Annotated in this window: 91 protein-coding genes, 3 tRNA genes and 2 pseudogenes (1 of these 96 running past the window's edge); 46 read left to right on the forward strand and 50 right to left on the reverse strand. The window is 69.9% G+C overall.

Features of this window, described 5'->3' with window-relative positions; genetic code table 11:
• Window positions 1–1207: 1207 nt before the first annotated feature.
• From ACYVDG_RS09940 to ACYVDG_RS09955, 4 genes are all read right to left on the reverse strand, one after another.
• Entirely contained in the window at window positions 1208–2314 is a 1107-nt protein-coding gene (locus ACYVDG_RS09940) for a serine hydrolase domain-containing protein (RefSeq protein WP_460748649.1), read from the reverse strand.
• 265 nt (window positions 2315–2579) lie between these two features.
• A complete protein-coding gene (locus ACYVDG_RS09945; RefSeq protein ID WP_460748914.1) occupies window positions 2580–3425 on the reverse strand; it encodes a hypothetical protein in 846 nt (281 codons plus the stop codon).
• Window positions 3426–4048: 623 nt separating this feature from the next.
• Window positions 4049–5278 (reverse strand): kynureninase, encoded by a 1230-nt coding sequence (gene kynU, locus ACYVDG_RS09950; RefSeq protein ID WP_460748651.1) that lies wholly within the window; start codon window positions 5276–5278, stop codon window positions 4049–4051.
• A gap of 81 nt (window positions 5279–5359) precedes the next feature.
• Window positions 5360–6265, reverse strand: a complete 906-nt coding sequence (locus ACYVDG_RS09955; protein WP_460748654.1) for a tryptophan 2,3-dioxygenase — start codon at window positions 6263–6265, stop codon at window positions 5360–5362.
• 199 nt (window positions 6266–6464) lie between these two features.
• On the opposite strand from ACYVDG_RS09955, the gene ACYVDG_RS09960 reads away from it, so the two are divergent.
• Window positions 6465–6932 carry an Lrp/AsnC family transcriptional regulator gene (locus ACYVDG_RS09960; protein ID WP_460748658.1) on the forward strand — a complete coding sequence of 156 codons (468 nt, stop codon included), beginning with the start codon at window positions 6465–6467 and terminating at the stop codon, window positions 6930–6932.
• Window positions 6929–7195, forward strand: coding sequence for a DUF4031 domain-containing protein (locus ACYVDG_RS09965; protein ID WP_460748660.1), 267 nt, complete (start codon window positions 6929–6931; stop codon window positions 7193–7195). The genes ACYVDG_RS09960 and ACYVDG_RS09965 overlap by 4 nt, the downstream gene beginning before the upstream one ends.
• Window positions 7196–7225: 30 nt before the next feature.
• On the opposite strand, the gene ACYVDG_RS09970 is transcribed toward ACYVDG_RS09965, so the two are convergent.
• The 3 genes from ACYVDG_RS09970 to ACYVDG_RS09980 form a co-directional block, all read right to left on the reverse strand.
• The gene (locus ACYVDG_RS09970; protein ID WP_460748664.1) at window positions 7226–7924 is read right to left on the reverse strand and encodes an HD domain-containing protein; all 699 of its coding nucleotides are present in this window, start codon (window positions 7922–7924) and stop codon (window positions 7226–7228) included.
• 71 nt (window positions 7925–7995) lie between these two features.
• Entirely contained in the window at window positions 7996–8658 is a 663-nt protein-coding gene (locus tag ACYVDG_RS09975) for a response regulator (RefSeq protein WP_460748666.1), read from the reverse strand.
• Window positions 8659–8734: 76 nt separating this feature from the next.
• Window positions 8735–10330, reverse strand: a complete 1596-nt coding sequence (locus ACYVDG_RS09980; RefSeq protein WP_460748669.1) for a sensor histidine kinase — start codon at window positions 10328–10330, stop codon at window positions 8735–8737.
• A gap of 143 nt (window positions 10331–10473) precedes the next feature.
• Here ACYVDG_RS09980 and ACYVDG_RS09985 point away from each other — a divergent pair, with 143 nt between their 5' ends.
• Window positions 10474–11739 carry an MFS transporter gene (locus ACYVDG_RS09985; protein WP_460748672.1) on the forward strand — a complete coding sequence of 422 codons (1266 nt, stop codon included), beginning with the start codon at window positions 10474–10476 and terminating at the stop codon, window positions 11737–11739.
• A gap of 7 nt (window positions 11740–11746) precedes the next feature.
• On the opposite strand, the gene ACYVDG_RS09990 is transcribed toward ACYVDG_RS09985, so the two are convergent.
• Window positions 11747–12517 (reverse strand): DeoR/GlpR family DNA-binding transcription regulator, encoded by a 771-nt coding sequence (locus tag ACYVDG_RS09990; protein ID WP_460748916.1) that lies wholly within the window; start codon window positions 12515–12517, stop codon window positions 11747–11749.
• A 233-nt stretch (window positions 12518–12750) separates the two neighbouring features.
• Here ACYVDG_RS09990 and ACYVDG_RS09995 point away from each other — a divergent pair, with 233 nt between their 5' ends.
• Both ACYVDG_RS09995 and ACYVDG_RS10000 read left to right on the forward strand, forming a co-directional pair.
• Window positions 12751–13551, forward strand: coding sequence for a glycerophosphodiester phosphodiesterase (locus ACYVDG_RS09995; RefSeq protein WP_460748675.1), 801 nt, complete (start codon window positions 12751–12753; stop codon window positions 13549–13551).
• A gap of 149 nt (window positions 13552–13700) precedes the next feature.
• Window positions 13701–14321 carry a TetR/AcrR family transcriptional regulator gene (locus ACYVDG_RS10000; RefSeq protein ID WP_460748677.1) on the forward strand — a complete coding sequence of 207 codons (621 nt, stop codon included), beginning with the start codon at window positions 13701–13703 and terminating at the stop codon, window positions 14319–14321.
• Here the strand turns inward: ACYVDG_RS10000 and ACYVDG_RS10005 are convergent.
• Window positions 14290–16218: a GDSL-type esterase/lipase family protein gene (locus tag ACYVDG_RS10005; RefSeq protein ID WP_460748680.1), complete on the reverse strand. Its 1929-nt coding sequence runs from the start codon at window positions 16216–16218 to the stop codon at window positions 14290–14292. The two genes, ACYVDG_RS10000 and ACYVDG_RS10005, sit on opposite strands and share 32 nt — an antisense overlap.
• A gap of 373 nt (window positions 16219–16591) precedes the next feature.
• On the opposite strand from ACYVDG_RS10005, the gene ACYVDG_RS10010 reads away from it, so the two are divergent.
• Together ACYVDG_RS10010 and ACYVDG_RS10015 are read left to right on the forward strand one after the other, a co-directional pair.
• A complete protein-coding gene (locus ACYVDG_RS10010; RefSeq protein ID WP_460748683.1) occupies window positions 16592–17227 on the forward strand; it encodes a hypothetical protein in 636 nt (211 codons plus the stop codon).
• A gap of 89 nt (window positions 17228–17316) precedes the next feature.
• The gene (locus ACYVDG_RS10015) at window positions 17317–17925 is read left to right on the forward strand and encodes a hypothetical protein (RefSeq protein WP_460748685.1); all 609 of its coding nucleotides are present in this window, start codon (window positions 17317–17319) and stop codon (window positions 17923–17925) included.
• 185 nt (window positions 17926–18110) lie between these two features.
• Here ACYVDG_RS10015 and ACYVDG_RS10020 read toward each other — a convergent pair.
• Window positions 18111–18184: transfer RNA gene (locus ACYVDG_RS10020), tRNA-Ile, on the reverse strand.
• Between the two features lie 262 nt (window positions 18185–18446).
• Here ACYVDG_RS10020 and ACYVDG_RS10025 point away from each other — a divergent pair.
• Window positions 18447–19436 (forward strand): malate dehydrogenase, encoded by a 990-nt coding sequence (locus tag ACYVDG_RS10025; protein WP_460748688.1) that lies wholly within the window; start codon window positions 18447–18449, stop codon window positions 19434–19436.
• A 410-nt stretch (window positions 19437–19846) separates the two neighbouring features.
• Here ACYVDG_RS10025 and ACYVDG_RS10030 read toward each other — a convergent pair whose 3' ends face one another.
• Window positions 19847–20671 carry a sigma-70 family RNA polymerase sigma factor gene (locus ACYVDG_RS10030; protein ID WP_460748691.1) on the reverse strand — a complete coding sequence of 275 codons (825 nt, stop codon included), beginning with the start codon at window positions 20669–20671 and terminating at the stop codon, window positions 19847–19849.
• Between the two features lie 244 nt (window positions 20672–20915).
• On the opposite strand from ACYVDG_RS10030, the gene ACYVDG_RS10035 reads away from it, so the two are divergent.
• The 3 genes from ACYVDG_RS10035 (at window position 20916) to ACYVDG_RS10045 (ending at window position 25398) form a co-directional block, all read left to right on the forward strand.
• A complete protein-coding gene (locus ACYVDG_RS10035) occupies window positions 20916–21614 on the forward strand; it encodes a GAF and ANTAR domain-containing protein (RefSeq protein WP_460748694.1) in 699 nt (232 codons plus the stop codon).
• Window positions 21615–21729: 115 nt separating this feature from the next.
• Window positions 21730–22800 carry an acyl-CoA dehydrogenase family protein gene (locus ACYVDG_RS10040; RefSeq protein ID WP_460748697.1) on the forward strand — a complete coding sequence of 357 codons (1071 nt, stop codon included), beginning with the start codon at window positions 21730–21732 and terminating at the stop codon, window positions 22798–22800.
• 90 nt (window positions 22801–22890) lie between these two features.
• On the forward strand, window positions 22891–25398 hold the full coding sequence (locus ACYVDG_RS10045) for a DEAD/DEAH box helicase (RefSeq protein ID WP_460748700.1): 2508 nt from the start codon (window positions 22891–22893) through the stop codon (window positions 25396–25398).
• 50 nt (window positions 25399–25448) lie between these two features.
• Here ACYVDG_RS10045 and ACYVDG_RS10050 read toward each other — a convergent pair whose 3' ends face one another.
• Window positions 25449–25937, reverse strand: coding sequence for a cytidine/deoxycytidylate deaminase family protein (locus ACYVDG_RS10050; protein ID WP_460748703.1), 489 nt, complete (start codon window positions 25935–25937; stop codon window positions 25449–25451).
• On the reverse strand, window positions 25934–26701 hold the full coding sequence (locus ACYVDG_RS10055) for a RibD family protein (RefSeq protein ID WP_460748705.1): 768 nt from the start codon (window positions 26699–26701) through the stop codon (window positions 25934–25936). Before ACYVDG_RS10055 ends, ACYVDG_RS10050 begins: the two co-directional genes overlap by 4 nt.
• A 706-nt stretch (window positions 26702–27407) precedes the next feature.
• Here ACYVDG_RS10055 and ACYVDG_RS10060 point away from each other — a divergent pair.
• Window positions 27408–28295, forward strand: a complete 888-nt coding sequence (locus ACYVDG_RS10060; protein WP_460748708.1) for an SAM-dependent methyltransferase — start codon at window positions 27408–27410, stop codon at window positions 28293–28295.
• A 168-nt stretch (window positions 28296–28463) separates the two neighbouring features.
• Here ACYVDG_RS10060 and ACYVDG_RS10065 read toward each other — a convergent pair.
• A tRNA-Asn gene (locus ACYVDG_RS10065) sits at window positions 28464–28536 on the reverse strand.
• Window positions 28537–28804: 268 nt separating this feature from the next.
• Window positions 28805–28877, reverse strand: a tRNA-Asn gene (locus ACYVDG_RS10070).
• Window positions 28878–29043: 166 nt separating this feature from the next.
• Between ACYVDG_RS10070 and ACYVDG_RS10075 the strand changes: the two genes are divergently transcribed.
• Together ACYVDG_RS10075 and ACYVDG_RS10080 are read left to right on the forward strand one after the other, a co-directional pair.
• Window positions 29044–29376, forward strand: coding sequence for a hypothetical protein (locus tag ACYVDG_RS10075; protein WP_460748710.1), 333 nt, complete (start codon window positions 29044–29046; stop codon window positions 29374–29376).
• Window positions 29377–29378: 2 nt separating this feature from the next.
• Window positions 29379–29921, forward strand: a complete 543-nt coding sequence (locus ACYVDG_RS10080) for a hypothetical protein (protein ID WP_460748712.1) — start codon at window positions 29379–29381, stop codon at window positions 29919–29921.
• Between the two features lie 182 nt (window positions 29922–30103).
• Here ACYVDG_RS10080 and ACYVDG_RS10085 read toward each other — a convergent pair whose 3' ends face one another.
• From ACYVDG_RS10085 to ACYVDG_RS10160, 16 genes are all read right to left on the reverse strand, one after another.
• Complete coding sequence (locus ACYVDG_RS10085) at window positions 30104–33046, reverse strand: FAD-binding and (Fe-S)-binding domain-containing protein (RefSeq protein ID WP_460748715.1); 2943 nt, start codon at window positions 33044–33046, stop codon at window positions 30104–30106.
• Window positions 33047–33156: 110 nt separating this feature from the next.
• Window positions 33157–34482 (reverse strand): glycoside hydrolase family 18 protein, encoded by a 1326-nt coding sequence (locus ACYVDG_RS10090; RefSeq protein WP_460748717.1) that lies wholly within the window; start codon window positions 34480–34482, stop codon window positions 33157–33159.
• Between the two features lie 196 nt (window positions 34483–34678).
• Window positions 34679–35764 (reverse strand): RNA polymerase sigma factor RpoD, encoded by a 1086-nt coding sequence (gene rpoD / locus ACYVDG_RS10095; protein ID WP_460748721.1) that lies wholly within the window; start codon window positions 35762–35764, stop codon window positions 34679–34681.
• Window positions 35765–35868: 104 nt separating this feature from the next.
• Window positions 35869–37755 carry a DNA primase gene (gene dnaG / locus ACYVDG_RS10100; protein ID WP_460748724.1) on the reverse strand — a complete coding sequence of 629 codons (1887 nt, stop codon included), beginning with the start codon at window positions 37753–37755 and terminating at the stop codon, window positions 35869–35871.
• Window positions 37712–38950: a multiple monosaccharide ABC transporter permease gene (gene mmsB, locus ACYVDG_RS10105; RefSeq protein WP_460748726.1), complete on the reverse strand. Its 1239-nt coding sequence runs from the start codon at window positions 38948–38950 to the stop codon at window positions 37712–37714. Before mmsB ends, dnaG begins: the two co-directional genes overlap by 44 nt.
• Window positions 38947–40551, reverse strand: coding sequence for an ATP-binding cassette domain-containing protein (locus ACYVDG_RS10110; protein ID WP_460748728.1), 1605 nt, complete (start codon window positions 40549–40551; stop codon window positions 38947–38949). Before ACYVDG_RS10110 ends, mmsB begins: the two co-directional genes overlap by 4 nt.
• Window positions 40548–41657, reverse strand: a complete 1110-nt coding sequence (gene chvE / locus ACYVDG_RS10115) for a multiple monosaccharide ABC transporter substrate-binding protein (protein WP_460748730.1) — start codon at window positions 41655–41657, stop codon at window positions 40548–40550. Before chvE ends, ACYVDG_RS10110 begins: the two co-directional genes overlap by 4 nt.
• 58 nt (window positions 41658–41715) lie before the next feature.
• Entirely contained in the window at window positions 41716–43239 is a 1524-nt protein-coding gene (arfA, locus tag ACYVDG_RS10120) for an arabinosylfuranosidase ArfA (RefSeq protein WP_460748733.1), read from the reverse strand.
• Between the two features lie 109 nt (window positions 43240–43348).
• Window positions 43349–44386, reverse strand: coding sequence for an arabinan endo-1,5-alpha-L-arabinosidase (locus ACYVDG_RS10125; protein WP_460748919.1), 1038 nt, complete (start codon window positions 44384–44386; stop codon window positions 43349–43351).
• A gap of 25 nt (window positions 44387–44411) precedes the next feature.
• Window positions 44412–45302 (reverse strand): carbohydrate ABC transporter permease, encoded by an 891-nt coding sequence (locus ACYVDG_RS10130; protein WP_460748735.1) that lies wholly within the window; start codon window positions 45300–45302, stop codon window positions 44412–44414.
• Between the two features lies 1 nt (window position 45303).
• Entirely contained in the window at window positions 45304–46239 is a 936-nt protein-coding gene (locus ACYVDG_RS10135) for a carbohydrate ABC transporter permease (protein WP_460748737.1), read from the reverse strand.
• 9 nt (window positions 46240–46248) lie between these two features.
• Window positions 46249–47592, reverse strand: a complete 1344-nt coding sequence (locus ACYVDG_RS10140; protein ID WP_460748739.1) for an extracellular solute-binding protein — start codon at window positions 47590–47592, stop codon at window positions 46249–46251.
• Window positions 47593–47722: 130 nt separating this feature from the next.
• Entirely contained in the window at window positions 47723–49081 is a 1359-nt protein-coding gene (locus ACYVDG_RS10145) for an L-fucose/L-arabinose isomerase family protein (protein ID WP_460748922.1), read from the reverse strand.
• A gap of 47 nt (window positions 49082–49128) precedes the next feature.
• Window positions 49129–49818, reverse strand: a complete 690-nt coding sequence (locus ACYVDG_RS10150; RefSeq protein WP_460748741.1) for an L-ribulose-5-phosphate 4-epimerase — start codon at window positions 49816–49818, stop codon at window positions 49129–49131.
• Entirely contained in the window at window positions 49815–51563 is a 1749-nt protein-coding gene (araB, locus tag ACYVDG_RS10155; RefSeq protein WP_460748743.1) for a ribulokinase, read from the reverse strand. The genes ACYVDG_RS10150 and araB overlap by 4 nt, the downstream gene beginning before the upstream one ends.
• Before the next feature lie 98 nt (window positions 51564–51661).
• Complete coding sequence (locus ACYVDG_RS10160; RefSeq protein ID WP_460748924.1) at window positions 51662–52681, reverse strand: LacI family DNA-binding transcriptional regulator; 1020 nt, start codon at window positions 52679–52681, stop codon at window positions 51662–51664.
• Between the two features lie 1098 nt (window positions 52682–53779).
• Here ACYVDG_RS10160 and ACYVDG_RS10165 point away from each other — a divergent pair.
• Window positions 53780–55207 carry an HNH endonuclease signature motif containing protein gene (locus tag ACYVDG_RS10165; protein ID WP_460748746.1) on the forward strand — a complete coding sequence of 476 codons (1428 nt, stop codon included), beginning with the start codon at window positions 53780–53782 and terminating at the stop codon, window positions 55205–55207.
• 550 nt (window positions 55208–55757) lie between these two features.
• Here ACYVDG_RS10165 and ACYVDG_RS10170 read toward each other — a convergent pair.
• The 5 genes from ACYVDG_RS10170 to ACYVDG_RS10190 all read right to left on the reverse strand — a co-directional run bounded on the left by ACYVDG_RS10170 (window position 55758) and on the right by ACYVDG_RS10190 (window position 60947).
• Window positions 55758–56075 carry an L-rhamnose mutarotase gene (locus ACYVDG_RS10170; protein ID WP_460748749.1) on the reverse strand — a complete coding sequence of 106 codons (318 nt, stop codon included), beginning with the start codon at window positions 56073–56075 and terminating at the stop codon, window positions 55758–55760.
• Between the two features lie 139 nt (window positions 56076–56214).
• Window positions 56215–57282: a rhamnose ABC transporter substrate-binding protein gene (gene rhaS, locus ACYVDG_RS10175; RefSeq protein WP_460748751.1), complete on the reverse strand. Its 1068-nt coding sequence runs from the start codon at window positions 57280–57282 to the stop codon at window positions 56215–56217.
• Window positions 57279–58364 (reverse strand): ABC transporter permease, encoded by a 1086-nt coding sequence (locus ACYVDG_RS10180; RefSeq protein ID WP_460748754.1) that lies wholly within the window; start codon window positions 58362–58364, stop codon window positions 57279–57281. Before ACYVDG_RS10180 ends, rhaS begins: the two co-directional genes overlap by 4 nt.
• Window positions 58348–59424, reverse strand: a complete 1077-nt coding sequence (locus ACYVDG_RS10185; protein WP_460748756.1) for an ABC transporter permease — start codon at window positions 59422–59424, stop codon at window positions 58348–58350. The genes ACYVDG_RS10180 and ACYVDG_RS10185 overlap by 17 nt, the downstream gene beginning before the upstream one ends.
• Complete coding sequence (locus ACYVDG_RS10190) at window positions 59424–60947, reverse strand: sugar ABC transporter ATP-binding protein (RefSeq protein ID WP_460748758.1); 1524 nt, start codon at window positions 60945–60947, stop codon at window positions 59424–59426. Before ACYVDG_RS10190 ends, ACYVDG_RS10185 begins: the two co-directional genes overlap by 1 nt.
• Before the next feature lie 343 nt (window positions 60948–61290).
• On the opposite strand from ACYVDG_RS10190, the gene ACYVDG_RS10195 reads away from it, so the two are divergent.
• Window positions 61291–62343, forward strand: coding sequence for a LacI family DNA-binding transcriptional regulator (locus ACYVDG_RS10195; RefSeq protein ID WP_460748760.1), 1053 nt, complete (start codon window positions 61291–61293; stop codon window positions 62341–62343).
• A gap of 34 nt (window positions 62344–62377) precedes the next feature.
• Here ACYVDG_RS10195 and ACYVDG_RS10200 read toward each other — a convergent pair whose 3' ends face one another.
• The 4 genes from ACYVDG_RS10200 to ACYVDG_RS10215 all read right to left on the reverse strand — a co-directional run bounded on the left by ACYVDG_RS10200 (window position 62378) and on the right by ACYVDG_RS10215 (window position 67815).
• Window positions 62378–63877, reverse strand: coding sequence for a rhamnulokinase (locus ACYVDG_RS10200; RefSeq protein WP_460748762.1), 1500 nt, complete (start codon window positions 63875–63877; stop codon window positions 62378–62380).
• The gene (locus ACYVDG_RS10205) at window positions 63874–65925 is read right to left on the reverse strand and encodes a bifunctional aldolase/short-chain dehydrogenase (protein ID WP_460748765.1); all 2052 of its coding nucleotides are present in this window, start codon (window positions 65923–65925) and stop codon (window positions 63874–63876) included. Before ACYVDG_RS10205 ends, ACYVDG_RS10200 begins: the two co-directional genes overlap by 4 nt.
• A 56-nt stretch (window positions 65926–65981) precedes the next feature.
• Window positions 65982–67160 (reverse strand): L-rhamnose isomerase, encoded by a 1179-nt coding sequence (gene rhaI / locus ACYVDG_RS10210; protein WP_460748767.1) that lies wholly within the window; start codon window positions 67158–67160, stop codon window positions 65982–65984.
• Window positions 67161–67338: 178 nt separating this feature from the next.
• Window positions 67339–67815, reverse strand: a complete 477-nt coding sequence (locus tag ACYVDG_RS10215) for a GNAT family N-acetyltransferase (RefSeq protein WP_460748769.1) — start codon at window positions 67813–67815, stop codon at window positions 67339–67341.
• A gap of 220 nt (window positions 67816–68035) precedes the next feature.
• Here ACYVDG_RS10215 and ACYVDG_RS10220 point away from each other — a divergent pair, with 220 nt between their 5' ends.
• Window positions 68036–71479 (forward strand): DNA polymerase III subunit alpha, encoded by a 3444-nt coding sequence (locus tag ACYVDG_RS10220; protein WP_460748772.1) that lies wholly within the window; start codon window positions 68036–68038, stop codon window positions 71477–71479.
• Between the two features lie 96 nt (window positions 71480–71575).
• Here ACYVDG_RS10220 and ACYVDG_RS10225 read toward each other — a convergent pair whose 3' ends face one another.
• Entirely contained in the window at window positions 71576–71995 is a 420-nt protein-coding gene (locus tag ACYVDG_RS10225; protein ID WP_460748774.1) for a CBS domain-containing protein, read from the reverse strand.
• A 244-nt stretch (window positions 71996–72239) separates the two neighbouring features.
• Here ACYVDG_RS10225 and ACYVDG_RS10230 point away from each other — a divergent pair, with 244 nt between their 5' ends.
• Window positions 72240–72677, forward strand: coding sequence for a hypothetical protein (locus ACYVDG_RS10230; RefSeq protein ID WP_460748776.1), 438 nt, complete (start codon window positions 72240–72242; stop codon window positions 72675–72677).
• A gap of 311 nt (window positions 72678–72988) precedes the next feature.
• Here ACYVDG_RS10230 and ACYVDG_RS10235 read toward each other — a convergent pair whose 3' ends face one another.
• The 4 genes from ACYVDG_RS10235 to ACYVDG_RS10250 form a co-directional block, all read right to left on the reverse strand.
• Window positions 72989–73438: a thioesterase family protein gene (locus ACYVDG_RS10235; protein WP_460748778.1), complete on the reverse strand. Its 450-nt coding sequence runs from the start codon at window positions 73436–73438 to the stop codon at window positions 72989–72991.
• Window positions 73435–74433, reverse strand: coding sequence for a 3-hydroxyacyl-CoA dehydrogenase NAD-binding domain-containing protein (locus ACYVDG_RS10240; RefSeq protein WP_460748781.1), 999 nt, complete (start codon window positions 74431–74433; stop codon window positions 73435–73437). Before ACYVDG_RS10240 ends, ACYVDG_RS10235 begins: the two co-directional genes overlap by 4 nt.
• A 77-nt stretch (window positions 74434–74510) precedes the next feature.
• Window positions 74511–75416, reverse strand: coding sequence for a beta-keto acid cleavage family enzyme (locus tag ACYVDG_RS10245; RefSeq protein WP_460748783.1), 906 nt, complete (start codon window positions 75414–75416; stop codon window positions 74511–74513).
• Between the two features lie 131 nt (window positions 75417–75547).
• Window positions 75548–76429, reverse strand: a complete 882-nt coding sequence (locus ACYVDG_RS10250; RefSeq protein WP_460748785.1) for a TetR family transcriptional regulator C-terminal domain-containing protein — start codon at window positions 76427–76429, stop codon at window positions 75548–75550.
• A 211-nt stretch (window positions 76430–76640) separates the two neighbouring features.
• On the opposite strand from ACYVDG_RS10250, the gene ACYVDG_RS10255 reads away from it, so the two are divergent.
• The 11 genes from ACYVDG_RS10255 (at window position 76641) to ACYVDG_RS10305 (ending at window position 90524) form a co-directional block, all read left to right on the forward strand.
• Window positions 76641–78365: a BCCT family transporter gene (locus ACYVDG_RS10255; RefSeq protein WP_460748787.1), complete on the forward strand. Its 1725-nt coding sequence runs from the start codon at window positions 76641–76643 to the stop codon at window positions 78363–78365.
• Window positions 78334–79971 carry a flavin-containing monooxygenase gene (locus ACYVDG_RS10260; protein WP_460748790.1) on the forward strand — a complete coding sequence of 546 codons (1638 nt, stop codon included), beginning with the start codon at window positions 78334–78336 and terminating at the stop codon, window positions 79969–79971. Before ACYVDG_RS10255 ends, ACYVDG_RS10260 begins: the two co-directional genes overlap by 32 nt.
• Window positions 79972–80044: 73 nt before the next feature.
• Window positions 80045–80167: a hypothetical protein gene (locus ACYVDG_RS10265; protein ID WP_460748792.1), complete on the forward strand. Its 123-nt coding sequence runs from the start codon at window positions 80045–80047 to the stop codon at window positions 80165–80167.
• A gap of 282 nt (window positions 80168–80449) precedes the next feature.
• Window positions 80450–80794, forward strand: a complete 345-nt coding sequence (locus ACYVDG_RS10270; protein ID WP_460748794.1) for a DUF3140 domain-containing protein — start codon at window positions 80450–80452, stop codon at window positions 80792–80794.
• Between the two features lie 271 nt (window positions 80795–81065).
• On the forward strand, window positions 81066–84440 hold the full coding sequence (locus tag ACYVDG_RS10275; RefSeq protein ID WP_460748796.1) for a pyruvate carboxylase: 3375 nt from the start codon (window positions 81066–81068) through the stop codon (window positions 84438–84440).
• Between the two features lie 176 nt (window positions 84441–84616).
• Complete coding sequence (locus ACYVDG_RS10280) at window positions 84617–85420, forward strand: SAM-dependent methyltransferase (protein ID WP_460748799.1); 804 nt, start codon at window positions 84617–84619, stop codon at window positions 85418–85420.
• A gap of 44 nt (window positions 85421–85464) precedes the next feature.
• A complete protein-coding gene (locus ACYVDG_RS10285) occupies window positions 85465–86112 on the forward strand; it encodes an HAD family hydrolase (RefSeq protein WP_460748802.1) in 648 nt (215 codons plus the stop codon).
• A 137-nt stretch (window positions 86113–86249) separates the two neighbouring features.
• Window positions 86250–86930: a PIG-L deacetylase family protein gene (locus ACYVDG_RS10290; RefSeq protein ID WP_460748926.1), complete on the forward strand. Its 681-nt coding sequence runs from the start codon at window positions 86250–86252 to the stop codon at window positions 86928–86930.
• Window positions 86931–86997: 67 nt separating this feature from the next.
• Entirely contained in the window at window positions 86998–87849 is an 852-nt protein-coding gene (locus ACYVDG_RS10295) for an NAD-dependent protein deacetylase (RefSeq protein ID WP_460748804.1), read from the forward strand.
• Window positions 87850–88107: 258 nt separating this feature from the next.
• Complete coding sequence (locus ACYVDG_RS10300) at window positions 88108–89334, forward strand: FAD-dependent monooxygenase (RefSeq protein WP_460748806.1); 1227 nt, start codon at window positions 88108–88110, stop codon at window positions 89332–89334.
• 116 nt (window positions 89335–89450) lie between these two features.
• A complete protein-coding gene (locus ACYVDG_RS10305; RefSeq protein ID WP_460748810.1) occupies window positions 89451–90524 on the forward strand; it encodes a LacI family DNA-binding transcriptional regulator in 1074 nt (357 codons plus the stop codon).
• Window positions 90525–90639: 115 nt separating this feature from the next.
• On the opposite strand, the gene pulA is transcribed toward ACYVDG_RS10305, so the two are convergent.
• Entirely contained in the window at window positions 90640–93474 is a 2835-nt protein-coding gene (gene pulA / locus ACYVDG_RS10310; RefSeq protein WP_460748814.1) for a pullulanase-type alpha-1,6-glucosidase, read from the reverse strand.
• 266 nt (window positions 93475–93740) lie between these two features.
• On the opposite strand from pulA, the gene ACYVDG_RS10315 reads away from it, so the two are divergent.
• From ACYVDG_RS10315 to rpsN, 10 genes and pseudogenes are all read left to right on the forward strand, one after another.
• Window positions 93741–95030, forward strand: a complete 1290-nt coding sequence (locus ACYVDG_RS10315) for an extracellular solute-binding protein (RefSeq protein WP_460748817.1) — start codon at window positions 93741–93743, stop codon at window positions 95028–95030.
• A gap of 11 nt (window positions 95031–95041) precedes the next feature.
• Entirely contained in the window at window positions 95042–95983 is a 942-nt protein-coding gene (locus tag ACYVDG_RS10320) for a carbohydrate ABC transporter permease (protein WP_460748820.1), read from the forward strand.
• On the forward strand, window positions 95980–96816 hold the full coding sequence (locus tag ACYVDG_RS10325) for a sugar ABC transporter permease (RefSeq protein ID WP_460748823.1): 837 nt from the start codon (window positions 95980–95982) through the stop codon (window positions 96814–96816). Before ACYVDG_RS10320 ends, ACYVDG_RS10325 begins: the two co-directional genes overlap by 4 nt.
• 34 nt (window positions 96817–96850) lie before the next feature.
• A complete protein-coding gene (locus ACYVDG_RS10330) occupies window positions 96851–98509 on the forward strand; it encodes a glycoside hydrolase family 13 protein (RefSeq protein ID WP_460748826.1) in 1659 nt (552 codons plus the stop codon).
• A 247-nt stretch (window positions 98510–98756) separates the two neighbouring features.
• Complete coding sequence (locus tag ACYVDG_RS10335) at window positions 98757–99872, forward strand: CobW family GTP-binding protein (protein WP_460748828.1); 1116 nt, start codon at window positions 98757–98759, stop codon at window positions 99870–99872.
• A 52-nt stretch (window positions 99873–99924) separates the two neighbouring features.
• Complete coding sequence (rpsR, locus tag ACYVDG_RS10340; RefSeq protein WP_460748830.1) at window positions 99925–100176, forward strand: 30S ribosomal protein S18; 252 nt, start codon at window positions 99925–99927, stop codon at window positions 100174–100176.
• Window positions 100177–100233: 57 nt separating this feature from the next.
• Window positions 100234–100401 (forward strand): annotated as a pseudogene (gene rpmB / locus ACYVDG_RS10345) (50S ribosomal protein L28); the annotation flags it as partial.
• Window positions 100402–100609: 208 nt separating this feature from the next.
• Window positions 100610–102118 carry an IS607 family element RNA-guided endonuclease TnpB gene (tnpB, locus tag ACYVDG_RS10350; protein ID WP_460748833.1) on the forward strand — a complete coding sequence of 503 codons (1509 nt, stop codon included), beginning with the start codon at window positions 100610–100612 and terminating at the stop codon, window positions 102116–102118.
• Between the two features lie 67 nt (window positions 102119–102185).
• Window positions 102186–102257: pseudogene (locus tag ACYVDG_RS10355) on the forward strand (50S ribosomal protein L28); the annotation flags it as partial.
• Entirely contained in the window at window positions 102257–102562 is a 306-nt protein-coding gene (gene rpsN / locus ACYVDG_RS10360; protein ID WP_460748835.1) for a 30S ribosomal protein S14, read from the forward strand. The pseudogene ACYVDG_RS10355 and the gene rpsN, both read left to right, overlap by 1 nt.
• Window positions 102563–102686: 124 nt before the next feature.
• On the opposite strand, the gene ACYVDG_RS10365 is transcribed toward rpsN, so the two are convergent.
• Together ACYVDG_RS10365 and ACYVDG_RS10370 are read right to left on the reverse strand one after the other, a co-directional pair.
• On the reverse strand, window positions 102687–103244 hold the full coding sequence (locus ACYVDG_RS10365) for a hypothetical protein (RefSeq protein WP_460748837.1): 558 nt from the start codon (window positions 103242–103244) through the stop codon (window positions 102687–102689).
• A 96-nt stretch (window positions 103245–103340) separates the two neighbouring features.
• Window positions 103341–104357: a LacI family DNA-binding transcriptional regulator gene (locus ACYVDG_RS10370; protein WP_460748839.1), complete on the reverse strand. Its 1017-nt coding sequence runs from the start codon at window positions 104355–104357 to the stop codon at window positions 103341–103343.
• 220 nt (window positions 104358–104577) lie between these two features.
• Here ACYVDG_RS10370 and ACYVDG_RS10375 point away from each other — a divergent pair, with 220 nt between their 5' ends.
• The 6 genes from ACYVDG_RS10375 (at window position 104578) to ACYVDG_RS10400 (ending at window position 112097) form a co-directional block, all read left to right on the forward strand.
• Window positions 104578–105870: an ABC transporter substrate-binding protein gene (locus tag ACYVDG_RS10375; RefSeq protein ID WP_460748841.1), complete on the forward strand. Its 1293-nt coding sequence runs from the start codon at window positions 104578–104580 to the stop codon at window positions 105868–105870.
• The gene (locus tag ACYVDG_RS10380; RefSeq protein ID WP_460748843.1) at window positions 105867–106754 is read left to right on the forward strand and encodes a carbohydrate ABC transporter permease; all 888 of its coding nucleotides are present in this window, start codon (window positions 105867–105869) and stop codon (window positions 106752–106754) included. The genes ACYVDG_RS10375 and ACYVDG_RS10380 overlap by 4 nt, the downstream gene beginning before the upstream one ends.
• Window position 106755: 1 nt before the next feature.
• On the forward strand, window positions 106756–107688 hold the full coding sequence (locus tag ACYVDG_RS10385; RefSeq protein WP_460748845.1) for a carbohydrate ABC transporter permease: 933 nt from the start codon (window positions 106756–106758) through the stop codon (window positions 107686–107688).
• A 146-nt stretch (window positions 107689–107834) separates the two neighbouring features.
• Complete coding sequence (locus ACYVDG_RS10390) at window positions 107835–109478, forward strand: glycoside hydrolase family 43 protein (RefSeq protein WP_460748847.1); 1644 nt, start codon at window positions 107835–107837, stop codon at window positions 109476–109478.
• A gap of 158 nt (window positions 109479–109636) precedes the next feature.
• On the forward strand, window positions 109637–110422 hold the full coding sequence (locus ACYVDG_RS10395; protein WP_460748850.1) for a cyclase family protein: 786 nt from the start codon (window positions 109637–109639) through the stop codon (window positions 110420–110422).
• Window positions 110415–112097, forward strand: coding sequence for a thiamine pyrophosphate-binding protein (locus tag ACYVDG_RS10400; RefSeq protein WP_460748853.1), 1683 nt, complete (start codon window positions 110415–110417; stop codon window positions 112095–112097). Before ACYVDG_RS10395 ends, ACYVDG_RS10400 begins: the two co-directional genes overlap by 8 nt.
• 80 nt (window positions 112098–112177) lie before the next feature.
• On the opposite strand, the gene ACYVDG_RS10405 is transcribed toward ACYVDG_RS10400, so the two are convergent.
• On the reverse strand, window positions 112178–112900 hold the full coding sequence (locus ACYVDG_RS10405) for a LysE/ArgO family amino acid transporter (protein WP_460748855.1): 723 nt from the start codon (window positions 112898–112900) through the stop codon (window positions 112178–112180).
• Between the two features lie 94 nt (window positions 112901–112994).
• On the opposite strand from ACYVDG_RS10405, the gene ACYVDG_RS10410 reads away from it, so the two are divergent.
• Complete coding sequence (locus ACYVDG_RS10410; RefSeq protein ID WP_460748857.1) at window positions 112995–113921, forward strand: LysR family transcriptional regulator ArgP; 927 nt, start codon at window positions 112995–112997, stop codon at window positions 113919–113921.
• Between the two features lie 564 nt (window positions 113922–114485).
• Here the strand turns inward: ACYVDG_RS10410 and ACYVDG_RS10415 are convergent.
• Window positions 114486–115343, reverse strand: the 3' portion of a protein-coding gene (locus ACYVDG_RS10415; RefSeq protein ID WP_460748859.1) for an HNH endonuclease signature motif containing protein. The gene runs 591 nt beyond the window's last position; 858 of the gene's 1449 nt are visible here — the last part of the coding sequence; the start codon falls outside the window, past its right edge; it ends in the stop codon at window positions 114486–114488.

A 115343-nucleotide genomic window follows, 5' to 3' on the forward strand; every position in this document is an offset into this window, starting at 1 on the left:
GCACCACCAGCGCCACCAATATCCAGCCGCTGTGCGCGACCCACAACCAGATCAAGCACCGGTGGTCGGTACGCCAGGACCGCCGCATGTGGTCGGGGCGAAACCGAGGCCGCACCGGAAACCAGGGCTCGGACCCGGATGGGGACCCAGCCCCACCCCCGCACCCGTAACCGGCCACCCCCATCAAGAGCTCCCACCCGCCTGCGCCGGGTCTCTACCCGCGCACGTCCACACTGCCTCCGGATGGCCAGATCCCGACCCGGCCCCGCCCCCGCACCGACACCTGACCCCTGGCCCCGAGCCCTCGCCACCCCGGGGGCCGGGGGGTGAGACCTGGTCCTAGAAGCACGCTCACCCCTGTTCTTGCCTCCAACAGGGGGGTTCACCCACACCCAGACACCAGCCGACCCCCAAACACCAGCCCCCACCCGCCAGCAGGGGTCCGCCACACACCATGACCAGCCGCGACACCCCCAACCGTCACAGCGCCGGCGCAGGGGCAGGCATCGGCCCCCAGGCCGAAGCAGTTCGCAGCAGAGCATGACCGGCCGCGACACCCCCAGGCGTCAACGCTCCGGCGAAGTGGCCATCGACGGCCGCCAGGCCGTGCTTGTGCCGTTGGGGTCCGGCCGAAGGCCGGACCATCGCTACCCCGACCACACCTCCCCCGTTCCTGACAGCCGCCAACCCGCCGTCGCAGCGAAGCGGGTCAAGGTGGAGCGCCAATGACGCGCGAAGCGCTCGATGGCGACGACCTTGACGCGCGCAGCGGAGACGGCCACCATCAAGCGGCAGGAAACGGGGAAACCCGCACCCGCAGGGCAACCCGCACCCGAACCGACTACCTCTCGCCCACCACGGTCCTCCCTGCATTGCCCACTCACAGGCCCTGTTAGCCCCAGGCCCCAGGCCCCGGATCCCAGGCCCCAGACCCTCTCAGCTACAGGACCCCTTACCCACAAGCCCCACCACCCCACATGCACCAACACATATGCCAACACGTGTACCAACCGAACTGAAGCAACTTCAAAGCCTCAAGTCGGCCCTGACAAGCGCTGTCCTCTGGGGCTGGCAGCACGAGGGCGGCGCGGCGCCACGACACGTGCGTGACTGACCTGCGGGGGTTGCCCCTGCTCTCCCCGCGCCAAGCTACTCCCCGCGCCAAGCTGCACTGGGTCATCTGCACCGACGTGGGGGACCGGGTCGCTCAGGCCCGGGCGGCGTGCACCGGCACGACGGTGAGCTCGTCGTCTAGGGCTGCGGCGACGGCGGCCACGCGGGAGTGGTCGTCCAGGGTTCTGGTGAGGTAGGCGCAGGCGTGTCCGTTGCGGAGGGACCACCAGGCGGCCGATCCGCCGATCCCGCCTTTGGCGATCTTGGCGTCGTCCCGCAGGAAACCCAGGGTCCAGGTGAGTTCGGTGCCGAAGACCTCGTCGTGCCCGGTCGCCTGGGGCTTGAGGAACTCCTTGTGCAGTTCGGGCCCCAGGAAGTCCCGGAGCGGCCCCTGTTCGTCGGTGATCCGGGACAGGAACCAGGCCACGGTGGTCGCGCTCGCATGCAGGTTGACTCCGCCGAACACGGACCGCCGCCAGGCCTCGGAGTTGGTGGTCTCCGGGGCCAGGGTGCCACCGGGCACGGCCAGCCAGGGGGCGGCGGGTAGGCGGAGCGGCCAGTCGGGGTCGGCGTACTCCAGGTCGGCGACGCGCGTCAGGTCGTGCTCGGGCACCCCGAACCAGGCGTCCAGTCCCAACGCGGGCCTGACCACCTCGTTGAACACGTCCCCCAGCGTGGTTCCGGCCGCCGCCCGCAGGATGCCGTCGATGAGGTGGCCGTGGGTGAGCGCATGCTCCCCCAGGCGGGTGCCGGGGGTGTATTCCGGGGCGGCCTCGGCCAGGCTCGTTCGCAGGCGGGCGTCGTCCAGCGGGTCCAGCCCCGCGGCCTCGGCCGGGAAGCGCGGCTGACCCGCGCTGTGTGTGAGGACCTGGCGCAGCGTTGTGTCTTCCTTGCCGAGACGTCCGTAACCCTTCCAGTGGTTGGCGATGGGTTCGTCCAAGCTCAGGGCCCCGTCGCGGACGGCGACCAGGGCGGCCAGGGCGGCGAACGGTTTGGACAGCGAGAAGGGCTGGACCAGGGTGTCGTCGTTCCAGGGCCGTCTGCGTTCGTTGTCGGCCCACCCGCCGCTCAGGCGGACCACCTCCCGACCCTCCCGCCAGACCGAGAGCCCCGCCCCGGCCTCCCGGCCGTCATCCACCAGCCCTTGGAAGACCTGGCGCACCCGTTCGAACCCGTCTCCCGTGAATCCGTCGACTCGCACGGCTTCCCCTCCCGCTCTGGCGTGGCGCGGCCCGGCTGGCCGCCCCGGAGATCGAGACTATACCCCCATGGGGTATATATACTCAAGGGTTGCGCGGTGACACAGAAGAGCAAGGGCCGCGGTCGGTGACCGCGGCCCTTGCCTTTACCCACTCTCCGAGGATCCGTGTCCTGCGGGAGTCTCTTGCTCCCCCCGCCAGGAGGAACACCTGGCTGTACGGACTCCCGAGGTCGTGACCTGGGTGGGCCCGGGGGTGGTTCTGTTGTTACTTGCCGCGCAGCTTGTCGAAGAACGAGCTGATGCCGTGGCTGCCGGTGTTCTCGGCCATCAGGCCGTTGCTGTCGTCCTTTTCGCCGGCGTGGGCGCCGGCGGGACGCCGGGTCCAGGCGAAGAACAGCGCAATGAGGATCGCGGGGATGATCGCCAGGGTCAGCAGACCAGCAGCAGAGGGAGTGCCCTCCGCGTCCATCAGACCGAAGCCGGACAGGTCGCTGGTCGCGGTCTCGGCGGTCACGCCGGTCTCGCCCTCGTCCTCGTCCTCAGCGGCCTCGTCCTCACTGACGGGAGCCTCTTCCTGCTCCTCCTCGGCACCTTCCTCGGATTCGGAGGCGTCAGAGGCGGCTTCCTCCTCTTCCTCGTCTTCCTCCTCCTGGGGAAGGTGCTCCTCGGGGATGTCGGCGACGGCGTTCTCGCACTTGTTGTCGGGCTGCTCGAAGGGGTGCGGGGCACCCTCGGTGCCGTGGCCGTCGCCCCATTCGGTGATGAAGTACTCGACGTCGGCGTGGCCGTTGCCACCGCTGACGACGTAGGTCTCGTCGTCCCAGGTCTCGCCCATCATGTCGGCGAAGGTCTGGCCGTCGATGTCGAGAAGGGTTTCGCAGTCGCTGGAGGGATCACCGGGACCGCGGTCTCCGATGAAGAACTCGTACTCCTCGCCCTCGTAGACGATGTACCCCTCGGTGCCCAGCGGCCAGCTCGGGCTGGAGAAGAGGCCCTTCTGCATGGGCTCGCCGCCCGCGGGCATCCCCGTGTCTCCGTTGATGCCGGAACCGTCGTCCCAGAAGTAAGTGGAGGTGACTTCGCCGTACTGAATGGGAGTGTCGTTGCTCATGAAGTAGATAGCCAGGTTGACGTCAGTGGCCGAGAAGACCGTGGACATGGCTGGTCAGAGCACACGGGCGCACAGGGCTGCACTCCGGGCTGTGATGTCCGTCCCGCGTCGCTGGCGGCGAGTGGCGGGTGGGAACGGGGGGCCGGATCGGCTCCGCCAGACAGCTGCGCGTGGATTCGCGCTGCTCGCTCCCGAAAGAAGAGGTCTCGATTCCCTTCCGGCACGCTGGCCGGTCAAGGGCTCGGCACCGGTTCGTTAATGACCCATAACGAACCGGTCACGAAGGACACTAACCCAGGGTTTGGCAAAGTGCCGAAGGATTCCGAGTAAAATGACGGTCCGTGTTTTTACAAGTGCGATTTGTAGTAGGCACGCATCGGCCTTCACTACACGGAAACCCCCTGATGGCAGGCGTTCTCGCATGGCCTTCATGGACTCGGGGGCGCCAACGGGTGGTGCGCGTCATAAACACCAGAAGTCGGCAACGGGGCCGCTTACGCACCGGTAGCCCGGCTGGCCCGCGTGGCAAAGGCCACGCAATCGTGGTATTGGCGAGGGTCATGTGACCGCTTCTGACGCAAAAAAATCCCCGGCGGGTTGCCCCGCCGGGGATGCGTTTTCGGTCAGGTCACTTGTGACCTGCGCTTGAAGCGCTCGGCTCGCCACTCTCCCGACTCCACCACGTCGATGAGCGCGCTCGCGGCATCGTAGACATCCACGTAGCGGAGGTAGAGCGGGGTGAACCCGAACCGCATGACGTCCGGGGCTCTGAAGTCCCCGATCACTCCGCGCTCGATCAGCGCCTGCACGATCGGGTAGCCGGAACCGTCCTCCGGTTGGAGCAGGGCGACCTGGCTGCCACGGCGCTCGTGTTCGGCCGGGGTGATGGAGGCCAGGCCGACGGAGGCGGCCTTGGCGAGGAAGAGGTCGGTCATCACCAGGCTCTTGGTCCTGACCTGGCCGAGGTCGGCCTTGGCCCACACATCCAGGCTCGCTTCGAGGGCGGCGTCGGCCACCAGGGGCTGAGAGCCGCTGAGGAAGCGGGAAACGCCTTGAGCCGGTTCGTAGTCGGGGGCGAAGTCGAAGGGCCTGGCGTGCCCGTGCCAACCGCTGAGCGGCTGGTCGGCGGTGTGGTGGCGGCGTGCCGCGTACAGGAACGCGGGAGCTCCGGGCCCTCCGTTGAGGTACTTGTACGTGCACCCCACCGCGAAGTCCGCCCCGCTGCCGGACAGGTCGACGGGCACCGCGCCGACACTGTGACACAGGTCCCAGATCACCAGGGCACCGTGCTCGTGCGCGAGGCGGGTGATACCCGGCATGTCGCGCAGGACGCCGCTGCGGTAGTCCACGTGGCTCAGGAGGAGGACTGCGACATCGCCTTGGGCGAGGGCCTCGGGCAGGTCGTCGGGGTCGACCCGGCGCTGTTCGGCTCCGGCCAGGCCGACCGCGCCCTCGGTGATGTACAGGTCGGTCGGGAAGTTGCCCGCCTCGCCCAGAACGACCTCGCGGTCGGACATGCGCAGGGCCGCCACGAGGGTCTTGAACAGGTTGGCGGAGGCACCGTCACCGACGACCACCTCGTCCGCATCGGCCCCGACCAAAGGGGCGATCTTGGCTCCCAGAGTGCGCGGCTTGTCCCACCAGCCCGCGTCGTTCCAGCTGCGGATGAGGTCCTGTCCCCACTCGCGTTCGATCATGTCGGCGACCCGCCCGGGGGTGGAGCGGGGTAGTGCGCCCAGGGAGTTGCCGTCCAGATAGATCACGCCCTCGGGAAGGACGAACTCCTCGCGGAGGGCGGCGAGGGGGTCGGCCGCGTCCAGGGCGGCGCAGTCCTCGCGGGTCGTGGGTGTCATCGGGGTCCTGCTTTCTGAGTGGCTGAGGTGGTGTGGGACGTGTCGGGCTCCGGGCTGTGCTGCCCCTAGGCGCTGCTTCCTCTAGATGGTGCTGCGCAGCGACCAGAGTTCCGGGAAGACGTCCTGCTCGGCGTTGCGGGCCAGCCACTTGAGCCCGTTGGAGCCGCCGCTGCCGGGCTTGGCTCCCATCGTGCGCTTGACCGCGACCAGGTGGAGCTGGCGCCAGCGGGTCACCCGCTCCGCCACGTCGACCAGCGCCTCCGCCAGAAGGTAGAGGTCGTTGCCGGGGCGGTCGTCGGAGTAGACCTCGATCCAGGCGCGCTCGACCTCGGCGGAGGGCTCGTAGTCGGAGGTCCAGTCGCGTTCGGCGCGCTCCGGGGGGACCGGGAGGCCGCGGCGGTAGAGCAGGCGCAGCGCGGCGTCGTACAGGCTGGGCCGCTCGATCAGGTCGGTGAGGTCGGAGACGACCCCGCTCATGGCCTTGTGCGGGCGGATCATCGCCGCGGACTTGTGGCCCAGCAGGAACTCGAGCTTGCGGTAGCTGTAGGACTGGAAGCCCGAGGCCTCGCCGAAGGCGTCGCGGAACCGGTTGAACTGGGTGGGTGTCATGTCGCCGAGCAGGCCCCAGGAACTGTTGAGCACGTCCTGCGCGTTGCAGGCGCTGCGCAGCCACGCGACGGCGCCGGGGACGTCATCGGCCTCCAGCGCGTCCCGGGCCGCTTCCCAACGCTCTTGCACGAGGGCGAACAGCAGCTCCATGACCTGGGTGGTGATGATGAAGGCGGACTCGGCGGGCTCGTCGGTGCGCGGGTTCTGCAGGCTGAGCAGGGTGTCGATGCCCACGTAGTCGACGTAGGGCGTGTTGCGGTCGAAGGCCAAGGTGGGCTCGCCCTCGTTGCTCTCGGCCCTGCGGGCACGGGCCGCCGCGGCGTCGACGTCCTCGCTGGGGGCGTACGGACACTGCTGGGCGGACGTGGTGGAGAGCATTGGGAGTACCCCTCGTGTACTGCGCGGCTTCGGTGGTCTCACGCACGGCGCCGCCGACAAAGGGGTCCACGGCGCTGTGAACGCGAGCTCACATGATCGGACAAAAACTCAGCAGAAGGAATGGCCGCCGAGGCCACAGGACGCTAGCTGACCTACCATTCGTAACGGGAAACAACGATGATCTTTGGGAACGGAAAGTATGGCCGCAGAACCGCAATTTCCTCTGGACGGCGTTGACCAGCGGATCCTCAGTGAGCTCCAAGAGGACGGGCGCCTGTCCTTCAACGAACTCTCTCGGCGGGTGAACCTCTCGGCCCCAGCGGTGGCCGACCGCGTCCGTCGGTTGACCGACCGTGGAGTGATCACCGGGTACCACGCGCACGTGGACCCGGCCGCTGCGGGGCTTCCGGTCACCGCGCTGGTGCGGATGGAGTGCTTCGGTGCGCACTGCCTGCTGCGTGAGCGCTCTTCCCTGGAGCTTCCCGAGATCCTCCAGGTCCACCGCGTCACCGGGGACGCCTGCTGCATACTGCTCATCGCCGTGCGTTCCATGGAGCACTTCGAGACGGTCATCGACCAGCTCGCCGAACACGGTCGGCCGTCCAGCACCATGGTCCTGTCCAGTCCCGTTCCGTGGCGGGCCGTGACCGCGCAGGGGGCCTCGTGATCCTGGTCGACAGCCCGGTCTGGCCGGGACCGCGCGGGTGGCGCTTCGCCCACCTGGTGAGCGACAGCTCCTACGCCGAACTCCACTCGTTCGCACGCGAACTCGGGGTCGACCCGCGTGCTTTCGAACGGGACCATTACGACATCCCCGAACACCTGCACGCCCGTGCGCTCGCGCTGGGCGCGGAGCACGTGAGCGGGCGGGAGCTGGTCACACGCCTGCGCACCGCGGGTCTGCGCCGTCCCAGACGGGCCGGGTCCTAGGGAGTGCGCTCCTGAGTGCCCGCCCTCGCGTCAGGGCGGGGGCAGCTCCTCGGGTACCTCATGGGTGAGGCGGTCGACCTCACCCAGCATGTTGGAGCGGGCCCGGGGCTCCCAGCGCGCCCGCCCCTGGGGTGTGTGGAAGATGTGCCGGTGCTCCAGGAGGGTACGCAGCACCCGCAGCCGCCCGGCCCGGAACACCTTGTCGGGGAGGTGCCCGTACTCGGCCCGGACCGCCGCCGTGTAGGCCAGGTATCCCTCGGGGCCGCTCGCGAGGGTGGACAGGTCGGCGTCGGAGAGCACCGCTCCGTCGGCGTCCCACTTCTCGGGAGAGTGGTCCTTGGTGACCGCAACGAGGCGCGCCACCTTCGCGGTCAGGTCGGCCTCCTTGCCCATGAGCCCGAGCAGCCGCTCGGCCAGGACGGCGCTCTCATCCTCGTCCTCCCCCGGACGCCCCTCGTAGACAGCGTCGTGGAACCAGACCGCGTAACGCACGGGTTCGGCGTCGCGCGCTTCCTGCTCGAGGATGTCGACGGCCCTGAGCGTGTCCCACAGGTGGGCGATGGTGTGGTAGCGCCGGTGCGGTTCGCTCCACCGGTCCAGGAGCTCGTCACCCACCGCCCTCGCTTCGTAGCCGGTCCCGGCGAGGCGTTTCCAAGAGGCCGCGAGCAGCTCGACTTCTTCCCCCCGCCTCGAAGAGGAGCGGTCCAACGGGTCCCCGGCGCTCACCATGCGACCAGTCTTCCCGCGCCAGTCCCCCGCCAAAGATCCAGCCTCACTAAAGTGCCGCTCACTGCCGAAGATCAGGTGGCGGTCTCGTCCACCCACCCCGCCTCGTAGGCGAGGATGGCGGCCTGCACCCGGTTCTTCATACCGAGGCGGTTGAGGATGGCGCTCACGTAGCTCTTGACCGTTCCTTCGACCAGGAAAAGCCGTTCGGCGATGTCGGCGTTGGAGTAGCCCGCGCCGACCAGGGCGAGTACCTCGCGCTCCCGTTCAGTGAGTTCGGCCAGGCGCTCCGAGGCCGCGGCCTCCTTGGCCGCGCGTCCGCCGCCGAACTGTGCGATCACCTGCTGCGCCACCTGCGGGGACAGGTAGGCACCGCCCGCGGCGACCGCGTGCACCCCGGAAATGAGTTCTCGCGGGTCACCCGCCTTGAGCAGGAACCCGCTTGCGCCGTCACCGAGTGCCTGAGAAATGTAGGTGTCCTCCCCGAAGGTCGTGAGGATCACGACCTTCGTCTCCGGTGCGGCCCTACGGATTTCGGCCGCGGCCGCGAGCCCGTCCATCCGGGGCATCCGGATGTCCAGCAGCAGGACATCGGGACGGTGGGACAGCACCAGGTCCACCGCCTCGCGCCCGTCGGCGGCCTCCGCCACCACCTCGATGTCCGGATCGCTCTGCACGATCGCCCGCACACCCGCGCGGATCATCGCCTCGTCGTCGGCGACCAGCACCCTGATCACTGCCGTGTCCCCTCCCCTGTCCCGGTGGTCCGGTCTCCTGTCCCGGTGGTCCGGGAAGCATCCCACAACGGCGGATTCAGCGGAGCTCCAACCGCTCCTTGGTCTCCAGGACACCGTCTTCGAAACAGAGCTGGTAAAAGGCCACGTCCCGGTCGAACATCCCCGATGTACCCCGGTAGTGGTCACAGCTCGGGTCGCCCGAGGCGAAGGGTTCGAGTTGTTCCTCCTCCAGCCCCAGTGTGGACTGTGGGAGGACCCCCTCGAGGTCCTCCCGGCTGTCGCCCGCGGAGATCGACTGGTAGTCCTCCGGTGGAAGGGTCGAGTCCACCATGACCAGGTGGAGGCTGTAGTAGACGGCCCCGATCACCAGCGCGACGACGGCGATCGGTGCGACGACCAGGGCCACGGTCCACGGTTGGACCTTGCGGTCGGCGGCCCGCTGGAGCTCGTCGATCTCCTCCGCGCCGTCCTGCGGTTCGGCCACCGCGTCACCGTCCAGCGGCATGACGGCGCACACCTCCCAGCCGTCGCCGCCGGGGCCGGCCGCAAACGTTCCGCCGGTCATCCGGACGCGCTCGCGCAGACCGGTGAGGCCGCGTCCGCCCCCGGCCTCGGCCTCAGCGCCGCGCCTTCCGCTCGCGCCGTTGGCGACCCGCACCTCCAGGCGGGAGTCGTCGGCGGTCAGCCACACGGTCACCCGAGCGCCGGGCGCGTACTTGGTGGCGTTGGTCAGGGACTCCTGCACGACCCGGTAGACGGCGCGGTCCACCATCGGCGGCAGCGCGTCGAGCTGGCCCTCCTGCACCAGACTGACCCGCACCCCGGAGTCGCGGGCGCGTTCGACCAGGGCGGAGACGCTCTCCCCGGCGGGGGCCGTTGGCGCCGGTTCGGACTCGGCCCCAGTACGGAGGACTCCGATGATCTCGCGTAGGTGCGCGGTGGCCGAGACGGCGGTGGCGCGCAGGTCTCCGACCTCCTGACGGTGGCGCTCCCCGAGGTCGGGCGAGACTTCCAGGGCCCCGGCCCGCAGGGCGATCAGGCTGAGTTCGTGCCCCAGGGAGTCGTGCATGTCCTGGGCAATGCGCGAGCGCTCCCGCAGCCGGGCCTGTTCTTCGGTGAGCCGCTGTTCGAGTCGGAGCTGGCGGGCGTGCTCCCACCCGGCGGCGCCGAGGTCGACGTGCTGGCGCCGGTAGACCCCCACCAACCAGGGCAGCGCCAGGCCGAAGGCCAGTACTCCCGCGGAGTTGACCAGGAGTCCGGGGATGTCGTCCAGCCGCGGGACCGCCCAGGCGGTGAGGAACACGGAGATGGCCGCGAAGAGCGCCACCGCGACCCAGCCGCGGTCGGTGCGGCGCCCCGCCAGAAAGGAGACGCAGGCGAGCAGGACGACGATGGAGGCGGCCCCCCACAGGTACACGGCCAGCGCCAGGCAGGGTGCCGACAGGGGGTAGGTGCGGCTGAGCACCACGATCACCCCTGCCAGAACCACGGTCACGGGGACCAGGTCCAGATTGCCGCGGCCCTGGACCGACCAGGCGTGGAACTCGGCGAGGATGACCAGGCACATCCCCAGCCACAGCAGCACGTCGCGCAGGACGGCGCCCCGGGTGGGCCACCCGGGCGCGGGGGCCAGTGCACGGCGCACGCCCCGACGGAGTTCGGCGTAGTCCATGGAACGGAACCTACACAGCTCAGAGCGGTCCGGGCACCCACGAAAGTCAGGTCATGCCCCCTTCTCCCGATAATCCGCCTATCATGGGATGGTTTGTGGCCGAGGGCGAGACGGCACAGCACCACGACACAGAACGAGGTCGGATGTCACCCCTGGAGACCCTACGGCGGATGAACCGGATCGCCGGCTGGCCGCTACTCCTCGCCACCTTCCTGGCGCGTCTGCCCGTGTCAATGACCCTGATCGGGCTGCTCACCCTCGTCACCAGCTCCACCGGCAGCGTCGCCGCGGCCGGCCTCGTCTCCGGTGCGTTCGCACTGGGCGAGACTGTCGGCGGACCGATCATCGCCCGTTTCGCCGACCGCCACGGGCAACGCGCTCCCGTGCTGGTCACCGCGATCGTCGACGCAGCCCTGATCACTCTGCTCGTTGCGGCCATCGTCGCCGACGCTCCGCTGCCCGTCCTGGTCGCTCTCGCCGCCCTCGGCGGACTGTGCATGCCCCAGGTGGGACCGATGGCGCGCACCCGCTGGGTGTACATGATCCGCAGGGGCCCGGAACGGGGCTTGGATCGCGAACGCTCAGTCTCCGCCGCGATGTCGGTGGAGGGTGTGCTGGACGAGACCTCGTTCGTCCTGGGCCCGGCCCTGGTCGGGATCCTCACCCTCACCCTCTCCCCGACCGCGAGCGTGCTCGGCGCGGCCGTCCTGCTCGGGGTGTTCGCGTCCCTGTTCGCCCTACACCCCACCGCCCCGCCCGGTTCGGTCCCGGTGCGCGGCGCCGCTGGGCGGATCACGCACCCGGCCCTGCTCGTGCTCGCCGTGCCGATGTTCTGCCAGGGCCTGTTCTTCGGCGGGATGTCCACGGGGGTGACCGCCTTCGCGGACAACGCGGGGCACGGCGACCTGTCCGGGCTGATGTACGCGGTGATGGGCTCCAGCAGCGCCGTCGCCGGACTGCTGATGGCCTCGCTGCCGGTTGGCTTCTCCCTGACCGCCCGGGTACGCGTGGCCGCGGGCGGTCTGGCGCTGCTCAGCCTCCCGCTGTACCTGGACCACGGGCCGGCGACGCTCGCGGTCACCATGTTCGTCCTAGGCATCGCGATCGGTCCGCACATCGTGAGCCTGTTCGGGATGATCGAGCGCGCGGCGCCGTCCAGCCGCTTGTCGCAGTCGATGGCGATCATCCTGAGCAGCCTGATCCTCGGACAGGCGCTCGGGTCCATGGTCTCGGGCAGCCTCGCCGACAGCTACGGCCACCAAGGCGCGTTCGTCCTGGCCACAGCCGCCGGTGGCATCGCTTTCGCGGTGACCACGCTGGTGGTGCGCGGGCACTGGTACGCGCGGGCCGACGAGTCCGCGCCAGCGGAGGGGAAGGAGCCCGAGACCACGGGGGCGACTTCAGACTGAAGCGGCGTTACTCGTATCCGACGGTCTTGAGGCGCACGTCGCGCTCGCCCAGCTCCTCGACGGCCGAGCGCGGGAGCCGGTCGTCGGTGACGATCAGGTCGAACTCCTCGAGGCGGGCCACCCGGAAGGTCCCGAACTTGCCGTACTTGGTGCTGTCCACCACGAGGACGCTCTTGGAGGCGATGCGCAGCAGTTCCTGCTTGGCGATCACCTTGGCCTCCGAGGGGGTCGTCGAGCCGCGCTCGGCGTCCCAGGAACTGCTCGCGATGAAGGCGAGGTCCACGTTGACCTGGCGGAGGAAGTCGGCGGTGAACTGGCCCACCGAGGAGTGGTCGGAGTGCGACACGACGCCGCCCGTGTGGATCAGTTCGATCCCCGGGTACTCCATCAGGTGACCCACGACGTTGAAGTCGCTGGTGATGACGGTGAGGCCGACCTTGTCGGTGAGCATCGGCACCATCTGCAGGGTGGTCGTGCCCGCGTCGAGGTAGATGGTGAAGTTCTCCCGCACCAAGTCGGCGGCGGCCCGCGCTAGGGCGCGCTTGGCGGGCACTTCCAGCTGGGCCTTGGCCAGGTAGGACGGCTCGCTCTTGAGCCGCGCGGCCAGGCGCACGCCACCGGTGACCGACAGGACCTTGCCGTCGTTCTCCAGGGCCTGGATGTCACGACGCACCGTCATGTGGGACACGGACAGCATCGACGTGAGCTCGTTGATACTCAACACGTGGCGCTCCTGGAGGAGCTTCAGGATGTGCTCTCGCCGCTGGTCCGGGATCATCATTCGCCTCACGCTCGGGGGCCGGCCTTGTGGGTGCCGTGCGGTCACGACACCCGGTAACAAAGTTTCCCAGTTCGGTACGCCTGGAACGGTGCCCCTACGACGTGACCCCGCTCGCAATCGCGGTGTGACCGGCCCTCCACACCGTTCCGCTCGGGGGTCACAGGATGCCTTGGTGGGCGTTTTTCCTGTTTGCGCCACACAGAGCGATGCTTTTTGCCACTCTTGACTGCATGACGTTGTCCATCGCACTACGCGGAGACACCGCACGATTCCCGGGTAACACGCTCCCGGCCCTGCGCTCAGCCTTGCGCGCCGGCGTCGATCTGGTCAAGATCGACGTCCACCTGACCGCTGACGGATACCCGGTCCTTGTGGACGAACGTGTCGTGACCGTCCCGGGTTCCCCGCCCCGCCAGGTCGAGGAACTGGCCCTGGCCGAACTGGCTGCGGCCCGCGACGACGTGGAGCGGCGGGTGCCCACCCTGATGGAGGTCCTCGCTGAGTTCTGTGGTCGGGACACCGCACCCTTACTCATCGACTCGGCCTCACCGGACGCGGCGCTCGCCGCCGACCAGGTCCTGCGCGAACACGGTTTCGGCGACCACGCGGTGTTCACCGGTCCGGCGGAGGCCCTGCAGGCCCTGCGGGCCCGGAACCCGGGCGCCCAGCTGATGCTGGCCTGGGACCAGCCTGGGCCGCCACCGGAGGATATGGCGCGCTCACTGCGCCCGGCGTTCCTTGGAGCGCACTACACCCTGTTGAGCCGGGAAACCATCGGTGAAATACACCGGCACGGCTATCGGGTGGTGGCGTGGACGGTGAACGAATTCCCGGAGATGGCGCGCCTGATCGGAATGGGTGTGGACGCCCTTGCCACCGAACGCGTCGATGAACTGGTGTCGTTGGCCACAGGTCGGGCACAGGGAGCGCCAGCAAAGCACGGACCAGCGGAAACGAACCGGAAATACACGCGCGAAAGAGCCGCCACGGAGCACAGGACCACCTCAGGAACCGGCACGATACGCCCATGAAGAACTTCTCGCACACACCGTCACCATGCGCCACATAATCGCAGCATTCGCCAACGAGTTCTGCCGTTCTACTCTTTTTGTCGCACGTCCATGGATATCCTTGCCTTCCCTCCCTCTTGAAGGCTCACCCCTATCTGGGAAACCGACAAATGACCGCCGACCTCTCCCCTCACGCGCTGCGCACCACAGCCCCTGTCCTGGACTGCGCGGCCCGCCTGTTCAGCGAACACGGATCCCGCGGCATGACCATGTCCGAACTGACCCACCGGATCGCCACCGAGACCGGCACTGACACGGCGAGCCTCAGGCGCGCCTTCCCGAGCAGGTTCGACCTGTCCTATGCCGTGGTTCTGCGTGCCACCCGCGAACGGGTCAACGGCCAACTGGCCGCCGACACCCCCGGCCGGTCGGCCACCGAACGCATGGCCGACCTCGTCCGCAACCACGTGTGCACCGGCTGGAAGCACCGGGCCGCCATCGCGCTGAGCCAGGAGCTCCTGCCGACCCTGCGCGCCATCGACCCCGCCAGACACCGCGAGATCAGCTCACTCCACCGGACCTTCCGCGAGCACATCCGCGAGATCATCGTGGCCGGGGTCGCCGCCAACCACTTCCGCGTCCGCGACACCGGCAAGGCCGCGGACACGGTCCTGGAGACCTTCGACACCCTGCTGCACTGGTACGACCCGGAGGCCGGGCTCAGCCTCAACGACCTCGGAGGGGTCTACGTCGACCTGATCATCCACCATCACCTGTGCTGCCCCCGTTGAGCTCGTACAGGTCCACCGACTCGGCGATCGCCGCGAGGCCCTCGTCGTTCGGGTGCAGGTGGTCACCCGAGTCGTACTCCGCCGCCAAGCGCGTCGGGTCCGCTGGGTCCCGCACGACCGCGTCGAAGTCCCACACCCCGGCGTAGAGCGAGTCCGGGTCGGCCGTCTCCTCGCGCAGGTGGGCGTTGACCTGCTGGCGGGCCTGCTCGACATCGTCCGTGCAGCGCGCCGAGCCCCCGCAGGGCACCAGCGTCCCCACGAACACCACGACGCCGTGCTCGCGCGCCGTCCGGGCCAGGCGCCCCAGCCCCGCCACCACTTCGTCGGAGGAAGCTCCCCAGCGCAGGTCGTTGACCCCCGCGAAGACCACCAGCGTGTCCACCCCGCTCTGTGCGAACACATCGCGCTGCGCCCGGTGCAGCATGCTCACACCGCTGGCGTTCGCGGACACCCCGTCGCCGGGGTAGCCGTCCGTCGCCACCTTGTTTCCAGCGATCCCGAGGTTGAGCACGCCCGGGTTCGGCAAGTCGTCGCTGGCGTGCAGCCGGGCGCTGAGCACGTCCGGCCAGCGCCTGTACTCGTCGCGGCTGGAGTTCAGGCCGTCGGTGATGGAGTCGCCGAAGACCGCCACGGCACCCGGGCCGTCGACCACGTCGATACCGGTGAGGAAGGGCCACTGGTCCACCTCACCGGTGAACGGCTCCCCGGTGCGGTCCAGGGTCTGGTCACCGCTACCGGGCGGGCTCGCGTAGTTCGTGTCCACCGACGCGTAGTGGATGGGCGCCGCGGTCACCCTCTCGGGCAGGTGGATGCTCACGAGGAGTTCGGTCTGCGGGGGCACCAGGATGTCGACCGGGTCGCTGACCAGCCGGCCCCCGGCCGGGATGACCGCGCCGGGCGCCCCGTCGAAGGTGAGCGGGACGGCGGCGCCGTGCGTGGCCGCACCGTCGTCGCGCAGGGATACCGAGGCCGCACCGATGGACACCGGGCGTGAGGCGAAGGTGTTGTCGAGGCGGATCCGCGCCTCGGGTCCACCCGTCGTGGTGCGCACCGCCAGGCGCAGTGTCTGGTCCTCCCAAGGTCCGACCTCGGCGTACCCCGAGGTCGCGCGGGCCCAGGTGCCGGTCCAGTCCTCCGTTCCCGGACGCCCGCCCACGGAGAAGACGTGCAGGTTTCCGTCGTCCGCCTGGACCTCGGGAAGGACGACGTGGTCGATTTCCCGGGCCGGGTCCAACGGCACCGAGCGGGCGTACAGGTGCACGGAGCCAAGGGCGCCCTGCCCGAAACCGGTGGCCGAGTTGGCGTAGGGCAGGGTGAGGGCGGCGTCACCAGCCAGTCCCTCGGCCCAGTCGGGAACGGTGAGGGAGAAGTCCTGCGTGTCGCCGTCGGTGTAGACCACGCTTCCGGTGCCCCGGACGTCGGCCCCGGTTCCGTCGGTGCGGGTACCGGTGGCCAGGAAGGTCAGGGAGCGCATCCGGACAGGCTCGGGGGCGATCTCGAGGGACTGCCCGTCGGCGGTCAGGTGGTCGGGCTCACCCGGCCGGTAGGCGGGGAGTTCGAGTGAGGTGTCCTGTAGGACGACCTCTCCCCCGGAGTTCCACCCGGCCGCCTGGAGCGTTCGGGCGGACAGGCTGTTTCCGGCGCCGTCGAGGTCGGCGGTTCCTGCGGCGCCGTCCTGGGAGATCCCGACCCGGTCGACCAGGTCGGCCAGCGGTTGGGCGTCGACCTCCGCCGGCTCCTGGGAATACTCGGCGGTGACATCCGAAGTGACCGAGGTGTTGAAAGCGACCAGCAGGAGTGCGATCACGACCGTCGCGGAGGCGGCGCGCAGGAGATGGTCCCGAGCCGAGCTCCGCGGACCTGTGCCGTCCGCCGCTGTTCGCCCCCCGTCCACCACATGCCTTCCTCCCCGGTTGCACCCGTCCACCGTCGTGTCCGATGCCCCCGGAGGCGCGGTGGTTGCCGAGATCCACGACACGGTGGCCCGACCGGCGGCCAGTTTAGGGTCTGCGCCGCGGACACACACCATAGGTGACTCCGGACCCGCCGAACGGCGCGCGTCACTCCGCCCCCAGGTCTCTCCGCACGTGGGAAGGGGCGTCCGCCGGCGCCTGTGGTCTCCGCCACCGCGAGAGCCCGAAAGTGCCCCTGGTCGTACCTCCCGGGAAACCTCTCGTACCGGCCCTCAGCTGCCAAAAGCGGCTTAGCGCGCGGAAGTGCGCGTTTTGCACCAGGCGTTCGGGGCAGGGGCCGATCAGGAGGTACCCCCCGTGGAGACCGGAACGATAGTCATCATCGCCATTGTCGTGGTCGTCATCATCGGAGGAGCCGCGATCGCAGCGCGTTTCTCGATCCTCCCGGCCACGCGCACCAACCGGCTCAGGAAGCGCTTCGGCCCCGAGTACGACCGTGCCCTCGAGGCGCACAGCGACAAGGAAGCCGCCGAAAAGGACCTCTCCGAGCGACTCAGCCACCGAGAGAATATCCAGCTCCGCGCCCTCACCGACGACGAGAGAGCGGCGCACACGGACACGTGGACCAAGGTCCAGCAGCAGTTCGTGGACGACCCGGTCAGCGCAGTACAGGACGCCCGCGCCCTCACGGACGCGGTCATGAAGGACATCGGCTACCCCGACCGCGCCTCCGCCGCCGACGGTGGCGCCGATGACGAGAGTTTCGAGCAGCGCGCCAAGGACCTGTCGGTGGACCACCCGTCCGCGGTCGACCGCTACCGCCGCGCGCACGCTGCCGGACACCTGGCCCAGGCGGACCGGACCGCCACCGAGGAACTGCGCGAGGCCCTGCTGGCCTACCGCGGCCTGCTGGACTCCCTCATGGGCGAACTCCCGGGCGACAACGGGTCCCATCGACCCGGGAAGCACCAGAGGGCCTCTGAGGGGGACTGAGCGGCCCCGGCGACACCACTGGACGCGGGAGAAGTCGGCCGAACACGATCCGGGGCGGGAGAAGCCGGCGCCGAGGCGAGGAGACGGAGATGGCAGAGCGCACAACGAGGTCCGGCCGCGGAAAGGGGCCGGAGGAGCCCGGCGACGGGGTGCCCGGCGCCGCGGGCCCCGAAGAGCTCGGGCAAGAGACGGCTGACGCGCCCCAGGAAGCCGAGTGGGTCGATGCAGAGGTGACCGACGCCGAGCCCGACACCACCGCCGGGACGGACACGGGCGCCGGGACCGGAACGAGCCCCGCAACGAACACGACCGGCCGGACTGAACGGCCCCAACCCTCCAAGAAGAGGTCCCAGTCGCGGAAACCCGAGGGTCAGGGAACCCCGGGTCGCCCCGCAACGGGACAGCAGTCCGCGGACGTGACCTGGGATCTCGGTCCGCGCGGGATGCGCCCCGACGAGGTGCGCGACCGGTGGAGCGAGGCCCAGGGCGGGTTCATCGACGACCCCCAGCAGGCAGTGCGCGACGCGGACGCGCTGGCCACCGAAGTGGCGGAAGCGGTGGTGGCGGAGATCGAGAACCGCCGTTCCGAGCTCCGTTCCTCTTGGAGCGACGGCGCCGGCGCGGACACCGAAGCACTCCGCATCTCTCTGCGCGACTACCGGACTTTCGTGAAACGCCTGATCGGTGACCATGACTGACCGGTAACCGTTCCTGGAGACGACGCCGGAAAAGCACAAAGAGTAGCCATTCGGGCAAACGTCACGAAAAGCGAGAGAGTTGACCCACGCCACCCTCGAGCGGGAAATGGAAGGGTGGGTGCGCCGACGGCCAAAGTGCGCCGTCGGCGCCGCGCAGAAGGGGGTTCCACGCAGGTGGGAGGGGGTAGGCCGGGCGGGACTCGAACCCGCGACCCAGGGATTATGAGTCCCCTGCTCTAACCAACTGAGCTACCGGCCCTCCGTCGTCAGCAAACGTCATCCTAACAGGGTGTGTCCGGCGTTTCCCCGCCGTAAATCCGTTGCCCCGCGGGCGTTGCCCGACCCCGATGACGACGCGTCAACCCCTTGACGGCACCTGGGTAGCAAGGCTCACAGCAGAGCGGTCTAGGGTGGAACGGTGCGGCGCGCGCCTGGCCGTACCCCCTGGGCCCGGCACCGGAGCCGCCCCGAACCCGTTGGTAACATCGCGGGTCGCACACCGTCGTCAGGAGAGTTCACGCATGTCCAAAGCACCCGTCAACGTCACCGTCACCGGCGCCGCCGGGCAGATCGGCTACGCCCTGCTGTTCCGGATCGCCTCGGGTCAGCTGCTCGGCACCGACACCCCGGTGAAGCTGCGCCTGCTGGAGATCCCGCAGGCCGTCAAGGCCGCCGAGGGCACGGCGATGGAGCTTGACGACTGCGCCTTCCCCCTGCTCCAGGGCATCGACATCTTCGACGACGCCAACAAGGCGTTCGAGGGTGCCAACGTCGGCCTCCTGGTCGGCGCCCGTCCGCGCGGAAAGGGCATGGAGCGCGGTGACCTGCTCCAGGCCAACGGCGGCATCTTCAAGCCCCAGGGTGAGGCGATCAACGCCGGCGCCGCTGACGACATCCGCATCCTGGCGGTCGGCAACCCGGCCAACACCAACGCCCTCATCGCGCAGAGCCACGCCCCGGACGTCCCGGCCGAGCGCTTCACCGCGATGACGCGTCTGGACCACAACCGCGCGCTGACGCAGCTCGCCAAGAAGCTCGACGTGTCGATCAACGACATCAAGAAGCTCACCATCTGGGGCAACCACTCCGCGACCCAGTACCCGGACGTGTTCAACGCCGAGGTCAACGGTGCCAACGCGGCCAAGGCCGTCGGCGACCAGGCCTGGCTGGAGAACGACTTCATCCCGACCGTCGCCAAGCGCGGCGCCGCGATCATCGAGGCCCGTGGCGCCTCCTCGGCCGCCTCCGCCGCCAACGCCGCCATCGACCACGTCTACGACTGGGTCAACGGCACCCCCGAGGGCGACTGGACCTCCGCGGCCATCCCGTCCGACGGTTCCTACGGCGTCCCCGAGGGCCTCATCTCCTCCTTCCCGGTCACCTCCAAGAACGGCAAGTGGGAGATCGTGCAGGGCCTGGAGATCGACGAGTTCTCCCGCGGCCGCATCGACGCTTCGGTGCAGGAGCTCGTCGAGGAGCGCGACACCGTGAAGGACCTCGGCCTGGTCTAGTACCGAGTCCCGATCACGAGCGGCCGGCGGAGTGTACCGACACCCCGCCGGCCATCGTCGTCCCTGACCTCGGCTTCCGGTGCGCCGCCACTGGAGACCACCGGTGCGTTCCGGGCGCGACACGATTCCGCCGATCCGGAGGAGAAAACCGGACCGATCCCGTTTGGTCGGGGCGCGCACAGTGCAGTAGCGCTGATAAGCCCGCATCCAGCGGGCTCGTCGGAGACCTCCCCAGGCGGGTCCAGGTTCGTTCCGAGCGATCTGAGGGGACTCGGATCAGTCCCGGACCCACCGGCTCACCGCGAGGGGCAAGACGCGGTGGGGAGGATCCGTGGTGGCGGCCCGCTCCCACCGGGGGAGCTGGAGCGGGCCGTCTCCACATACCGTTGACGGACCTCCCACCGACAGATTCACGGGTCGGGGTTCGGGCAGTCGACCAGCACCAGCTCCTTGCGCAGCTCGTCCAAAGCGCCCCTCAACAGGCGGGAGACCTGCATCTGCGAGCAGCCCAGGAGCCCGGCGATCTCCGTCTGCGGCTTCTCGTCGAAATAGGAGAGAACGACAACGCGCCGCTGGACCGGGGGCAGGCGGGTGAGCGCCGACCTGAGCACCGTCCGGTCGACGACGAGTTCGAGTTCGCGGTCGGCGCCGCCGAGCGCGTCACCGAGGATCTCCTCGCTGCCCTCTTCGTCGTGTCCCTGGGGAAGGTCCAGGGACAGCGCGGAGTAGGCGGACGCCGCGTTGATGAGTTCGCCGGTGGCCCTGCTGTCGGTCCCGAAGTGCGCGCCGATCTCCGTCTGTGTGGGCGGCTTGGCGTGGTCCTGGGTGTAGTCGACCACGAACCGGTTCAGTTCGGCGCGCCGGTCACGGTAGGACCTGGGCACGTGGACCGCCCACACGTTGTCCCGGAAGTGGCGCTTGATCTCCCCGCTCACGGTGGGCAGCAGGTAGGAGACGAACCGTTTCCCGTGGCCCGGGTCGAACCCGGCGATGGCCTTCATCAGGCCGAGCGAGGCGATCTGGCGGAGCTCCTCGGTGTCGACGCCCCGGTTGCGGTAGCGTCCGGCCTCCCTGAACACGACCTTGGTGTGGAGGTGCGCGATACGGCTCCGGAGCTCTCGCGCGGTACTGCCGTCGCGCGGCAGGCCGCGCAGCTTCGAGAGCATGTCCTCGGCTTCCCCGTCCACGGGGGTGTTCCCCGTGGTGGGGAGTGTGGCCCGTGCTGAGCGGTTCATAACGGTCCTCCTGGCCATCCCGCCGCCGCGAGGGCAAGGCAGTGTCGAGAAGGCCGCGCTGTCGGACCTGGTGCCTTACTACCCGGTCCAACGGAGATCAAACAGGAAGCGCCGGTCTGTACGTCCCCGAGCCCGGTGGATCGCGTTGCCACGCGTGGGCACGTAGTGGACGATGGGAAGCCATCCCCGGCATCGGCCGTCTCCGATCAGCGAGCGGCAGTACCGGGAGCTCAGGAGGAGCAGGTTGACGAACCCACGGAAAGACCTGTCCAGCGCCTTCGCTGACTTCGCGAGGGACCTGCTGGACAAGGAGTCGGTCCAGTCGACCCTGGAGGAGATCGCCCAGCTCGCGGTCAGCGAGATCGACGGATGCGAGTTCGCGGGCATCTCGGTGCTGCACCCTGGCGGCAGCATCACCACTGCGGCCTCCACCCACCCCGTCGTCGGGGAGGCGGACCAGCTGCAGTACACGACGCGCCAAGGCCCCTGCCTGGAGGCGATCAGCGACCGGAAAGTCTACTTCATCCACGACACCCTGGCAGAGCCGAGGTGGCCCGACTTCGTGGAAGGCGTTGCTGGACTGGGCATGCGCGGCATGATGTCGGCACAGCTGTTCACCAGGCGCGAGGTCCTGGGCGGGCTGAACCTCTACTCGACGGAGACCGGCGCGTTCGACGAGGGGTCGGCCCGGGTCGGCGAGATCCTCGCCGCGCACGCGGCCGTGGCACTCTCCAGCGCCCAGAACGACGAGTCCCTGCGCGACGCCATCCGAACGCGCGAGCGGATCGGCGAGGCGACCGGAATCCTCATGGAGCGGTACAAGCTCACCAGCCAACAGGCCTTCGCCCTGCTGGCCAAGGCCTCCCAGAACCTGAACACCAAGCTGCGCGACCTCGCGGAGGAGATCGTGCACACCGGCGATTTCCCGAGGAAGAGCGTCTGACGGACCTGGCCGGGGCGGGTCGCCGGACGGCCCGCCCTGCGACCCTTTTGTCGTTTGAGTCCGGAATCTCCCGGGCAGCGGATGCACCACACAGCCGCTGAACGGGGGATTCCAGATGACCACCACCGAACCCGCGGCACAGGCAGCGCGCAAAGTCCTCGGACCGCCACCCGTGCCGCCTCCCGGAGGAGCCGGTCAACGGTGGCGTTCCACCGCCCAAGCGCTGATCCGGGAAATCGAGAGGGGAAACCTCACCCTCCCCCTCCCCGGACAGGGGAACACCTGGGAGCGGTGGGAGGCCCTGCGCCGACTCGCGTGCCGCGACCTCCCGCTCGCCCGCCTGGCCGAGGGGCACAGCAACGCCCAGGCGATCATGGCGGAACTGGGGGTTCCCGCGAGCGGGACGGCGCAGATCTGGGGCGTCTGGACGGACCGGTCGGCCCGGTACGAGCTCACCGCACGGAAGAACGGCAAGCGCTGGTCGCTCACCGGCACAAAGGGGTTCTGCGCGGGGGCCAGAACCTGCACGCACGCGCTGGTGACGGCCGGGCTCGAGTCCGGGGAGCAGGGACTGTTCGTGGTGGGCAACCAGGACACCACGGCCTTCCCCGGACGGACCACGTCTGAGATGGCCTCCAACGATATCCTCGCCCTGACTTTCGACGACGTTCCCGCGGTCCTGCTCTGCACCGCGGAGGACTACGCGAAGCGTCCCGGTTTCCACCACGCGAGCGCCGGTGTGGCGGCGTGCTGGTACGGCGGGGCGCGCGCCTTGGCGGACACGCTCGCGGTGCGGGCCTCGGCCGAGGACTGCGACCCGTACGTCCGAGCACATTTCGGCGCGGTCGAACGCGACCTGTGCGCCGCGCGGGCCGTCCTGCGGCTGGCGGCTGGGGCGGTGGACCAGGATCCCGAGGACCACGAGAATCTGGCCGCCACGCGCGCCCTGCGCACCAGGTCGGTCGTGGCGGAGGCCTGCTGGTCGGTGATCCGGCACGCTGACGAGGTCCTCGGGCCCGAGTCCGGCTCCCCGGACCCCCAGCACATCGCAGCCGCCGCCGACCTTGCCGCCTACATCCGTCAGCACCGCGGGGAACGCGACCTGGCCAGGCTCGGCGCACTCGTCGCCCGCCGGGGGCGGGGGAACCGGGCCCACCGCGGGGAACGGGACGACCCGGCATTCTGACCAGCCCCCGAGCGGGCCTACCGGGCCGGTGAGGGGTCCAATACCCCGCCGTGTCCCGAAAGGGGTCGGAGAGCGGGCAGTATAGAGACCGTGAGTCTCATCGATGTACTTCCGGCCGAACCAGAACCCGACTCCCTCTTCGAGGCGTTCGCTTTGTGGGCCGAGGATCGGGGCCTCACCCTCTACCCGCACCAGGAGGAGGCCCTCATCGAGGTCGTCTCCGGGTCGAACGTCATCCTCAGCACCCCCACCGGTTCCGGCAAGAGCATGGTCGCCACCGGCGCTCTGTTCGGCGCCCTGGCACGGGACGAGTGCGCGTTCTACACCGCGCCCATCAAGGCGCTGGTGTCGGAGAAGTTCTTCGACCTGTGCAAGATCTTCGGCACCGAGAACGTCGGCATGATGACCGGCGACGCCAGCGTCAACGCCGACGCGCCCATCGTGTGCTGCACGGCCGAGGTCCTCGCCCAGATCGCTCTGGCCGAGGGCACGGATGCCGACATCAACACCGTCGTCATGGACGAGTTCCACTTCTACGCCGAACCCGACCGCGGGTGGGCGTGGCAGGTGCCCCTGCTGGAGATGCCGCAGGCGCAGTTCCTGCTGATGTCGGCCACCCTCGGCGACGTCAGCCGGTTCGAGGAGGACCTGGAGAAGCGCACCGGACGGTCGACCGCGGTCGTCGCCTCCGCCGAGCGCCCCGTCCCCCTCTACTACGACTACCGGGCCACCCCGCTGCACGAGACCCTCGAGGAGCTCCTCGGCAACGGCGACGCGCCCGTGTACATCGTGCACTTCACCCAGGCGCAGGCCGTGGAGCGCGCACAGTCGTTGACGAGCATCAACATGTGCACCAAGGAGGAGAAGGCGAAGATCGCCGAGGAGATCGGCAACTTCCGCTTCACCACCAAGTTCGGCCGCAATCTGTCCAGGTACGTTCGGCACGGCATCGGCGTCCACCACGCCGGGATGCTGCCCAAGTACCGTCGCCTGGTCGAACGGCTGGCGCAGGCCGGACTGCTCAAGGTCATCTGCGGTACGGACACCCTCGGTGTGGGCGTGAACGTGCCCATCCGCACCGTGCTGTTCACGGCGCTGAGCAAGTACGACGGGGTCCGGGTGCGCAGGCTGCGCGCGCGTGAGTTCCACCAGATCGCCGGACGCGCCGGACGCGCGGGCTTCGACACGGTCGGCAACGTGGTCGCCCAGGCGCCCGAGCACGTGATCGAGAACGAGAAGGCCCTGGCCAAGGCGGGCGACGACACGAAGAAGCGCCGCAAGGTGGTGCGTAAGAAGGCCCCCGACGGTTTCGTGGCCTGGGACGACGCCACTTTCCGCAAGCTCATCGACTCCGACCCGGAGCCGCTCAACTCCCGCTTCCGGGTGAGCAACGCGATGCTGCTGAGCGTGATCGGCCGCCCCGGCAACTGCTTCACCGCCATGAAGCACCTGCTCACCGAGAACCACGACGACCGCAAGACGCAGCGCCGCCACATCCACGAGGCGATCGCCATCTACCGGTCGCTGTTGGACGGCGGGATCGTGGAGACCCTGCCGGAACCCGACGACCAGGGCCGCACCGCCCGGCTGACCGTGGACCTGCAAGCCGATTTCGCGCTCAACCAGCCGCTGTCCACGTTCGCGCTGGCCGCCCTGGAGCTGTTGGACGCGGAGTCGCCGACCTACCCGCTGGACGTGCTCACGGTCGTGGAGTCCACCCTGGACGACCCGCGCCAGATCCTCGGCGCCCAGCTCAACAAGGCCCGGGGCGAGGCCGTCCAGCAGATGAAGATGGACGGTATCGAGTACGAGGAGCGCATGGAGCGGCTCGAGGAGATCGAGTACCCCAAGCCGTTGGAGGAACTCCTCGACCACGCCTACGAGGTCTACCGCCGCGGGCACCCGTGGGTGGGCGACCACCCTCTGCGGCCCAAGACCATCGCCCGTGACATGTACGAGCGCGCGATGAACTTCGTCGAGTACGTGGGCTACTACGAGCTGGCCCGCTCCGAAGGACTGGTGCTGCGCTACTTGGCCAGCGCCTACAAGGCGCTCAACCAGACGGTGCCCGACGACGCCAAGACCGAGGAACTGCGTGACCTCATCGAGTGGCTCGGCGAGCTGGTGCGCCAGGTCGACTCCAGCCTGCTGGACGAGTGGGAGCAGCTCACCAACCCCGAGGAGGAGGCCGAGGGCGAGACCGGCGATGTCGAAGAGACGGTACGCCCCGTCACCGCGAACTCCCGCGCCTTCCGCGTCCTCGTCCGCAACGAGCTCTTCCGCCGCGTGGAACTGGCCGCCCGCCGCCGCTACGGCGACTTGGGCAAGCTGTCCGAGGACGACGAGTGGACCGGCGAGGAGTGGGCCGAGGCGGTCGAGGCGTACTACGCCGAGCACGACGAGATCGGCATCGGCCCGGACGCCCGAAGCCCGAAGATGCTCCTCATCGAGGAAGAGAAGGACTTCTGGCGGGTCCGTCAGATCCTCGCCGACCCGGACGAGGACCACGACTGGGGCATCAGCGCCGAGGTGGACCTGGCCGCCTCCAACGCGGAAGGACGCGCAGTCATCCACGTCACCGACGTGAACCGGCTCTAGGTCGATGTCCGGCCCCGCCGAACTTCCACGGGGCCGGACATCGACCTCGCTCAGGCGAGGAGGTGCGCGTTGACCTCCCGGACCCCCGCCGCGAGGTCGGGGCGCTCGACCACGGTGCGACCGTCCTCGGCCAGGCGTTCGGCACCGTCGCAGTCGACGAACAGGGCCGGCTCGCGCCAGGCGAGGACCACGCGCGGGATCGGTGTGGTCAGGATGAGCGCACTGCAGGAACGGGGACGCGAAGCACGGGCGCTGCACGGTTCCAAGGACGTGTACATCGTCGCCCCGGTGAGCCGCGGGTCGTCGGGGTCGGTTCCGCGGAGGGCGACCTCTTCAGCGTGGTCGTGCGGGTCGTCGCGACGCGAGTAGCCCTCCCCCAGGACGCGGCCCTCGGCGGAGACCACGACGGCGCCCACGGAGAAAGCCGTGTCCGAGGGCGGGCAGGAGCGGGAGAGCTCCACGGTGCGCTCCAGCCAGTACGTGTCGGCGCTGCCCTCCGATGGCGCGGGTCCGCCGTGCGCCCCGGTCTCCTCTCTCAACGCCGATCCCCCGGTTCCCCGGACCCTCCACGTTCCCCCTTCACCCCGGACCTCCCCGAAGCGAGGCAGTACCGCAGTACGGCCACTCCGTCCAGGGCACGCGCCTCCATCAGGCGCATGGGAACGTCCGGGGTGAAAGGGTAGGCACCCGGCATGACGAAGCGCGGGGCGTCATCGTCACCCACGAAGAACGGCGCGACGGCCAGCCGGAGTTCGTCGACGAGTCCCGAGGTGAGGAACAGGGTGTGGATGTGCCCGCCGCCCTCGACCAGGAGCCGGGTGACACCCCTGTCGGCGAGGTCGGCCAGGATCGCCTTCGCCGTGGGCGGGTCCCCCGCATCGACGACCTCGGCGGACGGACCGGATTCCGGGTGCTCGGACGGCGGACGGTTCCCGGACAGGCGGCGGTTGGCGGTGGCCACACCCGTACCGCCCGTGTACACGACCGCCCCGGCATCGCCGGTGGTGAAGAAGCGCGCCTCGGGGTCGATGTCACCGCCCCGGGTGACCACTGCCTTGAGCAGGTTCTCGGTGCGCCCCTGTTCGCGGCGGCGCTCGCGCAGGACCGGCGAGCGCACGAGGAGTCGGGGGTTGTCGGCACGGAGGGTGCCCGCCCCGACCAGGATCGCGTCACATCCGGCGCGCAGCTCGTCGATCTCGGCGAAATCGGCCTCGTTGGAGAGGCGGAGGCGTTCGGGGCTGGTGTCGTCGATGCGCCCGTCGACCGACATCGCGCAGCTCAGGATGGTGTAGGGACGGTCCATGCCCCAAGGCTAACGGCGGGCGCCCGCCCGGCGGCCTAGGCCGTGCGAGACGGGTGTTGCCTCCCGGACGTTCCCCTCCCGGCTGGCAGCTTTTCCCCGCACTTCAGCAAAGCCCCGAGTGCCGCCACAAGTATCGGATCAGGCACCGCCGAAACGAATGTTCCCGCTGTCTTCCCGCGGGTTTTCGCTGGCAGCGGGTTCGCTGCCGGAATTGGCCACTCATTTTCCCAATAGCGCGGCCGACCTTTCGGGGGTCCCGAAACGTTCGGGGCCAACGACCCGGGCTCTTCGGATGGGCCCCACCCGAACCCTTCCGCACGGTTCCTTCCGGCCCCGGCTCCCACGTGGACCTCCGGTGCCCTCCGGGCCGAATCCCCGGTGAAGCCCGCAATCTCCGGTACAGGCACCGGGCGGCGAGCCCGCACGGGCAGCCTGGACCCCATTCCTCACATAATGGACATTAGGTGTATAAGCACTAGTCGACTCAAGGCCGACCTAACGCACAGCACACCCACCTTCACGGGCCACGCCGGGCCACCCGAAGCAACGTCGTGCAACCCCGTCCGCCGATTTTTACTACCTGTATCCTGGACCCGGTTAACAAGCGGACCAACGCGGAATAGAATCCTTTGACGCGATCCCCTCGGGGACGATCCGGCAATCTGGGAGTCGACCGCACTTCCCCACCTCAGACAAGAGGACGGCGATGTCTCGTTTCACCTCCCCCGATTTCCTGAGGCAGGCGGGGGACAAACACGTCAGGGCCAAACCCCCGCCGCCCGTCAATCTGGCCAGAGCCAGCATCGAGCGGGTCCACTCCTTCCACCTCAAGGGGAAGGACCACTTCGCCGTGGACAGAGAGCTGGCCACCCTGGCCGAGCGTGAGGCCCCGGGCTTCGTCGACATCGTCCTGGGCGAGCGCGCCTTCCTCCAGCGCGCCGTACGTCACCTCTCTGCGGACCTGGGAATCCAGCAGTTCCTCCAAGTGGGTGCCGGACTGCCCATGCCCGGCGACCCGCACGAGATCGCCCACGAGAGCCACCCCGACGCCCGTGTCGTCTACGCGAGCGACGACCCCGTGGTGCTCGCCCACCACCTCGCCCTGATCCGCGACGGCCGGACGACCACCGCCGTATCCGCCGGGCTGGACCACACGTCCCGACTGCTGCACGATCCCGAGAGCGACAACCTCCTCGACCTGGACCGGCCGATCGGCCTGATCCTCACCGGCGTCGTCTCACACACCTCGGACGCGGCGGCGGCAGCACGGAACATCGCGGTCCTGCGCGACGCCCTGGCCCCCGGCAGCCACATGGTCCTCAGCCACTACTGCCGCCCCGACCCCGGGCGGCACCCCAAGGACGCGCTCCGAGCGGAGCGGCTCCAACGCCTGTTCACGGAGAAGCTGGGACACGGATACTGGCGGACCGAGCAGGAGATCACCGCCTTCTTCGACGGCTGGGAGGCGGTACCCCCGGGTTTGCTCCGGGCCCAGAAATGGCGGACCATGCCGGTGGCCCCACCCGTCCCGGGCAGCTACCAGATGCCGCACCGCAACCGACAGCTGATCATCGGCGGCGTGGGCCGGATCTGAGTCCGTACACCACCCTCGTACCCGCGTTGGAGCCCCAGGGCCCGGCAGCGGGCGAGGGCCCCGGCACCGCCCGCAGCGGCCCGGGGCCCTTGCAGGTTCCGGGAACGACGCAGCACGTCCCGGAGACGACGAAGGCCCGCCGGAACTCTCCGACGGGCCCACTCCCCGCTCTCGCGACTGGACTCGAACCAGTAACCTGCCGGTTAACAGCCGGCTGCTCTGCCGATTGAGCTACGCGAGACCGCGCCTTCCGAAACCGGATCCCGGCCTCGGCGACACCACCAGAATAGCGCCTCCCCAGGGGTGCTCGCGACGCGTTTTCGCTCCGGGATCGGTCTTGTCCGCCACCTCACCCTGTTCGCGGCCTCACCCCGGCACCGGCAGAGCCCTGTTCGGGGCGTCCTGCACCTGGACAGGCCCGAATGCCCTCGGCAGCTCCCCGGTAGCCGCACAGCGCATCCCGGAGACGACGAAGGCCCGCCGGAACTCTCCGACGGGCCCACTCCCCGCTCTCGCGACTGGACTCGAACCAGTAACCTGCCGGTTAACAGCCGGCTGCTCTGCCGATTGAGCTACGCGAGACCGCGCCTTCCGAAACCGGATCCCGGCCTCGGCGACACCACCAGAATAGCGTGCTTGGAGAGTGCTCATGACCAGTGTCGGCTCGTGTGACCGCAACCACGACAGGGTAACGTCGGGGCACGGACCACTCCGACCGTCACCAAGGCCGTAAAGAGGGACAGGGACCATGCGCTACCGGATCACTTTCGCCGCAGGACTCGCCATCGGATACGTCCTGGGAGCCAAGGCGGGCAGGGCCCGCTACGAACAGCTCTCCCGCACCGCCCGCAAGGTGGCCGACAGCCCCTTGGTACAGGAAGTAGCCGGGGTCGTCGGCGCCCAGACCAGCAAGGCCGGCCGGGCCGTCTACGACAAGGCCGTAGCCACGATGCCCGTCACGTCCGTGCGCGACTTCCTCGCCCGTCCCACCGACGAAGAGGCCGAACTCATCGAGTGGGAGGTCAGCCTGGCCAACGGCACTCGGCCGGCAAACGACCCCGGCCAAGGGCGGGACGTCTGACGATGGCGCTGTTCGGTCGGGGCATCCCCGAGCAAGTGCGTTCCCGGCTGGAACAGGGCGAGCGCGTGCTCGCGCAGGTGGCCGTCGCCGAACCGGCCGAGGGCGGCACCCCCGACGACACCCCTGAGGGCAGCCTTATGGTGGCCACCACCCTCGCCCTGTACCTGGCCGAGGGGCGCGCCGTGCCCTGGCAGGACATCGACCAGGCCCGCTGGAGCCCCGACACGTTCACGTTCATCGAGGAAGGGTTCGGGGAACACACGGTACGCCTGCGCACCGACCAGACCGGTGAGCCCGTGGACTACCGGCGCATGGCCGAGACCGTCGCCGAGCGGGTCACCTCCACCATTCTGGTCAACCGCTTCGTGCCCTTCCCCTCCACCGAGTCCGCCACAGGCTTCCGGCTGGTCGCCCGGCGCCCCCCGCTGGGCACCGAGATCGACTGGCGCGTGCACCTGGGAGAGGGACTGGACCCGGACGACCCGCGCCTCTCCGACGCCGTCTCCCGAGCCCTGGCCCTCCTCAACGAGCAGATGGGCGTCTGAGCGCCACAGGAGTACGGGGGTGCCCGTCCACCGGATCAGTGCCTGGGTCCGGCGGGCAGGTGCCTAGGCCCGGCGGGCAGCGGGCAGCACGGAGCTGGCGGGTACGGAAACTCCCCCGGTATCGAGTCAACCCGGGACCGGGCCGTGGCGCCAGTCCCGGGTGCGGACCCTGTGGACAGCGCTCAGCCGCGCGCGGCCCTGACCCGCTTGTCCAGGCCCAGGGCGAGCGCCTCGGCCAGGTGCAGGGCCTTGCGCCCCGCCCCCTGCTCGATCTGGGTACGGCAGCTGTAGCCGTCGGCGAGGACCAGGGTGTCCTCGTCGGCGGCACGGACCCTCGGCAGCAGTTCGCGCTCGCCGATCGCCTGCGACACCTCGTAGTGCCCCTCCGTGAAACCGAAGTCCCCCGCCAGGCCGCAGCAGCCCGAGTCCAGCACCTCGCCGTCGATCCCGGCGCGGGCGATCAGCTCCCGGTCCGCGTCGAAGCCCATCACGGCGTGCTGGTGGCAGTGCACCTGGGCCAGCGCCGACGCCGAGACGCGCGGCGGTTGCCAGTCCGGAGCGTATTCGTTGAGGAAGCCGGCGAACGTGTGCACGGCCGCCGCCACCCTCTCGCTCTGCTCCCCCGGCAGAAGCTCCAGCAGGTCGTGCTTGAGCGCCGCAGTGCAGCTCGGCTCCAGGCCCACCACCGGCAGCCCCTGGGACACCAGGGGCGCCAAGGCGGCCACCGAGCGGCGCATCACCGCGCGGGCCACGTCCAGCTGCCCGGTGGAGACCCAGGTGAGCCCGCAGCAGACCTGCCCCTTGGGCAGCACCACGGAGAAGCCCGCGTCCTCGAGCACGCGCACGGCGGAGACCAGGACGTTCGGGTTGAGCAGGTTGCCGAAGGTATCCGGCCACAGCACCACCTTGGCTCCGCCGGCGCGCCCCTCACCGCGGGCCAGGCGGCGCCGGAAGGCGCGGGTGAACGTGGTGCGCGCGAAGGCGGGCAGGTCGCGCTCGGCCGCCACTCCGGCCGCGCGCTTGGCCAGGGAGGACACCCCGGGCAGCCGGACCGCCCGGTTGGCCTCCACGGGGGCCGCGGCAGCCAGGCGGGCCAGCACCGGCAGCCACCCCATCGAGTAGTGCGCGGCCGGGCGCACCCGCCCCTTGTAGTGCTGGTGCAGGAACTCGGCTTTGTACGAGGCCATGTCCACGTTGACGGGGCAGTCGCTCAGGCAGCCCTTGCAGGACAGGCACAGGTCCAGTGACTCGCGCACCTCCTCGGAGCGCCAGCCGTCGGTGATGACATCGCCGTTGGCCATCTCGAACAGCAGGTGGGCCCGGCCCCGGGTGGAGTGCTTCTCCTCCTGGGTGACCTGGTAGCTGGGGCACATCACGCCCGGCCCGCTCTGGCGGCGGCACTTGCCCACACCCGAACAGCGGCGCAGGGCCTTGGCGAAGTCGCCGTCGTCCTCCGGGTAGGCCATGGTGACGTCCGAGACCAGCGGGAGCTCGGTGCGCGGGTTCTCGGTGCGCAGTTCGTCGGCCACACGGATGTCGGCGTCCAGCGGCAGCGGGTCGACGATGATGCCGGGGTTCATCAGGTTGTCGGGGTCCCAGACCCGTTTGAACTCGCCGAACGCGCGGATCAGGCTCTCGGGGTACATACGCGCGAGGAGTTCGGAACGCGCCTGCCCGTCACCGTGCTCACCGGAGAGGGAGCCGCCGTGCCGGACCACGATCCCGGCGGCCTCCTCCAGGAAGGCGCGGTACTCGCGGCGCCCGGCCTCGTGTGTGAGCTCGAAGTCGATGCGCACGTGCAGGCAGCCGTCGCCGAAGTGGCCGTAGACCACCCCGTAGCGGTCGTGCCGGGCCATGAGGTCCTCGAAGTCGCGCAGGTAGGCACCGAGGTTCTCGGGCGGCACCGCGGCGTCCTCCCAGCCCGACCAGGCCTCGGCGCCGGTGGGCGTCCGGGAGGTGAGCCCGGCCCCCTCCTCCCGGATGCGCCAGAGCGCCTTCTGGTGTGCCGGGTCGGTCACCACGGAAGTGTCCCTGGGGCGGCTGTCGGCGTCCAGGGCGTCGATCATCGCCTGGGCCGCCGCGGCCGCCCCGTCCATGTCCTGGCCGGCGATCTCCACCAGCAGCCAAGCACCGCCGAGCGGCAGGGGCACCCGTGACTTGGACCCGTGCCGGTCCAGCGCGGCGACGATGCGGTCGTTGATGCCCTCGACGGTGAGCGGGGAGTGGCTCAACAGGCCGGGCACGGCGTCGGCGGCGGCAGGCGCGTCCTCGTAGCCGAGCACCGCAAGGGCGCGGGCGGGCGGTGACTCGACCAGCCGGACCGTGGCGCCGAGAACGAGGGCGCAGGTGCCCTCCGTGCCCACGAGGGCGGCGGCGACGTCGCGCCCCTTCTCCGGGAGCAGGCGGTCCAGGGCATAGCCGGAGACGCGCCGCCGGAACTCCGGCATGGACGTGCGCATCTCGGCGCGGTGGGTCTCCACGAGGCGGCCCAGTGCGGCGTGGATCTGGCCCTCACGGCCGGGGCGGGCGGCCAGTTCGGCGAACTCCTCGGCGGTGTGCCCCGACCCTACGGTGATCCGTGTGCCGTCGGACAGGAGCAGGTCCAGGGAGACGATGTTGTCGGCGGTGGTGCCCCAGGCGACCGAGTGGGAGCCGCAGGCGTTGTTGCCGATCATGCCGCCGATGGTGCAGCGGCTGTGGGTGGAGGGGTCAGGGGCGAAGGTGAGTCCGTGCTCGGCGGTGGCCGCGCGCAGGTCGTCGAGGATGACGCCGGGCTGGACGGTCGCGGTTCGGGCCGCCGGGTCGATGTGCTCCACGGCGCGCAGGTGGCGGGAGGTGTCGATGACCACGCCGGTGCCGATGGAGTTCCCGGCGATGGAGGTGCCCCCGCCGCGGGGGACGATCGGGACCCCGTGCGCAGCGCAGGCGCGGACGGCGGCGACGCAGTCGTCAACGGTCTCGGGGATGACCACCGCGAGCGGGACGCGGCGGTAGTTGGAGGCGTCGGAGGTGTACAGGGCGAGCGTGCCCGCGTCGAGGGCGACAATCCCTTGGACGCTGTCCTCCAGGTCCCGGTGGAGCGCGGTGAGATCCGGGCGTGTGGTGGTGCTGTGCGGGTCGGCCATGACCACAGCGTGTCGCGGCCGGTGGCGGCGTGGCAACCACGGCACGCGGCGCGGTCGCCCCGCTCTGGGCCGGGTCCGGTCGCGGCGCGGTCCGCCCGCCCTGAGCAGGCTTAGTCGAGGGAGTCCCGCATGGCGCGGATCAGGTCGCCGTTGGGGTCCATGTCGAGGTTCCAGACCATCATCCCGGCCAGGTCGTGGTCCTGGACGTACTCGCCCTTGAGGGCGATCACCTCAGGGTTGTCGTAGGTCCACCACTCGTCTCCGTCGTAGACCCAGTACGAACCCGAGTCCTCGTCGAGGAAGCGGCGGCCGTCCATCTCCTCGAGTTCGGCGAAGGTCCGGGTGGGGCCGTCGTAGTCGTCCTCGGCCGGGCCGTCGGCCTCCTGGTTGCGGCCGGAGTCCTCGGCGGGGACGCCCTGCCAGCCGCGGCCGAAGGCGGGGATGCCCATCACCAGCTGCTCCGGTTCCGCGCCCAGGTCGAGGTAGCGCTGAACGGCCTGGTTGACACTGTTGGCGTCCTCGTTGTACTCGGGCCGGTGGAGGTTGGAGTGGTGCGTGGTGCGCTCGTTCCAGGGGCCGGCGAAGTCGTACCCCTGCACGGTGGCGAAGTCGGCGTGGTCGAAGATCTCCGGCTCGTAGGCCTCGGTGAGCGACGCGCCCCCGGGCAGCGAGACGGACAGGACGTAGTCGTCCCCGGTCTCGCTGGAGAGCTCGTCCATCTGGCGGCGGAACTCGGCGACCAGCAGGGTGAAGTTCTCCGGGTCGTCGGGGTGCTCGATGTTCTCCTCGAGCCCCTCACCGCCCGGCCACTCCCAGTCCAGGTCGATACCGTCGAAGACACCCGCGGCCGAACCCTCGCCGCCTTGGGGTTCGTCGCCGCGAACCGGCAGGTCACCGCGGAGCCACAGGTCCAGGCAGGAGGCCACGAACTCTTCGCGGGACTCCTCGGTGCGGGCCGCGGTGGAGAAGTTCACCGACCAGTTCCACCCTCCCAGGGAGAGGCTGGCGCCCATGTCGGGGTACTCCTCGCGGAGCATGCGCAGCTGGTTGAGACTGCCCGCCAGTTCCTGCTCGTACTCGTCGGCCTCGCCGCTGACGCTCTCGTCGGCGTCGTAGCGGCGCTGGTACAGCTCCCAGGGCTGGTCGTGGCTGTCCTCGGGGATGTGGCAGAGCCCGTCCGTGTTGATGTCGCCGAAGGCCCACATGAGTCTGGTGAGGTCGGCGGGGGCACCGCTGGCCCGCAGTTCGTTGATGGTGTAGCTGCGGTTGGCCACGTTCCAGTCGGCGAAGTACCCGATGCGTTCGGGTTCGCTCCGGTTGATGATCACGAAGGTGCCCACGAGCAGCACGACGGCGACGGCGGCCGCGCCCAGGACCAGCATCGGACGCCGCCCGAAGGATGTCTTGGGCTTCGGCGAGGTCGGATTGGGGTTCACACCTCGACCGTAGGGGCAGCACCGCTTCCGGACCGGGTGTTCGTCCCATGTCGGCCACATCAGGCCGTTTCCGGACGTCAGGGAACCCAAGGGGCTCCCCATACGTTATTGGAGCCTCAGCAGCACTCACGGGTGGTCACCCGCCGTGTACGCCACACGGGACCCGGCGGTCCCATACGGAACCCAGCTGCCTCGCTCAGCCGCCTCGGAGGAATTCCTTCAGTGCGCCCGCCCGCGACGGGTGCCGGAGCTTGGCCAGGGTCTTCGCCTCGATCTGGCGGATCCGCTCCCTGGTCACACCGAATTCGCACCCGACCTCCTCCAGTGTGCGCGGGCGCCCGTCGACCAGTCCGAAGCGCAGCCGGATGATCCGCTGCTCGCGTTCGGAGAGGTCTCCCAGGAGCACCCGTAGCTGTTCCTGCAGGAGGCTGAAGGCGGCCGCCTCCACCGGTATCACGGCGTCCGAGTCCTCGATGAAGTCTCCGAAGTCGGATTCCTCGTCGCCGATGGGAGCTTGGAGGGAGACGGGTTCGCGGGCGATGCGCTGGATCTCCAGGACGCGCTCTCCGCCGAATCCGGCGGCGGAGGAGATCTCGGCGACGCTGGGTTCACGGCCGAGTTGTTGGTGCAGCTGGTGTTGCACCCGTACGAGTTTGTTGATGGTCTCGACCATGTGCACGGGGATGCGGATGGTGCGGGCCTGGTCGGCGATGGCACGGGTGACCGCCTGGCGGATCCACCACGTGGCGTACGTGGAGAACTTGAACCCCTTGGTGTAGTCGAACTTCTCCACCGCGCGGATCAGGCCGAGGTTGCCCTCCTGGATCAGGTCCAGGAAGAGGAGCCCCCGCCCCATGTAGCGCTTGGCGATCGACACCACCAGGCGGAGGTTGGACTCGATGAGGCGCCGTTTGGCGCGTCTGCCCTCGTCCGCGAGGGCGGCGAGCTCGTCCGCTCCGCAGAGGCCGAGTGAGGGGTCTCGGCGCTGCGCGTACAGGCCCACCTCGATGGCTTTCGCCAGGTCCACCTCCTCCCGCGCGCTGAGCAGCGGGACACGGCCGATCTCGCGCAGGTACAGGCGGACCAGATCGGAGCCGGAGCGGCGGCCCGTGTCGACGGGGGCCACCGCCTCCTCCGGGTCGGCCACGTCGACCCCGGCGCGGGCCAGGTCGGTGATGGTCTGATCCAGGGAGTCGGGGGGCGCGTCCAGGCGTTCCAACGCCGACGCGACCTCCCCACGACTTACTGGTCCCCGGCTCGAGTCAGGGAGTAGGCGGACCACCTGACGAATAGGTGGTATTTCGTTGGTCACAACTGTGGGAGCCACCACTACATTGTGCCCACAGACCTTCCCCCATAGGGAGAACTACTATTGTCACCCTCCTGCTACATACCCTCAGCCTCGGCCTCCCGAAGGGCCCGTCGTTGCTGGCTGAGCTGCATGAGTTCGACGAAGAGCCGGTTGTGTTCCTCGGGTTCGGCGGCCGGGTCAATCCGGTGGAGCTGGGATTTGAGGTTTGACTCCCGCCGGTTGATGGAATGCTCCTTGATTGTGCTCAGCATTTGTCGGGCGAAATGCTCGTCAAGTTCTCCATAGAACTCCATCTCCTCTACACCCAAGCGCGTGACGAAATCCCGCTGAGCCTCGTTCGGAGCGGCGTCGCGCAGGACGAGCGGCCAGGCCCCCGAGTCGGTGACCGCGTCGACCCCGCCCTGCTCCCGGACGAGTGTGAACACGGCCCGGTGCTGGGGGACGGTGAAGTCCTCCTCGGTGAGCCCGTCGAAGCCCCGGGCCAGGTGGGGGTACTTGATCGCGAGTTTGAGGGCCTGGCGTTCCCGCTGCACGGAGGGGTCGTTGAGGTTGTACGGGGCCTCCCGGGCCTCCGGCGCGGGGGCCGGCTGGGCCGCCGGAGCACGGTTTTCGCCCTGGGCCCTGCCCCGGCCCATGTGCTGACGGACGCGGCGCCGCACGAAGGACTCGTCCATGAATCCGAGCCAGCGGTCGAGATCCTTGGCGTAGACCTCGCGGGTGCCCTCGTTGCGGATGCTGGCCACCACGGGGGCGGCAGCGTCCAGGGCGGCGATCCGGCCCTCCGCGGTGGACAGGTCGTAGTTCTCGAAGGTCTTGCGGATCATGAACTTGTACAGCGGGGTCGCGTTTTCGACCAGGTGCTCGACGGCCGCGGGGCCTTCCTGCTGACGCAGGTCGCAGGGGTCGAGCCCGTCCTTCTGCACCGCGACGTAGGTCTCGGAGGTGAAGCCGTGCTCCTCGGCGAAGGCCCGGACCGCCGCCTTCTCCCCCGCCTTGTCACCGTCGAAGGTGAACACGACCTTGGTCTCGTGGTTCGACCGGCCGTGCAGCATCCGGCGCAGGATCTTCAAGTGGTCCTCGCCGAAGGACGTACCGCAGGTGGCCACCGCCGTGGTGACCCCCGCGTCATGGCAGGCCATCACGTCGGTGTAGCCCTCGACCAGCACGGCCTTGCCCTGCCGCGAGATCTCCCGCTTGGCCAGGTCCAAGCCGTAGAGCAGGCGGCTCTTGTGGAAGATGGGGCTCTCGGGGGAGTTGAGGTACTTGGGCCCGTCCTCCTCCGGGTTGAGTTTGCGCGCGCCGAAACCGACCACTTCCCCGGTGACCTCGCGCACCGGCCAGAGCAGCCGGTTGCGGAACCGGTCGTAGGCGCCGCGCCGCCCCTGACTGGCCAGGCCGCCCTCGATGAGCTCGGCGTCGGTGAAGCCCTTCCCGCGCAGGTGGGCGGTGAGGTTCTCCCAGCCGGCCGGTGCGTAGCCCAGACCGAAGCGTTCGGCGTGCGGCCGGTAGAAACCGCGGTCGGTCAGGAACTGCCGCGCGGTCGCCGCCCCGGGCGAGAGGAGCTGTTCGGCGTAGAACTCCGCGGCGGCCCTGTGCGCGTCCAGCAGCCGCTTGCGCTTGCCCTCGTCCCGGCGGGACGTGCTGCGGCCGCCGCCCTCCTCGTACCGGAGCACGATCCCGGTCTGCTGCGCCAGGGACTCCACGGCCTCGGTGAAGCTGAGGCCGTCGATCTGCTGCACGAACGAGATGACGTCCCCGCCCTCGGCGCAGCCGAAACAGTAGTAGAGGTTCTTGGCCGGGGTGACGTTGAAGGACGGGGACTTCTCGTCGTGGAAGGGGCACAACCCCTTGAGCGAGCCCCCTCCGGCGTTGGTCAGCTGGAGGTACTCACCGATCACGTCAGCGATGGGGGTGCGTTCACGCACCAGGGCGATGTCTTCGTCTTTGATCCGTCCTGCCACGGTCTTCAGAGTAGTTCACCCCGGAGACACGACGCTTGTTGTAGATGTCGAAGGCGACCGCGAGGAGCAGCACCAGGCCCTTGATGAGCTGCTGCCAGTCGACGCCCAGCCCGATCAGGGACATGCCGTTGTTGAGCACACCCATGACCAGGGCACCGATGACGGCGCCGATGACGGTGCCCACCCCTCCCCCGGCGGACGCGCCGCCGATGAAGGCCGCCGCGATGGCGTCGAGTTCGAACATGGTGCCCGCGCCCGGGGTGGCGGCGTTGAGCCGGGCCGTGAAGACGACCCCCGCCAGGGCGGAGAGCACACCCATGTTGACGAACACCCAGAAGGTCGTGCGCTGGGTCCTGATCCCCGAGAGCGCGGCGGCCTGCTCGCTGCCGCCCACCGCGTACACGCGGCGTCCCGCGGTGGTGGAGCGCATCACGAACGCGTACCCGACGATGAGCGCGATCAGGAGCACACCCACGACGGGAAGTCCGTTGTAGGAGGCGAGCACGTACGCGAAGACCATGATGACCACGACGGTGGCGGCCGAGGCCGCGGCGGTGGCCGCCGCGGGCGGCACGGGAAGCCCGTGCCTGCGGCCCCGGGCGCGCGAGCGCCACTGGATCCACACGAGAGCGGCCGCACCCGCCGCGCCCAGGAGCAGCGTCGGCAGGTGGAGGCTGAAATCACCCATACCGGGCAGGAAGCCGCTGGCGATACCGCGCAGGGAGGTGGGCAGCGGCGCCACGGACTCTCCGCCCAGGACGGCCAGGGTCGCCCCTCGGAAGATGAGCATTCCCGCGAGGGTGACGATGAACGCCGGGACCCGGACGTAGGCGACCCAGAAGCCCTGCCAGGCACCGATGAGCGCGCCGAGCAGGAGTGCGACGGGCACCACGACCACCGTGGGCAGACCCCACGAGGTGAGCATGATCGCCGACACCGCGCCGGTGAAGGCGACCACCGACCCGACCGACAGGTCGATGTGGCCGGTGATGATGACCATCATCATGCCGATCGCCAGGATCAGGACGTAGGAGTTCTGCATGATGAGGTTGGTGATGTTCAGCGGTCGCAGGAGCAGCCCGCCGGTCAGGATCTGGAAGAGCACGATGATGGCGATCAGGGCGATGACCATCCCGTACTGGCGGGCGTTGTCGCGCAAGAGCGCCGTGCTGATCCTGGAGACGCGTGTCCTCATCGCGGCCCCCCTTCGTCGGTCGGGCCGTCTTCCCGGGTACGGGTCATCAGCCGCATGAGTCCCTCCTGGTCGGCCTCTTCGCCCGGGACCTCACCGGTGATCCGGCCCTCGCTCATCGTGTAGATCCGGTCGCTCATGCCGAGGACCTCGGGGAGTTCGGAGGAGATCAGCAGCACGCAGGCGCCCTCCGCGGCCAGACCGCGCACGATCAGGTACAGCTCGTACTTGGCCCCGACGTCGATGCCCCGGGTGGGCTCGTCGAGGATGAGCAGCTCGGGCCGGGTGAACATCCACTTGCCGAGCACGACCTTCTGTTGGTTGCCGCCGCTGAGCGTCCGGACGGTCTGGGTCGTCCCGTGGCTGCGCACCCGCATCCGGTCGCTCATCCGCCCGGCCTCCACCGCCTCGAGGCCGGGGTCGATCACCCCGCGCTCGGACACCCGGCCCAGGGCGGCCATGGTGGTGTTGTGGCGGATGTCGTCGTCCAGGACGAGACCGAGGGTCTTGCGGTCCTCGGGGACGTAGGCGATCCCGCCGCGGATCGCGTCCGTCACGCTGGAGGTGTCGAGCTCCCGGCCGTCCTTGAGCAGGCGCCCTCGGACACGGCGACCGTAGGAGCGTCCGAAGAGGCTCATCGCGAACTCGGTGCGTCCGGCGCCCATCAGGCCTGCCAAGCCCACGATCTCGCCCCGGCGGACGGTGATGCCCGCTCCGTCGACCATGAGCCTCCCCGCCTGGGTCGGGTGCAGCACCGTCCAGTCCCGGACCTCGAAGCGCACCTCGCCGACCTCGCCGGAGGCGTCCGGGTAGCGCTGGTCCAGGTCGCGGCCGACCATGCCCCGGATGATCCGGTCCTCGTCGACCGAGGGGCGCCCCTGTCCGTCCCGTTCCACGGACAGGGTCTCGACGGCGCGGCCGTCCCGCAGAATGGTGATCTCGTCGCACACCCGCACGACCTCGCCCAGCTTGTGCGAGATGAGGATGCAGGTCACACCCTGTTCACGCAGGCCCAGCAGGAGTTCGAGCAGCCGGTCGCTCTCCGCCTCGTTCAGCGCCGAGGTCGGCTCGTCCAGGATCAGGAGCCGGACCCGTTTCGCCAGGGCCTTCGCGATCTCGACGAGTTGGCGCGCGCCGACGCTGAGCGCGTGGACGGGAGTGGCGGGGTTCTCGTCCAGACCCACCCGGCGCAGCAGCTCGCGGGCCTGGGCGTGGGTGGCACCCCAGTCGACCACGCCGCGGCGGGAGCGTTCGTGGCCCAGGAAGATGTTCTCGCTGACCGACAGCTGGGGGATGAGGGCGAGCTCCTGGTGGATGATGGCGATGCCCGCGCGTTCGCTGTCTCCGACCCTGGAGAAGTCGCAGGTCTCACCGTCCACCAGGACCTCGCCGACGTAGGAGCCGGTCGGGTGGACCCCGCTCAGGATCTTCATCAGGGTGGACTTGCCTGCCCCGTTCTCGCCCATCAGGGCGTGGACCCTGCCGTGGTCCACGCGGAGGTCGACGCCGTCCAGTGCTGTGACTCCGGGGAACTCCTTGCGGATGCCGCGCATCAGCAGGAGGGGCCCGCCGCGTGGGGCGGGCCCGGCCTCCTTCTCGCTCATTCGAGATCCGACTCCTCGTAGTAGCCGCTCCCGATCAGGACCTCGTGGTAGTTGTCGGCGTCGACCGACACGGGATCCAGGAGGTAGGAGGGCACGACCTTGGCCCCGTTGTCGTAGCTCTCGGTGTCGTTGACCTCCACCTCCTCGTCGCCGGTGATCGCCTCCACCATCGCCACGGTCCGGGCGGCCAGCTCCCGGGTGTCCTTGAAGACGGTCTGGGTCTGCTCCCCCGCGATGATCGACTTCACCGAGGCGACCTCGGCGTCCTGCCCGGTCACCACGGGCAGCGGCAGGTCCTCGTCGCCGTAGCCGACCGCGCGCAGGGACTCGATCACGCCGAGGCTGATGCCGTCGAAGGGTGAGAGGACCGCGTGCAGTTCGGCGTCTCCGTAGTTGGAGCTGAGCAGGTTGTCCATCCGGGACTGGGCGAGGGCGCCGTCCCAGCGCTGGGTGGCGATCTGCTCCATGGAGGTCTGCCCGCTGCCCACCTCGAGCGTTCCGTCGTCGATGTGGGGGTCCAGGACCGACATCGCGCCGTCGTTGAAGAAGTAGGCGTTGTTGTCGTCGGGCGAGCCGCCGAAGAGCTCGATGTTGAACGGGCCCTCCTCGCTCTCCAGGTCCAGGGCCTGTTCGATGTACTCGCCTTGGAGCACGCCCACCCCGTAGTTGTCGAAGGTGGCGTAGTAGTCGACGTTCTCGCTGCCCATGATGAGCCGGTCGTAGGCGATTACCGGGATGTCGTCGGATGCGGCCATGTCGAGCACGTCGCCGAGCGCCTCGCCGTCGATGGAGGCGATGACGAGCACGTCCGCGCCGCGGGTGATCATGTTCTCGATCTGGGAGACCTGGTCCTCCACGACGTCCTCGGCGTACTGGAGGTCGACGCCGTAGCCCCGCTCCTCCAGCTCGGACTCCATGTTGGCGCCGTCGTTGATCCAGCGCTCGGAGGACTGGGTCGGCATGGCGATACCGATGACGCCCTCGTCCCCTGAGGGTTGGGCGGCGTCGCCGACGCCGCCGCAGGCGCTGAGCAGGAGGGCCGCGCCGAGCGCGGCCGCGATGGGAGTCAGGGGTGCGGTGGGTGGGAGGGGTTTCTGGCGGGGCATGCTTCCTCACCTCTCCGGTCCCGGCAGGGGCGCACGGCGCGCCCCTGCCGGGGTCCGGTCAGTTGTGGCCTGTCGAGAGGGTGATGGCCGACCAGGAGACGGGCGGGAGAACGGCGGTGAGCCTGCCGTCCTCCAAGCGCACGTCCTTGGCCGGTCGCGGGACGACCCGGTCGGGGGCGTCCATGGTGTTGGCGGCGTAGGGGTCGTCGCCGCCGAGGGTCTGGGCCTCGGTGACGGCGGTGGGGTCCAAGCCGCGCAGATCGGCGTCGAGGGTGAGGGGCTGGTCGGTGGAGCGGTTGACCACGAACAGCGAGGCGGTGCCCCGCTCCTCGTCGTGGGTGACGACCGCGTCCAGAAGCGGGGCCTCGCCGTAGCCCTTGGTCTCGTGGACCGGGGCCTCGACGCCGGTGTGGAGCACCTGCCCGCGGGCTGCAGCGGCGGTCAGGGCGAAGGGGTGGAAGATGGTCTGGCGCCAGGCGGGGCCGCCGGGTTCGGTCATGATCGGGGCGATGACGTTGGCCAGCTGCGCCTGGCTGGCGGCGGTGACGCGGTCGCTGTGCCGCAGGAGGCTGATGAGCATGTTGCCCACCACCACCGCGTCGGCGACGCTGTACTGGTCCTCGATGACGCGCGGGGCGACCTGCCAGTCGTCGGTGGGCTGCTGCTCGGCGAGTTCGCGGTGGCGGTCCAGGTACCAGACGTTCCACTCGTCGAAGGAGAGCTGGATGCGCTTGGGATTGCGCAGCCGGGCCCCGACAGCGTCGGCCGTGGCGACCACCGAGTCGATGAAGTGGTCCATGTCGGTAGTGCAGGCGAGGAAGGAGGCCAGGTCACCGTCCCGCTCCTCGTAGTAGGCGTGCAGGGAGATGTAGTCGACGGCGTCGTAGGTCTCCTCCAGGACGGTGTCCTCCCACGCCCCGAACGTGGGCATCGTCGAACCCGAGCTGCCGCAGACGACCAGTTCGAGGTCGCGGTCGGCCATCCGCATGGCCCGGGCGACCTGTCCGGCCTTGCGCCCGTAGGAGCGGGCGTCGAGGTGGCCCATCTGCCAAGGGCCGTCCATCTCGTTGCCGAGGCACCACATGCGGATGTCGTGGGGTCGGGCGTGGCCGTTGGCGACCCTTTGGTCGGACAGGTGGGTGCCGCTGGGATGGTTGGCGTACTCCAGCAGGTCCAGGGCCTCTTGGAGGCCTCGGGTGCCGAGGTTGACCGCCATCATGGGTTCGATGCCGAGGTCTCGGCACCAGGTCATGAACTCGTCGAGCCCGAACTGGTTGGTCTCGATGCTGTGCCAGGCCAGGTCGCGGCGGACCGGGCGCCGGTCCTTGGGGCCGATGCCGTCCTCCCAGCGGTGCCCGGAGACGAAGTTGCCGCCCGGGTAGCGCACGGTGGTGACACCCAGTTCCCGTACCAGGTCGGCGACGTCGCGGCGGAAGCCGTTGTCGTCGGCGGTGGGGTGTCCCGGTTCGTAGATGCCGGTGTAGACGCAGCGGCCCATGTGTTCGACGAAGGAGCCGAAGGTGCGGCGGTGCACGGGGCCGACGGTCTGAGCAGGGTCGGCGGTCAGGGAGGCGTGGAGCATACGCGGTTCTCCTTTGGTTTCCATCGGTTCTGTGCGCTGCCGGTCGGTGCTGCGCTTCCGGTGGTGTCGGTGGTCGGTGGTGCTGCGGGGTCTGCGGAGCGGGTCCGGCTCAGTCGACCTGGGGCCAGCCGTCGGCGGTCCACGTCAGGGTGCGCAGGGCCAGGCGGAAGTCGAAGTCGGGGCCGAGGTCGCTGTCGTAGTAGTGGTAGGCGAGCACGTCGCCGTCGACGGCCTGGCCCCCGGAACCGCTGATGGTGCCCTCCTCCCCGACGAGGAGCGTGCCGCCGCCCTCGAGGAGGGGCACCCCGTCGGCGTCGGTGTAGGGACCGGTGACGTCGGTGGCCCGACCGACGGTGACCTTGTAGTCGGCGCCGACCTCGCAGCAGGTGTCCCAGGACGTGAACAGGTAGTAGTAGCCGTCGCGGTGGACGATGTTGGGGGCTTCCACCGCGTTGGGCGGCTCCTGCCGGTCGGCCAGGTGGAGCATCTCGGCCCCGTCGGCGACCGTCCCGTCGGGCCAGTCGAGTTCGACGAGGTGGATCCCGCTCCAGTAGGAGCCGAAGGTCATCCAGTGGCGGCCGTCGGAGTCCTCGATGATGCTGGGGTCGATGGCGTTGAAGTTGTCGTCGCTGTTCGACTCCACCACCTGGCCTCGGTCGACCCACTCGTAGTCGGAGTCTTCGGGGTCGAGGGTGGTGTTGGTGGCCAGGCCGATGACGGAGCGGTTGTCACCGAACGTGGAAGCCGCGTAGTACATGTAGTAGGTACCGCCGGACTCGAAGAGTTCGGGGGCCCAGAGCGTCTCGACTCCGGGCACGGCCTCGCGGACCCAGTCGGGGATGGTGTCCCAGACGGTGCCGGTGTAGGTCCAGTGCTCGCCGTCCGGTGAGTGGCGGATCTGGATGGTGCCGTCGTTGATCTCGGCGTTACCGGTGCCGAGGACGTACCAGTCGTCCCCTTCCGTGTACAGGACGGGGTCGTGGACGCGCAGTCCGCCGGCGAAGGGGTGGATGTCGTCGGGCTGGTGTCCGGCCACGGGCATGCCGGGGTTGTTCGGCGGACGGTCCCAGTCCTCGGCTCCGGCGGCGGGGACCGCCAGGGTGAGCAGGAGGGCGGCGGCGCTGAGCACGGTCGAGGTGTGAAGCATGGAGAATCTCACGGGTTCTGTCCTCTCAACCCTTGATCCCGGCTCCGGCGACACCGGTGACGATGTGCCGCTGGAACAACAGGAAGACGATCAGCAACGGGATGGCTCCCAGGACCGCCGAGGCCATGACCTGGGCGTACTGGATGCCGTAGTCACCCGCGACGGTGCCCAGACCCACCGGGAGGGTCATCGTGTCGGGATCGGTCGTGACCAAGAACGGCCAGAGGAAGTTGTTCCAAGCGCCGATGAACGTGAAGATGCCGACCGCCGCCAGGATGGGGCGGGACAACGGCAGCATGACGTTCCACAGGATCCGGACGGGACCGGCTCCGTCGATCTTCGCGGCGTCCTCGTACTCGCGCGGGATGGCGTCGAAGAACCGTTTGAGGATGAACACGAACACGGGAGCGACGACCTGGGGCAGGGCGATACCCCAGTAGGTATCCACCATGCCGAGCTGGGTCATGAGGACGAACTGGGGCACGATCAGGGTCTGTGGCGGGATGAGGATCCCACCGATGATCAGTGCGAACAGCCACCCGCGGCCGCGGAAGTCGAAGCGGGAGAACCCGTAGGCCGCCAGCACGCACACGATGAGGGTCATGACGGTGACCATCGAGGTGGTGACGAACGAGTTCACCGTCCAGCGGATGATGTCGCCGCGACCGAGCACCTCCGCGTAGGCCTCGAAGGTGGGGTTGGCGGTGAACCAAGCCGGGGGCATGACTGTGGTCTCGCCCTCGGGCTTGATCGAGGTCGCGAACGACCACAGAAGCGGGACGAGCCAGAGCAGTGCAGCAAGGACGGCGACCGTGTACAGGGCGATCCGGCCCGTGTTGGGCCTGGGTCGGGGACGAACGACTCCGGGACGCTCGACGACGGTGGTCGGTGCGGGATGATCCGTGGTGGTAGCCATGTCACCCCTCCTTCCGGGAGAAGAGGCGGAACTGCGCCACGGAGGCGAGGATGATCAGGACCATGAACACGTAGGCCATGGACGAGGCCAGTCCGATGCGGAGTCCGACGAACCCGGAGTCGTAGATGTACTGAATCACTGTGCGAGTGGCGAAGTTCGGACCTCCACCGGTCATCAGGTAGATCTGCTCGAACACCCTCAGGGAGCCGATGAGCTGCAGGATGGTGATGAGCACCGTGGTGCGGGTGAGCATCGGCAGGGTGATGCGGCCGATGCGCTGCCAGGCGCCAGCGCCGTCGATGGAGGCGGCCTCGTACACGTCCTTGGGGATGGACTGCATGGCGGCCAGATACAACAGGTAGTTGAACCCGACCTGCCACCAAGCGGTGGCGATGACCACCGAGACCATGGCTGTGTTCTCGCTGAAGAGCCAGTCAGAGCCCTCGAACCCCAGTTGGCCGAGGACGCCGTTAAACAGGCCCAGGCTGGGGTTGTACATCCACTCCCAGATGAGGGCCATCACCGCGACGGGCAGCACGAACGGCGCGAAGAACGACAGGCGCAGGAACCATCCCAGCCGCCGGGCGTGGTCGGTGAGCAGGGCCATCCCGAGAGCCAGCAGGACCATGAGGGGCACGCTCAGCACAGTGAACACGAGTGTGTTCCACAGCGACTCGTAAAGTGCCGGGTCGGTGAGGGTCTCATTCCAGTTCTCGAGACCGACGAAGGAGACGGGCCCTCCGGCAAGACTGCGGTCCGTGAAGCTGTAACCGAGCCCCACGAGCGCGGGCCATAGCAGGAAGAGCAGGTAGAAGGCGAGGAAGGGCAGGACGAACCAGAGCCCGGTCCAGGTGTTGGGTCGTCGGCGGACGTCGACCAGGCGGCGCCCGGACGATCCGGGCTCCTGGCCGCGCTGGGTGCGGGAGCGCTCGGTCATGGTCGTCTCCTACACCGGTGCCGGGACGTTGAGCATGGTCTGGAAGGTCCGCTTGAGCTGATCCAGCGCCTGTTCGGGCGTCTGCGTGCCCTGGTGTAGCGCGGTGAGGGGACCGGTGGCGTCGTCCTGCAGGCGCCCGGCCGAACCGCTGAACCAGGCCTCGGGCTCGAACTGGACGTTCTCGGCTGCCTCGCGGTACTCGGACTGTGGGTGCAGCTGGTCGTACTCAGCACTCTCCGCGACCGGGAGGTAGGCCGGAATATGGCCCGCGCCCTCTGACCAGGAGAGGCTGTTGCGCAGCATCCACGCCGCGTACTCGAGGGCCGCTCGGGTCCGGTCCGGGTCGCGTTCGCGCTGGTGCGGGAACACGTAGCAGTGTGAGTCGCCTCGAGTCCGGTGGTTACCGAAGATGTTGGGGAACTGGGTGACGGAGTAGGACACGTCCGTGGAGTCCAAGGTCGACATCTCCCAGTTACCGTGGATCATCAGTCCTGACTGGCCGTTGGCGAGGTTGGCCGAGGTGTCCGCGCCCTCGGAGACACGCGGGGACAACCCTTCCTCGGAGAGCCGGTAGAGGACGTCCATGGCGGCGAGTGCCTTGTCGTCGTCCATCTCGAAGTCGTCCTCGCCGAAGACGAGTTCACCGTCCTGTTGGCGATACAGCGCCCAGAAGTTGGGCCAGGGTCCCCAGGTGTCCAACGACAGGCCGAAACCGCCGGTAGCGGCTTTGATCTCGCGCAGCGCCTCAACGTAGGTGTCCAGCCCGTCGAGCGCGATGAGCCGGTCGTCGCTGTCGAGGAGCCCGACCTCACGGCACACGTCCAGGTTGTAGAACTGCACGAGCAGGTGGGTGTCCAGCGGGATGGCGTAGAGCTGGCCCTCGAAGAAACACTCCTCCCAGATGTTGGGCAGGAACATGGTCTCGTCGATCCCTGCCTCGGCCAGGACCGCCGGATCGATGGGGTCGAGAAGCCTACCGGGCGCGAGGCTCTCCAACCGGGAGACGTGCACGGTGGCGATATCCGCACCGCGTCCTCCGGCAGCGCCCATCGCGACCTTGGTGTAGAAGGGCGCGCCCCACTCGAAGGTGGTGGCCCGGAAGTCCACGTCGGGGTGCTCGGCTTCGTAGCCTTCGTGCATCTGCAGCATCCGAGTGCCATCTCCACCGGCGAAGAGGTTCCACTGGCGCAGGCGGAGGGCGCCGCCGACCAGCGGGTCGCTGGGACCGCAGCCTGTCGCCGCGGCTCCCGCGGCGGCCAGGGCTCCGGTGAGTAGCGCTCTGCGCCCGACCCCGCGTGGGGATGGAAGCGGATGCGGAACCCCGTGGGAGGGGGGTCGGTTCGAATTGCGCATGGTGTTCTCCTTGCGCTGGGGGGATGGAGGCCCTGTGGGCCTCCCGCGGAAAACGGTGCGCCGGATGGCGCCTCTCGGTGGCCGGGCCCGGAGGCCCGCCGGTGGCCGGGCCCCGAGGGGCCCGGTACTGCTAGACCCGGACGTACTCGATCCCGGCGAGGTCGCAGAAGACCCGCCAGTCCTGGGCCCGCCGGCCCGTGTTCATGACCATGTGGTGGGTACCGCCCGCACGCAGCCAGGCGTCCATGCAGGCACGTACGCCGGTCTCCGGGCAGAACTGGCCGTAAGGCATGTCCAGGTCCGGTAGTTCGGGGGCGTCGATGACCTCGCCCTCGGCCACGACCAGGCGGAACCGCTCACCTCCCAGGGAGACGAGGGAGGCCAGGGTGGCCGGGCCGGTGCGGTACCGGAAGACGATGGTGGGCGGGTCGTCGAGCCCCCCGATGCCCAGGGGCCGCTTGACCATGCGCACGGGTTCGTCCTCGCGGGCGACCTTCCAGTTGCCCTCACCCATGTGGCTCATCAGGATCGAGTCGGTGGGGAAGTCCATGGCGTACATCTCGGTGAAGTGGCCGTCCCCGGCGAGCTGGTGCCCGGCGTGGACCATCGCGGCGGCCAACACGTCGCCCTCGCCCGCGAACCCGTAGCCCTGGGCCATGAGGTTGGAGGCCGCGGCCATGGGGAGGCGGGCGAAGCGGCCGTCCTCGCCGATGGCGTCGAAGTGGGTGGAATACGCGTCGCAGCCGTGGGCGACGAGCAGCTTCTCGATGCCCAGCTGCAGCCGGGCGTGGTCCTCGCGTTCGGCGCCGGTGAGGTGCTCGTCGACCTTGAAGGTCTTGTCCTCCCAGGCCAGGAGATCGGCGACCGCCTCCCCCGGCAGCTCGGCCATGGTGCGGTGCAGGGCGCCCGGGGCGATGACCTCCACCTCGGGGCCGAGCTTGCGCAGCAGCGCGCTCTCGTCCACCCGGGCGTCGCCCATGCCGTTCATCGGGTAGCCGAAGACGCCCACCCGCAGCCGCCGCCAGGCGGTGACGGCACGGGCCGCGCGTGCCCACAGGCCCACGCGCTCGGTGAATTCGGGGCTCTGCCACTCGGCGGTGATCACCTCGAAGGGCACCCCGGACCGGACCAAGGCGTTGGCGGTGTCCTGGGCTCCGTGGATGCCCTGGTTGTAGGTCATGTCCGCCATGTCCCAGGCGGGGGTGACGGCCGGGTCGGGCTGGATGTTGGCCAGCGCGACCGGTAGGCGGGCACCGCCCAGCGCCCGGGTGATCCGCAGTGAGGGACCGTAGGTGAGCATGACCACGAGGACTCCGTCGAGGTCGGCGTCCTCGAAGTCACGCATGGCGCGTTCGGCGTCGGCCCGGCCGCGGACCGGCGGGGCGATCGTCCACTCAGCGGTCTCCGAGAGCGCCTCGGCCACCCGTGCTGCGTAGGCGGCCTGGTGCTCGGTGATTCCGGGGATCATGTCGTCGTAGAGCGGCTGCATGATGCCCAGGAGGCCGATTCGAGGGGTTGCGGGCACGCTGTGGCTCCTTACTTCTGCCCGTAGGCGTTCTGGTAGCGGTGGTAGAGCGCGTCGACGTGTTCCTGCGGGAGGCGTTCGACGGGTCCGCCCTGGCGGGCCAGGTGCACGGTGCGGGCAACGTCCTCGCACATGACGGCGGCCTTGAGGGCGGCTTTGGCGGTGGTTCCGATGGTGAAGACCCCGTGGCCGCGCATGAGCACGGCGGGTGAACGGTGTCCTTCGAGGGTGGCGACGATCCCCCGGCCGATGGCGTCGTCGCCGATGAGCGCGAAGGGGCCCACCGGGATGTCGCCGCCGAACTCGTCGGCCATGGCGGTGATCGCGCACGGGACTGGTTCGCCGCGGGCCGCCCAGGCGGTGGCGTAGGGGCTGTGCGTGTGCGCGACCCCGCCGACGTCGGGGCGGTCGCGGTACACGTGCGCGTGGGCGTCGGTGTCGCTGGAGGGCAGGTGCGCGCCCTCGATCCGCTCGCCGTACAGGTCGCACACGACCATGGAGTCAGGGGTCAGGTCGTCGTAGGCGACGCCGCTGGGTTTGATCACCATGAGGTCGGCGCCGGGGACACGGGCGGAGAGGTTTCCGCTGGTCCAGGCCACCAGGTTGGCGCGGGGCAGTTCGGCGTGGAGTGCGCACAGCTCGTGCCGGAGGCGTTCGACGGCCTCCCGGTACGTGTCCGGTACGTGGGTGGGCGCGGTCACCGCGGGACCTCCTCGGTCGTGTTGTTCGGGCCGTCTTGGCTGTTCTGGGAGGTGTCGCTGTTCAGGGCGGCGTTGCGCAGTTCCCGCAGCCGGTGCAGGCTGCGGCTGCCGCCTCGCCCGAAGTGGTCGTGCAGTTCGGTGTAGAGGTCGAACAGGTCGTCGTAGGCCTCCGCGCGCACCGGGTCGGGGTCCACGGTGTGCTCGCGCACCCCGCCCATCGCGGCGGAGGCCGCGTGGATGTCGGGGTGGGCGCGGGCGGCGACGGCGGCGTGGATGGCCGCGCCCACGGCGCAGGCCTGTTCGGAGACGACCAGGCGCAGCGGTCGGTTGAGGACGTCGGCGTAGACCCCCAGGACGTAGGGGTAGCGCACCATCCCGCCCGCGACGGTGAACGTGTCGACGGGTACTCCCGCCTTCTCGAAGGCCTCGACGATGGTGCGGGCGCCGAAGGCGGTGGCCTCGACCAGGGCCCGGTAGACCTCTTCGGGGCGGGTGGCGAGGGTGAGTCCGACGACCACCCCGGACAGGTCGTGGTCGACCAGGACCGAGCGGTTGCCGCTGTGCCAGTCCAGGGCGACGAGACCGTGCGCCCCGACCGGGGCGTCGGCGGCCATTTCGGCAAGGAGGTCGTGGACGGAGAGGCCGCGTTCGGCGGCCCTCTCGTGGTAGGCGGGGGGCACGTAGGAGTCGGCGAGCCAGGCGAAGATGTCGCCGACCCCGCTCTGGCCGGCCTCGTAGCCCCACATGCCGGGGACGATCCCGTCGCGCGCCAGCCCGCACATCCCGGGCACGTCGGCCAGGGCTTCGGAGTTCATGACGTGGCAGGTGCTGGTGCCCATGATGGCGAGCATCTGGCCGGTCCCGGTGGTCTGGGCGGTGGCGGCGGTGACGTGGGCGTCCACGTTGCCGATCGCGACGGGCACGCCCTCGGGGATGCCGGTCCACGCGGCCGCTTCGGCGGTGAGTCCGCCCGCGCGTTCGCCGAGTTGGGACAGGGGGTGGGCGAGCTTGTCCCGGACGAAGCCCGCGAAGCGCTCGTCGAGGGCTCGGAGGAAGTCCTCGGAGGGCCACTCGCCGTCCTGGTGGATGCCCTTGTAGCCGGCGGTGCAGACGTTGCGGGTCTCCCGTCCGCACAGTTGCCAGACGATCCAGTCGGCCGCCTCGATCCAGCGTTCGGTGCGCTCGTAGACCTCGGGGTCCTCGCGCAGGACCTGGAGGGCCTTGGCGAACTGCCATTCGGAGGAGATGCGGCCGCCGTACCGGGACAGCCAGGGTTCCGCGCGTTCGGCGGCCAGGGCGTTGATGTCGTCGGCCTCGGGCTGGGCAGCGTGGTGGCGCCAGAGTTTGGGCCAGGCGTGCTGGCGGCCGGTCAGTTCGGGGAGCTCGCACAGGGGCGTGCCGTCGGCGAGGACCGGCAGAACGGTGCAGGCCGTGAAGTCGGTACCGATCCCGATGACCCGTTCCGGTGCGACCCCGGCGTCGCGCAGGGCGGCGGGGACGGCGGTGCGCAGGACCTCCCGGTAGTCCTCGGGTGCTTGGAGGGCAGTCTCCGGTGGCAGGGGTGCGGTTGATCCGGGCAGGTGTTCGGCGATGACCCCGTGCCGGTAGGGGTGTATCGCGGTGCCGAGCTCGGTGCCGTCATCGACCCGGACGACGACGGCCCGGCCGGAGAGGGTCCCGAAGTCCACCCCGACCACGACTGGCTCGTTGTCCACCTTGGTGTTAGCGCTCACATTAGCGGCCATCGAGAACGTCTCCTCTGCTGTCGGACGGGGGTGGGGAGGTTGGAGAGGGTTGGGGTGATGAGGGTGTCGGAAAGTGGGGGGGTACGGGTGTCGGCGGGTCAGCCGGGAACGGGTCCGCTGCTCAGCCGGACACACAGCTCAGTAGGGACCACTCGCACGGGCACGGGAGCGTCGGCCGCGGGCGGGCCGTCGCCCGCGGGACGCAGCTCGTCGAGCAGGACCCCCAGGCTGACCTTGCCCACCTGGGCGAAGTCCTGCCGAACGGTGGTGAGAGGTGGTGCGAGGAACTCCGACTCGGGAATGGCGTCGAACCCCGCGACACTGACATCGCCCGGAACGTCCAGCCCGGCTTCGGACAGGGCGCGCATGACGCCTATGGCCATCTGGTCGTTGGCGACGAAGACCGCGGTGACCTCCTCGCCCGCCGCGCGGCGCTCGACCAGGCGGCGCCCCTGCTCGTAGCCGGACCGCGGACTCCAGTCACCGTGGAGCGGCTCCGGGACCCTGGCGCCTGCCGCGGCCAGCGCCGAACGCCATCCGGCCATCCGGGCCTCGGCCTCCAGCCAGTCGGACTTGCCTGCGATGTGGTGGACGGTGCGGTGCCCGAGCCCCAGGAGGTGGTCGATCACCTCGTTCACGCCCTGGTGCTGGTCGACACAGACCACCGGCAGCCCCGAGCCCTCACCGCCCTCGACGGCGACGAGGGGCTTCGGACCGGGCAAGTCAGCCAGCGCCTGGACGAGGGCGCGCTGGGGTGCGATGGCTATGCAGCCCTCAACCGACTGCTGGATCAGATAGTCGGCGGCCTCGGAGACCCCGGCCGAGCTGACGTCGTCGAGGGTCACGATGCTGAGGAAGTACCCGGCTTCGCGCGCGGCCCGCTCGATGCCCGCCAGGGTCTGGGCGGGCCCGAACAGCGTGGTGTCGAAGGCGATCACGCCCAGCACGTTGGTCCTGCGCGTGACCAGGGCCCGTGCCGTCGAGTTGCGGTGGTACCCGAGCTCGTCGATGGCTTGGCGGACCCGGGTCACAGTCTCCGACCGCACGTTGGGGTGACCGTTGAGCACCCGCGACACGGTCTGGTGCGAGACACCCGCGACCCGGGCGACATCCGCCATCACCGGGCTGCGACCACCGTTCACGGGCAAGGAAACCTCCGGGAAATATGACGTTCATGTGACGTGGCCAACATTGTTAGCGTTAACAAGCCGAACGTCAAGGGGTCCAGGGGTCAATCGATCAAAGTTTCCCTGAAGGCCCACTGCCGAAGGGTGCTCGATCGCGCGGACTTGCCCTGAGCCCGAGCGAGCGGATCGAGAGGACAGGCAGAGGGGACAGGCTGATCGGACAGGCCGAACGGACACGCAGAGCGGACAGACTGAGCGGACACGCAGAGCGGACGAGTTGCCCTAGCACCCTGAACCCTGCGGGCCAGGTGCTGACGCACCACCTGATTCATATCCGCGCCTAGAGAAGGAGCTGGTATCTGTGTTTGGAGAAGGGGCTGGTATCTGTGTTTGGATGCACCTGGAGAAGGATTCTGGGCGAACAGGACACGAATTGGAGGACGCCAGCCACCCCGAGACTGCCAGGGCGGATGGGTGCGGGAATTTCCCCTTTCCCGCCGCCCGATTGTGGCCGTCTCCGCTACGCGCGTCAAGGTCGTCGCCATCGAGCGCTTCGCGCATCAAAGGCGCTCCACCTTGACACGCTTCGCTACGACGGCGGGTTGGCGGCTATCGGAAAAGGGGGACGGGTGGTTGAGGCCTGTGGCGAATTCGGGCTTCGCCCGAAAAACTGAACTCCTCGGCCTGGCGGCCGATGCCTGCCCCTGCGCCAGAGCGTTGACGCCTGGCGGTGTCGCGGCCGGTCATTCGCCCCTGCGAACCCCGAACAGCACGGCCTGCGGCCGGGTGAGCCACTCCGCCGGAGCGTTGACGGGTCTGGTGTCGCGGCCGGTCAATACGGGAGGCGAAAACCCCGATGATCTTGCTCCTGTCTCCACCCTCGGCCGTCGAGAGTGGAGACAGAGGCAAGATCATCACCATTCGGGCGCGCATATGTCCGCTTTGCCCGGGAATGCGTAAGGGGGTGTGCGCTCCTTCCCTGGAAGGCTTTTCTTTGGGTAGTGGAAAGGCGGGTAGCGGTGGCCGGGTAAGGGTTTTATCACCCCCAGGATAGGTCCTTTCTGCGCCCTTCTTGATATCCTTAGTGGTATGACTTCTTCTTTCGGGCAGTGCGGGAACACGGCGGGCAATACTCCCGCCGTGGCCGCCATGCGCGCTGCCCGGGAAAAGATCACCTCGGAAATGGGAGAGGTGCCTCCGACCGGTGCGGCCGGTCAGGTCCTGGATGTGATCTCGCAGGTGTGCGAGGACATGGAACAGGCCCAGCTGGCGATGCTGCTGCGCCTGGCCCAGCTGGAAGCGGCCGGCACCCTGTTGGAGGCGGGTGGGCAGAGGTCGGTGCAGAACTGGCTGATCCACTCGGTGGGGATGGTCCCCGTTGAGGCCAACGGGCGCGCCGAGCTGGCCCGCCGCCTGTTCGCCCTGGAGCTGCCCACCACCCGCGAAGGCCTGGACTCTGGGTTGTTGTCGATCGGGGAGGCGGTGGCGGTGTGCCGGGCCGCTGAGAGGGCGGTCAAGGCGCGCAACACCGGCCGCCACCCCGACGCCGGGGAGTTTCGGCGGATGATGGAGGCCGGGATCGTGGCCGCTAAGGCCAAGGAGCCGACGATGTCGACCTCCCACATCGCCCGGCTGGGCAGGGAGCTCCTGGCCCAGTACAACCCCGCCGTGGTGGAAGAGCAGTACCAGGCCGCCTTCGACGCCCGTGGTGCACGCCTGGTGCGCACCTTTGATGCGACCTTCCAGTTCGAGCTCTGGGGTCCCAGTGAGCACGCCGAGGAGATCCAGCGTGAGCTCAAGGCCCACGAGGTGGACTATGACCCCGAGAGGCTGCACGTATCGGCCTCCGAGCGGATGTATGACGCGTTCATGAACCTGGTCCGCTCCGCCTCCCACCCCACCAACCCCACCGAGAACGCCGGGGACGCCGAGAGCGCTGAGGGTGCCGAAGGTGCCCAGGGCTCCGACGGTCAGGACAGCAAGGGCAAGGGCGGTCGGGGTCGCAAGCGTGCTGCGGTGGCGATGATCAACATCATGGTGCCCCTGCCCACCTTCCTCGGCCTCCAAGGTGAGGGTGCGGGTCCGGCGAAGACCCAGGACGGGCAGGTGGTCTCCATGGCCGCGATCCGCGCCCTGGCCCCCAACAGCGTGCTGCGCCGGATGATCACCGCCCCGAAGGGGGAGACGGTGTTGGACGTGGGCCGCACCCAGCGCAACGCCACGGGCGCCCTTCGGGACGCGGGGATGTTCGGTCACACCACCTGCGCCTGGTACCAGGGCTGCAACACCCCGGCCAGCGACTCAGAGGCCGACCACAAGAGGAGCTTCTCCGCTGGCGGATCCACGAGCACACACAACATCCAGCCACTGTGCTCGGACCACAACCGGCTCAAGTACCGCAGGGAGACCAACCCCGACCAGTCCGTCTGGCAGGGCCGCCCCTCCCACCGCAACCGGAACAAGGAGAAGGGGAAGGACCCGGACGGGGACCCTGACCCAGCCCAACCCCCTGCCTAGAAGCAACCTCACCCCCGATAGTGCTTCCAACCGGAGGGTTCACCGCACACCGAGACCCATCCCGGGGGGTTCGCGCTGCCCACAATGACCAGCCGCGACACCCGGCCCGTCATCGCTCCGGCGCAGGGCCCCACCGGCCGCAGGCCGCGCTGTTCGGGGTTCGGCTTTCGCAGCAGAGAATGACCGGCCGCGACACCCCCAGGCGTCAACCCTCCGGCGGCGTGGCAGGCATCGGCCGCCAGGCCGACCCGGCATGGACCTCAACCACCCAGCCCCTCTTTCCCGTAGCCGCCAACCCGCCGTCGTAGCGGAGCGGGTCAAGGTGGAGCGCCAATGACGCGCGAAGCGCTCGATGGCGTCGACCTTGAGGCGCGTAGCGGAGACGGCCACAATCGGGCGGCGGGAAAGGAGGGAACCCCAGCCCGGAAGGGAACCTCACCCCAGCGCAGACACCCCCACCCAGAAAGGGAACCCACCCCAACGCAGACACCCCAACCACAGAGCAGGCATCCCACCACAACAGGGGAACCCCCAACCAAAGCACGATCGGTCAGGGCAGGTGGAAGACCTCGGTCAGCGGCACCATTCCCTCATCGGGGCGGCCGGGCAGGCTCTCGAAGAGCGGGGCCATTTCCGCCTGCCAGCGCGCGTTGACCTCGGTCTCGGCCATAGCGGCACGGGCGGCCTCGAAGTCCTCCGTCTCCAGGTAGCCCACGACCATGCCCCGGTCGTCGCAGAACAGCGAGTAGTTGTTCCAGCCGGTGGCGGACAGGGCCGCCCTCATCTCCGGCCAGACCTCGGCATGGCGCTCCTTGTATTCCTTGAGACGGTCTTGGCGCACCTTGAGCACGAAACACACGCGTTGCACGGGGTGCCTTTCTGATGGATGTGCCGGAGGCGGAGAGGGGCCCGCCTCCGGCACGGGTGGGAACTTACAGGTGAGACTCAGCGGGTGAGACTCAGCGGGTGGGACCTAGCTGGTCGGAACTGGTCGCAAACCGCAGGGGTCAGAAGTCGAAGTCGTCGACGTTGTCGGCGTCGAAGACCTGTGGCGGACCCAGGACGATCTCACCGTCGGTCTCGAACGTGAACTCGCCGAGCTCCCCCGCCGTGAAGGTCTCCCCCTCGGCCCCGGTGATCTGCCCGGCCTGGAGTGCGGCACCGGTGTACCCGGCGAGGTAGCCGAGCTCGTGCGGGTCCCACAACGCGAACTCGTCGACCGTGCCGTCGTGCACGAACTCGCGCATCTGGCCGGGTTCGCCCAGGCCGGTGACGGCCAGCTCGCCCTGGTACTCCGAGTCGCTGATGTAGCGGGCCGCCGCGGCCAGGCCCACGGTGGTCGGCGACACGACACCGTCCAGATCCGGGTGGGCCTGCACCAGGCCCTGCATCTCCTGGAAGGACTCCAGGTCGTCGTCGTTTCCGTAGACGGTGTCGACCAACTCCAGGTCGGAGTACTCGTCCTCCTCGAGGATCTGCTCCATCTCCTCGATCCACGCGTTCTGGTTGGTGGCGTTCGGGGTGGCGGACAGGATGGCGAAGGTGCCCTCACCTCCGAGGTCCGCACTGACCATGTCGACCAGGGTCTGGCCGATGAGCTCGTTGGAGGACTGGTTGACGAACACGTCCGTGCAGTTGGCGTCGGAGTCGTAGCTGACGACGGCGGCACCGTTGTCCCTGGCCTCGTCGAGCGCGGGGCACACCGCGTCCGGGTCGTTGGCCGCGATCACGATGACGTCGCTGCCGTCCTGACTGGCGGCATTGATGTACTCCACCTGGGAGTCGGCCGTGGGCTCGGTACCGCCCCGCTCGGTGGCCTCTCCGGCGATCTCCTCGACGGCTTCGACACCGCCCGCGTTGACCAACTCGAAGAAGGGGTTGTTGAGCTGCTTGGGCAGGAAGTCGACCTGCAGGCCCTCGGGGATCTCGGCGTCCGGGTCGGCGGTACCGGTGGGCCCGGAGCCCTCGTCGTCTTGGGCGTCGTCGATGGTGGTACCGCCGCAGGCGGTGGTAAGCAGGACCGCGGACGCGGCCGCCGCGAACAGCAGGGGCGTTCGGCGCAGGGGGTCGGTCATGGCTTCTCTCCGGTGGTGGCGGCGGCCGGACTCGTCCGGCCGGTTCGGGTGGGTTCGGGATTTCCGGTATCCGGTTTTCGACGGGCGCGGAACCGGGCCGCCAGGTTGGGTGCGAAGACGGAGGCGATGAGGATCAGGCCCGTGACCACCTGCAGGACCTCACTGGAGATCCCCAGGAGCTGGAGCGCGTTGCGGATGGAGCCGAGCAGGAGCACCCCGGCCATCACCCCCACGACGCTCCCCACGCCCCCGAAGATGGACACTCCGCCCAACAGGACCGCGGCCACGACCTGCAGTTCGAGGCCGAAGGCGGTGTCGGCCCTGGAGGTCCCGTACTGCAGCGTCCAGAACACCCCGGCCCCGGCGGAGACGAGGCCGCTGGTGACGAACAGCCAGAATTTGGTCCACTTGACCGAGACACCGGCGAAGCGGGCCGCCTCGGGGTTGTTGCCGATGTCGTACAGGGAGCGGCCCAGCGCGGAGGCGTGCAGCAGGACCGCGAACAGCAGGGCCAGGACGGCGATGAGCACCGCGATCCACGGCAGCCCTGAGATGCCCAGGAAGGTGGACCGGGCACCGCTGACCCAGTCCTGCGGGTAGCTGGCCACGGCCCGGTCACCGAGCAGGACGTAGGCCAACCCCCGGTAGAGGGCCATGGTGCCGATGGTCACGGCCAGGGACGGCAGACCACACAGGGTGACCAGGACCCCGTTGAGTGCCCCTAAGAGCAGCCCGACACCGAGGCAGACCCACAGAGCGGTCTCGATGGGTACCCCTGCCTCCCACAGCACGCCCATGGTGGCGCTGCTCAGGGCCAGGGTGCTGGCCACCGACAGGTCGATCTCCCCGGTGATGACGATGAGGGTCATGGGCAGGGCCATCAGGGCGATGGCGGCCACGCTCAGCAGCAGGAAACCGATATTGCGTTCGGTGGTGAAGCTGTCGACGAACAGGCTGGCGCAGAGCAGGCTGACCAGCAGCGCTCCGAGTACCGGTGACTCGCGCAGTGACAGCACCGAGTACAGGCGGGCGCCGAGCCCCGGCCTGGCGGGTGCGACGGTGTGTTCAGGCGCCACGGGCACCCCCTCCTCGAAGCTTGCGGGCGGTGCGCAGGGCCAGCAGGCGGTCCAGGCCGATGGCGGCCAGGATCAGGGCGCCCACCACGGCCTGGTGCCAGAACTGGTTGATCTGCCAGATGGGCAGGGCGGCGGTGATGGTGGTCATCAGTACCGCGCCGATGGCGGCTCCGTAGACGGTGCCGATCCCGCCCGCGATGGCCACCCCTCCGACCACGGCGGCCGCGACCACCTGGAGTTCCATGCCGAACCCGACGGTGGAGTCGACCGTGCCGTAGCGGGCGGCGAACAGCACCCCTGCCAGCCCGGCCAGGGAGCCGTTGACGACGAAGGCGACCAGGACGCGCCGCCCGGCGGGGATGCCGGACAGGCGGGCGGCTTCGGCGTTGGATCCGATCGCGTACAGTTCGCGGCCCGAGCGGTAGTGGGACAGGTACAGGCCGATCGCGACCACGGTGACGATGGCCACCGCTGCCGGGAGCGGAACCCCCAGGACGCTGATCCGGCCCAGCGCGAGGAAGGAGCCGGGCATGTCGTGGGCGTTGATCTGGCCGCCGTCGGCCCACCAGTGGTTGAGCCCCCGGTAGGCGTAGAGCGTTCCGAGGGTGACCACCAGCGAAGGCACCTGGACACTCGTGACCAGGACCCCGTTGAGCAGACCGCACACCGCTCCGATGGCGATGCCGCAGACCACGGCCACCGGGACGGGCAGCCCAGGGAAGGCGACGAAGAGGACCCCGGTGCCGAATGCGGCAAGGCCCATCACCGAGCCCACTGAGAGGTCGACGTTCTTGGTGATGAGCACCAGCGCCTGACCGACCGCGAGGACGGACAGCACCGTCGCCCCGAGGAAGAGGTCGCGCACGCCCTGCGCGGACAGGAAGCCGGGGTTGTACAGGCAGGTGGCGACGATGAGGACCACGACCGCGAGCAGGACGCCGAGTTCGCGTACCTGTCGCGTGCGGCGGGCGGGCCGCCCGCTCGGGGGACCCTTGTGGGGCGTGTTCTCCGGGTCGGACGGGTTCACGGGCTCTTCCGACTGGGGGGTAGGGGGGAAGGCGCGCATCAGGCCACCTCGGTCGGGTGCTGTCCGGTGGCCGCGTACATCACCGACTCCTCGTCGGCCTCGTCCCGGTCGAGTTCGGCCGTGACCCGGCCCTCGTGCATGACCAGGACCCGGTCGGCCATACCGTGGACCTCCGGGAGTTCGCTGGAGACCATGACGATGGCCAGGCCCTCCCCCGCCAGGCGGGAGAGCAGCCGGTGCACCTCGGCCTTGGTGCCGACGTCGATGCCGCGGGTGGGTTCGTCGATGAAGAGCACCTTGGGTTCCGTGGCGAGCCACTTGGCCAGGACGACCTTCTGCTGGTTGCCGCCGGAGAGCGTGGAGACCGGGTCGGCGAGGTCGCCGTACCTGAGGTGCAGGCGTGCTCCCCAGTCACCGGCGGCATCGCGTTCGGCACCCGGGCGCAGCAGCCCGAGGCGGCTCAGCGGCACGCGCCGGGTGGCGGTGGCGTTGCGTTCGATGGAGGCCTCCATGACCAGCCCTTGGAGGCGCCGGTCCTCGGGGACGAGCGCGGCCCCCGCCGCCATGGCGGCCTTCGGGCGGCCGTTGGGCAGGGTCCGGCCCAGTACACGGACGGTTCCGGAGTCGGGGAGGTCCACGCCGAAGGCGGCCCGGATGACCTCGCTGCGGCCGGCGCCCACGAGCCCGGCCAGGGCCACGATCTCACCGGCGCGCACGTGGAAGGACACGTCGGTGAAGACGCCCTCGCGGGTCAGGCCCTCGACCTCCAGGACGGTGTCGCCGACCGGGGCGTCCTCCTTCGGGTACAGGGTCGTGACGTCGCGGCCGACCATCCGGCGGACCACGGTGTCCACGTCCAACTCGGCCGTGGGGTCGCAGGAGACGAACGCGCCGTCGCGTACGACGGTGACCCGGTCGGAGAGCGCGAAGACCTCGTCGAAGCGGTGGGAGATGAACAGCAGCGCGGCGCCGTCGTCGCGCAGGGAGCGGGCGACCCCGAAGAGGCGTTCGGCCTCCACCCCGGAGAGGGCCGCGGTGGGTTCGTCCATGACCAGGACCCGGGCCCGGCGGGTGAGGGCCTTGGCGATCTCGACCAGCTGTTGGTCGGCGATGGACAGGCCCCGCGCCGGGCGGTCGGGGTCGATCTCCACGCCTAGGCGGGTGAAGGCCTCTTGGGTCCGGCGGCGCATCAGGCCCCGGTCGATGGTGCGCAGCCGGGTCCGCGGCTGGCGGCCGACGAAGATGTTTTCGGCCACCGACAGGTCCGGGAAGAGCGTGGGCTCCTGGTAGATGACCGCCACGCCCGCGCGCTGGGCGTCGACGGGCGCGCCGAACACGGCCGGATCCCCGTCGACCAGGACTTCCCCGGTGTCCGGCCGGTGGACCCCGGCGATGGTCTTGACCAGGGTGGACTTACCCGCCCCGTTCTCCCCGACCAGGGCGTGGATCTCACCGGCGCGCAGTTCGAGGGAGAGCCCGCGCAGGGCGCGTACGCTTCCGAAGGCTTTGCTGACATCGGCCAGGGCGAGGGGTGGAGGAACCGGCGACGGCTTTTCGGGCACGTGCGCCCTCCTTGGTGCTGAGTCCGTGTTTCTTGGCAGACAGCCTCAAAACGTTTTAATATGGTGGGGATGTTAGGCGTGCCACATCCGCACGTCAAGAGGCCGGAAGAGAATTCGCGGACACCGGTCCGCACTTCGAGTCCGGGCACGCCAGCCGCCCCAGGACGGCCACGCGACGCACCGAACCGCCGCACCGAGCGTTGTTGACACGTTTCAATCCGGGTGTGAGCATGAGGCACCGTCCGCCGGAACGCGGATCCGCCCCAGCGCACAGCGCCGCTGACACCCGTACCGGATCGCCCCACACTGAGCACCCGACCCACACTGAGCACCGGAGACCTCGTTGCCGACAGCCGAAACCTCCCCAGCGCGACGCCCCGCGGGGATCACCGAGGTCGCCAAGCACGCTGGGGTCTCTCCCGGGACCGTGTCGAACGTGCTCAACCGTCCGGAGCGGGTCGCCGAGGCGACCAGGGCCAAGGTCGAAGCCGCCATCGCCGAGCTCGACTACGTGCGCAACTCCTCCGGGAGCAACCTGCGCTCCGGCCGCAGCCAGGCCGTGGGGCTCCTGGTCCTGGACGTGACCAACCCCTTCTTCACCGAGGTGGCCCGCGGCGTGGAGGACGAGGCCGCCGAACTGGGCCTGGCGGTCATCCTGCTCAACTCCGCGGAGACGGCGGAGCGGCAGCACCGCAACCTCCGGCTGCTGGCCGAGCAGCGGGCCGCGGGCGCGGTGGTGATGCCGGTCGACGACGACCTGTCCGACCTGCTGTGGCTCAGCAAGCAGGGGGTCGCTTGGGTCGCTCTGGACCGCGGCGACGTCTCGGAGGAGGTGGGGTGCAGTGTCAGCGTGGACAACCACGCGGGAGGCTTGGCCGCCGGACGCCACCTCATCGGTCTCGGCCACGAACGGGTCACCTTCGTGACCGGGCCCTTCGCCATCGAGCAGGTCCGCCGACGCCACGAAGGCCTGCGCGAAGCCTTCGTCGAGGCCGACCTGGACCCCGACGCGTCGATCAGCGTCGTCGACCTGCCCCAGCTCAATCCCGACCAAGGCGAGCGCGCGGTGGACGCGGCCCTCGCGGGCGGCCCCCGCCAGCGGCCGAAGGCGGTCTTCTGCGCCAACGACCAGCTCGCCCTGGGGTTCATGAAGGGGCTGGGCCAGCGCGGGTTCCGCGTCCCCGACGACATCTCGGTGGTCGGCTACGACAACGTGGACGTCGCCGACCTGGTCCACCCCGGCCTGACGACCGTCGCCCAGCCCAAGTACGAACTGGGCCGGTCGGCGATGCGCCTGCTCCGTTCGCAGCTGGACGACCCGGACCACGCGCACGAGCGGCTGCTGTTCACCCCCGAGCTCGTCCTGCGCGGCTCCACCGCCGTCCACCGCCCCTGAGGCGGCACCCCAGGGGCGGATTGAAACGTTTCACTTAGCCCGTCAGCCGACGCTGGGCCCGGTACCAGTGCTCTTCGGTCCCGGCGGGCTCGTAGCGCCGGAGCTCGGTGGACTCGGCTACGACCCCGCGCAGGCGGGCCAGGTCACCGTCCACGGCTCCGACCGCCCTGGCCTGGACCAGCAGGTTGCCGACGGCGGCGCCCTCGGCCGGACCCGCGACCACGGGGAGACCCACCGCGTCCGCGGTGAGCTGGCACAGCAGGGTGTTGTGCACGCCCCCGCCCACCACGTGGACCACCTCCACGGAGGTCCCGCTCAACTCCGCCGCCTCGTGGACCGCGCGCCGGTAGGCGAGTGCGAGGGAGTCCAGGACGCACCGCACGACCTCCGCCTCAGTGCCGGGTTCGGGCTGGCCGGTCTCAGCCGCGAAGGCCCGGATCCGGGCGGGCATGTCGCCTGGGGGCAGGAAACGCGGGTCGTCCACGTCCACCACGGTCGTGCGCGCCGGGAGCGCAGAGGCCTGTTCCAACAGGGAGGCCAGCTCGACGTCCCGTCCGCGCTCCCGCCACACGCGCAGGGACTCCTGGAGGAGCCACAGGCCCGTGACGTTGCGCAGGTAGCGGACGGTGCCGTCCACCCCGAGCTCGTTGGTGAAGTTGGCGGCACGTCCCGCCTCGGTGAGCACCGGGCCCTCCAGCTCGACCCCGACCAGCGACCAGGTCCCCGAGGACACGTAGGCGAAGTTCGGGGTGCGGGCGGGGACCGCCACCACCGCGGACGCGGTGTCGTGCGAGCCCACCGCCACCAGCGGCGCCCCGGCCGCGGCGCCGACGTCCCCGCGCAGCCGCCCCACCACGTGCCCGGGTTCGACGAGTTCGGGCAGCAGGCCCCGCGCGGGGACCCCGAAGCCCTCTGACAGCAGGTCCAAGCAGCGGTCGGCCCACTGCCGGAGGCGCACGTCTACCAGGCCGGTGGTGGAGGCGTTGGTCAGCTCGGCGACCCGCTCACCCGTCAGCCAGTGCCCGAGCAGGTCGGGGATGAGCAGCAGGTCCCGAGCCGCGGCCAGCTGGGCGCTTCCGGAGGCGGCGGCGAGCTGGAAGAGGGTGTTGAAGGGTTGGACCTGGAGGCCGTTCGCCGCGTAGAGGTCGGCCGCTGGGCAGTGGGCGAAGACCTGTTCGGGGACCCCGTCGGTGCGACGGTCCCGGTAGTGCACCGGGTTGCCCACCAGGGCACCGTCGGCGTCGAGCAAGCCGTGGTCCACCGCCCAGGAGTCGATGCCGATCGAGGCCAGGCCTTGGCTCTCGGCGGCCCGCCGCAGTCCGGAGGCGACCCCGGCGAAGAGCGCCAGAACGTCCCAGTGCAGGACCTCGCGCTCCCCCGCCGGCACGGTGACCGGTGTGTTGGGGAACCGGGCCACCTCCTCGGTCCGCAGCCGGGTTCCGTCGAAGGACCCGGCGATCACCCTTCCGCTGGAGGCACCCAGGTCGACCGCCGCGTGCACGGGCACCGACCCCGCCTCTCTCCGGGCGCTCATCGCAGGAAGGCCGCGGCCACGCCGCTGTCGACGGGAACGTGGAGCCCGGTGGTGTGCGACAGCTCCCCGGCGGTGAGCGCGAACACCGCGTTGGCCACGTGCTCGGGCAACACCTCCTTGCCGAGGATGGTCCGCTTGGCGTAGAAGGCGCCCAACTCCTCCTCTTCCACCCCGTAGACCTTGGCGCGCTGGGCGCCCCAGCCGCCCGCGAAGATCCCCGAGCCGCGCACCACCCCGTCGGGGTTGACGCCGTTGACCCGGATGCCCTCGCCGCCCAGTTCGGCGGCGAGCAACCGCACCTGGTGGGCCTGGTCGGCCTTGACCGCCGAGTAGGCGATGTTGTTGGGCCCGGCGAACACGGCGTTCTTCGAGGCGACGTAGACGATGTCGCCGCCCAGCCCCTGGGCGGCCATCAGCCGGGCGGCCTCCCGGGAGACCAGGAAGGACCCCTTCGCCATGACGTCGTGCTGCAGGTCCCAGTCGTGCTCGGTGGTCTCCAGCAGCGGCTTGGAGATGGACAGCCCGGCGTTGTTGACCACCAGGTCGATGCCGCCGAAGGCCAGTGCCGCCTCAGCGAAGGCCCGCTCCACGGCGGCGGCGTCGCTGACGTCGCAGGCCAGACCGATCGCCGTGTCGGCGGTGCCCAGCTCCGCCGCGACCTTGGCGGCCTGTTCGCCGTCCAGGTCGGCCACCACCACGCAGGCTCCCTCGGCGGCCAGGCGGGCGGCGATCGCCCGGCCGATCCCGCTGGCGGCGCCGGTCACCAGGGCGACCCGCGTGGCGAGCGGCTTCGGTGCGGGCAGCCGCTTCAGCTTGGCTTCCTCCAGGGCCCAGTACTCGATGCGGAACTTCTCCGACTCCTCGATGGGCCGGTAGGTGGAGACCGTCTCGGCGCCGCGCATCACGTTGATCGCGTTGACGTAGAACTCCCCCGCCACGCGCGCGGTCTTGGCGTCCTTGCCGAAGGAGAACATGCCCACGCCCGGGACCAGGACGATCGCCGGGTCGGCACCGCGCATGGCGGGGCTGTCGGGGCTGGCGTGACGCTCGTAGTAGTCGCGGTACTCGGCGCGGTACTCCCGGTGCAGCTCGCCCAGCCGGGTGACCGCCTCGTCCACGGATGCGGTGGCGGGCAGGTCGAGCACCAGGGGGCGGACCTTGGTGCGCAGGAAGTGGTCCGGGCAGGAGGTGCCCAGGGCGGCCAGGCGGGGATGCTCGGCGCCGGAGAGGAAGTCGAGGACGGGTTCGGTGTCGGTGAAGTGGCCGACCTGGGGGTGGTCGGTGGAGGCGAGGCCGCGGATCACCGGGGCCAAGGCCGCGGCGCGCGCACGGCGCTCAGCCTCGGGCAGGGCCCCGTAGCCTTCCAGGGCGGGGCCGAAGGGGCGCGCGTTGCCCTGCCCGTTCCGGCCGCGCTCAGCGATGAAGGCCTCCGCGGTGCGGATGATCTCCAGCGAGTTGGCCTGGCACTGTTCGCTGGTGTCTGCCCAGGCGGTGATGCCGTGGCCGCCCAGGACCGCGCCGATGGCGTTCGGGTTCTCCTCGGCGATGGCGGCGATGTCCAGGCCGAGCTGGAAACCGGGGCGGCGCCAAGGCACCCACACCACGCGGTCGCCGAAGCACTCCCGGGTGAGGCGCTCGCCGTCGGCCGCCGTGGCCAGGGCGATCCCGGAGTCGGGGTGCAGGTGGTCCACGTGGGCGGAGCGGACCAGGCCGTGCATGGCGGTGTCGATGGAGGGTGCGGCGCCGCCCTTGCCGAAGAGGCAGTGGTCGAAGGCGGCGACCATCTCGTCCTCGCGCTCCTCGCCCGGGTAGACGTCGACCAAGGCGCGCAGCCGGTCCAGCCGCAGGACCGAGAGTCCTTCTTCGGTGAGGGTGCCCAGGTCCCCGCCGGAGCCCTTGACCCACAGCAGGTCGACGTCCTGTCCGGTGACGGGGTCGGTTGCGGCGCCGGCGGCGGAGGTGTTGCCCCCGGCGAAGTTGGTGTTGCGCGGATCGGTGCCAAGGGTGTTGCTGCGCTCGATGAGCTCGGTGACGACGGGGTCGGGCACGGTGTCTCCCTGTGCGGTCCTGGAGTGCGGAGGGATGGCTGGCGCGGGGCGGTCGTTCACGCACCCCACCCGGCCTGGGTTCCGCCCACGCGCTCGGCGCTGACCCGCTCCACGTAGCCGGAGGCGGCATGCGCCGCCATGGGGTCGGGCTCCAGGCCCTGGTCCTCGCGGAGGCCGGCGAGGAGGGGGCGCACGTCGGTGTTGTAGGCGTCCATGAGCACGGCGTTGGCGCCGAGCACGTCGCCCTCGCGCTGGGCCGCGTCCAAGGCGTCACCGTCCACGAGCAGGGCCTTGGCCGTGGCCTCCTGGACGTTCATGACCGAGCGGATCTGCCCGGCGACCTTGGGCTCGATGTTGTGGCACTGGTCGAGCATGAAGGCGACCTCGGTGTCGGCGGCCAGGCCACCGCCCCGCGCGACCTCGTACATGATGCGGAAGAGCTGGAAGGGGTCGGCCGCGCCCACCATGAGGTCGTCGTCGGCGTAGAAGCGGGAGTTGAAGTCGAAGGCGCCGAGCTTCCCGGCCCGCAACAGGAAGGCGACGATGAACTCGATGTTGGTGTGCGCCGCGTGGTGCCCGGTGTCCACGCACACCACCGCCCGTTCGCCGAGTTCGAGACAGTGCGCGTAGGCGGTGCCCCAGTCCGGCACGTCGGTGGCGTAGAAGGCGGGCTCGAAGAGCTTGTACTCCAACAGGATCCGCTGGTGCGCGCCCAAGCGGGCGTACACCTCGGAGAGCGCTTCGGCCAGCCGGTCCTGGCGCGCGCGCAAGTCGTCCTGGCCGGGGTAGTTGGTGCCGTCGGAGAACCAGAGCTTGAGGTCGCGCGAGCCGGTGGCGTCCATGACGTCCACGCAGTCCAGCAGGTGGTTCGTGGCCTTGCGGCGGACCTTGGGGTCGGGGTTGGTGACGCTGCCGAGCTTGTAGTCGTCGTCCTGGAAGACGTTGGAGTTGATCGTGCCGATGCCGATCCCGGCCTCGCGCGCGTATGCGGCCAAGGCCCCGTAGTCGTCCACCTTGTCCCAGGGGATGTGGAGCGCGACCGTCGGGGCCACGCCCGTCAGGCGGTGGACCTCTGCGGCGTCGGCCAGCTTCTCCCAGGGGTCGCGGGGCACCCCCGGTTGGCCGAAGACCTTGAACCGGGTGCCCGAGTTGCCGAAGGCCCAGGAGGGCAGCTCGATGTGTTGGCGCCGCAGGGTGTCCAGGGCGTCGGCGCGGCGGTCTGAGGAAGGTGCCACGGGGGTCTCCGTTCGGTTCGACGGCCGGGGATCCAAGCGAATTGAATCGTTTCAGTGAAGTTGGCCTGAACTTACTCGTGCGCCGCGGAGCATGTCAACATCTGCCCTGTGTTATTGCAGGACATGGGGGCAACACGCGCTTGAATCGTTTTTTCTCAGACCGGCTTCGGCGCCGACGCTAAGACACGGAGGCCGCACCCGGCTCGGTCTGCAGCAGGCGCGGGGACACGGCGAACCCGTGGCGGGCGTAGGCGGAGACGGCCCGGTCGCTGGAGTGGACGGTCACCCGCCCCACCCCGAACTCGCGGGCCAGCTCCAGCACAGCCTCGACCATCAGGCCGCCCACGCCGCCGTCACGGTGCTCCGGCAGCACGTACACGCACTGCACATCCCCTGAGGCCCGCTCGAACTCGCCGGGAAACGGCACGCGCCGGGTGACGGCCAACCACGCCATACCGATGACCGTGCCGTGCAGAACCGTGATGAAGCAGTGGTGGGAATCGGCGTTGCGCTTCCCCCAGTCGACGAACCGGGGCACGAAATCGTCGAGGGGGACATCGGGCTCTCCGTGGTTCTCCCGCATCCACCACCAGCGCAGTGCGGCGACGGCGTTCAGGTCCTGAGGGGTGGCCGGGCGTACGTGTACATCGCTCATGCCCGGGATTGTTCCGCAGCTGACCGAACCGGTCATCCCCTACCCCGGAAACCGCCGCCACACGGGCCTTCCAACCCTTCCCCGGCCGCGTTTACCCAGGCCAGAGGTGCAACCACCACTCTTTCTGGGCTAGTATTCGTACACCAGTTCGACACGGCTGCCTCTTCCCCGCCGACGCGACACCGGCCGCAGCGCACCGTCCCACGGGGAGGACCAGCAGATGCCGCTCAGCGGTGAGCACACGGACTTCGTCCACCTGAACTCCGTGTCCTCCTTCTCCACCAGGCACGGCACCCACCCGCCCGCCGCCCTGGTGGAACGCGCCGCCGAACTCGGCCAGGAGATCCTCGCCCTCACCGACCGCGACGGCGTGTACGGGGTGGTCGACCACGTCCGCGCCTGCCAGCGCACCGGGGTCCGGCCCGTGCTCGGCTGCGACCTCGCGCTGGTCCCCGCAGAGCCCGCACCCACGTCCGGGCCCTCCTCCCCCACCGGCCGGGTCACGGTCCTGGCCCGGGGCTCCCAGGGATGGGCCAGCCTGTGCCGACTCGTCACCCGGGCCCACACACCGCGCCCCGAGGCCCCCGAAACCCCCGCCCTGACCCTTGAGGACGTGGCCGCCGGAGCCGCGGGGGTCGTGGTCCTGCTGGGTCCCCGCTCCGACGTGGGGCGGGCCATCGCCGCCGAACGCCCCGGCCACGCCCGCCGCCTGCTCGACCACTGGCGGGCCACCTGCGAGATCGCGGTGGAGGTGTTCGACCACGGCCTGCCCGAACAGCGGCGCACCGCCCGCGGCCTGCTCACCCTGGCCGCCGAGACCCACACCCTGGCCGTGCTCACCAACGCCGCCCGCTACCCGAAGGCAGAGGACGCCGAGGTCGCGCACATCCTGGACGAGGCCCGCCGCCGCACGGTCCGAGGTGCCCCGACCGGGCCCGCCGGCGACCGCGCCTACCTCACCGGCGGCGCCGAGATGCTGGCCGTGGCCGAACGCCTGTGCGGCGGCGACACCGGCCGGGCCCGGCGCATGATCGCCCACACCAACGCCCTGGCCGCCTCTTGCGCCCTGGATCCCGGGGCCGACCTCGGCATGGACCGCGTCCACCTCCCGGACGTGCCCAACGCCAGCGAGGGCCTCCTGCGCGCCTGCGAGGACGGCTTGCACCGGCTCGGGCTGGAGCGCGACCCGCGCGCCCGGAGCCGCCTCGCACACGAACTGGACATCATCGAACGCAAGCGCCTGTCCGCCTACTTCCTCACCGTCACCGACGCCGCCACCCGTATCCGGGACAAGGGCATCCGCTGCTCTATCCGCGGATCGGGCACCGGCAGCCTGGTCAACCACCTGGTGGGCATCTCCGAGGTCAACCCCCTCGACCACGGCCTGCTGATGGAGCGCTTCCTCAGCCAGAGCCGCACCGGACTTCCCGACATCGACCTGGACGTGGAGTCGGCACGCAGGCTGGAGGCCTACGAGGCGGTGTTCGGCGGCTACCCGGACGGCACCGCGTGCGTGTCGATGATGGAGACCTACCGCGCCCGCAGCGCGATCCGCGACGTCGGCTCGGCGCTGCGCATCCCCCCGGCGGAGATCGACCGGCTGGCCAAGGCCTTCCCGCACGTGCGGGCCGGGCGCATCCGCGACGCCGCGCGGGAACTGCCCGAGCTGCGCGGCTATGAGGGTTCAGGACTGGACGGCCCCGCCACCCGGGAGCTGTTCCGCCTGGCCGAACGCCTGGACGGGCTGCCCCGGCACACCGCCATGCACCCCTGCGGCCTCGTGGTCTCCGACTCCACCCTGCGCGACCGGATCCCCCTCGAACCCGCCCTGTCCGGCCACCCCATGGTCCAGCTCGACAAGGAGAGCGTGGAGCCCATGGGGTTCATCAAACTCGACGTGATCGGGGTGCGCATGCAGTCCGCCATGGCGCACACCCGTGACGAGATCGAGCGCACCGGTGACGAGTCCCTGGACCTGGCGGAGGTCCCCGCCGACGACGCGGCCACCTACGCGATGATCGCCGCCTCCGACACCTTGGGCTGTTTCCAGATCGAGTCGCCCGGCCAGCGCGAGCTCGTCTCCCGGCTGCGCCCCCGCGACCTCGCCGACCTGACCGCCGACATCTCCCTGTTCCGGCCCGGCCCGGTCGCCGGGGACATGATCACCCCCTACCTCGCCGCCCGCTCCGGGGAGCCGGTCGAGACACCCACCCCGGTGGTGTCCGACATCCTCACCGAGACCGGCGGGGTGGTGATCTGGCACGAGCAGGTCATCGCCCTGTTCCACGCCATGACCGCCTGCGGACTGGACCGGGCCGAGGTGATGCGCCGCCAGCTCGCCACCGAAAGAGGGCTCGCCGAGGCACGGCAGGACTTCACCACCATGGCCCTGGACTGCGGGCACTCCCGGGAGACCGTGGACCTGGTCTGGGAGCTGGTGAGCTCGTTCGGGGCCTTCGGGTTCTGCCGCGCCCACGCGGTGGCCTTCGCCGTACCCGCCTACCAGTCGGCCTGGCTCAAGCGGCACCACCCGGCCGCCTTCTACGCGGGGATCCTCACCCACGACCCCGGCATGTACCCGCGCCGGGTCCTGGTCGCCGACGCCCGGCGCCACGGCGTTCCGCTCCTGGGCGTGGACGTCAACCGGTCCGGCTCCTCCTGGCGGGTCGAGCGCGTCGACGACGGCCACTGGGGCGTGCGGGCCTCGCTCTCCGACGTCCGGGGGATCACCTCGGCCGAGGTGGAGCGCCTCCTGGCCGAACGGCCCTTCACCTCCCTCACCGATACCGCCCGCCGGGCCCGTCCCTCCCGGGACGTGCTGGACCACCTGGTGCGGGTGGGCGCCTTCGACGCCCTGCACGGGGTCGGCACCGGTCCCGGCGCACCCGACCGGCGCGACCTCCTCTTGCAGGCCAGCGCCTGGAACCGTGCGCACCGAGGCGGCCGCGGGGGCGGGGACGGCGACCGAACCGCCCCGGGCCAGCTGCCGCTGGCGGTGGAAGGGGCCACTCCCGCCCAGGGTTCGCTGCCGCCGACCACCGCCGCCGAACGGGTCGCCGACGAGCTGGAGGTGCTGGGTTACGAGACCAGCCGCCACCTGATCGACGGGCACGAGGAACTGCTCGCCGCCCTGGCCGCCGGGCACCGCCTGGTGCGCGCCCGCGACCTGAACCGGGTCACCGAGGGCCGGGAGGTCCTGGTGGCGGGGGTGAAGGTGGCCACGCAGACCCCCGCCGTGCGTTCGGGCCAGCGGATCGTCTTCGCCACCCTGGACGACGGCACGGGCCTGGTGGACCTGGCCCTGTTCGAGTCCGCCCAGGGGCGGGCCGCAGCCCCGCTGTTCGGTTCCTGGCTGATGGCCGTGCGCGGCCGGGTGCGCCGGGCGAAGGGCTCGGGGCTGGCCACTCTCACCGTCGAGGACGTCCACGACCTGCAAGTCCTCGACCGTGCCTGGACGGAGGAGGGCAGGGAGGGGTTGGCCGCGGCGCTGCGCCCGAACCCCGAGGCGCCCCGCCGCGACGGCCGGGGCGACGGCGGCCGGAGCGTGGGCGGCCGCCCGGTGCGCTACGCCAACGGGGCCCGGCTGTCCCCCTACGCCGACCTGCGCTCGGACCCCGCCCCGCGCGCCCTGTGGCACGCCAGCCCCGGCAGCTCCGGAGGCTGACCGGCAATATCCAGGCCGAGGCTGCAAGAGAAGAACAGGGTGCCTCCGTCCAGCCCCCGTTTCCGGACGGAGGCACCCCTCCAGTGAGGCCTTCGGTCAGAGGTTGGGCTCGGCCGGGCTGACATCGGCCAGCGCGTAACGGTCGTCGGCCACCCGTGCCAGGTCGCCCATGGTCACGACACCCACCACTTCATCCCCCTCGACGACCGGCAGACGGCGAATGGTCCCCGTGCGCATGGCGTGCACGGCGTCTCCGACGCTGCCGTGGCGCGGCACGGTCACCACTTCTGAGCTGCAGACCTCGCCCGCCTGGACGCGCTCCGGGTCGCCGCCCTCGGCGATACAGCGCACCACGATGTCGCGGTCGGTCAGGATGCCCCTGAGATGTCCTCCCTCTGCCACAACGACGTCGCCGACGTCGGAGTACCGCATGATTTCGGCTACTTTACGCAGAGTGGTCTTGGGTGCGACCGTCCGCACCGGCCCGGACATCACTTCGGCAACGCTGTCCACCATGGCTGTCCCCTTCTCCGTGTTGCCCACACAGGCCCCACTAGCCGAGTCCGGAATCCTCAAACAACAGTCCGTGCCCTCTTGTCCTGCTCGGCGCACCGGATCGCGGGTAGCCCCCAAGAGAGCGGGGCAGGACGTCCCCGCGCACGGATGCAACACCGCGGGGGTGTCACGGATGAGCGGGAAGAACAGAAGTCAACGGGGTCGGCCATGGGTGCGAGGCGCAGCCAGAGGGGTGGTGGGTGCCATGGGGATGAGTGGCATGCGCCAGCTCGCCGTGGGGCTGGGGGCCATCGAAAGAACACCGCCCGACGCCATCCTGAAGGAGGGCGTACCGACGCTCCTCCGGTCGGTGCCGGAGCACCGGCGGTCGGCCGCCATCGAGCTCATGCACTGGGGATACGGTGCAACGGCGGGCGCGATCTACGGAACGGTACCCGCGAAGGTCCGCCGTTGGCGCATCTCGGGGCCCGTTTACGGCTTGCTCTCCTGGGGCTTTTTCGAGTTCGCCATAGCACCGGCGCTGGGACTGGCGCACGCGCACCGGTCCCGACCCTATGAGCGCGCAGCACTGCTGGTCGACCACGTCTTCTTCGGGTTCGTGGTGGGCGAACCCCCCGAAACCGTCGTGGTCGGCCCCGAGGGCGGGCAGGCCCAGGACGGGGAGGCGTCCCGGAGCTCTTGAACCCTACTGGCCCGAGGGGAGGAGGGGTTGGCGGCCGCTGCCGTCTCACCGAGGCCGAGCAGGCACAGCGCGGGGCCGAGCGAGCCCAGCAGAAGGCGGTACGGAAGGCGGGGTGCACAGTCGCCAAGCTCCAGGAACGCGGGCTGAGCAATCGGGAGATCGCTCGGTACCTGCGGATCTCCCCGCAGCGCGTTTCGCAGATCTCCAGACGGCAAGCCGCCGTCGCCTCCCAGCAGTGACCGTTGCTGGAACTTCTCCCAGGGCCGCTCTCAGCGTCTTCCGTTCGGAAGCGGCCCATGAGGGTTCGGCGTCTAGCCGATGGAGCGGCCCGCGTAGTCGGGTGCGGGTTCGGCGAGAGCAGCGAGGGCCGCGGCTACCTCCTCGGGGAAGGGCACCGCCCGGCCCTGCTCCTGGTCGACGTGGAGCGCCATGAGCTCCTCGGTCGCGACCAGCTGCCCGTCGACGCGCATCTCGTGGCAGATCCGCGCCTTCTTGGCAGCGGACTTCTCGGGGCCCGGACCGACCACGCGGGTGCGGACCTCGACCTCGGCGTCCGCGCCGACCTCGTTCAGGTACCGCACGTGCGCCTCGACGGTGTACAGCGAACAGCCGGTCCGCTCGCGGTAGGCGGTGTCCAGGCCGACCCGGTCCATGAGGGCGTCGGTCGCGAACCCGAAGACCAGGACGTAGTAGGCCTCGCTGAGGTGCCCGTTGTAGTCGATCCACTCGGGCCGCAGGGGCTGGGTGAACGTGGCGCTCACGCGGTCCCCCGCTCCCGCTCGGCGGCCTCAGCGGCCTCCTCGCGCTCGACTTCCTCGAGAGCCCGCGTCACCGCGATCAGGCGGCGGTCGCGCTGGGCGATCAGCTCGGCGGTGGAGCGCCCGGCCACGACCTCGTCGGTGCCCGCCACCATGCGGTCGCGCAGCTCGGTGGTGAGTTCGGGCGCCTCGAGACGGGTCCACGGAGCCTTCAGGGACGGACCGAAGTGGTCGAGCATGTGCGCCATGCCGCCCTCGCCACCGGCCAGGTGGAAGGTCAGGCAGGGCCCGTGGAAGGCCCAGCGCAGACCGGGGCCGCTGGTCATCGCCAGGTCGATCTGCTCGACCGTCGCCTCACCCTCGGCGACCATGTGCAGGGCCTCGCGCCAGGCGGCCTCCTGGATGCGGTTGCCGATGAACCCCGGGAGCTCCTGGTCCATGCTGATCACCGACTTGCCGGCGGCCCGGTAGAAGTCCGAGGCCCAGTCGACGGCCCACTGCTCGCTCTGCTCACCGCCGACGACCTCGACCAGGGGCACGAGGTAGGGCGGGTTGAACGGGTGGCCCACCACGAGCCGGCCCGGGTTGGCCGCCTTCACCTGCATCTCGCTCATGCTGTAACCGGAGGTGGACGAACCCACGACCACACCCTCGGGCGCGGCGGCGTCGATCTCGGCCAGCAGCTCGGTCTTCAGGTCGAGGCGCTCCGGAGCGCTCTCCTGCACGAAGTCGGCGTCGGCGACCGCCTCGGCCAGCGTGTCCGCGACCCGAAGATTGGCCGTGTCCGCGCCCTCGGCCAGGCCCAGGCGCTCCAGGGCGGGCCAGGCGGAGGAGACCAGAGTGCGCAGCTTGCTTTCTGCGTTCGGGGCGGGGTCCCAGGCGACCACCTGGTAGCCGCGGGCCAGGAAGTGGGCGACCCAGCCGCCCCCGATGACACCCGCTCCGACGCAGGCGACCGTGCGCACGGCGTCGGGGGTGGTTCTCGCGTTCTCGGTCATCGTGTTCCTCACGTGATGGGGTCGGCGGTACGTGTCGGGGCGCGCCAGGTGTGGAGCGCGCCCAGGAATGGAGTGCGCTAGGCGGCGTTGGCGCTGCGCAGCTTGAGCATGCTGCGGGCCTCGTCCGGGGTGGCCACCCGGGCGCCGAGCTGCTCGATGATGTTGACCGCCTTCTCGGTGAGCTGGCCGTTGGTGGCCTTCACCCCGCGGCTGAGATACAGGTTGTCCTCCAGACCGACCCGGGCGTGCCCGCCGAGCAGCACCGACTGTGCCACCCACGGCATCTGCTTGCGGCCGATGGAGAAGCTCGCCCACTCAGCGCCGGCCGGGAGCAGGTTCACCATCGACTGCAGGACACCCGGGTCCGACGGCGCGCCGTAGGGGATGCCCGAGCACAGCTGGAACATCGACGGGTCGTCGATGAGGCCCTCGGCGTGCATGGTCTTGGCGAACCACAGCTGGCCGGTGTCGAAGATCTCCAGCTCCGGACGGACCCCGAGCTCCTGGATGCGCTTGGCACCCGCGCGCAGCATGTCCGGGGTGGAGATGTAGACCTGGCTGCCGTCACCGAAGTTCAGGCTGCCGCAGTCCAAGGTGCAGATGTCGGGCAGCAGCTCCTCCACGTGCGGCAGGCGGTCCAGCCCGTTGACCAGGTCGGTGCCCTCCTCGTAGGCGAGCGGGTCGTCCTGCCCGATCACCAGGTCGCCGCCCATCCCGGCGGTCAGGTTGATGACGATGTCGATGCCGGTCTGGCGGATGCGGTCGACGACCTCCCGGTAGAGCGCGTTGTCCCTCGAGGGGGCACCCGTCTCGGGGTCGCGGACGTGGATGTGCACCACGCTGGCACCGGCCTCGGCCGCCTCGACCGCGGCGGCGGCGATCTGCTGAGGGGTCACCGGAACGTGCTCGCTCCGGCCTACGGTGTCCCCCGCACCGGTGAGGGCGCAGGTAAGGATGGGCTTGTAGTTCATGGTGTCGCTCACGAAGGTGCTCCGTCTCTGTATGGCTTGCGGACCCGGCGCAGGCGGAATCGCCGCCGGGCCGTGTGGGGCCGGTCGGGCGGGTCCGTATGGGTTGGGAAGGTCCGGGCGGAACGGTGCGGTTCTGGTCGGGTTCAGTTCCGCAGGACGTCGCTGGCGATGACCGAGCGCAGCGTGTCCCGCATGTGGCCGACGGACCGTCCGGGCATCCCGGTCATGACCTGGATGCCCATGCCGTCGATGAGGGCGGTGAGGCGCTTGGTCATCTCCTCGGCGTCGAAGTCACCGAAGAGCCCGCTCTCCTGCCCCTCCCGCAGGGTGCGGGCGATGGTCTCGTGCCAGCGGCGGTAGGAGTCGGCGTGCAGCTCCCGCATCTCGGGGTTGAGCGCTGCCGCCGTCCATACCTGGAGCCAGATCGACCACTCCAGGCGCAGCCGCTCCGAACCGGGAAGCTGCAGTTCGATGAGTTCGAGCAGGCGCTCGTGTGCGTCCTCGATGGTGTACAGGCCCGCGACTTGGCGGTCGAAGGCCTGCTTCACCGAGTGGCGGAGCGCCTCCACCAGCAGGTGGTTCAGGGTCGGGAAGTGGTAGTGCACCGTAGCGCTGGACGTCCCGCACACCTGGGCCACCTGCGCGACGCGGACCGAGTGGTAGCCGTACTCGGCGATGAGGGTCCACGCGGCCTCGATGATCTGGAGTCTTCTGTTGTGCTCTTTGACCGCCCCCGGGCGGTCGGCCAGGTCGGCCGGGGGCGGTGCGACCGCCGACGAGTCGCGCGGTGCCGCCGAGACCGTGTCGGCGTCGTCCTGGCCGTTGAGCAGCCAGTTGACCGTCACCCCGGTCTCGTCGGCCATGCCGGACAGTTCCCGGGCGGTGAAACGCCGGGTACCCGTCAGGGACTTGGAGAGTTTGGTGGGGTCGATGCCGAGCCTGTCCGCGAACTCCCGTTGGGAGAAGCCGGATCGGCGGATCGCCTCACGCGCTCTGCTGCGCACATCGTCGGTCGTGTCGCTCACGGCTGAGAACCTAGCAGCGCCATAGCGATTATCGCAACGCAACCGTGGTTGCCACTTCGTTATGAGAGCGCCTTCTTGGCGCTCTCCGGGAGCACCAAAGCCCTCATTTCAGCGGTAAGTCGAATATTTCGGGCGCACCCCCGAGGACTCAAATCGCAATGATGCGATGTCTGACTGTTTGATTAGTCAACCGCAACGCAGTAGTAACTGAATGGTCCTGCCCGCTATCCCGGAGGTGACCCGAGTCATCCGCTGGAACATCGACAACAAAGTCTTCTGGCCCGCGCTGATCATGGTGATCGGCTTCACCGCACCGTTCGTGATCGCGCCGCAGACGGGTGAACGCCTCCTCGACGGCGTCCTGTCCTGGTTACAGTCCGGCTTCGGCTGGTCGTACATGTGGTTCGTCGCCGGCCTCGCCGTCCTGCTCGTCTGGCTGGCCTTCAGCAGGTACGGCAGCATCAGGATGGGCAGCCCCGACGACCGCCCCGAGTTCTCCACCCCCACCTGGCTCGCGATGATCTTCACCGCCGCGATCGGCGGCGGCCTCATGTACTGGGGGATCATCGAGTGGGCGCACTACCACGTGGACCCCCCTTACCAGCTCGAACCGCGTGGAACCGAGGCCGCCGAATGGTCGGCGACCTACCCCCTCTTCCACTGGGGCCCGACCGCCTGGGCCGTCTTCTGCGTCCCGACCCTCGCCCTCGCCTACGCATACCACGTGCGCAAGATCCGCCGACTGCGGCTCAGCGAGGCCTGCCGCGGCGTACTCGGCGACCGCGTCGACCGCTGGCCCGGACGGCTGATCGACGTCTTCTTCATCATCGGGATGATCGGTGCCGCAGGCACCTCCCTGGCCCTGGCCGTGCCCACCATCGCCGAAGGCGCGTCCCGCATGCTCGGGGTCGAACCGGGGGCCGTGCTCAACACCGTCGTCATCGGCCTGTGGACCCTGCTGTTCGCCGGAAGCGTCTTCCTCGGCCTGCACAAGGGCCTGAAGCGCCTCGCCAACCTCAACCTGTACCTGGCCGCCACCCTGGGTGTCCTGGTCATCGCGGTGGGCCCGGCGGTCTTCGTCCTCGACACCTTCACCAACAGCGTCGGCATGCTCGCCCAGAACATCGTGCGGATGAGCACCTACACGGATCCCGTCGGAGGGTCGGGCTTCCAGGAGATCTGGACCATCTTCTACTGGGGCTGGTGGATCTCCTACGGACCGTTCGTCGGCATGTTCTGCGCAAAGATCTCCAAGGGCCGCACCGTCCGCCAGATCATCATCGGCATGTGCGGGTTCGGAAGCCTTGGCTGCTGGCTCTCGTTCGCGCTGCTCGGCAACTCCGGCATGGCCTTCGAACTGCGCGGCGACGCGGCCATCGTGGACACCCTGGAAGCCGAGGGAGCGGTACCGGCCATCTTCGCCACGCTGGAAGCGTTCCCGCTCAGCTGGATCATCACCCCGCTCTTCCTGCTTCTGCTACTGATCTTCCTGGCCACGACCCTGGACTCGGCGTCCTACATCATGGGCGCGGCCACCTCCCGCGACCTGCCCAACGAGGTCGAGCCCGCTCGGCCCACCCGTGTGCTGTGGGCCGTCGTCCTGGCAGCGGTGTCGGTCTCGGTGATGTCCGCCGGAGGTACGGACGCATTGCAGACCCTGTCGGTCGTGACCGCGTTCCCGCTGATCGCCGTCCTGAGCCTGGTCGCGGTCTCCCTCGTACGCTGGCTCCGCGAGCACGACCTCGGCCGCGACCACGCGAGCGGCCCGGACGCAAGCGCTCCCGTCCTGGACGGCCACGCGCGCAGGAGCGGCCCCGCCGAGCCTGCCGGGGATCCCCGCGGATACGGTGGCGCCGCACCACCGCACTCCGCCTCCCCGGCGCGCCCGGAAGGGACCCCTGCCGTTGAGCACTCACCACACGCAAGCGAACAGTGACGGACCGGCCCCTGTGGACGCCGTCGTCATCGGAGCCGGTTTCGGCGGCATGTACGCGCTCCACCGCCTGCGCGACCGCCTCGGCCTGAACGCCCACGCGTTCGAGGCCGGGGCAGGGGTCGGCGGCACCTGGTACTGGAACCGCTACCCGGGCGCCCGGTGCGACGCGGAGTCGGTCTACTACTCGTACTCCTTCGACGAGGACCTCCAGCAGGAGTGGGTCTGGAGCGAGCGCTACGCCGCCCAGCCCGAGCTCCTGGCCTACGCCGACCACGTCGCGGACCGCCTCGACCTGCGCAGGAGCATCACCTTCGGGACGCGGGTCACCGAGGCACACTACGACGAGGACCGGTGCCTGTGGCTCCTGGCCACCGACACCGGACAGCGTTTCCGGACGCGGTACCTGATCACCGCCGTGGGCTGTCTGTCCGCGGCGCAGGCACCGCACCTCGAAGGGCTCGGGGACTTCCGCGGCGAAGTCCACCACACCGCCCGCTGGCCGCACGAAGGGGTCGAGCTGACCGGTCGGCGGGTGGCGGTGGTGGGTACCGGCTCCTCCGGCATCCAGGCCGTGCCCGAGATCGCCCGCCACGCGGAACACCTGACCGTCTTCCAGCGCACCCCGCACTTCGCCGTCCCCGCGCGCAACCGCCCCCTCTCCGAGGCGGAGTTCGACGGTGTCCGGGCCCGCTATCCCGAACTGCGCGCCCAGGCCCGGGACACCGCCGCCGGGATGGTGGTGGCCCCGCCGCCCGGACCGGCCGCCGACCTGACCGGGGCCCAGCGCACCGCCGAGCTGGACCGCCGGTGGCGCGAAGGCGGCCTGGGTTTCCTCAACGCGTTCGAGGACCTGCTCACCGAGGGGTCGGCCAACGAAGCCGCCGCGGAGTACGTGCGCGAGCGCATCCGGGCGACCGTGCACGACCCCGGCACCGCCGCGCTGGTGGCTCCCGCCGACTATCCGATCGGCACCAAGCGCATCTGCTTGGACAGCGGCTACTACGAAACACTCAACCGGGACAACGTCAGCGTCGTGTCCGTCCGGGACACCCCGATCGAGCGGGTCACCCCCACCGGCGTGCGGGTCGGCGGCACGGACCACGAGTTCGACGTGATCGTCCTCGCTACCGGTTTCGACGCGATGACCGGCCCCTACACCCGCATCGACCTGCGCGGAATCGGCGGGAGGACGATCGGGCAGGCGTGGCGGTCGGGCCCGCGCACCTACCTGGGTGTGGCGGTGTCCGGCTTCCCGAACCTGTTCACGGTCACCGGCCCGGGCAGCCCCTCGGTCCTCACCAACATGGTGGCCAGCATCGAGCAGCACGTCGAGTGGATCACCAACTACATCGCCCACCTGGAACGCTCCGGGATCGCCGCGGCCGAGGCCGAGGAGGAGGCTCAGGAGGCCTGGGTGGAGCACGTCGCCGAGATCGCGTCGTACACCCTCTACCCGCGGGCGGGGTCCTGGTACATGGGAGCCAACGTCGACGGCAAGCCCCGGGTGTTCATGCCCTACGCGGGCGGCCTGGACCTGTACCGGCAGCAGTGCGACCAGATCGCCGCCGAAGGGTACCGGGGCTTCGCGCACACAACGCGAAAGTGACGAAAAGCCTGAAAATCCCGCGAACCGGTGCGATCCAGACTGATGCCGGTCCGCGCCCGAGTACTGCCGGATTGTGGACACCACCGACGGGGTAGTGGTGGTCACCACACTCTGCGTACACAATCCGGTTGCGGGGGACCGCATGTCGTCACGCGAGAAGGCGGACACGCTCGCACACGGCGAGATCGTCAGCTGACACGTGCCGGCGCGGCTCCGCCCTTGGCGTGGTGTGGCCGCGGTTTCGGGTGCGAGCGCGGGGGTGGGGCGCACTATCGCGCGGCAGTTCGCCAACCGGGCGGAAGCCATGGCACTGCTGGCCCGGGGCGAAGTTCGACGACGAATCGCGCTCATGGAGCGTGCAGAGCTGGTTGAACGAACGGAGAAGGGAGTTGTACCTCGGGACGGTAGCCGCGGCGGTGCCCGCGGCACTGGCCGTGCCCGTGCGGAACAGGTTCCGTTCAAGGAGGGGAGTCAGCTGATGGCGACGAACGATCAGCGAACCGATGAGGCCTGGGAGGAGTTCCACTCCGCCGTGAACATGAGTGGAGAGGAGCTGAGACACTGGCTGCTCACCGACGCTTCGGGGGAGGACGCCTTCCCCGCCGACAGCGGGGTCGACGGCCAGGGGGAGCGGATCGTCGAGATCCTGGGCAAGCGTCGGACGGACGTGACGACGGACGACGTCGACCTGATGGAGCGTGTGGCCGCGTTCGTCCGCGGAGAGCTGAGTCGGCCCCGCCCGGAGGACGACCGGTGGCGCAGGCGGCTCATGCGGGTGGGACACGACCCGCTCCAACCCGACTCGGGCCCCGACGACACCTGAGTGCGCGGCCGACCGGTCGGAGGTACTCCGGCCGGTCGGCGTGTGTACGGCAACCGGCCGAACGCGCCCGACGGACACGCCGCCTCCGCCAGGGATCAGCGGAACCGGAACCCCGCCCCAGGTGATACCCCTCCCAGTCCGGCTCGTTAGGGTTCCGGTGGTCCCAGTAAGGGCATCGGTTGCGTGAAACCGGTGCCGGACCCGGCACGGCCACCGGCAACGGCGCCGGTCCCTGCCCATACCGCACCACGGAGTCCAGGAGGCATCCGGCATGTTCGAGAAGATACTGGTGGCCAACCGCGGTGAGATCGCCATCCGCGCGTTGCGCGCCGGACACGAGCTCGGCGCGCGGACCGTAGCGGTCTTCCCCCACGAGGACCGCAGCTCGCTGCACCGGCTCAAGGCCGACGAGGCTTACCAGATCGGCGAACCGGGGCACCCGGTCCGTGCCTACCTCTCGGTCGACGAGGTCGTCCGCGCCGCGCGGGAGGCGGGCGCGGACGCCGTCTACCCCGGTTACGGCTTCCTCTCCGAGAACCCCGACCTCGCCCGGGCCTGCGCTGAGGCGGGCATCACCTTCGTCGGTCCACCCGCCGAGGTGCTGGAGCTGACCGGCAACAAGGCGACCGCCATCGCCGCCGCCAAGCGCGCGGGCATCCCGGTCCTGGAGTCCTCCGAACCCTCCACCGACGTCGAGGGGCTGCTCGCCACGGCCGAGGAGATCGGCTTCCCGCTGTTCGTCAAGGCCGTGGCCGGTGGCGGCGGGCGGGGCATGCGCCGCGTGAACTCCGCGGGCGCGCTGCGGGAGTCGGTCGAGGCGGCCATGCGCGAGGCCGAGACCGCCTTCGGCGACCCCACGGTGTTCCTGGAGCGCGCCGTGGTCGACCCCCGCCACATCGAGGTGCAGATCCTCGCCGACGGCCAAGGCGGCGTCATCCACCTGTACGAGCGCGACTGCTCCGTGCAGCGCCGCCACCAGAAGGTCGTGGAGCTCGCCCCGGCGCCCAACCTCGACCCGGAGCTGCGCGAGCGCATCTGCCAGGACGCGGTGCGCCTGGCCCAGGAGCTCGGCTACCGCAACGCGGGCACGGTGGAGTTCCTCGTGGGCCGGGACGGGCAGCACGTCTTCATCGAGCTGAACCCGCGCATCCAGGTGGAGCACACGGTGACCGAGGAGGTCACCGACGTCGACCTGGTGCAGTCGCAGATCCGCATCGCCTCCGGTGAGACCCTCGCCGACCTGGGCCTGGGCCAGGACGACATCGTCGTGCACGGCGCCGCCCTGCAATGCCGCATCACCACGGAGGACCCGGCCAACGGCTTCCGGCCCGACACCGGGACGATCAGCGCCTACCGCTCCCCCGGCGGATCGGGTATCCGCCTGGACGGCGGCACCGCTGCCGCCGGTTCGGACGTCAGCGCCTACTTCGACTCCCTGCTGGTGAAGCTCACCTGCCGGGGCCGCGACTTCGCCACGGCGGTCAGCCGGGCCCAGCGCGCGGTGGCCGAGTTCCGTATCCGCGGTATCTCCACGAACATCCCCTTCCTGCAGGCGGTCCTGGAGGACGAGGACTTCCGTGCCGGCCGGGTCACCACCTCGTTCATCGAGGAGCGCCCCCAGCTGCTGACCGCGCGCCCCTCCGCGGACCGGGGCACCCGCCTGCTCACCTACCTGGCCGACGTGACGGTGAACAAGCCGCACGGAGAGCGCCCGCACCTGGTGGAGCCGAGGTCGAAGCTTCCCGCGGTGGCCGAGGGCGCCCCTCCCGCCGGGTCGAAGCAGCGCCTGACCGAACTGGGACCCGAGGGGTTCGCGCGCTGGATGCGTGAGTCGGAGACCCTAGGGGTCACCGACACCACCTTCCGGGACGCCCACCAGTCGCTGCTGGCCACCCGGGTGCGCACCCAGGACCTGCTGGCCGCCGCACCGGCCGTCGCCCACACCCTGCCCGAACTCCTCTCCCTGGAGTGCTGGGGCGGCGCGACCTACGACGTCGCCCTGCGGTTCCTCTCCGAGGACCCCTGGGAGCGGCTGGCGGCACTGCGCGAAGCCGTGCCCAACGTCGCCCTGCAGATGCTGCTGCGCGGCCGCAACACGGTCGGGTACACGCCCTACCCCACCGAGGTCACCAACGCGTTCGTGCGTGAGGCCGCCGAGACCGGGGTGGACATCTTCCGGATCTTCGACGCCCTCAACGACGTCGAGCAGATGCGCCCGGCGATCGAGGCGGTCCGCGAGACCGGTACCGGGGTCGCCGAGGTGGCGCTCTGCTACACCTCGGACCTGTCCGACCCGTCCGAGGAGCTCTACACGCTGGACTACTACCTGAAGCTGGCCGAGCGGATCGTGGAGTCCGGGGCGCACGTGCTCGCGATCAAGGACATGGCCGGTCTGCTGCGCGCCCCGGCCGCGGCCCGCTTGGTGACCGCCCTGCGGAGCGAGTTCGACCTGCCCGTCCACGTGCACACGCACGACACCCCCGGTGGCCAGCTGGCCACCTACCTCGCGGCGGTGAACGCGGGCGCGGACGCCGTGGACGGCGCCGTGGCCTCGCTGGCGGGCACCACCTCGCAGCCGTCGCTGTCGGCGATCGTGGCCGCCTTCGACTACTCCGCGACACCCACCGGGCTGTCGTTGGACGCCGTGAACGAGCTGGAGCCCTACTGGGAGGCGGTGCGCCGCGTCTACGCGCCGTTCGAGGCGGGCCTGGCGTCGCCCACCGGCCGCGTCTACCACCACGAGATCCCCGGCGGACAGCTGTCCAACCTGCGCACGCAGGCCATCGCCCTGGGCCTGGGAGACCGCTTCGAGGACATCGAGGCGATGTACGCGGCGGCCGACCGCATGCTGGGCCGCCTGGTCAAGGTGACCCCGTCCTCCAAGGTGGTGGGTGACCTCGCCCTGCACCTGGTGGGCGCCGGAGTCTCCCCCGAGGAGTTCGAGCAGGACCCGGACCGGTTCGACGTACCCGACTCCGTGGTGGGCTTCCTGCGCGGCGAGCTGGGCGTGCCCCCGGGCGAGTGGCCCGAGCCGTTCCGCACCAAGGCGCTGCGCGGGCGCGGCGAGGCGCGGGCGACCACCCAGCTCACGTCGGTGGACCGCGCCGGGCTGAACGAGGAGCCGCGCGCCACCCTGAACCGGCTGCTCTTCGAGGGCCCCACGAAGGAGTTCGAGTCGCACCGCGCCGCCTACGGCGACACCAGCGTGCTGGACAGCAAGGACTTCTTCTACGGCCTGCGTGAGGGCGAGGAGCACGTCGTGGACCTGGAGCCCGGCGTGCGCCTGCTGATCAGCCTCCAAGCGGTGAGCGAGCCCGACGACCGCGGGATGCGCACCGTCATGACCACCCTCAACGACCAGCTCCGTCCGCTGCACATCCGGGACCGGGCCCTGACCTCCAACGTGCAGGAGGCGGAGAAGGCCAACCGCGACGACCCCGCACAGGTCGCGGCGCCCTTCGCCGGGGTGGTCACCCTGACCGTCGGTGAGGGCGACGAGGTGAAGGCGGGCGACACCGTCGCCACCATCGAGGCGATGAAGATGGAGGCCTCGATCACCACCTCCCAGGGCGGCGTGGTCGGCCGCGTGGCCGTCGGCGGCGTCCAGCGCGTGGAGGGCGGCGACCTGATCGTCCACCTGCGCTGACCAAGCGCTCCTGCCCCGGGCGGCCGTCGAGGACGGCGGCCGCCCGGGAGGGCTCCGCGCTGGAGGGGCCCGAAAACCCGGCGGGGCAGGCGTTTCCGGACGGGCTCGGGCTTCCGAAGACGGCGGGACTGGGCCAGACTGGTCCCGCATTGTCTCCCAGCGGATCGGACCCCCCGATGACCGACGCCCCCGTCCCCGCCGAAGGCGTGGACACCTCCGCCCCGCACTCCGCCCGGGTGTGGAATTTCTGGCTCGGCGGCAAGGACAACTACCGCGTCGACCGCGAGCTCGGCGAGCAGATCCTGGGCATCCACCCGAAGATCGCCGTGGACGCCCGCGCGGGCAGGTCCTTCCTCGTGCGCACCATCACCCACCTGGCCGAGGAAGAGGGAGTGCGCCAGTTCCTCGACATCGGAACCGGGCTGCCCACCCACCAGAACACCCACGAGATCGCCCAAGCCACCGCGCCCGAGTCCCGCGTCGTCTACGTCGACAACGACCCCATGGTGCTCGCCCACGCGCGCGCCCTGCTCACCGGCACCGAAGAAGGCGCCACCGCATTCGTCGACGCCGACCTGCGCGACACGGACCAGGTCCTGGCCAGGGCCGGTGAGCTGCTCGACCTCGACCGGCCCGTGGGCCTGTCGATCATCGGCACGCTCGGGCACATCCCCACGCAGCAGGAGGCCTTGGACATCGTCCGCGCGTACACGGCCGCCCTGCCGTCCGGAAGCTTCCTGGTCGTAGCCGACGCCGTCCTGCCCGACGACGACAGCGCCGCCGAGGCCCTGGACGAGTGGAACCGGGAAGCCGCCCTGGCCTACCGCGGCCACACCGCGGACGAGTTCACCTCCTACTTCGACGGCTTGGAGCTTCTGGACCCGGGAGTGGGCCCCGCTCCCCTGTGGCGCCCCGCGCCCCTGGAGATCGGTCAGGCCCCGGACACCGACATGTACGGCGGGGTGGCCCGCAAACCCTGACCCCGCGGCCTCAGCATGGGCTGAGGGCACCCTAGGCTCGGGGCGTGACCTCACTCGCGCTCTTCGACCTCGACAACACACTCGTCGACCGCGCCGCGGGGCTCTGGGCCTGGGCGGCGGAGTTCTGCGCCGAACACGGGATCACCAGCGAGGAGGTCCGGTGGATCGAACGGGCCGACGGCGACGGACTCGTACCCAAGGAGGAGTTCTTCTCCCGGGTCCGGGAGCGCTACGCGTTGGCCGACACCGTGCCGGAGCTGTGGGCGCGCTACCGGGAGCGCCACCCGGCCCTGATTCCTCCCCTCCCCGGGGCTCTGACAGGGCTCGGCGCACTGCGGGAGGAGGGGTGGCGGATCGGTGTGGTCAGCAACGGTTTCGCCGACGTCCAGCACCGAACCCTCAGGCACAGCGGCGTCGCCGAGCGCGTGGACGCCTGGGCGGTCTCGGGGGCGGAGGACGTCCGGAAGCCGGACCGGCGCCTGTTCGAGATCGCGGCCGAGCGGTGCGGCTCGGCGCTCGAGGACGGCGGGTGGATGGTCGGCGACAGCCCTGCCGCGGACGTAGTCGGGGGCCGAAGGGCCGGGTTGGGCACCGTCTGGGTCGACCGAGGCAGTCCCTGGCCCGAGGGTCTGCCCGGGCCCGACCACACGGTTACCGACGTGCGATGGGCCTTCTCTTTCCTCCTGAGCTGACCGGTTCCGGCCTGACCGGCCGGGCCGGGGAGGGATCGGGCCTCCATACGATGGGGGCGACCTCGAACACGCGGGAACACCCGTGACGGAAGGAGCCCCCGGTGGCTGACGACGTACCCGAACGCGCCCTGGTCGTGATGGCCCACCCCGACGACGCCGACTTCTCCTGTGCGGGAACCGTGGCGCTGTGGGCCGAGGCCGGAGCGGAGGTGACCTACCTGATGGTCACCGACGGCGACGCGGGCGGGGACGAGCTCACCCTGGACAGCTCGGAGATCGCCGCGATGCGCCGCAAGGAGCAGCGCCAGGCGGCGGCCGAGGTCGGGGTCAAGGACGTGCGCTTCCTCGGGTACCCGGACGGCCGGGTGCTCGCCTCCCTGGACCTGCGCCGCGACATCTCCCGGGTCATCCGGCAGGTTCAGCCGCAGCGGCTGATCGCCCCCAGCCCTGAACGGAACTGGGACAGTATCGCCGCCAGCCACCCGGACCACCTGGCCGCCGGGGAGGCGTCGATCAACGCGGTCTTCCCGGACGCGCGCAACCCGCACGCGCACCGTGAGCTGCTCGCGGAGGAGGGGCTGAAGGCGTGGACCGTCCCCGAGGTGTGGGTCGTCGGAGGCCCGAAACCCAACCGCTACACGGACATCACCGCCGTCTTCGACCGCAAGGTGGCGGCGCTGGCCGCGCACGAGAGCCAGATCGGCGACATCACCGAGCTCGAACCCATGCTGCGCCAGTGGATGGCCGCCAACGGCGCCGAAGCCGGGTTCCCCGCAGGGCACCTGGCCGAGGTCTTCCAGGTCGTCCAGACCGGCTGACTCGGGCAGGTCCCCAGTGGCGGGTTCCGGGTGGGAGGGGCGGGCGGCGCCCGCATATCCTCGAACCGTGAGGAACACGCTCGACGCCCACAGGCCCGGCGAAGCCGCCGCCCGGGTCCGCGAGGTCCTCGGCACGGGTCCGGTGCTCGCGCTGACCGGGGCCGGCATCTCGACGGACTCGGGGATCCCCGACTACCGGGGCCCGGACTCGCCGCCGCGCAAACCCATGACCTACCAGGAGTTCGTCGGCGACCCCGCCTTCCGGCGCCATTACTGGGCCCGCAACCACGTCGGCTGGCGCCACATGGAGGGCACCCGGCCCAACGACGGCCACCAAGCCCTCGCCGACCTCGAGCGCGCCGGTGTCCTCTCCGGCGTCATCACCCAGAACGTCGACACCCTGCACGACGCCGCGGGCAGCCGCCAGGTCGTCGACCTGCACGGCCGCTACGACCGGGTGATCTGCCTGGGCTGCCGTTCGGTGACCGGCCGCGAGGAGTTGGCGGTACGCCTCACCGAACTCAACCCCGGCTTCGCCGCCCGCGTGGCCGACGTGGAGGTCGCCCCGGACGCCGACGCCGTCCTGGCCTCGACCGCGGACTTCCGGGTGGCCGATTGTTCCTCCTGCGGTGGGGTCCTTAAGCCGGACATCGTCTACTTCGGCGAGAACGTGCCCAAGCCCCGGGTGTTGGAGTGCTACGACATGGTCGACGCGGCGGCGGGCCTCCTGGTGGTGGGGTCGTCCCTCACGGTCTTCTCCGGCCGGAGGTTCGTCAAGCACGCGGCCAACCAGGGCAAACCCGTGGTGATCCTCAACCGCGGCGCCACACGGATGGATGAGACGGCGGCGCTGACGGTTGACCACGGTTGTACCCAGGTTCTGCGCGCGTTCGCGGAGTCCTACCGAACCGCCCCCTGAGCCGGTAGCCGACAGCCCTGCATTGGCTGCCCCTGTGACGCCCTTCACCCGCCCAGCCGATACTTGTGTACCAACCGGACGGTACAGTTACCGGCAACGGCCCCCCGCCGGACCCCTTGCTCCCCTGCGGCGCGTTGTCTCCCGACGGCGGTCGGCTCAGGGGATGCTCGGAGAGACCCTCTCGATCCGAACCGGCCCGATACCCAGAGGGAACCGGGAGGGAAGGAACCACGGCCCACGGCGCACACGGAGGCTCACGTGCCGATCAGCAACAGGAACGTCCTCGTCTCGGGTGGCGGCGTGGCCGGGACCGCGCTCGCCGCCTTGCTGGGGCGGCGGGGTTTCGCCCCCACCATCGTCGACAGCGACCCGGGCCCGCGAGCGGAGGGGAACCACGTCGAGCTCTCCCGCAAAGGGCTGGAGCTCCTGGACCGCGCGGGCTTCGGGGACCGGATCCGCGCTCTCGGCACCCCCGCCACCAAGGTGTACTCCCACGTCAGCGGACGGTCGGAGCCGCTGCGCTTCCCCGGTGAGCCCGGCACCCTCATCATCCGGCACGACCTGCTGGTGGAGGCCCTTCTCGGTGAATCCGAGCAGGCGAACGCGGGCCCGGTGAAGTACCTGCGCGGTGACACCGTCACCGACCTGGAACAGGACTCCAAGGGCGTGGACGTCACCTTCGCGAACTCCCCCGCCCGCCGCTTCGACCTCGTACTGGGTGCGGACGGGCTGTACTCACCCGTGCGGAGGCTGGCGTTCGAAGGCCCGGACGAGAGCCGCGTCCGCTACCTGAGCGCCAACGTGGCCACGTTCGAGACGGACAACCCCCTCGACGTGAGCGAGGCGCTGTCCTGGCACGTGTGGCCGCACCGGGGCTGCATCGTCACCAACCTGCCGGAGGACGACCGGGTCGAGGTGACGTTCCTGATGCGCGACAACTTCCCGGTCCGCCGGGGCACATTGGACCAGGGCGCCCGGTACCGCTTGGTGGAGGAGTTCTTCGACGGCGTCGGCTGGGAAGTACCGCGGCTGCTCCGCGCCATGCGCGGGGCCGATCTGGACGTCGCCCCGGCCACGCAGGTCAAGATGGATCTGTGGGCACACGGACGGGTGGCCCTGGTGGGTGACGCCGCCTACTGCCCGGGACAGCTGAGCGGCCAGGGGCCGACGATGGCACTGATGGGCGCGCTGGCTCTGGCCGGGGATCTCGCCTACGCGGAGGGCGACCACGAACGGGCGTTCTTCTCCTACGAGGCGGCGATGCGGCCATCGGTGCGCGAGGCCCAGTCCGTGGCTCCGTACATGGTGGGCAGCGGCGCTCCGGAGACGGGGCCGTACGAGACCTGGATCCGGGAGCGGGCCGAAGTGGCGATGGCGAAGGGCACCGAGTGGATGGGGCGCCTGGGCATCCGCCCGCCCATGGACACCGTGGGCAACGGGTTCGCCCTGGAGCGCTACGTCCACATCCTCGACGGAAGCGCATAGCCGACCGGGGCGCCGGTAGACTCGGGCCGCCGGTCAATAGGGGGTTTCCCCGCTGGCTGTCACGTTACTAACATGTGTTAGCACTCGTATCCGCCAGGACCGAACAGGGGAACAGCATGGAGGCACCTCGGAAGGCCGCCGGCGGAAGGCGCCCGACGTCCAAAGACGTCGCGGCGGCCGTGGGGGTCTCCAGGTCAGCGGTGTCCTTCGCCTTCAACGACCCCGGCCGGATCTCCGCCGCCACCCGGGAGCGCATCCTCGCCACCGCCCAGGAGATGGGGTACACCCCCAACACGCTGGCCCGCATGCTCAAGGCCGGCCAGACCCAGTCGCTGGGCGTCCTCCTCCCCCAGAGCCTGGCCAAGATCATGGAGAACCCCTACTACTCGAGGTTCTTCATGGGCATCGGCCAGGTGTGCGACCGCGAGGGCTTCACCCTCCTGCTCACCCCGCCGCTCACGGACTCCATGCTCAAGGCCATCCCCTACGCGGGCGCCGACGGGTTCATCGTCTGCGGTCTGGAGAACGACCGCGGCGAGGTCGCCGAGCTGAGCCGCCGCAACGTCCCCTTCGTCCTGGTGGACGGCGATCCGCCCGAGGGTGTGCCCAGCGTCGACGTGGACGACCGCCGCGGAGCCCGCGAGGTCGTCCAGCACCTCATCCAGCAGGGGCACCGGCGCCTGGCCGTGCTGTCGCTTGATCCGGGGCCCGACACGGCCCAGCACGGCTACCACGGGCCGCTGGCACGACGCATGGCCGGGATCACTGAGAGCCTCACCGAATCGGGCCTGAACTGGAACGACGTCGTCCTGTCCGAGGTCCCGTGCACGCGCATGGACGGTTACGCGGCAACCCGGAGACTCTTCTTCGAGGCGGCCCCGGAAAAACGGCCCACCGCGGTGGTGGCCCTCTCCGACGTCCTGGCCATCGGTGCGGTCGACGCCCTGCGCGACCTGGGCCTGTCCATCCCCGGCGACGTGTCGGTGACCGGTTTCGACGACCTGCCCGAGGCCTCCTGGATGCGCCCGCGCCTCACCACGGTCCGCCAGCCCATCACCTCCAAGGGGCGTACCGCCGCCGACTACCTCATCTCCGCGATAAGGGGAGAGGACCAGCACCCGCACCAGGTCCTGGGCACCACACTCGTCGTGCGCGACACCACCGGACACGTACCCGGACGGGCGGGGTAGGGACGGGCCAAGGGAGCGCCCCCGTCATCCGGAGAGCGCCCCCTCACTCAGTCCGCGGGCCCGGTCCGCGAAACCATTCCGCACACCCGATTCGCATCCCGGCCCGCGAGTCCGGTCAGTCCACGAACACCGCGACCGTCCGGGCCGGAACGGTGAACTCGCCCGCGTCGGAGTCGAAGTCCGCCTCCTGCACCCGGTCGTCGGTGCCTTCAGCCTGGACCGGGTGCAGCGCGTACCCCTGCCCCTCGGTCTCGGCGACGGTCTGCGTGATCTCCTCCGGCGAGGCGTTGAAGACCACCACCAGCCCGTCCAGCTCGGGGTCGGCCTCCTCCCCCACGGTGTCGTCGATCCGCATGGTGATCACACCCGGGGTCTGCTCGGGCCCCTCGCCGTGGAAGCTCAGCTTTTCCTGGATCGTGTCAGTGTCACCGAGGTGGAACAGCGGGGTGCTCTCCCGGATCGACAGCAGCTCCCGAGAGCGCAGGGCGGCGTCGACGATCTGGTCGGAGGACGGTTTGAGGTCGGCGTCGGCCAGCAGCGGCCCGGCCAGGTCCCACTGGTCCTCGTTGTACTCCGCACGGGGCAGTCCCCGCCCGAAGCCGTTGTCGCTCATGGACGGGTCGTAGAGGTTGAACCAGTCACCCGAGTCGTAGCTGTTGTCGTCCAGCGACTTGCTGCGCAGCATCTCCGAACCCGCGTGCCAGAACGTGACGCCCTGCCCGAAAGCAGAGGTGCCCAGGGACAGGGTCTGCATGCGGACACGGTCCTCCATGCTGGTGCCCTCGGGCAGCTTGTACGCCAGGGCGTCGAACAGGTCGAGGTCGTCGTGGGCGGCCACGTAGGTGACGGTCTCCTGCGGGTGGGCGGTGTACCCGGCGGGTTCGCCGTTGTAGTCGACCTCGGCGCCGGTGACGGCCTCGCCGGTGCGGTCGACGAGCGTGTAGTCGGCGAGGGAGCCGCTCAGTCCTACCTTGATCCGGTCCTGGGCGAGGAGGAGTTCCTCCAGCTGCTCCTCCTCAGTGCCGTTGATGTCCGCACCGTTGGGGTCGGTGTACAGACCGCTGCCGAAGCCCTGGACGCGCGGGTCCTCGTCACAGCAGCCGCCGCCGCGCACGGAGTCGCGCAGCCGGTCGTCGAAGGTGCCGATACCGGTCCCGGCCATGTTGGCCTGGGTGGCCTGTTCGAAGCGGGCGTCGTCCTCGACCTCGCCGAAGTTCCACCCCTCCCCGTACAGGTGGACGGCGGCCCCGTCGACGCCGTCCTCCTCCACGGTGAGCCCGTCCAACTCGGCGCGCAGGTCGACCATCGTCTGCTTGGGGTGGTGGCCCATCAGGTCGAAGCGGAAGCCGTCGATCTTGTAGTCGGTGGCCCAGGTGAGCACGGAGTCGATGATGAGCTTGTTCATCATCGTGTGCTCGGCGGCGGTGTTGGGGCAGCAGGTGGAGTCGGTGACCTCACCGGTCTCGTCGAGGCGGTGGTAGTAGCCGGGGACGATCCGGTCGAGGTTGTTGTCACCGTCCTGGCCGACGCTTCCGGTGTGGTTGTACACCACGTCCATGACGGTGCGCAGGCCGGTGCCGTTGAGCCCGGCGACCATCTCGCGGAGTTCGAGGGTTCGGGCGGCGCCGTCGGGGTCGCTGGCGTAGGAGCCCTCGGGCACGGTGAAGTGCTCGGTGACGTAACCCCAGTTGAAGCCGTCCTCGGCGGCGACCTCGGCGATGCAGGCCTGCTGCTCCTCGCTGTCAGGCGGCAGGTCGGCGAGGTCGCAGTCGGGTGTCCGGTGCTCCTCGCGGTTCTCGGGCTCGACGCCGAAGTGCGCGAAGGGCAGCAGGTGCACGGAGGTGAGGCCGTCTTCGGACAGGTCGGCGAGGTGGCTCATGCCGTCGGTTCCGGGGTCGGTGAAGGCGCGGTAGGTACCGCGGTCCTCCTCGTCGACGGTCTCGTCGCCGATGGAGAAGTCGCGCACGTGGAGTTCGTACACCGACTCCTCGACGACCTCGCCCGTCTCCGGCTTGTCCAGGTCGGCCCAGCCCTCCGGGGCGAGCCCGGGGTCGGAGACGTCCGCGAGGTCGAGCAGGGCGCTGCGCTCCCCGTCCGCGGCGAGGCCCACGGAGTAGGGGTCGGTGACGGTGTTGTGCTCCACCTGCCCGGTCTCGGGCACGAACACCTCCACCTGGAACAGGTAGTAGGCGTCCTGCCAGTCGGCTTCGCCGTCCACGCTCCACACGCCGTCGCCGGTGTCGGCGAGGTCGTGGCTGGCGAAGGGCTCGTCGGTGCGGGGGCCGTCGTACAGGTCGACGCTCACCGACCTGGCCGTGGGGGCCCAGAGGTCGAGTCCGGGAACCCCGTCGTCCCAGCGGGGACCCAGGTCGCGGTCGGCGGCGTCGGCGTAGAGGTCGTCCAAGACCCCGGGGACCTGGAGGCCGGTGGCGTCGACGAGGGTGTCGTCCCCGTCGAAGGCGGCGACGGCGAGCCCTCCCTTGAGCAGCTCGCGGACGTCCTCGTCGCCGAACCCGTCGGGAAGGGTGAGCGCGCCGTGGTCGGCCAGGTGCGGGAAGCCCTCCCGGAGGTCCTCGGGGATCCCTTCGGGGTCGTGTTCGAGGGCGACGGCGCCGGTGCCGGGACCGACCTCCGGCGCGGACTCGGGGTCGGTGTAGAGCCAGAAGCTGCGACCCTCGACCGCTTCCTCCCACGCGAGGGTCGTGCGGTCGAGCCAGTGCGCGGCGCTTTCTTCCTGGACCGCGGCCCCCGGTCCCGGTGCGTCACTGACGAGGGCTGCCGCTGCGCTCGGCCAGAGGTCGGTGGTCGGCAGGTACGCCAGTCCGACGGCCAAGGGCACCGCGGCCGCGGCGGCGAGCATTCTTCGCCGGTTGCGGGACGGGTTGCGGGAGCGGCGCGGCCGTTCACTGGGTGGCTGGTCGGGGGCGGGCTTCGGGGGCGTCGGTGACATCGCGGGCCCTTCGGCTGGGGTGTAACGCCATTGCTAACAGCAGTTAATAGCGCGTTAACCAAGACGGGTCAAGAGGGTCACCGCGGTGAACACGGAATCTCGGAACCCGGTCCCCACCGATAGAAAAATGTTATGTAACTCGTGTTAGTTATCAGGGTAACGTTCTCGCCATCACAGCCCATACCGGGCCGTGGTCCAACTCCCCGGATCGGCCGGTGGGTCCCCTGCAGGGGCCACCGCGTCGGCCCACCCCCTGAGGAGGACACATGCGATACGGCTTCACCGCGCTCACCCTGAGCACCGTGCTCATCGCCACCGCCTGCGGCAGCGGCGACAGCGACGAAGGGGGCGGCGACGGCACCCTCGCCGCCGAGGACCCCCAGAGCGTCACCGGCACCGTCACCTATTGGGACACCTCCAACGAGGCCGAGGGGCCCGCCTACGACGAACTCGTCGACAGGTTCGAGGACGAGTACCCCAACATCGACGTCGACCGCGTCCAGATCTCCTTCGACTCCGCCGAGCAGCGCTTCAAGACCGCGGCGCAGAGCGGCGACGGCGCCCCGGACGTGCTGCGCACCGACGTCGGCTGGACTGCCGGGCTCGCTTCCCTCGGTTACCTTCAACCGCTGTCCGGCACCGTCGCCCTGGACGAGCTCGACTCCTTCATGGAGGGACCGATCGAGGCAGCCACCTACGAGGACGAGATCTTCGGCGTTCCGCAGGTCACCGACACCCTCGGGCTGCTCTACAACCGGGAGGTCTTCGAGGAGGCGGGTATCGAGGAGCCGCCCGCCACCTGGGACGAGTTCAACGAGGCCGCCGAGACCATCGAGGCCGAGACCGGGGTCGCGGGCACCCAGCTCAACCCCGAGGGCTACTTCACGCTCCCGAAGATCTACGGCGAGGGCGGTGACATGCTCGACGTCGAGAGCGGCACCATCACCGTCAACGACGCCGAAGCGGTCGCCGGGTTCCAGACGGCGGTCGACATGGTGGACTCCGGTGTCTCCCTGGACCCGGCCACCACCGACGGCTACGTCGCCATGCAGACCTCGTTCAAGAGCGGCCGGGTCGCCATGGTCCTCAACGGCCCCTGGTCGGTGAGCGACAGCCTCACCGGTGAGGCCTTCGAGGACGCCGAGAACCTGGGTATCGCCCCCATCCCCGCGGGCTCCGTGGACCAGGGCGCGCCGATCGGCGGCCACCACTACTCCGTCTACCGCGGCTCGGAGAACGTGGACGCCGCCCACCTCTTCGTGCGGTTCATGGCGTCCGCGGAGAACCAGGAGTACACGGCCACCGAGATCAACACCCTGCCGACCCGCTACGACGCCTACACCGACGAGGTCACCTCCGACCCAGCGAAGGAAGCCTTCCAGGAAGCGATGGAGTACGCCCGGCCGCGCCCGAGCATCCCCGGCATCGGCGACCTCTTCGCCACCTTCGACCAGCACTACGTCCACATCCTGCGCGGCACCCCCGTTCAGGAAGGGCTCGACGACCTGGCCGAGGAGTGGCAGGGCGAGTTCATCCCGGACTACGTCCTCAACTGACCTGGACCACCATGAGAACTCTCTTCGCCGGCGTCCGGCGCTCCTTCTCCCAGCACTGGTACGCGTGGGCCATGGTCCTTCCCGTGGTCGTGGTCCTCGCGGTCGTCATCGGCTACCCCCTCGGACGCGGCATCTTCCTGTCCTTCACCAACGCCAACGAAGCCAACCTCGGCAGGACCGTAGGGGACTTCCACGTCCCCTCCACGTACGAGTTCGTCGGCCTGGACAACTACTGGCAGGTGCTGTCCGGGCAGGAGGGCTCGTTCTACCCCCGGCTCGGCTGGACCGTCGTGTGGACGGCCAGCTGCGTGATCCTGCACTACAGCATCGCTCTCGGACTGGCCATGCTGCTCAACCGGGAGATGCGCGGCCGGTCCCTGTACCGGGTGCTGCTGATCCTGCCGTGGGCGGTGCCGGCGTTCGTGGCCGCCTTTTCCTGGCGGCTGATGTACAACACCGACGTCGGTGTCCTCAACAGCCTGATCGGACTGTTGGGGTTCGGCCCGGTGGACTGGCTGGGCGACCCCACCCTGCAGAAGGTCGCCGTGATCGCGGTCAACACCTGGTTGGGCGTGCCGTTCATGATGGTCGCCCTGCTGGGCGGGCTGCAGTCCATCCAGCGCGAGCTGCACGAGGCCGCCGCGATGGACGGCGCCAGCCCGTGGGACCGGTTCGTGCACGTCACCCTGCCCGGGCTGCGGCCCATCTCCAGCACCGTGATCCTGCTCGGCACCATCTGGACCTTCAACATGTTCCCCGTCATCTACCTGGTGATCGGGCATGCGGGCGGTACGGAGAGCGAGATCCTCGTGACCTACGCCTACCGCCTCGCCTTCCAGGGGGTTCGTGACTACGCGGGGTCGGCCACCTACGGCGTCATCATCCTGTCCCTGCTCCTGGTGTTCGCCTCGGTGTACCGCCAGTCCCTCAAGCGCCAGGAGGTGCGGCTGTGAACACACTCGGCAAGCGCAGATCGGCCCGGGCGTCGGTCGCGCTGCACACCACACTGTGCCTGGCGGTGCTGTGCGCGCTGTTCCCCATCGTGTTCATCCTCCTGGTGTCGCTGCGCGGCGAGCGGGGGTGGACCGACCCGCTCGCCTTGGAAGGGTTCACCGCGAGCAACTACGTCCACCTGCTCACCCGGACCGAGTTCCTCCTGTGGTTCGCCAACAGCACCATCGTGGCCGGGCTGACCATGGTGATCGGTGTAACCATCGCGGCCAGCGCCGGGTACGCGGCCTCACGGATGCGTTTCCCCGGCAGGGGATCGCTCATGTGGTCGTTCCTCGTGTTCCAGATGTTCCCGGTGGCGGTGCTGATCGTGCCGCTCTACAACATCCTCGGCACTCTCGGCCTGCTGAACTCGCACGGCGGCCTCATCCTCACCTACTGCTCGGTGTCCGTGCCGTTCTGCGCGTGGATGCTCAAGAGCTACTTCGACACCATCCCGGTCTCCCTCGACGAGGCGGGGCAGGTGGACGGACTGACGCCCTTCGGGACCTTCTGGCGGCTCATCGTCCCCCTGGCTAAACCGGGCCTGGCGGTCACCGGCTTCTACACGTTCCTCACCGCGTGGAGCGAGGTCGCCTTCGCCACCCAGTTCATGAGCAGCGAGAACCGGTACACGCTCGCGGTGGGCCTGCAGAACTTCGTCGGCCCGCACCGGGCGGAATGGGGCCTGATGACCTCGGCGTCCGTCCTGATCATGATCCCCGCCGGGATCGTGTTCTTCTTCGCCCAGAAACACCTCGTCGCGGGGCTGACCGCCGGCGGCACCAAGGGATGAGCCCCCGCACCGCACCCCGAACCGAAGGGAACCCATGAGCCACACTGCCTCCTCCCCCACCTCCTGGTGGCGGGACGCGGTCGTCTACCAGGTCTATCCGCGGAGCTTCGCCGACTCCGACGGCGACGGGATCGGCGACCTCCCCGGCATCCGCGGCCGCCTCGGCCACCTGCGCGACCTGGGGGTGGACGCTGTGTGGATCTCGCCCTTCTACGCCTCACCGCACGCCGACGCCGGGTACGACGTCACCGACTACCGCCGCGTCGACCCCCTGTTCGGCACCTTGGAAGACGCCGACGCCCTCCTGCGGACCGCCCACGAGCAGGGTCTTCGCGTGATCGTGGACCTGGTGCCCAACCACTGCTCCGAGGAGCACCCCTGGTTCCGGGCCGCCTTGGAGGACGGACCGGGATCGCCGTTCCGGGACCGCTTCCACTTCCGCCCCGGGCGCGGATCAGACGGTGAACTGCCACCCAACGACTGGAAGTCGGTCTTCGGCGGGCCCGCGTGGACCCGCGTGAAGAACGCCGACGGTGAGCTCGGCGAGTGGTACCTGCACCTGTTCGCGCCCCAGCAGCCCGACCTCAACTGGGACAGCCCTGCGGTGCGGGAGGAGTTCCGCGACGTGCTGCGGTTCTGGCTGGACCGGGGCGTGGACGGATTCCGGGTGGACGTGGCGCACGGCCTGGTCAAGGCCCCCGGCCTTCCCGACCAGGACGGCGGAAAGCGGGCCCGCCTGCTCGGCGCGTACCAGCTGCCGTTCTTCGACCAGGACGGCGTGCACGAGATCTACCGGGACTGGCGGACGCTGCTGGACAGCTACCCGGGCGAGCGGGTGCTGGTCGCGGAGGCGTGGGCTCCCAGCGTGGAGAGGACCGCGCTGTACGTCCGGCCGGACGAGATGCACCAGGCGTTCAACTTCGCCTACCTGGCCACGTACTGGGACGCGGAGGAGCTGAAGGGGGTCGTCGACAGCTCGCTCGCCGCGATGCGCGCCGTGGAGGCAGCGCCCACCTGGGTGCTGTCCAACCACGACGTCACCCGGCACGCGACCCGGTACGGCAACCCGCCGGAGCTGGGCACGCAGCAGCGCCAGCCCGGCGACCTTGAACTGGGGCTGCGGCGGGCGCGGGCGGCGACGCTGTTCATGCTGGCCCTGCCCGGCTCGGCCTACCTGTACCAGGGGGAGGAGCTCGGGTTGCCCGACGTCACCGACCTGCCGGACGAGGTCCGCCAGGACCCGTCGTTCTTCCGGGCCAGCGGGCAGGAGGGGTTCCGCGACGGATGCCGGGTGCCGATCCCGTGGACGCGCGAGGGCCCGTCATACGGGTTCGGTCCGGGCGGCAGCTGGCTGCCGCAGCCCGGGTCGTGGGGTGAGCTGAGCGTGGCCGCCCAGACCGGGGTGGCGGGTTCCACCTTGGAGCTGTACCGGTCGGCGCTGGCGCTGCGGCACGAGCACCCGTGCCTGGGTGGGCGGGACGGTCTGCGGTGGACGCCGGGACCGGAGGGTGTGCTGGTGTTCGAGCGCTCCGGCGGCGCGGAGGTGTTCACCTGCACGGCCAACACGCTGGGCGAGGCGCGGACGCTACCGCTCCCGGGGGGTCTGCTGTTGGCCAGCGGCCCGGTGGAGGTTCGGGGCGAGGAGGTGGTGCTGCCGGCCGACACCACGGCTTGGTGGTCCCGGGCCCGCTGACTCCCGCTTCCTGTCCTTTCGTTCCCCGTGTTGAGACGGCCCGCCCGCGTGGCGGGCCGTTCGCGTGGGGCCTTCGTTGGGACTGCCTGCGCTGGGGCGGTGTTGGGGCGGTTCTGGGGCGGTTCTGGGGCGGTTCTGGGGCGGTGTTGGGGCGGTTCTGGGGCGGTACTGGGGGGCGGTTTCCGGATACGGCCTCCGTGCGCTACGGTAATGGTTATCGTTTTCATTATCGGGAGGTTCTTCCCCCATGACTGAAGTGACCGCGCCCCTGCGCGTGGCGGTGGTCTCCGGGCTGCACCGGTCCGCGCGGCGCCGCACCGTGGACGACCTGATCACGGCTCTTCCCGGGTCCATCGCCATCCACCACGACCTCGACGGGATCGCCGAGGGGATCGTCCACCGTGTCGTCCGCGACCGATGGGGACCCGTCGACCACGACCGCGTGTACCTGGACCACCTGTGCGCCACCTGCACACTGCGCGAGGACCTCGTGCCCGCCCTCCTGCGACTGGCGGAACGCGGCGAGCACACCCTGTGCGTGGTGGAGGCCTGGGACGGTGTCGAGCCCCGGTCCGTCGCCGAGATCGTCGCCTCCCGCGAGGAGTTGCAGCTGGCCACGGTCGCCACCGCGGTGGACTCCGAACGCCTGCTGCCGGACCTGTCCGGCCACGACGACCTCTCCGACCGGTCCCTGGACATCGCGGCAGAGGACGAGCGCACCGTCGCCGAGGTCCTCGCCCACCAGATCGAGTACCCGACCGTGCTCACCCTGCACGGAGCCGGCCACCGCGACGAGGCACGCGCGCTGATCGAGCACCTCAACCCGGCTGCCGTGGTGGTCCCGCCCGGTGGCGGCCTGGTGGCCCTCACCGAAGGCCGCTTCGACCCGGAGAGCGCGGCGAACCGGCTCAACCCGGCGTGGGCGCAGTACTGCGACCAGACCGACGACCGGGTCAGCACCGTGGTGTGGACCCGCAAACGGCCCCTGCACCCGGTCCGCCTGCACGAGGCGCTGGAGCGGATCGTCTCCGCGGGGTTGCGCGGCCGGGGCCGGATCTGGCTGGCCAGCAGGCCCGACACCCTGCTCGTCTGGGACGCCCACAACGACGCCCTGCTGTTGGAGAGCGCGGGTCCGTGGCTGGGCGCCCTGCCCGGGGCCGCCATCGACATGGTCTCCGAGACCCGCCGAGCCTCCGCGCTCCTGGACTGGGACCCGGTGATCGCCGACCGCCGTCAGCACCTCGCCTTCACCGGGGTCGACCTGGACGCCCAGCGGCTGGTCGAGCTGCTCGACTCCTGCCTGCTCACGGACGAGGAGTCAGGGCGCCCTCAGGCGGAGGACCCGTTCGCCGACGCGCTCTGAACCGCACGCGCCCCCGACCCGACCTGGACGTTCACTGAAAGGAGTGATCACCATGCCACCGAAGTCCCGCCGTTCCGGTGGACGCGGCGCCCCGCGTCGGTTCGCCAACCCGCTGGGCGATGCCGACAGCGTCGACTACAAGGACACCAACCTGCTCCGCAAGTTCATCTCGGAGAAGGGGAAGATCCGCAGCCGCCGGGTCACACGTGTCACCGCGCGCCAGCAGCGCCTGGTCGCGGCCGCCGTCAAGAACGCCCGCGAGATGGCCCTGCTGCCCTACCCGTCCTCGGCCAAGCAGGGCTGACCGCCCAGGACGGACAGCCGTAGGGAACGACCACCGAGAAAGTAGGAGGAACACACCATGTCCCGTGTCTGCCAGGTGACCGGCAAAGCGCCCGGTTTCGGCAACGCCGTCTCCCACTCGAACCGGCGCACCCGCCGCCGGTTCGACCCCAACATCCAGAACAAGCGCTACTGGCTGCCCAGTGAACAGCGCTTCGTGAAGCTCAAGCTGAGCACCAAGGGGTTGTGAGCTGTTCTGTGTTCCCTCAGCAACCGTCCACTCCTGTCAGCAATGATCACTACGGCCGCAGGCCACCGTTGAAGAGCCAGGCGCTCGGATCGGTTCTCCCGGAGAAAAGAATCAGGGGATTCGCCGATTCCCCCACACCGGCCCGCCCGTCCCGCTAACGTCTTTCTCGAACGTGTGAACGAGACGCCGGGAGGGGGTGAGACCCGTGGCCGAGACCGCTCTACAGCAGGACGAGCAACAAGCAGAAGGCAAGAACAAGCGCAAGAAGAAGCGGGGGTTTCAGCCCCGCCCCGGGCACGGGGTCCAGGCCTACGTCTTCGCCCTGGACCCCGGCGCCGAGACCGAGCAACGGCTGCGCTCGCACTGCGGCGCCGCCCGGACGGCCTTCAACTGGGCCCGCAACCACGTCCTGGCCACCTGGGACCAACGCAAGGCCGAGGCCTCCTACGGGGTCCCTGAGTCCGAGCGCACCCCGTGGCGGTCCTGGTCGCTGCCCGCCCTACGGCGGGCGTTCAACGCCACCAAACGCCAGGACCCCCGGTTCGCCACCTGGTGGGCCGACAACTCCAAGGAGGCCTACAACACCGGCCTGGCGAACGCGGCGGCTGCCTTTGACGGCTACTCCGCCGCCAAGCGGGGCGATCGCAAGGGTCCGAGGGTGGGGGTGCCGCGGCCCAAGTCCAAGCACCGGGCACCCCTGTCGTGCCGGTTCACCACCGGGGCGATCCGGTGTGAGGACTCCCGGCGTCATGTCACCTTGCCGGTGGTGGGGCAGGTGCGTACCCACGAGTCCACCCGCAAACTCCACCGCCGCCTGACCAACGGGACCGCACGCATCCTCTCGGCCACGGTCTCGCACCGGCGGGGCCGGTGGCAGGTCTCCTTCCAGGTCGAGATCGAACGCACCCCCACCACTCCGGCCCGCCCGCAGGGGGTGGCCGGGGTGGACCTGGGCCTGAAATCTTTGGCGGTGGTCGCCGACACCGACGGGCGGGTGTGGCACGTGGCCAACCCCCGCCACCTGGACGGGGCACTGAAGGACCTGCGCCGGGCCTCGCGGAGGGTGTCCCGGAGGCAGGGCCCGGACCGGCGCACCGGGCGCCCCCCGTCCAAGCGGTGGGTCAAGGCCAACCAGGCCCGCAACAAGGTGCACCACCGGGTGGCCAACCTGCGCACCAACGCGCTGCACCACCTGACCAGCTCGCTGGCGGGCGAGTACGGCACGGTGGTCATCGAAGACCTCAACGTGGCCGGGATGGTCAAGAACCGGCGTCTGGCCCGCCGCATCCAGGATGCGGGGTTCGGGCAGATCCGCCGCCAACTGGACTACAAAACCGTATGGAACGGCGGGCGCCTGGTGGTGGCCGACCGGTGGTTCGCCAGTAGTAAGACCTGCTCGGGGTGCGGGGCGACGAAAGCCAAGCTGCCGCTGCACATCCGGGTGTTCGACTGCGACGCATGTCCCCTCGTGCTGGATCGGGACGTCAACGCAGCACGCAACCTCGCCGCCCTGGCGGCGCAGGTGGGCAGTACCGGTACCGGAGTGGCCGGAGACCGGGGAGCGAGGGCTCCGAAGGCCCGTGGAGCCGACCGTAAGACCCGCACCACCCGCACCCGCCGCAGAGCGGGTGCGGGGCGGGCCGGTGGCGCAAGACCGCAAAGGCGGAAAGAAGCGGGACACCGTCGTCAGGACACCCAACTGAGGTTGTGGTGACACCGTCACGGACCTTTCGTGCACACATGCACGGAATGCTGATGTTCGCTTAAGACATCAGCAACGGATGAAGGTCATCGATGCCCGGGGCATCGAGCGCGTGGTCGCCGACATCCGTGCCCGAGGGGAGAGGGTCTGATGGCCAAGAAGAGCAAGATCGCCCGCAACGAGCAGCGCAAGAAGGTCGTCGCCCGCTACGCCGAGCGGCGCGCCGAACTGAAGCGGCTGATCAAGAGCCCGCACACCGGAGAGGAGGAGCGCGCGGCCGCCTTCGCCGAACTGCGCCGACAGCCCCGCGACGCCAGCGCCACCCGGGTCCGCAACCGCGACGCGGTCGACGGCCGCCCGCGCGCCCACCTGAGGAAGTTCGGCCTGTCGAGGATCCGCTTCCGGGAGATGGCCCACCGGGGCGAGCTGCCAGGGGTCACCAAGTCCAGCTGGTAGCCCTCGGGCGCCGGCGGGGCCGACCGTTCGCGATCCGGTCGGCCCGGGGTTCCCGGGATCGTCTCCCTCCCCCGGGGACCCGCCCGCGCCCGACCGCGCTGAGGGAACGGGCCCACCCTGGCTGTCAGCGCGGCGGGGACCCGCGCGACGCGATCCGGTTCCGTACCGACGTCACCCTCCGGTAGACCCAGTCGACCAGGACCATGGCGCCGAACCCGGAGAGCAGGAACTGGCCGAGTGTGGCCAAGAACGCCAGCCAGACCTTGCCGCCCGTCCCGCCTCCGGGGACGTGGGCCTCGTCGATGTCCGCGGGGTCCCACCGGCTCTCCGTCGCGGGCACCATGCGGGCGTCCTCGTGCACGGCCCCTTCCTCGCACTCGCCCGGCAGGGAGAGGGTGACCGTCACCTCGGTGCCGCCGTCGTCGGGCACGAAGTTGGCGCGGCACGTCACATTGGTCCACCTGCGAAAAGCGGAACGCCGCTCCTCTTCCCGAATGTGGGTGACCTCGGCCGCGCCCTCGATCCCGGCACGCCCCTTGTCGGCCTGGCGGTGCTCCCAGTAGTGCTGTTGCGCGAAGGACACGGCTCCGCCGTAGGCGTAGGTGGCGCTGAACAGGAGTGCCCAGACCACGAAGAAGGCGATCCAGTACCCGAGCGTCGATTCCCCGTTCTTCTTGGTCACCAGGCTCGCTCCCTCCGCTCCGGGCGCGGTGTCCGCGCACTCCGCCGGAGACCTTAGCGACCGCACGGAGGTGGACCGGACCGGGGGCCTTACGGTTCAGCCCTTGGGCGGGGCGGTGCTGTCCCGCTCGATCAGCCGGGTGGAGAGTTCCACGCGGGTGGTCTCGGGTTCGTTGCCGCCGATGAGGTCGAACAGCATGCGGGTGGCCATCTGCGCCATGTCGCGCAGCGGCTGGCGGACGGTGGTCAGCGGCGGGGTCGCCCAGCGGGCTTCGGGAAGGTCGTCGAAACCCACCACCGAGACGTCGTCGGGCACGCTCATCCCCCGTTTGTACAGGGCCTCATAGGCACCGCGGGCCATTTGGTCCGAGCCCGCGAAGATCGCCGTGGGCGGTTCGGGCAGGCCCAGCAGGTCCTCGGTGATCTCCTTGCCGGTCCCGGACAGGAAGTCGCCGTGGCGGACGTAGCCCTCGGGGATGCTGAGTCCGGCGTCGCGCATGGCGCTGCCGTAGCCGTCCACCCTGGCCCGGCTGCACATGACGTCCGGAGGCCCGGTGAGCATGGCGATCCGCTGGTGGCCCATGCCGATGAGGTGTTCGGTGGCGGTGAGGCCGCCGTCCCAGTTCGCGGCGCCCACCGTGGGGACTCCTCGGGCGGGGTCGCCGACGGGGTCGACGATCACCACGGGTATCCCCAGGGCATCGAGCTGCGCCTGCTGCTGTGAGGAGAGGTCGGAGAGCACCAGGACCACCCCGTCGGAGTTCCGGGCCTGGATGTTGTCCAGCCACTTGCGGCCGGGCCTGCTGCGCTTGCGGTCGTGTACGGCGGAGACGACGATCCCGAAACCCGCGTCGTGCGTGACCTCCTCGACCCCCGTGAGTATCTCCATGGCCCACGGGCTTCCGAGGTCCAGGAAGACGAGGTCGATCAGGCCGACCGTGCGCCGCTCCCGGTGGCGGCGCGGCTGGTAACGGTGGTGTTCCAGGAGCCGCTCCACCTGGCGGCGGGTCTCCACGGCAACATCGAGGTGGCCGTTGATCACCTTGGAGACGGTCGAGACGGAGATGCCCGCCTCGCCCGCGATCTCGGCCAGTGTGGGCCGTCGCTTGGCCATATGCCTCCTCTTCGTCCGGGACCGGGTTCCCCTGGGCCCGCTGCGAAGGATTCTATCCCGAAACTTTTCGAGCTCCCGCGCCGCAACCTTCTCGCAACCAATCAGCCCCTTGACGTAGCCACACGGACAATTTAGCGTCAGCCTTCCCGAAAGCTATCGGAAACATTTCGGAAGTTTTCGGGTCCCCCCACAAGACCGACGGAAGAACGGTGTCCACGCCATGAGTCGCACCCACCGGATACGTGTGATCGGCAGTACCTCCCTGGCCCTCTCCCTAATCCTCGCCGGCTGCGGGACCTCCGGTCCCGGAGACTCGGACACCCTGGAGCTGTGGGCTGTGGAGGACGCGACAGCCAACGAGATCCTCGAGGAGCACCTCGACGGCCACAACGAGGGACAGGTCGTCGACTCCGAACTCGTCACCTTCGTCAACGACGCCTACAAGCAGCGCCTGCAAGTCGCGCTCGGCTCCCCCAACGCCCCTGACGTGTTCTTCAACTGGGGCGGCGGCAACCTGGCCGAGTACACCGACCAGGGCCAGGTCCACGACATGACCCAGACCTTGGAGGACAACCCCGAGTTCCGGGACGCCTTCCTGCCCAGCGTGCTGGAGGTCGCCCAGCTCGAGGACTCCTACTACGGGGTACCCATGCTCGGGGTCCAGCCCGTCGTCATGTTCTACAACAAGCCCGTCATGGAGGAGGCCGGGCTGGAGCCCCCGGAGACCTTCGAGGACCTCTACGAGGCTATCGACGTCCTCCAGGAGCAGGACGTCACCCCGATCACCCTCCCCGGCGCCCAGGGCTGGACCCAACTGATGTGGTTCTCCTACCTCGTGGACCGGATCGGCGGCCCGGACGTGTTCCAGGCCATCGTCGACGGGGAGGAGGGCTCCTGGGAGGACCCGGCCGTCGTCCAGGCCATGGAGATGTGCCAGGACCTCGTCGAGCGTGGCGCCTTCGGCCCCAACTTCTCCTCCATCGACTACGACAACGGCAGCGCCTCCGCGCTCCTGGCCACCGGCGAGTCCGCGATGTTCCTGATGGGCAGCTGGGACATCGGGGAGCACCAGGACAGCAACCCCGAGTTCCTCGAGAACGACGAGCTCGGTTACGCCCCCTTCCCCGTCTTGGAGGACGGCGAGGGTGAGCCCAACGCGATCGTCGGCAACCCCAGCAACTACTTCTCCATCAACAGCTCCAGCGCGCACATCGAGGAAGCGACCGACTTCCTGGTGGAGACCATGGCCTCCGACGAGTACGTCGAGGACCTGATCGGAGCCGGCCAGGTGCCGCCCGTCGAAGGCATCGAGGACCAGCTCGAAGACAGCGAGCACGGCGAGTTCGCCACCTTCACCCACGAGCTGGTCTCCGACGCGCCGACCTTCACGCAGTCCTGGGACCAGGCACTGCCCCCGGCGGCCGCCGAGTCGATGCTGACCAACCTCCAGCTCCTCTTCCTCGAAGACATCACTCCGGAAGAGTTCGCACAGGACATGGAGCAGCTTCGGTGAAGTCCTCCGCAACGGAGCGGCCCGGGTTCCTCTGGGTCGCTCCGGCCCTGCTCTTCTTCGGACTGTTCGGCCTGGGCCCCGTCGTCGTCGTGGTCTACCTGAGCTTCACCTCGTGGAGCGGTCTCGGCAACCCCGAGTGGGTGGGCCTGGACAACTGGGCAGCTCTGCCCGGCGACAGCGAGGTCCGCGGCGGTCTGATGATCACCCTGACCCTGACCGTCCTGTGCTGGGCCACCCAGACCCCGCTCGCGCTGGCCTTCGGCGTGTGGGCCGCCGGCCACCAGAGGTCCCGGGCGGTGGTGAGCGCGATCTTCTTCCTGCCGCTGCTGTTGTCGACGGCGGCGATCGCCCTGGTGTGGCAGGCCCTCTTCGAACCGCACTTCGGCATACCCGCGCAGCTGAACGAGTGGTTCGGCCTCGCCCAGGGCAACGTCCTCGGGGACCCGACGATGGCCCTGTACGCGATCGTGTTCGTCCTGCTGTGGCAGTTCCTGCCGTTCCACATGCTGCTGTACCAGGCGGCGGCCCGGCAGGTACCGCGCTCGCTCTACGAGGCCGCCGAGCTGGACGGGGCTTCGGGGATCCAGCGGTTCCTGCGCATCACCGTCCCACAGCTGCGGCACACCATCATCGCGTCGTCGGTGCTGATGCTCGTGGGATCCATGACCTACTTCGAGACGGTCATGCTGCTGACCGGGGGCGGCCCCGGCCACGCCACCCGGATCCTGCCGCTGCACATGTACAACCAGGGGTTCATCGCCTTCGAGATGGGCTACGCGAGCGCGATCGCGGTGCTGTTGGTGGTCCTGGGAACGGGACTGTCGCTGTTGGTGGTGCGGGCCACCGGCTACTCCCGCATGACCAGCCAGAGGGAGGGGATCTGACATGGCCGCCGGAACAAGGCAGCGAACCGGCCCACGCGCCGACGCACGGAGGCCCTCGGCCAGGAAACCGGAGAAGGGGCCGCTCGCACGCCTGGCGGCCCGCCTGCGGCCCCGGCCCGGCAAGCGCCCCGCGTACGCGTCGGGGATCGGTGCGGCCCTGTGGCTCGTGGCCGTGGTGGTGCCGCTGTACTACCTGGTGGCCACCAGTCTGCGCGCGCCGGGCGACTACATGTCGCAGGGACCGCTGTCCATCCCCGAGTCCCTGACCCTGGACAACTACCGCAACGTCTTCGAGGTCGGCTTCCTCGGATTCCTGGCCAACAGCCTGATCGTGGCGCTCGGCTCGATCACCCTCGTGCTGTTGGTAGCGGTTCCTGCGGCCTTCGCCATCGTGCGCAGCCGCAGCCGGGCGGTGCGGATCAGCTTCACTCTGTTCCTCCTGGGATTGGCGGTGCCGGCGCAAGCGGTGATCATCCCGATCTACCTGATCATTACGCGGATGAACCTGTACGACAGCCTTCCCGCGATCATCCTGCCGACCGCGGCGTTCACGCTGCCGATCTCCATCGTCGTGCTCACCAGCTCGCTGAGGGACGTTCCCGGCGAGCTGTACGAGGCCATGGCCCTGGACGGCGCCGCCACCTGGCAGGTGTTCCTCCGGTTGGTCCTGCCCCTGTCGCGGCCCGGGGTGATGACGGTGGCGATCTTCGTCGGCCTCAACGCCTGGAACAACTTCATCTTCCCGCTGGTGCTGACCCAGAGCGAGTCGACCAGGGTCCTACCGCTGGGGCTGTGGGCGTTCCAGACCCAGTACGGGACCGACGTTCCCGGGCTGATGGCCGCCGTCGTACTGTCCGCCATCCCGATCCTGGCCCTCTACCTGTTCGGCCGCAGGCAGCTGCTGAGCGGGCTGGCCGCCGGTTTCGGCAAATAGCCCGCGGCGCGGGCACAGGTTCCCCCTGCCCGCGCCGCGCCGGGGTCCGGCCCCTCCCGACTCCCCTGACCGGACCCCGGTTCCCCCCTTGCCCCCACCTGACCCCACCTGCACTGGCTGCCCCACCCGCCCGATGAAAGGCCGTGATGACCACCTCCCCCGCCACCGACGTCCGAGCCGGAACCATCACCAACCCGGTCCTGCCCGGCTTCCACCCCGACCCCTCGATCCTTCGGGTCGGCGAGGACTACTACATGGCGACCTCCACCTTCGAGTGGAGCCCGGGAGTGCTGCTGCACCACTCCCGGGACCTGGTCCACTGGCGCCCCCTAGGCGGAGTCCTGGACGAGGACCGCCTCCTCGACCTCACCGGGCACCGGGACGGTGCCGGGGTGTGGGCGCCCTGCCTGTCGTACAAGGACGGGGTGTTCCACCTGATCTTCACCGACGTGGAGAACTACGCGGAGGGGTTCTGGGACACGCCGAACTACGTGACCACCGCACCGTCCGTCCACGGCCCGTGGAGCGACCCGGCGCCGATCCACGCCATGGGGTTCGACCCGTCCCTGTTCCACGACGGGGACGGCCGGAGCTGGGTGATGAGTAACAGGAGTGACTGGCGGCCAGGCCACCACGCGTTCGCCGGGATCGTGCTCCAAGAGCTGGACACGGAGTGGATGCGCCTCCTCGGTGAGCCGCGCGTGATCTTCGAGGGCACGTCCGCGCGGGTGACCGAGGCACCGCACCTGTACCGCGAGAACGGCTGGTACTACCTGGTGACCGCCGAAGGCGGGACGCAGTGGGACCACCAGGTGACGGTGGCCCGGTCCCGGCACATCGACGGACCGTACGAGGTGGACCCGGCCGGTCCCACGCTGTCCTCGCGGGAGCACCCGTCGCTGCCCCTGCAGAAGGCGGGACACGGGAGCCTGGTCAGCACCCAGGGCGGCGAGTGGTTCCTGGCGCACCTGGCAGCGCGCCCGCTCACCGAGCGCGGCAGGTGCGTGCTCGGGCGGGAGACCGCGCTCCAGCGGGTGGACTGGGTGGACGGCTGGCCCAGGGTGGAGGGCGGTGTCCCGCACATGGAGGTCCCCGGCCCCGCGCTGGAACCCCACCCCTGGCCCGAGGTCCCGGCCAGGGACGACTTCGACTCCCCGCTCCTGCGCCCGGAGTGGAGCACGCTGCGGCGCCACCTGGACGAGGAGTGGATCTCGTTGACGGAGCGGCCCGGGCACCTGCGTATCGAAGGCGGGCAGTCACCGTCCGGGACCCGTCGGCCGAGCCTGGTGGCCCGCCGGGTGCAGCACGACCGGTGCGTGATGGAGACCGTGATGGAGTTCTCCACCGACACCTTCCAGCGCATGGCCGGGCTCACCGCGTACTACAACATGCGGCAGTGGCACTACTTGCGCGTGGGATTCGACGAGCTGGACGGGATGTTCGCCGGGGTACTCAGCTCCGACCGCGGCCGGGTCCGCGAAGTGGGCCCTCGGGTGGACGTGCGCGGCTGGGAGCGGTTTCACCTGCGCGCCGAGATCGACCGGGCGGAGCTGCGGTTCGCGCTCTCCGAGAACGGCCGCGAGTGGATCGACATGGGTGTCGACGCGGGCGGGGCGCTGGACGCCAGCATCCTGTCCGACGACTACGCCGAAGAGCGCTCCCCCGACGGCGAGACGACCACTCTCTGGGGTTTCACCGGGGCTTTCCTGGGCCTGTGGGTACACGACCTGACCGGCACAGGCGGCCACGCCGACTTCGACCACGCCACCTACCGCGGGCTCGGTGGTTGAGGGCGAGAGCGGGGGTGGGGAGCCCTCCGGCGGCGGGGGCTCCACCGGATATTCGTCGTGCGGCCCGTTCGGGGCCGGCCTCCCTGTCCGATTCGGGCGGGTCGGAGTAGGGTTCTGGCCAGCCCGGCCGACAACCAAGCGCTTTCCGGAGATCCTCCATGAACTCCCCGGTCCTCGCCCAGCTCCTCGGTGGCTTCGCCAGCGGCGACGTCGAGATCCTCGACCTCACCACGCGACTGAGCCCCGACACGCCCACACTGCAGTTGCCCGAGCCCTTCGCGAACCTCATCGACTTCAGCCTCGAACAGGTCAGCGCCTACGACGAGCCCGGGCCGTTCTGGCGGCACCACAACATCCACACCGGTGAGCACGTCGGCACCCACTTGGACGCACCCATCCACTGGAAGACCGGGCGCAACGGCCTGGACGTGTCCCAGATCCCGATGAGCCGACTCGTCGGGACCGCCGCTGTCATGGACCTCAGCGCCGAGGCGGCCAAGGACCCCGACTTCCTGTTGGAGGTCGACCACATCCGCGCCTGGGAGGCCGAGAACGGACCGTTGGAAAACGGATCCTGGCTGCTGTTGCGCACCGGTTGGGACCAGTACGGCCACGACCGGGAACTGTTCCTCAACACGGACGAGGCCGGTTCACACACCCCCGGGGTCTCCGCCGAGTGCGCCCGCTGGCTCGCCGAGCACAGCCCGATCTCCGGTTTCGGGGTGGAGACCGTCGGTATCGACGCGGGCAACGCCATCAACCTGGACCCGCCGTTCCCCGTGCACCACCACCTGCTCGGCAACGACCGCTACGGCGTTACCTCACTGCGCAACCTCGCCCACCTGCCGCCGACCGGCGCGGTCGTCGTGGTCAGTCCCCTGCCCATCGTCCACGGCACCGGCAGTCCCGCCCGGGTCATCGCCTTCGTGGACCGGCGTGGATAGCGGCGCGACCGTCGCCGACCTGGTCGGACGGGTCCTGGCTCAGCTGGGGGCCGGTCACGCGTTCGGGGTGGTGGGCAGCGGGAACTTCCACGTCACGAACGCACTCCGTCGGCACGGTGTGCCTTTCACGAGCGCCAGGCACGAGGGCGGGGCCGCCGTCATGGCCGACGCCTACGCGCGCATGTCGGACCGGGTCGGCCTGGTCAGCGTCCACCAGGGGTGCGGGCTGACCAACGCGATCACCGGGATCGGTGAGGCCGCGAAGAGCCGTACCCCGCTGTTGGTCCTGGCCGCCGACACCGCACCGGCCGCGGTGCGCTCCAACTTCGCCGTCGACCAGGACTCCTTGGTCCGGTCCGTGGGCGCGGTGCCGGAACGGGTGCACTCGGCGGCCTCGGCGGTCGCCGACATCGTGCGGGCCTTCCGCACCGCCAGCAACGAACGGCGCACGGTGGTCGTCAACCTGCCCTTGGACGTGCAGGCCCAGAACGCACCCGAGGACGCGCCTGAGACGGTCGCCCCGGTCGTGCGGCCCGCTCCCGTGCGTCCCGCCGGGGAGGCGGTGGCGTCTTTGGTGGAGCTCGTCCGCGCGGCCGACCGGCCGGTGTTCGTGGCTGGCCGGGGTGCGCGGGGTGCGGGCCCGCAGATCGCCGCTCTGGCCGAGCACGCGGGAGCGCTGGTGGCGACGTCGGCGGTCGCGGCGGGACTGTTCGAGGGAGAAGGGTTCTCGCTGGGGATCTCCGGCGGCTTCTCCTGCCCGCTGACCGCCGAGCTCATCACCGGCGCCGACCTGGTGATCGGTTGGGGGTGCGCGCTCAACATGTGGACCATGCGCCACGGCAAGCTCATCTCCCCGGGAACCCGGGTGGCGCAGGTCGACCTGGAGGACTCCGCGTTGGGCGCCCACCGGCCGATCGACCTCGGGGTGCTCGGGGACACGGCCGCGACCGCCCGCGACGCCCTGGCCGCCCTACGGGAGATCCAGCCCGAGCCCGCCGCCAAGCTGAGGACGCCCGAGATCGCCGACCGTCTGGCGGGCGAGGGCCGTTGGCAGGACGTCCCGATCGACGACAACTCCACCGCCGGGCGGATCAACCCGCGGCTGCTCACGGTGGAGCTGGACCGGATCCTGCCCGGCGAACGGATCGTTTCCGTGGACTCGGGCAACTTCATGGGCTACCCGTCCACGCACCTGTCGGTCCCGGACGAGTTCGGGTTCTGCTTCACGCAGGCCTTCCAGTCCATCGGTCTGGGGCTGGGCACCGCGATCGGGGCGGCCACCGCGCGCCCGGACCGGCTGCCAGTACTGGGTACCGGGGACGGCGGGTTCCTGATGTCGGTGTCCGAGTTGGAGACCGCCGTGCGGCTCGGGATCCCGCTGGTGGTGGTCGTGTACAACGATGCCGCCTACGGTGCCGAGGTGCACCACTTCGCCCCTGGGGACCCGGAACCGGAGCGCAACCCGGACTTGGGCACGGTGGTCTTCCCCGACACCGATTTCGCCGCGATCGCCCGAGGGTACGGGGCTGCGGGGATCACGGTGCGGGGTGTCGAGGACTTGGACGGGGTGACCGACTGGCTGGCCGGGGAACGGTCGGGGCCGCTGGTGGTGGACGCCAAGATCGTCTCGGACGGGGGTTCCTGGTGGTTGGCGGAGGCCTTCGCGACCCATTGACGGGTTCGGTTCAGATTCCGGGGGTCGGGTACTGAGAGTCGGGTCCCGAGAGTCGGGTACTGAGGGTCGGGTCCCGAGAGTCAGGCCCCGAGGGCGAGGTTGACGCCCAGGGTGAGCATCACCGCCGCGATGATCCCGTCGAGTACCCGCCAGGCGCCCGGCCGGGCGAAGACCGGACGGAGCAGGCGGGCCCCGTACCCGAGGGAGAAGAACCACAGGAAGCTCCCGGCCACGGCGCCGCCCGCCCACCACCAGCGGGCGTCGCCGACCTGCTGGTTGGCGACCGACCCCAGGAAGAGGACGGTGTCCAGGTAGACGTGCGGGTTGAGCCAGGTCAGGGCGAGGGCTGTGGCGATCGCGGCCTTGGTGCCGGTGCGGGCCGGGGTCGCTGGCACCGCAAGGGTGGGTGTGTCCGTTCGGGTGACGGGAGCGCTCTCCGGGGCTGGGTTCGGGGTGTCGTCCGCCTTCGTCGGGGCGTTCGCTGGCACCAGGGTGTCGGCCTTACCCGGCCGGAGTGTCCGGTAGGCGGCGAACAGGCCGTACACGACGAGGAAACCCGCACCGAGGAGCCGGATGACCACCATGGCCGTGGGGAGGGCCTCGACCAGGCTGCCGATACCCACGACCCCGGCGGTGATGAGCAGGGCGTCGGAGACCGCGCAGACCAGTACCACCGACAGGACCGCGGTCGGCTTGCCGTCGATCCCGAGCCGGAGCAGGTAAGCGTTCTGGGCGCCGATGGCCACGATGAGCGCCAGGCCGGTGCCCAGGCCCATGAGTGCGGGGAGAAGGGATTCGTTCACGGGAGGCAGCCTCTCCCAGCCTGGGTATGCAGTAAAGCTAAACTTTCTCAGAACCCCTAAGGAAAGCTTAGGATCGCACGTCAGGAGGTTGGGGATGCCCTTCCAGTTCGATCATCTGCGCACTCTGACCGCGCTCGTCGACGAAGGCACGTTCGAGGCGGCCGCACGGCGACTGCACGTGACATCGTCGGCGGTGTCGCAGCGGGTGCGGACGATGGAGCAGACCGCGGGGAAAGTGCTGGTCCAGCGCACCAACCCGGTCGTGCCGACGGAGGCCGGTGACGCTGTGCTGCGCTACGCACGCCAGGTCCTGGTGCTGGATCAGGACGTGCTCGCCGAACTCAGGACCGCCGACCACGAGAACGGACGTGCGTTGGTGCCCCTGGCAGTGAACGCCGACAGCCTGTCCACGTGGTTTCTGGAAGCGATCGCTGAGCTACCGCCGGAGCTGGGTGCCGTCTTCGAGATCCATCGGGAGGATGAGGAGCACACCACGAGCCTCCTGCGCTCGGGGGCGGTGATGGCAGCGGTGACGTCGACCCCGGAGGCCGTGCAGGGGTGTGCCGTTGAAGGACTGGGGGTCATGCGCTACCAAGCGGTGTGCAGCCCCGCGTTCGCCGAGCGGCATGGCACGGGTGTTGTGGGGCGCCCCGTCGATCCGGAACGCCCCGTCGATCCGGAACACCTCGTCGAAGCGCCGGTGGTGAACTTCGACCGCAAGGATGATCTGCAGGACCGCTTCCTGCGAGACCTGACCGGAAGCGACTCCCGGGGTCCGCGCCACTACATCCCCGCGTCCGAGGACTTCGCCCGAACGGTGTTGCTGGGCTTCGGGTGGGGAGCCGTTCCGGAACACCAGTGCGCCGAGGACCTGGAGACCGGAAAACTGGTGTCCCTGGCACCAGAGCACCCGGTGGAGGTGCGGTTGTACTGGCAACGTTGGAAACTCAAGTCACCTCTGTTGGATGAGGTCACCCGGTGTGTGAAGGCCGGGGCCGCACACCACCTGTACCCGCTCTGACACGGCCCATTGGTTGGGGCCGCCCGGGTGGTTGAGGTCCGAACGGATGAGGTGTGAGGGTGTCTGCTCTGGAGTGAGTGTGCCTGCTCTGGGGTGGGGGTGTCTGCGCTGGGGTGAGGTTCCCTTCCGGGCTGGGGTTCCCTCCTTTCCCGCCGCCCGATTGTGGCCGTCTCCGCTACGCGCCTCAAGGTCGTCGCCATCGAGCGCTTCGCGCGTCATTGGCGCTCCACCTTGACCCGCTCCGCTGCGACGGCGGTTTGGCGGCTATCGGGAAAGGGGGACGGGTGGTTGAGGTCCGAGCGGTCCCGGCCTTCGGCCGGGCAACCCCAGTCGGCCTGGCGGCCGATGCCTGCCACGCCGCCGGAGCTTTGACGGGTCGGGTGTCGCGGCCGGTCATTCTGGGCTGCGGACCCCGAACAGCGCGGCCTGCGGCCGGGTGGGCCCCTGCGCCGGAGCACACCGGTTGAGGGTGTCGCGGCTGGTCATGGTGTGCGGCGAACCCCTCGGGAGGGCGCCAGGGCATCAGGGTGTGGGGGCGTGGGCCGGTAGGGCCTTGGCGGGTGGTTACCGCTTCTCAGGTGTGGGAGTAGGGGTTGGGTCGGGGTCGGCGTCCGAGTCCTCCCCCTTGTTGGTACTTCCCCGGTTGCGGTGGGAGGGGCGGCCCTGCCAGACGGGCTGGTCCGGGTTGGTCTCCCGCCGGTACTTCAACCGGTTGTGGTCTGAGCACAGTGGCTGGATATTGTCCGCGCTCGTGGACCCGCCGGCCGAGAAGCTCCTCTTGTGGTCGGCCTCGGAACCGCTGGCCGGGGTGTTGCAGCCCTGGTACCAGGCGCAGGTGGTGTGACCGAACATCCCCGCGTCCCGCAGAGCGCCCGTGGCGTTGCGCTGGGTACGGCCCACGTCCAACACCGTCTCCCCCTTGGGGGAGGTGATCATCCGACGCAGCACACTGTTGGGGGCCAGGGCACGGATCGCGGCCATGGAGACCACCTGCCCGTCCTGCGTCACCGCCGGACCCGCACCCCCGTCCTCGCCCTGGAGGCCCAGGAAGGTGGGCAGGGGCACCATGATGTTGATCATCGCCACCGCAGCACGCTTGCGACCCGTGCCGCCCTTGCCCTTGCTGTCCTGACCGTCGGAGCCCTCTGCGCCCTCTGCGCCCTCGCTGTTCTCTGCGCCCTCGCCGGGGTTGGTGGGGTCGGTGGGGTGGGAGGCGGAGCGGACCAGGTTCATGAACGCGTCATACATCCGCTCCGAAGCCGACACGTGCAGCCTCTCGGGGTCATAGTCCACCTCGTGGGCCTTGAGCTCACGCTGGATCTCCTCGGCGTGCTCACTCGGACCCCAGAGCTCGAACTGGAAAGTCGCATCAAAGGTGCGCACCAGGCGCGCACCACGGGCGTCGAAGGCGGCCTGGTACTG

Source organism: Nocardiopsis oceani, assembly GCF_054777395.1.

What these genes read in the sequence shown, in the direction of transcription:
- chvE (WP_460748730.1), bottom strand. Translation starts at nt 41,657, where the DNA reads ATGCCCCGCCAGAAACCCCTCCCACCCACCGCACCCCTGACTCCCATC.
- ACYVDG_RS10255 (WP_460748787.1), top strand. Translation starts at nt 76,641, where the DNA reads ATGGTCCTGCCCGCTATCCCGGAGGTGACCCGAGTCATCCGCTGGAAC.
- ACYVDG_RS10225 (WP_460748774.1), bottom strand. Translation starts at nt 71,995, where the DNA reads ATGGTGGACAGCGTTGCCGAAGTGATGTCCGGGCCGGTGCGGACGGTC.
- ACYVDG_RS10280 (WP_460748799.1), top strand. Translation starts at nt 84,617, where the DNA reads ATGACCGACGCCCCCGTCCCCGCCGAAGGCGTGGACACCTCCGCCCCG.
- ACYVDG_RS10330 (WP_460748826.1), top strand. Translation starts at nt 96,851, where the DNA reads ATGAGCCACACTGCCTCCTCCCCCACCTCCTGGTGGCGGGACGCGGTC.
- ACYVDG_RS10315 (WP_460748817.1), top strand. Translation starts at nt 93,741, where the DNA reads ATGCGATACGGCTTCACCGCGCTCACCCTGAGCACCGTGCTCATCGCC.
- ACYVDG_RS09960 (WP_460748658.1), top strand. Translation starts at nt 6,465, where the DNA reads ATGGCCGCAGAACCGCAATTTCCTCTGGACGGCGTTGACCAGCGGATC.
- ACYVDG_RS09980 (WP_460748669.1), bottom strand. Translation starts at nt 10,330, where the DNA reads ATGGACTACGCCGAACTCCGTCGGGGCGTGCGCCGTGCACTGGCCCCC.
- ACYVDG_RS10110 (WP_460748728.1), bottom strand. Translation starts at nt 40,551, where the DNA reads ATGAGCGAGAAGGAGGCCGGGCCCGCCCCACGCGGCGGGCCCCTCCTG.
- araB (WP_460748743.1), bottom strand. Translation starts at nt 51,563, where the DNA reads ATGGCCGCTAATGTGAGCGCTAACACCAAGGTGGACAACGAGCCAGTC.
- rpsR (WP_460748830.1), top strand. Translation starts at nt 99,925, where the DNA reads ATGCCACCGAAGTCCCGCCGTTCCGGTGGACGCGGCGCCCCGCGTCGG.
- ACYVDG_RS10000 (WP_460748677.1), top strand. Translation starts at nt 13,701, where the DNA reads ATGACCGCCGACCTCTCCCCTCACGCGCTGCGCACCACAGCCCCTGTC.
- ACYVDG_RS10290 (WP_460748926.1), top strand. Translation starts at nt 86,250, where the DNA reads ATGGCCCACCCCGACGACGCCGACTTCTCCTGTGCGGGAACCGTGGCG.
- ACYVDG_RS09990 (WP_460748916.1), bottom strand. Translation starts at nt 12,517, where the DNA reads ATGATCCCGGACCAGCGGCGAGAGCACATCCTGAAGCTCCTCCAGGAG.
- ACYVDG_RS10270 (WP_460748794.1), top strand. Translation starts at nt 80,450, where the DNA reads ATGGCGACGAACGATCAGCGAACCGATGAGGCCTGGGAGGAGTTCCAC.
- ACYVDG_RS10145 (WP_460748922.1), bottom strand. Translation starts at nt 49,081, where the DNA reads ATGCAGCCGCTCTACGACGACATGATCCCCGGAATCACCGAGCACCAG.
- pulA (WP_460748814.1), bottom strand. Translation starts at nt 93,474, where the DNA reads ATGTCACCGACGCCCCCGAAGCCCGCCCCCGACCAGCCACCCAGTGAA.
- ACYVDG_RS10215 (WP_460748769.1), bottom strand. Translation starts at nt 67,815, where the DNA reads ATGAGCGATGTACACGTACGCCCGGCCACCCCTCAGGACCTGAACGCC.
- ACYVDG_RS10370 (WP_460748839.1), bottom strand. Translation starts at nt 104,357, where the DNA reads ATGGCCAAGCGACGGCCCACACTGGCCGAGATCGCGGGCGAGGCGGGC.
- ACYVDG_RS10125 (WP_460748919.1), bottom strand. Translation starts at nt 44,386, where the DNA reads ATGCTTCACACCTCGACCGTGCTCAGCGCCGCCGCCCTCCTGCTCACC.
- ACYVDG_RS10320 (WP_460748820.1), top strand. Translation starts at nt 95,042, where the DNA reads ATGAGAACTCTCTTCGCCGGCGTCCGGCGCTCCTTCTCCCAGCACTGG.
- ACYVDG_RS10055 (WP_460748705.1), bottom strand. Translation starts at nt 26,701, where the DNA reads ATGGACCGTCCCTACACCATCCTGAGCTGCGCGATGTCGGTCGACGGG.
- ACYVDG_RS10075 (WP_460748710.1), top strand. Translation starts at nt 29,044, where the DNA reads ATGCGCTACCGGATCACTTTCGCCGCAGGACTCGCCATCGGATACGTC.
- ACYVDG_RS09970 (WP_460748664.1), bottom strand. Translation starts at nt 7,924, where the DNA reads ATGGTGAGCGCCGGGGACCCGTTGGACCGCTCCTCTTCGAGGCGGGGG.
- ACYVDG_RS10240 (WP_460748781.1), bottom strand. Translation starts at nt 74,433, where the DNA reads ATGACCGAGAACGCGAGAACCACCCCCGACGCCGTGCGCACGGTCGCC.
- ACYVDG_RS10200 (WP_460748762.1), bottom strand. Translation starts at nt 63,877, where the DNA reads ATGAGCGCCCGGAGAGAGGCGGGGTCGGTGCCCGTGCACGCGGCGGTC.
- ACYVDG_RS10025 (WP_460748688.1), top strand. Translation starts at nt 18,447, where the DNA reads ATGTCCAAAGCACCCGTCAACGTCACCGTCACCGGCGCCGCCGGGCAG.
- ACYVDG_RS10335 (WP_460748828.1), top strand. Translation starts at nt 98,757, where the DNA reads ATGACTGAAGTGACCGCGCCCCTGCGCGTGGCGGTGGTCTCCGGGCTG.
- ACYVDG_RS10080 (WP_460748712.1), top strand. Translation starts at nt 29,379, where the DNA reads ATGGCGCTGTTCGGTCGGGGCATCCCCGAGCAAGTGCGTTCCCGGCTG.
- ACYVDG_RS10040 (WP_460748697.1), top strand. Translation starts at nt 21,730, where the DNA reads ATGACCACCACCGAACCCGCGGCACAGGCAGCGCGCAAAGTCCTCGGA.
- ACYVDG_RS09955 (WP_460748654.1), bottom strand. Translation starts at nt 6,265, where the DNA reads ATGCTCTCCACCACGTCCGCCCAGCAGTGTCCGTACGCCCCCAGCGAG.
- ACYVDG_RS10395 (WP_460748850.1), top strand. Translation starts at nt 109,637, where the DNA reads ATGAACTCCCCGGTCCTCGCCCAGCTCCTCGGTGGCTTCGCCAGCGGC.
- ACYVDG_RS10030 (WP_460748691.1), bottom strand. Translation starts at nt 20,671, where the DNA reads ATGAACCGCTCAGCACGGGCCACACTCCCCACCACGGGGAACACCCCC.
- ACYVDG_RS10085 (WP_460748715.1), bottom strand. Translation starts at nt 33,046, where the DNA reads ATGGCCGACCCGCACAGCACCACCACACGCCCGGATCTCACCGCGCTC.
- ACYVDG_RS10160 (WP_460748924.1), bottom strand. Translation starts at nt 52,681, where the DNA reads ATGGCGGATGTCGCCCGGGTCGCGGGTGTCTCGCACCAGACCGTGTCG.
- ACYVDG_RS10305 (WP_460748810.1), top strand. Translation starts at nt 89,451, where the DNA reads ATGGAGGCACCTCGGAAGGCCGCCGGCGGAAGGCGCCCGACGTCCAAA.
- ACYVDG_RS10230 (WP_460748776.1), top strand. Translation starts at nt 72,240, where the DNA reads ATGGGGATGAGTGGCATGCGCCAGCTCGCCGTGGGGCTGGGGGCCATC.
- ACYVDG_RS10375 (WP_460748841.1), top strand. Translation starts at nt 104,578, where the DNA reads ATGAGTCGCACCCACCGGATACGTGTGATCGGCAGTACCTCCCTGGCC.
- ACYVDG_RS09995 (WP_460748675.1), top strand. Translation starts at nt 12,751, where the DNA reads ATGACGTTGTCCATCGCACTACGCGGAGACACCGCACGATTCCCGGGT.
- ACYVDG_RS10185 (WP_460748756.1), bottom strand. Translation starts at nt 59,424, where the DNA reads ATGCGCGCCTTCCCCCCTACCCCCCAGTCGGAAGAGCCCGTGAACCCG.
- ACYVDG_RS09985 (WP_460748672.1), top strand. Translation starts at nt 10,474, where the DNA reads ATGTCACCCCTGGAGACCCTACGGCGGATGAACCGGATCGCCGGCTGG.
- ACYVDG_RS10140 (WP_460748739.1), bottom strand. Translation starts at nt 47,592, where the DNA reads ATGCGCAATTCGAACCGACCCCCCTCCCACGGGGTTCCGCATCCGCTT.
- rpsN (WP_460748835.1), top strand. Translation starts at nt 102,257, where the DNA reads ATGGCCAAGAAGAGCAAGATCGCCCGCAACGAGCAGCGCAAGAAGGTC.
- ACYVDG_RS10135 (WP_460748737.1), bottom strand. Translation starts at nt 46,239, where the DNA reads ATGACCGAGCGCTCCCGCACCCAGCGCGGCCAGGAGCCCGGATCGTCC.
- ACYVDG_RS10165 (WP_460748746.1), top strand. Translation starts at nt 53,780, where the DNA reads ATGACTTCTTCTTTCGGGCAGTGCGGGAACACGGCGGGCAATACTCCC.
- ACYVDG_RS10275 (WP_460748796.1), top strand. Translation starts at nt 81,066, where the DNA reads ATGTTCGAGAAGATACTGGTGGCCAACCGCGGTGAGATCGCCATCCGC.
- ACYVDG_RS10390 (WP_460748847.1), top strand. Translation starts at nt 107,835, where the DNA reads ATGACCACCTCCCCCGCCACCGACGTCCGAGCCGGAACCATCACCAAC.
- ACYVDG_RS10015 (WP_460748685.1), top strand. Translation starts at nt 17,317, where the DNA reads ATGGCAGAGCGCACAACGAGGTCCGGCCGCGGAAAGGGGCCGGAGGAG.
- arfA (WP_460748733.1), bottom strand. Translation starts at nt 43,239, where the DNA reads ATGCTCCACGCCTCCCTGACCGCCGACCCTGCTCAGACCGTCGGCCCC.
- ACYVDG_RS10410 (WP_460748857.1), top strand. Translation starts at nt 112,995, where the DNA reads ATGCCCTTCCAGTTCGATCATCTGCGCACTCTGACCGCGCTCGTCGAC.
- rhaS (WP_460748751.1), bottom strand. Translation starts at nt 57,282, where the DNA reads ATGACCGACCCCCTGCGCCGAACGCCCCTGCTGTTCGCGGCGGCCGCG.
- ACYVDG_RS10060 (WP_460748708.1), top strand. Translation starts at nt 27,408, where the DNA reads ATGTCTCGTTTCACCTCCCCCGATTTCCTGAGGCAGGCGGGGGACAAA.
- kynU (WP_460748651.1), bottom strand. Translation starts at nt 5,278, where the DNA reads ATGACACCCACGACCCGCGAGGACTGCGCCGCCCTGGACGCGGCCGAC.
- mmsB (WP_460748726.1), bottom strand. Translation starts at nt 38,950, where the DNA reads ATGAGGACACGCGTCTCCAGGATCAGCACGGCGCTCTTGCGCGACAAC.
- ACYVDG_RS10130 (WP_460748735.1), bottom strand. Translation starts at nt 45,302, where the DNA reads ATGGCTACCACCACGGATCATCCCGCACCGACCACCGTCGTCGAGCGT.
- ACYVDG_RS09945 (WP_460748914.1), bottom strand. Translation starts at nt 3,425, where the DNA reads ATGAGCAACGACACTCCCATTCAGTACGGCGAAGTCACCTCCACTTAC.
- ACYVDG_RS10385 (WP_460748845.1), top strand. Translation starts at nt 106,756, where the DNA reads ATGGCCGCCGGAACAAGGCAGCGAACCGGCCCACGCGCCGACGCACGG.
- ACYVDG_RS10220 (WP_460748772.1), top strand. Translation starts at nt 68,036, where the DNA reads ATGCCGCTCAGCGGTGAGCACACGGACTTCGTCCACCTGAACTCCGTG.